Below are 93,768 nucleotides of genomic sequence, written 5' to 3'. Positions count from 1 at the left end.
GGCTCCCAGTAGACGACTGGGTTGATAGGCCGGATATGGAAGCCCTGTGAGGGGTGGAGTTGACCGGTACTAATAGGCCGAGGGCTTGTCCTCAGACGCTCGCGTTCACTGTGTGGTTCCCGGGTAACGAACAGTTATCACCGGCGAACAAGAAAACACTTATCAACTGAAAAGTGTGTTTCGCTGAATACCCGATAGGGTTTCGGTGGTCATAGCGTGAGGGAAACGCCCGGTTACATTCCGAACCCGGAAGCTAAGCCTCACAGCGCCGATGGTACTGCAGGGGGGACCCTGTGGGAGAGTAGGACGCCGCCGAACAATTATTCAAGGCCGCGGCCCCAGCGACTCGCTGGGACCGCGGCCTTTTTGTGTTTTGCGAACGTGAAGAAGGCCGGCAGATCCGGGACTTCCGCCCAGACGCGGAGGGTCCGGGCATGCCGGACAATGGAGAAGGTACGCGGGCCAGCAGGCCGGCGTCGAAACCGTGTGGCGGCAGCGGAGTTGCTCGCTCGGCCCGCGGTGGAGCTGAAGCAGCAGAAGGAGTCACCACGATGTCGAACCAGCCCCAGGACCGTCCCGAGCGCCGATCGGACGACGGCCGAGGCTACGAGCCCCGGTCCCGTGGCGGCTGGTCCAGCGACCGTGGCGGTTACCGTCGTGATGACCGCCGTGACGACCGTCCGTCGGGCGGGTTCCGTCGTGACGACCGCCCGTCCGGTGGTTTCCGCCGCGATGACCGTGAGGACCGTCCGCGTCGTGACGACCGTCCGTCGGGCGGGTACGGCCGCGACCGTGACGACCGTGGTGGTGACCGTGGCGGCTTCCGTCGTGACGACCGCCAGGGCGGCGGCTACAACCGCGACCGGGGCGACCGTCCGTCGGGCGGGTACGGCCGTGACCGTGACGACCGTGGTGGCGACCGCGGTGGTTTCCGTCGCGATGACCGTCCGGGTGGTTTCCGTCGCGATGACCGTGAGGACCGTCCGCGTCGTGACGACCGTCCGTCGGGCGGGTACGGCCGTGACCGTGACGACCGTGGTGGCGACCGTGGTGGTTTCCGTCGTGACGATCGTCCGGCCGGCGGTGGTTTCCGTCGCGATGACCGTCCGGGTGGTTTCCGTCGCGATGACCGTGAGGACCGTCCGCGTCGTGACGACCGTCCGTCGGGCGGGTACGGCCGTGACCGCGATGACCGTGGTGGTGACCGTGGCGGCTTCCGTCGTGACGACCGCCCGTCCGGTGGTTTCCGTCGCGACGACCGCCCCTCGGGTGGTTTCAACCGTGACCGCGACGACCGTGGCGGTTTCCGTCGCGACGACCGTCCGGCCGGCGGTGGCTTCCGTCGCGATGACCGTCCGGGTGGTTTCCGTCGCGATGACCGTGAGGACCGTCCGCGTCATGACGACCGTCCGTCGGGCGGGTACGGCCGCGACCGCGATGACCGTGGTGGCGACCGTGGCGGCTACCGTCGTGACGACCGCCCGTCCGGTGGTTTCCGTCGCGACGACCGCCCCTCGGGTGGTTTCAACCGTGACCGCGACGACCGTGGCGGTTTCCGTCGCGACGACCGTCCGGCCGGCGGTGGCTTCCGTCGTGACGACCGCCCGTCCGGTGGTTTCCGTCGCGATGACCGTGAGGACCGTCCGCGTCGTGACGACCGTCCGTCGGGCGGGTACGGCCGCGACCGTGACGACCGTGGTGGTGACCGTGGCGGCTTCCGTCGTGACGACCGCCAGGGCGGCGGCTACAACCGTGAGCGCGGCGAGCGCGGCGGTGACCGTGGCGGCTTCCGTCGCGATGACCGTGGTGGCGACCGTGGCGGCTTCCGTCGTGACGACCGCCAGGGCGGCGGCTACCGTCGGGACCGGGACGACCGCGGCGGTGACCGTCGGGACTACGACGACCGCCGGGGCAACTACGAGCCTGTCAAGCGTCTGCCGATCCCGGAGGACGTCACCGGCTTTGAGCTGGACGCGGACGTGCGTCAGGAGCTCAAGAGCCTGCCCAAGACCCTCGCGGACGACGTCGCCCGCAACCTGGTGATGGTGGCCCGCCTGCTCGACAGCGAGCCGGAGGAGGCCTACCAGTACTCGCGCGTCGCGCTCCGTCTGGCCTCCCGCGTGGCCGCCGTCCGTGAGGCCGCCGGTTTCGCCTCGTACATGACGCAGCGGTACTCCGAGGCGCTGACCGAGTTCCGTGCCGCCCGTCGGATGACCGGCCGTGCGGACCTGTGGCCGGTGATGGCCGACTGCGAGCGCGGTCTGGGCCGCCCGGAGCGGGCGCTGGCGATGGCCGGTGAGCCCGAGGTGAAGCAACTGGACAAGGCCGGCCAGGTCGAGATGCGCCTGGTGGCGGCCGGTGCCCGCACCGACATGGAGCAGTTCGACGCCGCCGTGGTGACGCTGCAGAGCCCGGAGCTGGCCTCCAGCGCCGTGCACTCGTGGACCGCTCGCCTGCGGTACGCCTACGCCGAGGCCCTGATCGCGGCTGGCCGCGCCGACGAGGCCCGTGACTGGTTCGCCAAGGCCGCCGAGGCCGACACCGACGGCACCACCAACGCCTCGGAGCGGCTGGCCGAGATCGACGGCGTGGAGTTCACCGACACGCTCGACCCGGAGCTGGACGAGGACGAGGCCGAGTCGGTCGACGCCCCGACGAAGAAGCGCGGTGGCGGCGACAACGCCGACGACCGCGTGATCTTCGAGGACGAGGAGGACGTCGAGGAGTACTACGACGAGGACGACCTCGAGATCGACGACGACTTCGACGGCGTCGTCCCCGAGCGCGCCCAGGACGCCGAGGACCGCAAGGCCGAGGTCGAGGAGACCAAGGCCGCCGAGGTCAAGGCCGACGCCGACGCTGACAAGAGCTGATCAGCTCCCCGGTCAACGCCGTGAGGCCCTGCCGTTCCCGGAGTTCCGGGAACGGCAGGGCCTCACGGCGTTCGGGCCTGGTCGGGCCGACGGCGCGGTGTCAGCCCAGCGCGAGGTTGCGCAGCACCAGCCCGGTGGCCGGCTTCGGTCCGAAGGAGGTGGACTTGCGCGGCATCGTGACGCCCTGCTCGGCGAGCCGTCGCACCACGGACTCCCGGACCGGGTGCAGCAGGACGGCGGTGCCGCCGGTGCGGGCGGCCTCCTGTTCGGCGGCCACGGCGGTGTGCAGGTAGCCGATGTCGTCCGGGCCGTCGGGGACGTGCCAGGTGTGGTCGAGCAGGGTGGCGTGCAGGACGGTGGCGTCCAGGTGACGCCACTCCTCGGGTCTGCCGTGCGGCACGGTGGCGTCGAGCAGGGATTCCTCGGGCTCGCTGAGCAGCCAGTAGACGCCGTCGCCGCCGGTGACGACGAAGCCGTTGCCGCCGTGCCGCTTCTGCTCGGCGAGGGCCTGGAGCGCGGCGGACAGCGGTCCTGGGACCTCCTTGACCTTCCACTGGTCGCCGAGCCGCTCCAGCGCCTCGGCCACCGGCAGCCGGTACAGCACGCGGTGGATGGCGCGGACCCGCAGCGGGTAGCGGGCGGTGTCCACCAGGAGCACCATGCCGCGGTCCCAGGGGCTGCGCGGCAGGTGGCGGTGCTCGCGCTGGAGGCGCAGGTACATCTCCCAGCGGTGGTGGCCGTCGGCGATCAGTGCCCGGCAGGTGGCGAGGTCGCGGCTGATCTCGGCGATCTCGGCCGGGTCGGTGACCGCCCACAGGCGGTGGTGGGTCCCGTCGCTGGTGGCGGTGGAGAGCAGCGGCTCGCGTTCGACCGTTCGCTCGATCACGCCGGAGGCGCCGCCGTTGCCCCGGTAGGTGAGCAGCAGTGGTTCCAGGTTGGCGCGGGTGGTGCGCATCAGGCCGACCCGGTCGGCGACCGGCCGCGGCATCACGTCCTCGTGCGGGAGCACCACGCCGCCTTCGCGGCCGCTCACGGCGAGGGCGCCGATCAGGCCGCGCTGGAGCAGTTCGGGGGAGTCGTCGGTGGCCGGCACCCGCTGCTCGTAGACGTAGAGCGCGGGCTCGGGGTCGGCGGCCAGGACACCCTCGCGCTGCCAGGCGGCCAGCAGCCGGGCGGCGTGCCGGTAGCGGGTGTCGCGGTCGGGACGGTCGCCGGCGTCCTCGGGCTCCGGCCTGGGCAGGATCAGCCGGACCACGTTGTGGGGGTCGGCGGTCTCCAGGTCGAGCCGGCGGCCCGGGTCCACGACGTCGTACGGCGGGGACGTCACCGCGGCCAGGGTGCCGACCCGGTCGGGGACGTAGCGCAGGCCGCGGAAGGGGGACAGGGACAGGCCGGCGGTGGCGACGTGCCCGGGATCGCCGGGGCCGCCCTCGGGAGTCTCGACTCCGTCTTCTGCACTGGGTGTGCTCATTCTGGGCATCGTAACCGGGTACGCGTTGTTGAGAGATCGGAATGCCCGCGCCGAGTTGTGGGGCGGGTGTGGGACCGAGGGCGAGGTACGGCATGGACGACGGGCAGGAACGGGTGGACGGCGGCGGCCCGGCCGAGTCGGGCGGGCCGGTGGGTGCCACCCGCGGGGACGCTCCGGCCGACGGCGTACCGGACGGCGTACCGGGCGACGGCGCATCGGTCGGTGGGGCTCCGGGTGACGGCGCTCCGGGCGACGGCGTGCCGCTCCGCGGGGTGCCGCCGCAGAGCCGCTCCGGCGAGCCCGCCGGGGACGTGTACGAGTGGTTCCGCCGGGGAGCCCGGCTGCTGGCCCAGGGGCATCCGGCGGCCGCCGAGCAGTTGCTCGCCCGGGCGGTGGCGGCCGAGCCGCACTCGCGCAGCATTCGCGAGGCGCTGGCGCGGGCCCAGTTCGACGCGGGCTCGTACGCGGCGGCGCTGGAGAACTTCCGCGCTGTGGCGCTGGCGGACCCGGCGGACGACTACGCTCAGTTCGGGTGGGGAGTCGCGGCGGCCCGGCTGGGCGACTTCGAGACCTCCGCCGAGCACCTGGCGCTGGCCGTGGCGATGCGGCCGGAGTCCGACCACTACCGGCAGGCACTGCGGCAGACCCGGGCGACCCTGGCGGCCCGTGCGGGGGCCTACGGCCCGCTGCTGCCAGGAGCACCCGGGTACGTGGAGCCTCCGGCGGGGGCCGGGGACCCGGCCGGCGGAACGGTGGACGACACCGGTGCCGGCACCGGTACCGACGGCGGCGCCTGACCGGGCGGACGCCGTTGACGCACGACGCGGTGCGTCACGGACGACGCGACCCGTATGCGGCGACCCGTACGCCGGGACGTACGACGCAGTGGACGCAGCAGCGGACGCAGCAGTGAACGACGACGCAGTGAATGAGGTAGCGCAGCCATGACCGAGACGGCCACCCCCGTGCGACGGACCGCCCCCGGCGGCAGCGAGCGGCCGCTGACCGACGCCTACGACACCGCGCTGCTGGACCTGGACGGCGTGGTCTACACGGGCGCGCACGCGATCGAGCACGCGGTGGAGGCGCTGGACGCCGCCCGGACGGCCGGAATGCGGCTCGCCTACGTGACGAACAACGCCTCCCGCCCGCCGCGGGTGGTGGCCGAGCACCTGACCGAGCTCGGCATCCCGGCCGAGCCCTCCGACGTGATCAACTCGGCCCAGGCCGCCGCCCGGCTGATCGCCGAGAAGGTGCCGGCCGGCTCGAAGGTGCTGGTCGTGGGCGGCCTCGGGCTGGAGGAGGCGCTGGCCGAGCTGGGCCTGGTAGCGGTCCGCTCGCTGGCCGACGGGCCGCTCGCGGTGGTGCAGGGCTTCGACCCCTCGGTGGGGTGGACGGACCTCGCGGAGGCCTCGTACGCGGTGCAGAGCGGACTGCCCTGGGTGGCGTCCAACCTGGATCTGACGGTGCCGAGGGCCCGTGGCATCGCGCCCGGCAACGGCACCCTGGTGGCGGCGGTGCAGGCGGCGACCGGGGTGGAGCCGGAGGTGGCGGGCAAGCCGCTGCCGCCGATGCACCGGGAGACGGTGCTGCGCACCGGCGCGGAGCGGCCGTTGGTGGTCGGCGACCGGCTGGACACCGACATCGAGGGCGCGTTCAACGGCGGCGTGGACAGCCTGCTGGTGTTCACCGGCGTGACCGTCCCGGAGCTGCTGCTTTCGGCCCCCGTCGAGCACCGGCCGACGTATCTGGCAGAGGACCTGCGCGGACTGCTCGTCCCGCATCCGGAGGTGACGGCCGTGGCCGGCGGCTTCGCGTGCGGTGGCGTGGTCGCGGGCGTGGAGGCCGGCGTGCTGCGGCTGTCCGGTGCCGGGGACCGCTGGGACGGCCTGCGGGCGCTGTGCGCGGCGGCGTGGACGGTGCTGGACGCGGGCGGTGCGCCGGTGGACGGCCGTAAGGCGCTGGCCGATCTCGGGTTCTGAGGACGGTTCCGCGGTCGACGGGGGCCGCCCCCGGCTGAGCCCGGCTCGGTGGCCCCTGGTCCGATGACCGGCCCGGCTCGGCGGCGCCCGGTCCGGGAACGGCAGCTTCGGCGGTGCCGGTTTCAGAGCAGGGTGCGCAGCCGCAGCAGGTCGCGGAAGCCCGCCTCGAGCCTGACCCGGCCGCTCGCCCACGCGGAGGCGAAGTTGAGCCGGCCGTCGACCATCGCGACCAGGTCGTCGCTGCTCATGGTGAGCCGGATCGCCGCCTTCTCGGCCGGGGGGCCGGGGGCGGCGACCATGTCCTGGATGCGGCCGTCGCGCAGCTGTCCGGTGAAGGTCAGGTCGAGGTCGGTGATCCGGCAGCTGAGCGAGCGGTCGAGGGCGGCGGCCTTGCGGACGTCGCCGGTGGACTTCGCCATGTTCCGGCTGAGCTGCTCCAGTGCCTCCCGGCACTCCTCGGCGTTCGCCACGGGGCGGCTCCTCCCTCCCGCGGTCGCTACGGTGCTGACTGTGGGCCACGGTACCTCAGGAGGGTTTTGGCGGTAGCGTCGTCAGTGGGGTGCCCGCGACGGCGCCCGGGTACTGAGGGCGACGGAGCGACACGCGTAGGCGATTGGGAGGCACCCGGATGCTGCCGAGGACGGTTCGGGGAGTGGTGGAGACCGCCGCCGGGGTGGTCGAGGAGGTCGGCAAGATGGTCGTCGGGACGGCGACCTCGATCCTGGAGAAGGCCGGGGTCGATGTCGCCGGGGTCGAGCGCCGGCTGGGCGGTCAGTTCCCGCCGTCCGTGGAGACCTTGCAGACCCTGGCCGGGGAGGCGGTCACCGCCGGACGTGCCGGGGTGGATCTGGCGGTCGGCGTGGCACGCAACGAGGCGGAGAAGGTCTTCGAGAAGGTCGGGGACCAGGTGACCAAGGTCGGCGTGGTGCTGGCGTACCTGGAGACCAAGTTGCGTGAGGTCGAGGAGGAAGCCCCGGCGGCCGCGTCCGGGCCGGGGGCGTACGAGGCCGAGGAGCCGGTGCCGGCGCCGCGGGCCGGCGACCTGTTCGGGCGCGGTTGGGAGTTCGAGGAGGAGCGGTCGGCCGCCCGGACGGCGGATGAGCCGATAGTCGCCGAGCGGGTGGAGGTGGACGAGCCGGTCGAGGTCGAACCGCCGGTCCCGCCGGGGTCGATGGCCGCCCAGGCCCCGAAGGAGGAGGCCCCCGCTGCGCCGGAGACCGCTGCCGCGGGGAAGAGCACCGCCGCGAAGGACACTGCGGCGAAGGGACCGGCGAAGAAGTCCGCGGCCAAGAAGTCCGCGGCCAAGAAGAGCGCGGCGAAGAAGACGGCGGCACCCGAGAGGACGACGGCCAAGAAGGCGGCCGCGAAGAAGACGACCACCGTGAAGAAGACCGCCACCGCCAAGCAGGCCGAGGCCGAGCCGGGGACGCCCGCGAAGCGTGCGGCGACCAGGAAGACCACCGTCCGCAAGGCCACCAGCACGAAGAAGCCCGATGCCCACGACGAGTGAACCGCCCGCGGCCGCCCGCCCGCCCGAGCCTTCCCGCTTTCCCGAGCCCGTCCGGGACACCGAGCCCGTCCGGGACACCGAGCCGCTGGATGCCGAGCCGCTGGGCATCGAGCTGGCGCCCACCGGCCACCCCGGCGTGGACGCGGGCCTGGCCCGGCTGGAGGCCTTGGACGGGGTCCCGGCCGAGGCACACGTCGCGGTGTACGAAGATGTTCACCAGCGGCTCGTCGACACACTGGCCGCGCTCGACCAGGAATGACCCGCAGGATCCGTAGGAGCTGAAACACCAGTGGCAGTGGCACGACGCCGACTCGACGCGGAACTGGTCCGCCGCAAGCTGGCCCGATCGCGTGAGCACGCGTCCGAGCTGATCGCCGCCGGGCGGGTGACCGTCGGCGGCACCACCGCGACCAAGCCGGCCACCCAGGTGGAGACCTCGGCGGCGGTCGTGGTGGCCAAGGACGACAACGACCCCGACTACGTCTCGCGCGGCGGCCACAAGCTCGCCGGCGCGTTCGCGGCCTTCGTGCCGCAGGGCCTGGTGGTCGAGGGCCGCCGGGCGCTGGACGCCGGGGCCTCCACCGGCGGGTTCACCGACGTGCTGCTGCGCGCCGGGGCCGCGCACGTGCTGGCGGTGGACGTCGGTTACGGGCAGCTCGCCTGGTCGCTGCAGAGCGACGAGCGGGTCACGGTGATGGACCGCACCAATGTGCGCGAGCTGACCCCGGACCTGATCGGCGGCACCCTGGTGGACCTGGTGGTGGGCGACCTGTCGTTCATCTCGCTGGGTCTGGTGCTCCCGGCGCTCGCCTCCTGCGCGGCCGAGGACGCGGACCTGGTGCTGATGGTCAAGCCCCAGTTCGAGATCGGCAAGGAGCGTCTGGGCAGCGGCGGGGTGGTGCGCAGCCCGCAGCTGCGCGCCGAGATGGTGCGCCAGGTCGCGGGGCAGGCGTGGGAGCTCGGGCTGGGCGTGCGCGCGGTCACCGCGAGCCCCCTGCCGGGGCCGTCCGGCAACGTCGAGTACTTCCTCTGGCTGCGCCGGGACGCTCCGCAGCTGGACCCCGCGGAGGCGGACCGGGCCGTGGCGGAGGGGCCCCGGTAGGGTGCCTTGCGAGCGTCCGGCGCGTCATGTCGTATGGCGCGGCCGCACCGGGGCCAAGGGCGACCCGGCAGGCGTTAGGGAGAGGGCAGCGGCATGAGCGATGAAGAACGTACGGTCTTCCTGATCGCGCACACCGGCCGGGAGGCGGCGCTGCGCAGCGTCGAGGGTCTGGTGCACGGGCTGCTGAAGGCGGGGCTCCGGATCAGACTGCTGGAGGCCGAGGCGGTGGACCTGGATCTGCCGGAGGGCGTCGAGAAGGTGTCCGAGGGCCCCGGGGCGGCGGACGGCTGCGAGCTGATCCTGGTGGCCGGCGGGGACGGGACGCTGCTGCGCGGGGCGGAGCTGGCGCGTTCGCACGGGCTGCCGATGCTCGGGATCAACCTGGGCCGGGTGGGCTTCCTCGCCGAGGCCGAGCGGGACGACCTGGCCGTGGTGGTCGAGCGGGTGGTGGACGCCGACTACGAGGTCGAGGAGCGGATGACGATCGACGTCATCGTCCGCACCAACGGCGATGTGGTGCACGAGGACTGGGCGCTGAACGAGGCCTCGATCGAGAAGGCGTCCCGGGAGCGGATGCTGGAGGTGGTGACCGAGGTGGACGGCCGTCCGGTCTCCAACTTCGGCTGTGACGGCGTGGTGTGCGCGACGCCGACCGGCTCCACCGCGTACGCGTTCTCCGGTGGCGGGCCGGTGGTGTGGCCGGAGGTGGAGGCGCTGCTGATGGTGCCGATCTCCGCGCACGCGCTGTTCGCCCGCCCGCTGGTGACCTCGCCGGAGTCGGTGCTGGCGGTGGAGGTGCAGCCCAAGACCCCGCACGGCGTGCTCTGGTGTGACGGGCGGCGTTCGGTCGAACTGCCCGCCGGGGCACGGGTGGAGGTCCGCCGGGGTCGGACGCCGGTGCGGCTGGCCAGACTGCACCGGGCGCCGTTCACTGACCGGCTGGTGGCCAAGTTCGCTCTGCCGGTGACGGGTTGGCGCGGCCGGGCGGACCACCACTAGCGCCGGTCGGCGGCCGTACGGCGGGCCGACGCCCGTACACATGTGCCGAATCCGGTGCGCGCCACGGCCGTTCACCCGGCCGGGGGCACGCACCGGACGCTGACTGACCGTCAGACCGCCAGTGTCTGGGTCTCGTCGGCCGCTTCGAGCCGTCCTCCGTTCGCGGCGTGGGCGGCCAGGGCGGCGAGGCGTTCGACGGCGGCGGGGACGGTCGCGGCGGGCACGGTGACCGGCAGGCGGATGTGGTGCTCGAAGGCGCCGTCCGCGCCGAAGCGGTTGCCCGAGGCGATCCGGACCCCGCCGCGCTCCCCGGCCCGGGCCAGTGCCGCGCCGGACAGGCCGTCGGTGGAGACCCACAGGGACAGGCCGCCGGACGGCATGGTGAAGCTCCATCCGGGGAGCCGTTCGGGCAGGGCGGTGGCGAAGGCCCGCGCGGTGGCCCGCAGCCGGGTCAGCTGGTGTTCCCGGACGTCGGGCAGCAGCTCACCCAGCAGTTCGGCGGCGATCAGCTGGTCCAGTACCGGGGTGCCGACGTCGCTGTAGACCCGCTCGGTGGCCAGTCGGCGCACCAGCGCGGGCGCGGCCCTGACCCAGCCGATCCGCAGCCCGCCCCAGAGCAGCTTGCCCGCCGAGCCGACGGTGACCACCTGGGCGGAGCGGTCCAGTGCCGCCATGGGGCGCGGCAGCGGTGTGGACGGCGGTACGCCCCAACCGAGTTCGGCGGTGGTCTCGTCGGCGAGCACGATGCTCCCGGCGGCCCGGGCGGCGGCCAGCAGCCGGCGGCGCTGCTCCTCGTCGATCAGCGCGCCGGTCGGGTTGTGGAAGTCCGGGATCACGTAGGCGACCTTGGGGCCGGCGCCGCGCAGCACCCGCCGCCACTCGTCGAGGTCCCAGGAGGGCTGCGCAGTCCACGCGTACGGCACCGGGACCAGGCGCGCGCCGGTCAGCCGCAGGGACTGCAGGGTGTTCGCGTAGCTGGGTGCCTCGACGGCGACCCGGTCGCCGCGGCCGATCAGCGCCCGCTGGACCAGGTGCAGGCCGCCCATGGCGCCGGTGGTGATCAGGATCTGGTCGGGGGTGGTGGGCAGGCCGCGCTCGGTGAAGCGGCGGGCGACGGCCTCGCGCAGCACCGGGACGCCGGTGGGGTAGTGGCCGTGCCCGGCGGTGTAGTGCGGCAGCTGTTCGACGGCCCGGGCGGCGGCCTGGCCGACCCAGGGCTGCGGGGCGGGCGGGGCGGCGACGCCGAGGTCCAGGACGCGGCCCTGCTCGTCCGGCGGGACGGGGTGCAGCGCCTCGCTGGGCGGCGGGGCCCCCTCGGGTAGGGCGGTCCAGCTTCCGGCGCCGCGCCGGCTGCGCAGGTAGCCGTCGCCGCGCAGGGTCTCGTACGCGGTGGCGACGGTGGTGCGGCTCATCGCCAGGGCGGTGGCCAGCTCGCGTTCGGCCGGCAGCCGGGCGCCGACCGGCAGCCGGCCCTCGGTGACCAGCAGCCGGATCTGTCCGGCCAGGGTGCGGTAGGCGGGGCGGCGGGCGGCGGCCGGCTCGGGGAGCCGGGCGGTGGCGAGCAGCCGGGCCAGGGCGGGCGGGGTGACGGTGGTGTGCCAGTCGGCCATGCGATCAGTCCACTTGCTCGGTATTGGCCCTGGAGTGGGTCGTATTGGCCTGGCCATCATGGCAGGGCGGCCAGGCCGGCCGCCACCACCGGGAGCCCCGGTGGTGCAGCACCACCGCAGGAGCACCATTGGCCACCGCGACCACACCGCCGACGCCGACCGCCGCCTCGACCGCACCGCCACCGACGTCAGACTCCGCCACGCCCGTACCGGCCGCGTCGGTCGCCGCCGCCCCGGGCGCCGGCCTCGCCGTTCGGGTGTTCGGTGACACCCGAGCCCTGGGCCGCCGGATCCCGCAGCTGTTCGCCGGCCTCGCCCTGTACGGCGCGAGCATGGCGTTGATGCTCCGCTCCGGTCTCGGCCTCGACCCCTGGGACGTCCTGCACCAGGGCCTGCAGCGCACCGTCGGGCTCTCGGTCGGCGCCTGGGTGACGATCTGCGGCGCCCTCGTCCTGCTGCTGTGGATCCCGCTGCGCCAGCGCCCGGGCCTGGGCACCGTCGCCAACGTGCTGGTGATCGGCGCGGCCATGGACCTCACCCTGGAGGCCCTCGGCAGCCCCGGGTCCCTGCCCGCGCGGATCGCGCTGTCGGCCGCGGCGATCGCCCTCAACGGCCTGGCCACCGGCCTCTACATCGGCGCCCGGCTCGGCCCGGGCCCGCGCGACGGCCTGATGACCGGCCTGCACCGGCGCACCGGACGTTCGCTGCGGCTGATCCGCACCGGCATCGAGGTGACGGTCCTCACCGTCGGCCTGCTGCTCGGCGGCACCGTCGGGGTCGGCACCGTCGCGTACGCGCTGGCCATCGGCCCGATGGTGCAGCTCTTCCTGCCCTGGTGCACGGTGCCGGTGCCCGCCGGGGACTCCCGGAAGGGATGAACTTCGGGGCACGGAGTTGCCGCGCGCCGTTGCCGCTCGTCGCGCGCCGGGGGTGGAACCTCGTATGGTCGTCTCCGTGTTGGACGAGATGCGGATACGGGATCTTGGGGTCATCGACGACGCGGTGGTCGAGCTGGCCCCCGGCTTCACCGCCGTGACCGGTGAGACCGGCGCCGGCAAGACCATGGTCGTGACCAGCCTCGGCCTGCTGCTCGGCGGCCGCGCCGATCCGGGCCTGGTGCGCAACGGCACCGGACGCGCCGTCGTGGAGGGCCGGCTGGAACTGCCGTCCGGCTCCCCGGTGGCGGCCCGCGCGATCGAGGCCGGGGCCGAACTGGACGACGGCGCGCTGCTGATCAGCCGGACCGTCTCCGCCGAGGGCCGCTCCCGGGCGCACGTCGGCGGACGGTCCGTCCCGGTCGGCCTGCTCGCCGAGATCGGCGAGGACCTGATCGCCGTGCACGGCCAGACCGACCAGCAGCGCCTGCTGCGCCCGGCCCGCCAGCGCGGCGCGCTGGACCGGTACGCGGGAGCCTCGGTGGCCGAGCCGCTGGCCCGCTACCGGGAGACCTACCGCACCCTGCGCGAGGTCTCCGCGACCCTGGAGGAGCTCACCACCCGGGCCCGCGAGCGCGCCCAGGAGGCCGATCTGCTGCGCTTCGGCCTGGACGAGATCGCCGCCGCCGAGCCGGTGGCCGGCGAGGACGAGGAGCTGGCCGCCGAGGCCGAGCGGCTCGGCCACGCCGACGCGCTGTCCTCCGCCGCGACCCTCGCCCACGCCGCCCTGGCCGGCGACCCGGTCGACCCGGAGGCACTGGACGCGGGCACCCTGCTCGCCCAGTCCCGCCGGGCCCTGGACGCCGTGCGCCACCACGACGAGCGGCTGGCCGCCCTGGCCGACCGCCTCAACGAGGTCGGCTACCTGCTCGCCGACGTGGCCGGCGACCTGGCCGGCTACGCGGACGACCTGGACGCCGACCCGGTGCGCCTGGCCGCCGTCGAGGACCGCCGGGCCGTGCTCGCCCAGCTGCTGCGCAAGTACGGCGGCGAGGAGAACTCGCTCGCCGAGGTGATCGCCTGGGCCGAGGCCGGGGCGACCCGGCTCGCCGAGCTCGACGGCGACGACGACCGGATCGACGAGCTCGGCGCCCGGGAGACCGAGCTGCGGGCCGAACTGGCCGAGCTGGCCACCGAGGTCTCCCGGGCCCGGTACGCCGCGGCCGGGCGGTTCGCCGAGGCGGTCTCCGCCGAACTCGCCGAACTGGCCATGCCGCACGCCCGGGTGACCTTCTCGATCAGCCAGGTCGACGACCTGGCCGGGATCGAGGTCGGTGGGCGCACCGTCGCCTACGGTCCCCACGGCGTGGACGAGGTGGAGGTGCTGCTCGCCCCGCACCCCGGCGCCCAGCCGCGCCCGATCGCCAAGGGCGCCTCCGGCGGTGAGCTGTCGCGCGTGATGCTCGCCGTCGAGGTGGTCTTCGCGGGCGCCGACCCCGTCCCCACCTACCTGTTCGACGAGGTGGACGCGGGCGTCGGCGGCAAGGCCGCGGTCGAGATCGGCCGCCGGCTGGCCAAGCTGGCCGAGTCCGCCCAGGTCGTGGTGGTCACCCACCTCCCGCAGGTCGCCGCGTTCGCCGACCGGCACCTGGTGGTGGAGAAGACCCACGACGGCACCGTGACCCGCAGCGGCGTCAAGGTGCTGAACGACGAGGAGCGGGTGCGCGAACTCTCCCGGATGCTGGCCGGCCTGGAGGACTCGGAACTGGGCCGTGCCCACGCCGAGGAACTGCTGGCCACGGCCCGCGCCCCGCGCCGCCGGTAGCGGCCGCCGGCGGCCCCTCGGACGTCGGCGACGCGCCCGGTGGCGCCGACTGTCCAAGAGGGCCGCCGACCTGGCATGGTGGCGGCTGGACACTGGCTTCCCAGCCCCGAGCGCCGCCCGGCGGGCAATCCTCGCGAAGCGGCGCGCGAACCCGATCGAGTCGGATGCGAGACGACGTGGACCATTCCGCCGCCCGGGCCACCGCGGCCGTCCCCGAACCGGGGCAGCTGCAGGTGGTACTCGTCCTGGCCGCCAGCAGCGGCGGCATCGGTGCGCACGTGCGCTCCCTGGCCCAGGGCCTGGTCGCGCACGGCGTGAACGTCACTGTCTGCGCGCCGGCCGGTGCGGACGCCCTGTTCGGGTTCTCCCGTACGGGCGCCAGGTTCCACACCGTCGAGATCACCCCCACCGCGGGCGCCCGCAGCGACGCCACCGCGATCGGCGAGCTGCGCCGGGCCTTCACCGGCGCCGACGTGGTGCACGCTCACGGGCTGCGCGCCGGCCTGCTGTCCGACCTGGCGCTGCGCACCGCGGGCCGTTTCCCCGGTCTGCGCCCGGAGACCCCGCTGGTGGTCACCTCGCACCACGCGCTGCTGGCCACCGGTCTGGAGCGGCGGCTGCAGCGGCTGATGGAGCGCCGGGTGGCGCGCGCCGCCGACCTGGTCCTCGGCGCCTCCTCCGACCTGGTCGCCCGGGCCCGCGAACTGGGCGCCACCGACGCCCGGTTGGGCCCGGTGTCCGCCCCGCCGATGCCCGAGGGCCTGCTCGGCCGCGCCGAGGCGCGCGCCGAACTGCTCGGCGGCGGCCCGGACCGTCCGCTGGTGCTGGCGGTCGGCCGGCTCGTCCCGCAGAAGGCCTTCGGGCTGCTGCTGGACGCCACCCGGGAGCTGTCCACGCTGGACCCGGAGCCGCTGGTGCTGCTCGCCGGGGACGGTCCGGAGGCGGGTGCGCTGCGCGAGCGGGTGGCCACGGAGAAGCTGCCGGTGCGGCTGCTCGGCTACCGCACCGACGTGCCCGACCTGCTGGCCGCCGCCGACGTCGTGGTGGTCTCCAGCCGCTGGGAGGCCCGCTCATTGGTGGTGCAGGAGGCCATGCGGGCTGGCGTGCCGGTGGTCGCCACCGCCGTCGGCGGCATCCCCGAACTGGTCGGCGACGCCGCCGAACTGGTGCCCCCCGGCGACCCGGCGGCGCTCGGCCGCGCGGTGCGCGCACTGCTGGCCGACCCGGCCCGCCGCGAGCACCTGGTGGCGGCCGGCCGACAGCAGGCCGAGACCTGGCCGGACGAGGCCGCCACCGTCGCCCAGGTGCTCAGCACCTACGACGAGCTGGTGCAGCGAGGGTAGGTCCGCGCCGGGCGGACCGTCGCCGGCGGCCGGCCGGATGGTGGCCGGCCGGAGGGGCGCCCGCTAGACGGTGGCCCGCTCGACCCGGTCGGCGGCCGGACCGTCCGGCTGGGCGGACAGGTACGCGGCGCCGCAGGCGGTCAGCCGCAGGGCGGTGTCGATCAGCGGGACGTGGCTGAAGGCCTGGGGGAAGTTGCCGACCTGGCGCTTGAGCCGCGGGTCCCACTCCTCGGCGAGCAGGCCCAGGTCGTTACGCAGCGCCAGCAGTCGGTCGAACAGCTCGCGGGCCTCCTGCACCCGGCCGATCATGGCGAGGTCGTCGGCCAGCCAGAAGGAGCAGGCCAGGAAGGCGCCCTCGTGGCCGGAGAGACCGTCGACGTTGTTGCCCGACTCGTCGTGGGTCGGGTAGCGCAGCACGAAGCCGTCCTCGGTGGACAGTTCGCGCTGGATCGCCTCGATGGTGCCGATCACCCGCTTGTCGTCCGGCGGGAGGAAACCGACCTGGGGGATCAGCAGCAGCGAGGCGTCCAGCTCCCGGCCGCCGTAGTACTGGGTGAAGGTGTTGCGCTCCGGGTCGTAGCCCTTCTCGCAGACGTCCGCGTGGATCTGCGCGCGCAGCGCCCGCCAGCGCTCCAGGTGCCCGTCGGAGGGCTCGTCCTCGGGGGCCTGCTCCAGCAGCTTGATGGTCCGGTCGACGGCGACCCAGGCCATCACCTTGGAGTGGACGAAGTGCCGGCGCGGGCCGCGGACCTCCCAGATGCCCTCGTCCGGCTCCTGCCAGTGGTCCTCCAGGTACTCGATCAGGCGCAGCTGGAGGTGGTGGGCGTGGTCGTTGCGGACCAGGCCGGTCATGTGGGCGAGGTGGAGGGCTTCGACGACCTCGCCGTAGACGTCGAGCTGGAGCTGTCCGGCGGCGCCGTTGCCGACCCGGACGGGCCGGGAACCCTCGTAGCCGGGCAGCCAGTCCAGTGAGGACTCGGTGAGCTCGCGCTCGCCGGCGATGCCGTACATGATCTGGAGGTTCTCCGGGTCCCCGGCGACGGCGCGCAGCAGCCACTCGCGCCAGGCGCGGGCCTCCTCGCGGTAGCCGGTGCGCAGCAGGGAGGAGAGGGTGATGGCGGCGTCGCGCAGCCAGGTGTAGCGGTAGTCCCAGTTGCGTTCGCCGCCGATGTCCTCCGGGAGGGAGGTGGTGGGGGCGGCGACGATGCCCCCGGTGGGGGCGTAGGTGAGGCCCTTGAGGGTGATCAGGGAGCGGATCACGGCCTCGCGGTAGGGGCCCTGGTAGGTGCACTGGTCGGCCCACTCGTGCCAGAAGTCGGCGGTGGCGTCGAGCAGTTCCTCGGCGTCCGGGGGCCTGGGCGGGTCGAGGTGGGAGGCCTGCCAGGTGAGGGCGAAGGCGATCCGCTCGCCGGCGGTGACGGTGAAGTCGGCGTAGGTGGTGAGGTCGCGGCCGTAGGTCTCGGCCTTGCCGTCCAGCCAGACCGAGTCGGGGCCGGCCATGGCGACGGTGCGGTGGCCGCCGTCGGCCTGCTCCACGCGGTGCACCCAGGGCACCACCCGGCCGTAGGAGAAGCGCATCCGCAGGGCCGAGCGCATCCGCACGGTACCCGAGACGCCCTCGACGATCCGGATCACCTGGGGGACGGCGTCCTTGCCGGCCAGCGGGCGCGGCGGCATGAAGTCGATCACCCGGACGGTGCCGCCCTGGGCGTCCCACTCCTGCTCCAGGATCAGCGAGTCGCCCCTGTAGTGGCGGCGGTCGGCGGGCAGGGCGGGCGCGGCGGCGGTGGGCGGGGGCACCCGCAGGTCGGCGGTGTCGGCGATGCGGATCCGGCCGGTGCCGCTGGGGGGCGTGGTGGCGGCCGGCGCGGGGACCTCGGTCAGGACGGCCTCGGCCGGGCCGATCCGCCAGAAACCGTGTTCATCGGTGCCGAGCAGGCCGGCGAACACGGCCGGCGAGTCGAAGCGGGGAAGGCAGAGCCAGTCCACCGCCCCGTCCCTGCTGACCAGGGCAGCGGTCTGCATGTCCCCGATGAGTGCGTAGTCCTCGATACGGCCGGCCACGTGGATCTCCAGTTCGCAATGTGGTCAGGGCATCGGCGAGCGGAGGGAGCGAGCGGTCTGCGGGGCCGGAGGTCCACCCCGGGACGTCCGGCCTGCCGGGGTGGTGGCGGGCCTTGCTGGAGTGTCCGCGGGGCTCGGTCGAGCCCCTGGAGTGGGTGGGGATGAGCGGGAATACGGGGAGGTCCGGTCGCGCATCGGGGACCGGGAGTGTCCTGACCCTCCCACGCCCTCCGCGTGCTCGTGCTGTCGGCGATGCGTCCGTGCAGCTTACGACGGACGAAAGGGGCGAAGCACGCGGACGCAGCCCGGTGTGGCGCCGCAATTCGGCGGAAATGCCGTGCATCGTGAGGACGCGGCGCAGGATGGTCCGGAAGGATCACCTCCGGCTGGTCCGGCCGGAGGAGCCGGAATGGTCCGGACGGATGGCGCGCCCTGGCCCGGTCCGGTGGGTTGTGCGACCGGTGTGACACGAGCGGCGTGTGATGCGCCGGTGGTGCGCCCCGCGCGCGCTCCCGGCGCGGCGCGCGCGGCCCGAACGGCGTCCGGTCCGCGTCACTGTTACCCTGGTATCCCGTGGACCGGCGGGATCAAAACGCCCCGGACCAGCCGAACCGACGACCCAAAGAGCGCCGCGCACCGCGCCGGCCTCCCGTCGCCCGGCGAACCCCGAGCCTCCCGCCCACGTCACTTTCGACACGCGACCCACGGGAGCCCCCTCTTGGCACAGCCCCATTCCGGCAAGGCAGCGAACGGCCGCGCCGTGACGACCAAGCACCTCTTCGTCACCGGGGGTGTCGCCTCTTCTCTCGGAAAGGGGCTCACCGCCTCCAGCCTCGGCGCGCTGCTCAAGGCCCGCGGCCTGCGCGTGACGATGCAGAAGCTCGACCCGTACCTCAACGTGGACCCGGGCACCATGAACCCGTTCCAGCACGGTGAGGTGTTCGTCACCGACGACGGCGCCGAGACCGACCTGGACATCGGCCACTACGAGCGGTTCCTGGACACCAACCTCCACGGCTCGGCGAACGTCACCACCGGCCAGGTGTACTCGACCGTCATCGCCAAGGAGCGCCGCGGCGAGTACCTGGGCGACACCGTCCAGGTCATCCCGCACATCACCAACGAGATCAAGTCCCGGATCCGCCGGATGGCGACCGAGGACGTCGACGTGGTGATCACCGAGGTCGGCGGCACCGTCGGCGACATCGAGTCGCTGCCGTTCCTGGAGGCCGTCCGCCAGGTCCGCCACGAGGTCGGCCGGGACAACGTGTTCTTCGTGCACGTCTCCCTGCTGCCGTACATCGGCCCCTCGGGCGAGCTGAAGACCAAGCCCACCCAGCACTCCGTCGCCGCGCTGCGCAACATCGGCATCCAGCCCGACGCGATCGTGCTGCGCGCCGACCGCGAGGTCCCGCAGGCGATCAAGCGCAAGATCTCGATGATGTGCGACGTGGACGAGGAGGCCGTGGTCGCGGCCATCGACGCCAAGTCGATCTACGACATCCCCAAGGTGCTGCACGGCGAGGGCCTGGACGCCTACGCGGTGCGCCGCCTGGACCTGCCGTTCCGCGACGTCGACTGGACCACCTGGGACGACCTGCTGCGCCGCGTCCACGAGCCGCAGCACATCGTGAAGGTCGCCCTGGTCGGCAAGTACATCGACCTGCCGGACGCCTACCTGTCGGTGACCGAGGCGCTGCGCGCCGGCGGCTTCGCCAACAACGCCCGGGTCGAGATCAAGTGGGTCACCTCGGACGACTGCGAGACCCCCGAGGGCGCCCAGGCGCAGCTCGGCGACGTCGACGCGATCTGCATCCCCGGCGGCTTCGGCGACCGCGGCGTCAACGGCAAGGTCGGCGCCATCACCTACGCCCGCGAGAACAAGGTCCCGCTGCTGGGCCTGTGCCTGGGCCTGCAGTGCGTCGTCATCGAGGCGGCCCGCAACCTGGCCGGCCTGCCGGAGGCCAACTCCACCGAGTTCGACGCCGCCGCCAAGCACCCGGTCATCTCCACCATGGCCGAGCAGCTGGCCATCGTCGACGGCAAGGGCGACCTGGGCGGCACCATGCGCCTGGGCCTGTACCCGGCCAAGCTCGCCGAGGGCTCGATCGTCCGTGAGGTCTACGGCGGCGAGCAGTACGTCGAGGAGCGCCACCGCCACCGCTACGAGGTCAACAACGCCTACCGCGCGGACCTGGAGAAGACCGGCCTGGTGTTCTCCGGCCTCTCGCCCAAGGGCGACCTGGTCGAGTACGTCGAGTACCCGCGCGAGGTGCACCCCTACCTGGTGGCCACCCAGGCCCACCCGGAGCTGAAGTCCCGTCCGACCCGCCCGCACCCGCTGTTCGCGGGCCTGGTCAAGGCGGCCATCGAGATCAAGACCGCGGCCTCGAAGTAGTTCTCCTTCGCCGCAGTCGGCCGTCGTCGACAGCGGTCGCTCACCGGACGGCGGCCCCGCGATTCCCGCGGGGCCGCCGTCCGGCGTTAGATTGTGTCGTACTGACGAAAAGGGGAGAGCGATGGACGAGCAGGGCCACCAGGGGATCTTCGACGTGGCCGAGGAGTGGGAGGTCCGGGCGAGCGGGACGCCGTTCCAGGGCAAGGTCACCGGGGTGCGCAGCGAGGAGGTCCGGATGCCCGACGGCAGTTGGGCCCGCCGCGACTACCAGACCCACCCCGGCTCCGTCTCGGTGCTCGCCCTGGACGACGAGCAGCGGGTGCTGGTGCTGCGCCAGTACCGCCACCCGGTGCGCCAGCGTCTGTGGGAGCTGCCGGCCGGCCTGCTCGACGTCCCCGGCGAGAACCCGTGGCACGCCGCGCAGCGCGAGCTGTACGAGGAGGCGTACTGCAAGGCCGGCACCTGGCGGATCCTCGCCGACTACTACACCTCCCCGGGCGGCACCGACGAGGCGCTGCGGATGTTCCTCGCCACCGACCTGGCGCCGGCCGAGGGCGAGCGCTACGCCGCCGAGGGCGAGGAGCAGGAGATCGAGGTCGCCTGGGTGCCGGTGCCGGAGCTGATCCGGCTGATCCAGGCGGGGAGGCTGCACAACCCGACGCTGATCACCGGCACCCTCGCGGTGCACGCCGCGCTCACCGGCCCGGACGGGCTGGACGCGCTGCGCGCGGCGGACTCGCCGTGGCCGGCCCGGCCCTTCGAGGCCTGAGGGGGTCGGGTCCGGGCAGACCGGGGCCGGGCCGGGCCGGGTCGGTCGGGCGGCCGGCCGAGGGGCCGGTCGAGGGGCGACCGAGTCCGTGCGTTGAGTCGTTGGGGTGATTTGCGGATTCGTACGACCGGATGTCACCTCGGCTGAGCCGGACGGTCGAACTACGCTTCGCAGACAGGGCGCCCGCCCCGGGCCGCCTCCCCTGGGCTCCGGGCGAGCTCCGGAGGCGGGGCACCGGATGCCGAGCGTCGGATGCCGAGCGCGGGACGACATCGGGAGTGGCACGGGTGGCGAGGAAGACGGCGACGATGGACCCCGGCCCCGGCACGCCCGCCGGGGCCGTCCCGGGCCTGGAGCGGCTGCCGGCCGGGCCCGCGCTGTTCGTCGGACGGCGCGCCGAACTGGCCGCGCTGCGGGCGGCCGCCGCCCGCCCGGCGAGCGGGCGCTGCCCCGTACTGGTGCTGGCCGGGCGCCCCGGCTCCGGACGGACCACGCTGGCCGCCCGCTTCGCCCGTACCGTCGCCGCCGACTATCCGGACGGCGTGCTCTTCGTGCGGCTGTCCGCCCCGGACGGCGGCCGGATGCCGCCCGCCCGGGCCGCCCGGCTGCTGCTGGAGCAGCTCGACCCGCAGACCGCCGTGCCGCTGCCCGGGGCTGGCGAGGACGGGCGGGACGAGCCGGGCTGCGTGGCGCTCCGCGAGGCGCTCGCGGGGCTGCGGGTGCTGCTCGTGCTGGACGACGTCCGGGACGCCGGACAGGTGTGGCCGCTGCTGGCCGACGAACCCGGCTGTCTGGTGCTCGCCACCACGGCCGGGCCGCTCACCGGAATCGAGGACATCGACCCGGTGATCCTCGGCGGGCTGGACCGGCCGGCCTCCGGTGAGCTGCTGGCCGACCTGCTCGGCGGCACCCGGATCTCCTGCGACCCGGTCGGCGGGGCCGACCTGGCCGAGGCCTGCGCCGCCCGGCCGGCCGCGCTGCGGCTGATGGCGGGGTGGCTGCGCGGGAACCCGAAGATCGCGGTCACGGACGCGGCGCGCGAGCTCAACCGGGTGGTGGGGGAGGAGACGGTGGTGGGAAAGGGCTCTGCGGAGCCCGCCGCGACCGCTGCGCCCGTCGCGCCCGTCGAGGCCATGGCGGCGGTGGTGAGAGAGAAGGGGACGGGGGCGCGGACGGGGGCCGGGGCGGGGACCTCGAAGGGGAAGGGGCAGGGCAGGGGAGCGGGGAAGAACAATAAGGAGGGGGAGCGGGGGGCGAAGCCTCCCGGCGCTCCCGCGGCCGGGGCGGCGGGGCCCGTACGGTCTGCCGGGGCGGCGGGGCCCGTCGCGGGTGTGCGGGATCTCACGGGGACGCCGGTTCCGGGGACGCCGCTCTCGCGGAGGGCGGTCGAGGGCCGGGCCGGTGAGCCCGTCGTGGCGGCCGCCGGCGCGGTGACCGAGTCGGCCGGTGACCCGGCGGCCTGGGTGAAGCCCGGTCCGGGGCCGGCCGAGCCGGTGCCCGTCCCCGACAACGACCCGCTGCTCGGTGCGTTCACCCTGGTGTACCGCGGACTGCCGGCCGCCCAGGCGCGGATGCTGCGCACCCTCACCCTGGCCCCGGCCCAGACCGCCGACCCGCGCACCGCCTCCGCCCTGGTCGGCTGCCCGGTGCCGGACGCCGCCGTGACGCTCGCCACGCTGGCCGAGCGGGAGCTGCTCGGCGAGGAGGCGCCCGCCGCCGACGGCACCCCGCGCTACCGGGTGCCCGGGCGGCTCTACCCCCGGCTGGTCCGGCTGCGTGAGCAGGAGGATCGGCCCGCCGAGACCGAGCTGGCCCGGGCCCGGCTGCTGGAGCGGCTGGTCCGGCTCACCGAGTCGGCCCGCGCGCTGCTGGACCCGGCGGCCGGCCCCGCTCCGGAGCCGCTGCCCGCGCCGCTGCGGCTGCGCTCGGCGGCGCACGCCCGCGAGTGGTTGCTCGGCGAACGGGAGCTGCTGCTCGGGGCTGTCGCCGACGCGATCGGCCAGGGGGACCTGGACGGTTCGGCCGGGCGGCTGGTCACCGCGCTGCTGCGGACACTGCCGCTGACCGGGGCCGCCGCCCCCATCGACCTGTACCGGCTGCACGAGCTGGTGCTGACCGTCGCCGAGCGCAACGGCCGCCCGCGCCGGGCCTCGGCCGCGCTGCTGAACCTGGGCGACCTCCAGGCCTCGGCCGGCCGCTGGTCCCCGGCCGCCGTCCACTACCGGGCCGCCCTGGAGCACGCCCGCAGGGCCGACGACGAACCGCTGTGCGCCCGGGCCCTGGAGAGCGCCGCCAACTGCCACCGGGCGCTCGGCGACGCGGTGCGGGCCGCGGACTGGTACGGCCGGGCGCTCGGGCTGCGGCAGGCCCTCGGGGACCACGCCTCCGAGGGCCGGCTGCTCGCCCGGGTGGCCGAGGCGCACACCGCGCAGCGCCGCTTCGACGAGGCGGACCGGGAGTACCGGGCCGCGCTCGCGGTGCTGCGCCGGGTGGGCGACGAGCGGGCCGTGGAGGCCGTCGGGGCTGCCCTCGCGGACCTGCGGGAACGCGCGGACGCCGCGTGGTGATGGGCGTTTCAGAGGTATTGTCGAAGATGCCCGGTTAAGACCTCTTCGGTGGGTAAGTCGGAGGGGAAGCCTACGAACCTGCCAATGCGCGCGGGAAAATTATTCACTTTGGAAGGCTGACACGCCGACTGGGCTTCATTACACTCGAACTCAGTCGCGCAGCGATCCCCGCCCCGGGCTGTCCCGGAGGCTTCCCCACGTGCGCGTCGCCCACCGGTCTTCTCCGGTCGGGACCCCCATGGCAAGAGGACGTGTTTAGCCGTGAAGGTCGGCATCCCCCGCGAGGTCAAGAACCACGAGTACCGCGTGGCCATCACGCCCGCCGGCGTGCATGAGCTGGTCCGCAACGGACACGAGGTCTACATCGAGGACAATGCCGGTGTCGGCTCCTCGATCCCGAACGAGGAGTACGTGGCCGCCGGCGCCACCATCCTCCCCACCGCCGACGAGGTGTGGGCCACCGCCGACCTGCTGCTGAAGGTCAAGGAGCCCATCGCCTCGGAGTACCACCGGCTGCGTAAGGGCCAGACCCTCTTCACGTACCTGCACCTGGCGGCCGACCGGGCCGGCACCGACGCGCTGATCGCCTCGGGCACCACCGCCATTGCGTACGAGACCGTGCAGCTGTCGAACGGCGCGCTGCCGCTGCTCGCCCCGATGTCCGAGGTCGCGGGCCGCCTGGCCCCGCAGGTCGGCTCGTACCACCTGATGCGCCCGGCCGGCGGCCGCGGCACCCTGCCGGGCGGCGTTCCCGGCACCCACCCGGCCAAGGCCGTCGTCATCGGCGGTGGCGTCTCCGGCTGGCACGCGGCCACCATCGCCGTCGGCATGGGTTACGAGGTGACCCTGCTGGACCGCGACATCAACAAGCTGCGCGAGGCCGACCGCATCTTCGGCACCAAGGTCAAGACCATCGTGTCGAACGCCTTCGAGCTGGAGAAGGCCGTCCTGGAGGCCGACCTGGTCGTCGGTGCCGTGCTGATCCCGGGCGCCAAGGCCCCGAAGCTGGTCACCAACGAGCTGGTCTCCCGCATGAAGCCGGGCTCCGTGCTGGTCGACATCGCCATCGACCAGGGCGGCTGCTTCGAGGACTCGCACGCCACCACGCACGACGAGCCGACCTTCAAGGTCCACAACTCGGTCTTCTACTGCGTGGCCAACATGCCGGGCGCGGTCCCGAACACCTCCACCTACGCGCTGACCAACGCCACCATGCCGTACGTGCTGGAGCTGGCCAACCGTGGTTGGAAGGACGCGCTGCGCCGCGACGCCGCGCTCGCCAAGGGCCTGAACGTGCACGAGGGCCAGATCACCTTCCCGGCCGTGGCCGAGGCCTTCGGCCTGGAGTCGGTCTCCCTGGAGAGCGTGCTCGCCTGAACACCCTGACCGCCCGGCGGTCGTTCGCCCCCGACCCGATCCCTTCGGGCCGGGGGCTTCGCCGTGCCCGTGATCAGCGGGTCGGCCGGCTACGTCGCTCTGTCGTCAATATCCGTCGGTCATGTCACCCGCCCGCAGAAACGTTGGGGCTGGTGACCCTCTCATCCCTTGACAGCGGCCCGCTCGATAGTCGACACATCCTGCCCACTACCGTGGATTGTGTTGCTGCGAACGCCTTGAACGGCCTAGAGTCGCAAACCGTCGGCATGCTGCCACGCTGACGAATCGACATAGAGTCCTGGATGCCCAAGGAGGTAAGACGACTTGTGAATGAGTCGACAATTGCTCCCGGGGGTGGTCAGCCAGGACTGGCGGAACTCACCGCCGGCCAGCCGAGTGAGGAGCCCGGGGCCCGGCAGCCCTCCGTGGGCTCGGCCGAGGTCGGCTCGGTCGCACTCCGTACTTTCGAAGCACGCCAGAACACAGCACAGGTGACCACGGTGACCGATCACGACGCCGACCTGGCGGCCTACGGCCTGGCCTACGGCGAGTTCGCCTACGGCGCCTACGACGACCCGGACGCCGAGTACGAGCCGGATCCGGAGTACGCCGCCACGCTGGCCCCCGACGCCGCGCGCCAGCGCCGCGAGCGGGTCGGCCCGACCGGCCGCCCGCTGCCGTACTTCCCGATCCCCGCGCCGGTCGCCGAGCACGGCCCCGCCCAGATCATCGCCATGTGCAACCAGAAGGGCGGCGTCGGCAAGACCACGTCGACCATCAACCTGGGCGCGGCGCTGGCCGAGTACGGCCGCCGGGTGCTGCTCGTCGACTTCGACCCGCAGGGCGCGCTCTCGGTCGGCCTCGGCGTCAACCCGATGGAGCTCGACGTCACCGTCTACAACCTGCTCATGGAGCGGGGCCTGACGGCCGACGAAGTGCTGCTGAAGACGGCGGTCCCGGGGATGGACCTGCTGCCGTCCAACATCGACCTCTCCGCCGCCGAGGTGCAGCTGGTCAGCGAGGTGGCCCGGGAGTCCGCGCTGGCGCGCGCCCTGAAGCCGCTGCTGCCCGACTACGACTACGTCATCATCGACTGCCAGCCCTCGCTGGGCCTGCTGACGGTCAATGCGCTGACGGCCGCTCACAGCGTGATCGTCCCGCTGGAGTGCGAGTTCTTCGCGCTGCGCGGTGTCGCGCTGCTGACGGAGACCATCGAGAAGGTGTGCGAGCGGCTCAACCCCGAGCTGCGCCTGGACGGCATCCTGGCCACCATGTACGACTCGCGCACCGTGCACAGCCGTGAGGTGCTGGCGCGCGTCGTCGAGGCGTTCGGCGAGCACGTCTTCCACACCGTCATCGGGCGGACCGTGCGCTTCCCGGAGACCACCGTCGCCGGCGAGCCCATCACGACGTACGCGACCAACTCGGTCGGTGCCGCCGCCTACCGCCAGCTCGCCAGGGAGGTGCTCGACCGGTGCCGCCCCGCCGAGTGAGTCTCCCGGGTGCCGACGAGCTGTTCCGGACCACGGGAGGGATGGCACTGTCGCCCTCCCTCGCGCCGCGTCCGGCCGCCGAGGCATCCAGACCGGAGACCGCGCGGACCGTCAACGGCCAACCGGACGGCGCGGAGGGCGCCGAGTCCGCCCAGGGCACCCAGGGTGTACAGGGCGACCGGGGCGACCGGCAGGTGACGCCGGAGCAGCAGGCGGCCGGCGGGGTGCCGGTGGCCGCGCAGCCGCCCATTCAGCGCTCCGGCCCGGCCGGGCCCGCGTCCACTGCGGGCACCGTGGGTGCCTCGGGCGCCGCCGCGGCCGGGAAGGGCATCTCGGGCGGTCGCGGTGCCGGTTCCGCCCCGGGGCCCCGGACGCACCAGGGCGCCGCCGAGGAGCAGCCCGGTGCCGCCGGACGTGCCCGGCCGCGTGGCCGCGCGCCGCGCCGGCCCAGCGGGCGCGAGCGGCACGACGAGAAGATCACGGTGTACGTGTCCGCCGAGGAGCTCATGGACCTGGAGCACACCCGGCTGGTGCTGCGCGGGGAGCACGGCCTGGCCGTGGACCGCGGGCGGATCGTCCGGGAGGCCATCGCGGTCGTCCTGGCGGACCTGGAGCAGCGTGGCGAGGCCTCGATCCTGGTTCGGCGGCTGCGCGGCCGGTAGGCGGCCGGCGCCGCGTGGTGCGTTGCGTGCCGAGTGGTGCGTGCTGAGCGTCAGGCGCTGAGTGGTACGCGGTGTGGAGGGCGGCCGGCGGGTTCGCGTCGGGCGTCGAGGGGGCCGCGGGCTCGGCGTGGGGAGGCCGCCGGTCGAGCGGTGGGGCGCCGGGTGTCGGCGGCACCGGCGGACGCTGGAGGGTCGGCGAGAGGCCTCAGGGGTGCGGGGCGGGGCCGGGGCGGGCCGCGGGGCACCCAAGGCGTGTTGGGTGCCGCGGGGCCGTTCCTGGGGGCGTGGGGGGCTTTGGCGGGGCTCTGCGGGCGGACGGCCGGTCGGACGGTCCGTCCGTCGGGTAGTCGGCCCGTCGTCCGGTCGGACAGTCGGTTGGTCGGACAGTCGGGGCGGGAGCGCGTGGCGAGGGCCGCGTACGGGCCCGTGGGTACAGAGTGGACGTCCGGTCCGGGCCCGGCGGGACGGCGTGTCGGTGGCCCCGGGGCGGGGCCGGCGGCCGGGACGGGTGAAGATGGACCGCCATGCCCAGTACCGCCATGCCCAGCACCGCCGAACCAGCCGCCACTGCCGTGAGATCGACCGAGGACGAGTCGCGGGGCGGCTTCCGGGTACGACTGGACAACTTCGAGGGCCCCTTCGACCTGCTGCTCAGCCTGATCGCCAAGCACAAGCTGGACGTCACCGAAGTGGCGTTGGCCACGGTGACGGACGAGTTCATGGCGCACATCCGGGCGATGGGCCCGAACTGGGACCTGGACGCGACGACCGAGTTCCTGGTGGTGGCCGCCACCCTGCTCGACCTCAAGGCCGCCCGGCTGCTGCCCGTGGCCGAGGTCGAGGACGAGGCGGACATCGCCCTGCTGGAGGCCCGTGACCTGCTGTTCGCGCGACTGCTCCAGTACCGGGCGTACAAGCGGGCGGCGGCACTCTTCGGCGAGCGCTGGGCGGCCGAGCTGCTGCGCCGGCCCCGGACGGCCGCCCTGGAACCCCGGCACGCCGAGCTGCTTCCCGAGGTCGTGCTCACCGTCGGGCCGCAGGGGCTCGCCGAACTGGCAGCCAAGGCGATGGAGCCCAGGCCCGCGCCGGTCGTGTACGTGGACCACATCCACACCCCGCCGGTGAGCGTGCGCGAGCAGGCCGGGCTGGTCGTGGGGCTGCTCACCGAGCTGGGCGAGGCCTCGTTCCAGCGGCTGGTCGAGGACGCGCCGGACGACCTGGTGGTGGTCGCCCGCTTCCTGGCGCTGCTGGAGCTGTACCGGGAGCGGGTGCTCGCCTTCGAGCAGCCGGAGGCGCTCGGCGAGCTGCTGGTGCGCTGGGTGGCCGAGGAGGGGCGGGTGGCGGTCGAGGTGACGGACGAGTTCGACCGGCCGGCCGGCGAGGTCAAGGAGGAGGAGGAGCGGTGACGAGCGGCGGGAACGAGGGCGGGCGGCCGGTGCGGCGCCCGCTGGGGCTGCCGGGGCGGCCGCGGGCCGACGAGTGGCTGGAGCCGGTCTTCGAGCTGTTGCCGGAGCCGGTGGAGGCCGTGGGGGCGGCGGGGGTGATGGAGCCCGGGGTACGGGTGGGACCCGGGGATCCCGGGGAGCCGGTGGGGCCCGGGGTGCGAGTGGAGCCGGTGGGGTCGGTCGAGCCGGCGGAGTCCGTGGAGGCCGCCGGAGTCGGGGCGGAGGTGTGTGTCGTGCACCAGAAGTCGGCCCCGTCGACTTCCGGTGCCGTGGGCCCCGCCGACGCAGGGCTGCGGGCCGATCTGGAGGCCGTCCTGATGGTCGTCGACGAGCCGGTGGCGGAGGAGCGGCTGGCCGGGGTGCTGGAACGGCCCCGGGCCGAGGTGGCCGCGGCGCTGCGCGAGTTGTCCGCCGAGTACGCGGCCCAGGGTCGCGGCTTCGACCTGCGGCTGGTCGCGGGCGGCTGGCGGTTCTACAGCCGTGACACCTGCTCCGCGGCCGTCGACCGGTTCCTCCTGGACGGCCAGCAGGCCCGGCTCAGCCAGGCCGCGCTGGAGACCCTCGCGGTGGTCGCCTACCGGCAGCCGGTGTCCAGATCGCGGGTTTCCGCAGTCCGCGGTGTGAACTGTGACGGCGTGATGCGTACCCTGGTACAGCGAGGACTGGTGGAAGAGGCCGGATCCGAGCCCGAAACAGGTGCGATCCTGTATCGGACGACGAACTACTTCCTGGAACGGATGGGGCTCCGCGGCCTGGACGAGCTGCCGGAACTCGCTCCCTTCCTGCCCGAGGTCGACGACGTGGAAGCGGAGTCCCTGGAGGGCACGATGATCGCGGAGGCGGTCGCCGCCGCTGCCGCGCAGGCCGCGGACGGCAGTGGCGAGGCCGGTCGGGCCGGGCCCGATCGGTAGGGGGCGGTGAGGTCGGCCGAAACGACCGCACATCCCAGACGGAACGACGTACGGACACTTTGATGCGTAGCAGTGGCAACGGCAGGAACAGCAGCGGCGGCGGGAGCGGCCGCGGCGGACAGGGCGGGGGCCGGGGCGGCAGCTCCTACGGCGGCGGCAGCGGCCGCGGCGGCTCGGGCGCGCGCGGGGGTTCCTACGGTGGTGGGAGCGGCCGTGGCGGCTCGGGTTCGGGCTCGTACGGTCGTGACGACCGGCGCGAGGGGCGCCGGGACGACCGGCGCTACCCGGACCGCCCGCTGCGGCCCGAGGAGCGCAAGTACGACCGCCCCGAGTACGGCGGCGGCCCCAACGCCACCCCGGCCCGCGGCGGCTACGCCGGCCGGCGCCCCGGCCCGGCCCCGCGTCCGCGTCGCGAGGGCCAGGGTGCCCCGGGCGACCCGCGCCGTCAGCCGCAGCGCTCCCGCGAGCTCCAGGCCAAGATCGAGGACGCCGTCCTCGCCCGGCACGACAAGCCCGCCGTCAAGCTGCCCAAGACCTTCGGCGAGCCCGAGGGCGAGCGCCTCCAGAAGGTGCTGGCCCGGGCTGGCGTCGGCAGCCGCCGCGCCTGCGAGGAGCTGATCGAGCAGGGCCGGGTCGAGGTCAACGGCAAGCGCGTCACCGAGCAGGGCAAGCGGGTCGACCCGCAGAAGGACGAGATCAAGGTGGACGGCCTGACCGTCGCCACCCAGTCCTACCTGTTCTTCGCGCTGAACAAGCCGGCCGGCGTGGTCTCCACCATGGAGGACCCGGACGGCCGCCAGTGCCTGGGCGACTACGTGACCAACCGGGAGACCCGGCTGTTCCACGTGGGCCGCCTGGACACCGAGACCGAGGGCATCATCCTGCTCACCAACCACGGCGAGCTGGCCCACCGTCTGACCCACCCGCGCTACGGCGTGACCAAGACCTACCTGGCCGCGATCCAGGGCCCGATCCCGCGCGACCTGGGCAAGCAGCTCGCCCAGGGCGTGGAGCTGGAGGACGGCTACGCGCGTGCCGACAGCTTCAAGGTGATCTCCAACGTCGGCAAGAACTACCTGGTCGAGGTGACCCTGCACGAGGGCCGCAAGCACATCGTCCGCCGGATGCTGGCCGAGGTCGGCTTCCCGGTCGAGAAGCTGGTGCGGACCCACTTCGGCCCGATCGCCCTGGGCGACCAGAAGTCGGGCTGGCTGCGCCGGCTGACCAACCCGGAGGTCGGGCAGCTGATGCACGAGGTCGGCCTGTAGGCCCTTCCGCTCCACCGGAGCCCCCGGACGCACGCGCGCTGCGGCCGGGGGCTCCGGCGTTGTCGGGGGCGGGGGTGTGGGGCGGGTGTGGGAGCCGCGGTGGGGTGGTGTGGGCCGGGGTGGGAGTGGCACGCGGGCGTTCGGGAGCGGATGTCCACGTTTCGGACGAGTCGTGTGAGCCGGGACGCAACCGCTGGTCACGGCCTTGTCAGCGTCATGATCCGTGGCCGAGGATGGCCACCGGAGCACCACCCCGCCGTGTGGCGGGACTGCGCCAGTGCGGGACTGCGACAGTACGGGACCGCGTCGGCACGGGGCGGCGCAGGTACGAGGCCGCGCGCGGGGTCGGGGCGGGGCCGGGCCGACTGGACAGGGTCAACGGGAACGGGCGAGCAGGGGGAGAGGGCGTCGTGTCCGATGCAGCACTGGGACGGGCCGGCGGACAGGCCCTCGGCGCACTGGGACTGGCGGAGCCGGACGGGCAGGTCTACGCGGCGCTGGTGGCCAACCCGCAGTCCACGGCGGAGGAACTGGCGGAGAGCTGCGGGCTGACGTTCCAGCAGAGCGTGCGCGCACTGGACCGGTTGGCGCAGCAGGGCATGGCCACCCGGGCTCCGGTGGACCGGCACCGCTACCTGCCGGTGCCGCCGGACGTCGCGATCGGCACCCTGATCGGCCACCGGGAGTCGGAACTGCGCTACGCCCGGGCCGAGATGCACCGGCTGATGGACGCCTTCCGGGAGGCCTCGCGGTACACCGATCCGGCGCACTCGGTGGAGGTGCTGACGGGCGGCGAGGCGATCGCGCAGAGGCTGGAGCACATCACCGAGACCAGTCAGTACCAGGTGCGCGGCTTCGACCGCCCGCCGTACATCCAGGACCCGGTGGCGCCGATGCCCCTGCAGCGGCGGCGGTTGCGCGAGGGTGTGAAGTTCCGGACGGTCTACGACCGGGAGGCGGTGGCCTGGCCGGGGCGGCTGGAGAAGAACATCCTGGTCGGCGTCGCGGACGGCGAGGAGGCGCGGGTCCGGCCGACGCTGCCGATGAAGATGATCATCTCGGACGACCGGATGGCGATCATTCCGATCAGCGTCGGCGACAGCGTGCTGGACGCCGCGTACGTGATCCACCCTTCGGCGCTGCTCCAGGCGCTGGACACGCTGTTCGAGGCGGAATGGGAGCGGGCCGTGCGGTTGCAGGCGGAGGCCGGCACCGGGGACGCCCCGTCGGGGCCGGAGGCCGACCACCGCAAGCTGCTGGGCCTGCTGGCGGCCGGGCTCACCGACGAGTCGATCGCACGGTCGCTCGGCTGGAGCGCCCGGACCACCCAGCGCCGGCTCCAGAGCCTGATGCGCTCGCTGGGCGCCACCACCCGCTTCCAGGCCGGGATGGCGGCCCGGGAGCGGGGGTGGCTGTAGGGAATGTTGTGACAATTCCTGGCGTCGCGCCGGGTGCGGGGGCGTGGTTGTCCGCGGTGTTGCGACGGTCCGTGTGTTCGGCGGGAGCCGCCGGAACCACGAGATCCTCGTGAAAAGTCATAACTTTTCCCGGGGGTTGTGGCCGTTCGTGGAGCCGTGGCGGTCCGTGTGTTCGGTGGGAGCCGCCGGAACCACGGGATCCTCGTGAAAAGTCATAACTTTTCCCGGCTGCGCCCCCGTCAGCTCCAGGGGCTGAGCGAGGCCCAGCGGCCGTCCGGGCCGCGCTCGACCTTCTCCAGGCCGACCACGGCGGTGCGGTTCAGCCGCCCGTAGATGTGCGGGAACAGCACGCCGGGAGTGGCCCCGGGCGGCGGGGCGCCGTGCGGGGCCTCCCACTTCACCATCGGCTCCACCAGTGATTCCTCGATCAGCAGCGCCATCAGTGGGTCGGGGGTGTCGGCGAAGAAGGCGTTGGCCACCGCGAGCGCCGTCTGCTCGTCCGCCGAGCAGTGGATGAACCCGTCGGTGAGCAGCGACGCGGTGGCGTACGGGCGACCGGGGTCGGCCAGCCAGTCGTCCAGGGGAGCAAGGTGGAGGATCATGCTTCCTTTTCTACCCGTTGTCTCCGGTTTGGTCCTGAGCGGCCGTCATCGCCACGGCGGTGTCCGCCACCGACCGGCCGCAGCGGTCAGAGCCCGGCCACCTTGGCCGAGGCCGACACCTCGTACACCAGGGTGAGGGTGCGCCGGGCGCCGGGGGCGAGCGGGACGTCCCAGCGGACGATGCCCTCGGAGCCGAACGAGTCCGGTGCCGGGGAGCAGTCCTCCTTGCGCAGCCGTACCTCGACCGCCGACACCTCGGAGACCGGTACCCGCTCGCGCACCGTGACGACCCGCTCGTCGCGCTCCTCCGGGCCGGAGAAGCGGGACAGGTGCAGCCGGACCGTCCGGATGGTGGTCTGGCGGCCGGTGAGGCCGCCGGTGGCCTGGCGCTCCTCGGTCTCCCGGACCACGCGGTAGCCGTCCGAGCTGCCGAAGGACAGTTCGGTCTCGGCGCCGGCGGCGGTGAAGCGCAGCTCCCCGCGGCCGGTGAAGCCGCTGCCGCGGACCAGCTCGACCGGGCCGGACAGCAGGGGGTGTCCGGCCGCGTTGCGGAACCGGACCACCTGGGTGACCAGCGGGGACAGCTCCGGGGCGCAGGCGTACTCGCCGGTCGCCGGGCCGGTGAAGGAGCCCAGCGGCACCCGGTGCGCGCGGCCGTCGGAGGGCACCGTCGCGGGCGCGGGGGCGGGCAGCACCCGGACCTCGCCGCCGTCGTCCACGCCCGGCACCGCGGAGGCCGGGCCCAGGGTGGCGACCGCCTCCTCGCGCAGCTCGACCTCGACCGTACGGCGCTCCTCGTCGGTGCGTTCGCGCAGCACCAGGACGTCCTCGGCGACCGCGGGCGGGGCGGCGGCGAGGGCGGAGCGGGCGGTGGAGATGGTGAGCCGGGCGTTCGTCCAGTCCTCGCCGGTGCGCTGCCAGACCACCGCCTCCGACTCCAGGCGCAGCTCGCCGTCGTCCAGGGTCGCCCGGTAGGAGGGGCGCCACAGTGCGCAGGGCACCAGGTGGGAGACGGTCAGCTCGGCGGGGCCGGGCCGCGCCGCCTCGACGGTGAGTTCCAGGTGGGCGGTCAGCTCGACCGGTTCCTCCTCGGCCTCGTCCAGAGCGGTCAGGGCCTGCGAGCGTTCCTGCTCCAGGCGGCGCAGGCGGGAGTGGGTGGCGCGCAGTTCCTCGCTGTAGCGCTCCCGCTCGGCGTCCACCCGGCCGAGCTCCCTGGCCCAGCGGTTGGGTTCGAGTTCGCCGAGGCCGGCGCCCTCGCCGATCTCGCGCAGGAGATCGGCGGACAGCTGGGCGAGCAGGGCCAGCCGGGCCTCCAGCCGGGCCCGGGTCTGGTCGGTCAGCCGGGTCTCGGCGTCCAGCCGGTGCAGGCGGTGGCGCAGTTCCGAGTCCTCCGGGCCGGGCGGCAGCGGGGCGCGCGGGATCCAGCTGCGCACCAGCCGGGCGTCCAGTACGCGGACGCCGTCGGTGGCGGACTCGGCGCGCAGGGTGCGATCGACGGCGAGGGTGGTGAGCGGGCCGAGGCGCAGCCGCTGCACGCCCGCGGCGAGCCCGACCGTCCTGGTGCGCTCGACCTGGCTGCGGTCCTCCAGGCAGGTCACGGCGGTGACGGGGAGGGGAAGGGTCTCGACGGTCATCGCTCAGTTCCTCCGGTTTCCGCCGACGATGGCCTTTCCGGCCGGGATCTTGATCAGGTAGCCGCCGTCCAGTTCGGTGCGGCCGCCCGGCGGCAGGTCGACCCGCCAGAGCCGGGTGCTGGGCGGGCAGTCCGGGGTGGAGACGGTCGGGGCGTGCCAGTCGGCCCGTTCCTCGATCCGGATCTCGGCGTCGGAGGTGACCGGCACCCGTTCGCGGACCTCCACCGTGACGGCCCGTCCGAGCCGGTTCGCCAGCAGGACGTGCACCCGGTGGTCGAGGACGGTGCTGTTGCCCTTCAGCACGCCGGTGGTGGACTCGTGCAGCTCGGTGCGGCGCGCCACCTCGATGCTCTCGGTGACGCCGATGCCCAGCCGCTGGGTGCCGCCGGGCGCCAGGGTGGGCAGGGCGGCGGTCAGCAGGAACTCGTCGTCCACGGTGACCTCGGCCGGGCCGGCCAGGACGGCCTGGTCGGTGCGGTTGGCGAGCACCAGGGTCGCGTACACCTTCTCCTCGACGGCGGGGACGGTGACGTACTCGGGCCGGACGGCGAGCGGGATCTCGCCGACGGTGACGGTGTGCCAGGTGCCGTCGGACGGGATGTCGGCGGGGGCGGCGGCGTCGAAGCGGTGGTCGAAGGAGCCGGCCGACTCGCGGGGCGGGACGGCGTGCCGGGGCAGGGCGAGGTCACGGAGCCGGCTGGTGCCGCCGGCGCCGGGCGGTGTCCAGAACGCCTCCGCGCGCTCGGTCCGCTCGGCGCGGGGATGCAGGGTGCCGCGCCGGCCGGCGGGCTCCTGGGGGCCGGCCAGGACGAGGTCGGGGTAGTCGAGCAGGGCGGCGTCCGGGGCGAGGCCGGTCTCCGTGGGCGGGGGGCCGCCCGGGGCCTTCGGCAGCGGCGCCGAGGGGGCGACAGGGGCCAGGGGCGGTGGCGGGGCGCCGTAGCCGGCGAAGCCGCCGGGGGCGCCCGGGGGCGCGGGCATCGGCTGGTCGGCGCTCAGCAGGCCGCCGCCGTACGGTCCGGCGGCGGGGGCGATCTGCTCGTCGGCCGCGAAGGCCTCGGCCCGGGGACCGCCCGGACGGGCGCCGCCGAGACGGGCGGAGCGGGCGGTGGCCGGGACGGGGGAAGGGGTCGGGGCCACGGCGGCGGCGGCGATCGGGCGGTACAGGTCGAGATGGGGCGCGCGGCGCGGCGCGGGGCGGTCGGAGCCGGCCGCGTCGTAGCCGGTGAAGAGGTCGGTCAGGCCGGCCGGGGGCTCCCGCCAGCCGGAGGGCGGCGGGGCGGGCTGGCTACGGCCGATCCGCAGCGAGGCGAGCCGGGGCAGGTCGGTGCGGCGGTCGAGGTCGGCGGTGGACAGGGCGAGGCGCACGCCCGTCCAGTCCTCGCCGGTGCGCTGGGCGACGGCGGCGCGCAGGACCAGGTGGGCGGTGTCGGAGCCGGTCCGGTAGGACAGCCGGTAGGCGGGCACCCAGCGGGCGGCGGGGACGCCGTACTCCAGTTCCAGGTCGAGGTGGTCGCTGCCGGGGGCGGCGCCTTCGGTGGTGTCCGCCGCGGTGGCGTCGGAGGTGCCTGCGGTGGTGAGGGTGAGCAGGACGGTGGTGCTGGTTCCGACCGCGTCGGCCCGATCGGCCGTGGACGCCCGCTCCAGCCGGTCGGCGGCCAGGTCGCGTTCGTGGTCGGCGAGTTCCAGCTCCTGGGTGAGCCCCTCGGCGCGCTCCTGCAGCCGGGCCAGCCGCTCGTCGACGAAGTCGGCGAGCTCCAGCCAGGCGTCGGCGGGCGTGCGGCGCAGCGGTTCGTCGCGTCGGCGCTGCGGCGGGACGGCGCGCAGGGCGGCCGTCTCGGTGATCGCGGCCAGGACCAGTCGGAGGCGCTCGGCGAGCGCGCTGCGGCGCTCGGCGGCCTCGTCCAGGGCCCGCTGCAGTTCCGGAAGTTCGTTCGGTTCGCGGAGTTCGGCGAGTCGTTCCAGCCGGGCCTCGGTGACCGCGGTGCCGGCCGGTCCGGCGAGCACCCGGGCGCGCAGCGAGCGGCCGTCCAGGGCGGCGGGCAGGCCGGTCAGCCGCAGCCGGCCGTCGGGCGGGAGCGGGACGGTGGTCCGTCGGCGGCACACCGCGCCCTCGGCGTACACCACGACGGAGTCCAGGACCGAGGGGTGGGCCGGTACGGCCGGCGGTTTCGTCTGCCCGCTCCGGCCGCTGTGCTGATCGTCCATGCGCAACCCCTTCGTTCGCGTGTCGCCCGCCGCGTGGCGCTCGTCGTTCGTCGCTTGTCGCTCGTGCGTGCCGTTTGTTACTTGCCGCTTGCCGCTTGCCGTTTGACGCTGGCCGCTGGTCGTGCCGCGCGGGTTCGGGCCTGTCCGTTGCCTTCCCCCGGCGGCCAGTCTGCCCGGCTCGGGGGCGGGCGTCGCAGGATTTCCGGTGCGGCATGAGTGCACTGTGTGGGACGGGGGCGGGCCCGTCGCGGTTGCCAGCGCCGCAAGCTGCCGGACCGTCGTCCCGGTTGCCGGGCGCCGGGTGGGGACTTCGGCGCGGTTGATGAGGGAGGATGGGGCGCGGGTGCTCCCGGACGGTTCCGGCACCTGTCGAGAATCGTGATGAGGAGAGCGACCCGCCATGCGCACTGCCGTCGTCGTCGGCACCGGACTGATCGGCACCTCCGCCGCGCTCGCCCTGACCGCTCGCGGGCTGACCGTCCATCTGGAGGACGCTGACCCGGACGCGGCCCGCACCGCCGAGTCGCTCGGCGCCGGCATCACCGACCCGGTCGACGGCCCGGTCGACCTGGCGATCATCGCCGTCCCGCCCGCGCTGGTCGGCAGCGTGCTCGCCGACTGCCAGCGCCGCAACCTGGCGCACTGGTACACCGACGTCGCAAGTGTGAAGGCCGGACCGCGCAGCGAGATCGCCAAGTTGGGCTGCGACACCGTCCACTACATCGGTAGTCACCCGATGGCCGGCCGCGAGCGCTCCGGTCCGCTGGCCGCGCGCGCCGACATCTTCGAGGGCCGCCCCTGGGTGCTCACCCCGACCGCGGACACCGACACCGAGACGCTCAACGCCGCGCTGGAACTGGTCGCGCTCTGCGGAGCGGTGCCGATCGTGATGGATGCGGCCGAGCACGACCGGGCGGTCGCCCTGGTCTCGCACGCCCCGCAGCTGGTCTCCTCGCTGGTCGCGGCCCGGCTGGAGAACGCTGACGAGACCGCCATAAGGCTCTCCGGCCAGGGCGTGCGCGACGTCACCAGGATCGCCGCCTCCAACCCCGGCATGTGGGTCGACATCCTCTCCGCCAACGCGGGCGCGGTCGCGGACGTCCTGGAGGGGGTCGCCCGCGACCTCGGCGAGACGGTCACCGCGCTGCGCGCGATGGAGGCGGTCGAGGAGAGCGAGCGCCAGGCGGGCGCGGCCGGGATCGAGGCGGTCATGCGGCGCGGCAACACCGGCCAGGCCCGCATCCCCGGCAAGCACGGCGCGCCGCCGACCCGGTACGAGACCGTGGCGGTCGTACTGGGCGACCAGCCGGGCGAGCTGGGCCGGCTGTTCGGGGAGGTCGGCGACGCCGGGGTCAACATCGAGGACGTCGTCATCGAGCACTCGACCGGGCAGCAGGTCGGCTTCGTCCAGCTGTCGGTGGCGCCGACGGCGGTGAAGCGGCTGACCAAGGCGTTGCGGGCGAGCGGCTGGAGCGTCCGGGACTGAGTCGCCGAGCCCGGGGCGGACGTGTCCGGGGCAGACGTGTCCGGGGCAGACGTTTCCGCGGTGGGGCGTTCCGGGGAGGGAGCGGGTGTGATCATCGACTTGCCGTTGGCTGAGACCAGGCACAGGTGCGCCGGAGACCTGGTGGACCTCGGGAACGAGCGGTTCCTGCGGGCGGTACTGGGCGGAGGGCACCTGATCCGCCACCGCAGCGTCGAGGTGATGTACGAGCGGCTCCGGCCCGTACCGCCGTACCCGGATTTCGCCGAGCCGGAGCCGACCTTCAGCCTGCTGCTGCGGGCCGCCCACGCCGCGTTCGCCGAGCACCTGCCGCTGAGCCTGTCCCCGGACGTGCTCTGGTACGCGGTGGTGCACGAGGTCGCGGTGCACGTACGGATGTACCCGCCGCGCTACCGGGCGCTGTTCGGCGCCGTCGGCGGGCGACGGGGCCCGATCGTGGTGCGGGACGACACCCTGGCAGGGCCGTCGGCGGGTTGGTCGGAGCCGGACTGGTCGCGATCGGTCCGACTGGTGCGGGAGCCGCTCGCGGCGGCCGTGGGCGCGGAACTGGTGGACCTGTTCCGACCGGACTTCTCCACCACGACGCCGGACGACGCCTCCTCGGCGCTGGTGGCGCTGATGGACGTGGTCAGTCCGTACTACGACTTCCGCTGGGAGACCCGCTGCGGGATCCCGCGGGTGCGGCTGGAGGGCACGGCCGGGGACTGGGCGCGGCTGGCGGCCGGGGTGGGCGCGCTGGCGCGACGCTTCGGCTGGCTGGCGCCATGGTTCGCGCAGCTGCGGCCGGTGGTGGACGAGATCGCCGCGACGGCGGCCGGCGGTCCCGTCGACGAGGAGTTCTGGCGCTCGCTGTTCAAGTGGCGAGAGATGTCCGGAGGGCCGCGGGTGACCGGTTGGCTCACCGCCTTCCTCGCCCACACCCAGACGCCTGACGGACCCAGGCTGCGGCGCTCCTTCGACTGGCGGGAGGCGGCGGGTCGCGAGTACCACCAGGGGGCGTTCGAGGTGAACGACTTCCCGTCGCACCTGTCGAGCGTGCCGTTCGTGTGGGAGGTGCTGGGGCGGGAGGTGCCGATGGTGCTGGTCGGCGGGGTCCTCGGGGTCGAACGGGACGGGGAGTACCTGCGGCCGCGGCTGGGGACGGCGGTCCTGGAGGCGGCGGGGTAGCGGCCGGGGATGGTCGGTACCGACTGGTCGGGAGGGACTGATCAGGGACGACTGGTCGGGGCGAGACTGCTCAGGGTCGACCGGTCGGGGCGGGGTCGACTGGTCGGAGGCCCGGGAGACCGGTCGGGCCGGACGGCGCGGAATGGGTCACGTCGGCGGTCCATTAACCTTGAGTGGAGACAATCCCGGCCGTCAGCCTGCCCAGGCTCCGGTTCCCATGCTCAGAGAGAGGTTCGCCCCGTGGACACTGCCGACCGAGCGCACGCCCCGGTCGTCGTCGCCATCGACGGACCCTCCGGCTCCGGCAAGTCGACCGTCTCGCGGGCGGTCGCCGCCAGGCTGGGCCTGAGCTTCCTGGACACCGGCGCCATGTACCGGGCGATGACCTGGTGGATGCTGGCCAACGACGTCGACGTCGACGACCCGGAGGCCGTGGCCGTCGCGTGCGGCAAGCCGGTGATCGTCTCGGGCACCGACGCCGACGGCCCCACCATCACGGTGGACGGCCAGGACGTGTCCGGCCCGATCCGCGGCCCCGAGGTGACCGCCAAGGTCAGCGCCGTGTCCGCGGTGCCGGCCGTACGGTCCCGGCTGGTGGAGCTCCAGCGCGGCTGCGCCGAGGTCGCCGAGCGCGGCATCGTCGCCGAGGGCCGGGACATGGGGAGCGTGGTGTTCCCGGACGCTACCGTCAAGGTCTTCCTGACCGCCTCCGAGGAGGCACGGGCCGCCCGCCGGGCGGCCGAGCTGCGCGCCAAGGGCGTGGACGAGGCGACCATCACCGCGATGGCCGCCGACCTCGCCCGCCGCGACGCCGCCGACTCCTCGCGGAAGACGGCCCCGCTGACCCAGGCCGCGGACGCGGTCCTGGTGGACACCAGCGACCTCACCCTGGAGCAGGTGATCGACCGGATCGCCGGGCTGGTGGAGGAGCGGGCCGGACTGTCCGCGGTCTGACCGGCTGCCGCCGGTCCGATCAGGACCGGTCCGACCGGCCTTCGGGCCTTCGGGCCGACCAACGAGTGAACCGCGGGCCGTCGAGGCGCCGCGGAGACAACCACCGCGCTGCCCCGAACGGGGCAGGTACGCACGGCACGCCCCTGGGAAGGGCCGGGCCGGGAAACGGAACAGACGAACATGACCGCAGAGCACGCCGCCACCGGCCACGGTGAGCTGGACGCCGCCGACTACGCCGAGTTCATGGCGCTCGCCGCCGAGGAGGGCTTCGACCTCGACGGCTTCGACGCCGTGGACGGTGCCGAGCACGTCCGACTGCCGGTACTGGCCGTGGTCGGCCGCCCGAACGTCGGCAAGTCGACCCTGGTGAACCGCATCATCGGCCGCCGCGAGGCCGTCGTCGAGGACAAGCCGGGCGTCACCCGCGACCGGGTCACCTACGAGGCCAGCTGGAACGGCCGCCGCTTCAAGGTCGTCGACACCGGCGGCTGGGAGATCGACGTCCTCGGCATCGACGCCATGGTGGCCGCCCAGGCCGAGCTGGGCATCGAGCAGGCCGACGCGGTGCTGTTCGTGGTGGACGCCACCGTCGGTGCCACCGACACCGACGAGGCGCTGATCAAGATCATCCGGCGGGCGGGCAAGCCGACCGTCCTGTGCGCCAACAAGGTCGACGGCCCCTCCACCGAGGCCGAGGCCGCCTACCTGTGGTCGCTCGGCCTCGGCGAGCCGTACCCGGTCTCCGCCCTGCACGGCCGCGGCTCCGGCGACCTGCTGGACGCCGTCATGAACGCCCTGCCCGAGGCCCCGCCGCAGACCTTCGGCGACGCCGCCCCCGGCGGCCCGCGCCGCATCGCGCTGATCGGCCGGCCCAACGTCGGCAAGTCCAGCCTGCTGAACAAGGTCGCCGGCGAGGAGCGCGTCGTCGTCAACGAGCTGGCCGGCACCACCCGCGACCCGGTCGACGAGATGATCGAGCTCGGCGGCAAGACCTGGAAGTTCGTGGACACCGCCGGTATCCGCCGCCGGGTGCACCTGACCGCCGGCGCCGACTTCTACGCCTCGCTGCGCACCGCCTCCGCGCTGGAGAAGGCCGAGGTCGCGGTCGTCCTGATCGACGCCAGCGAGACCCTCGCCGAGCAGGACACCCGGATCATCTCGATGGCCGTCGAGGCCGGGCGCGCCGTCGTCATCGCCTACAACAAGTGGGACCAGCTGGACGAGGAGCGCCGCTACTACCTGGAGCGCGAGATCGAGCGCGACCTCGTCCAGGTGCAGTGGGCCCCGCGCGTCAACGTCTCGGCCAAGACCGGCCGGCACATGGAGAAGCTCGTCCCGGCGGTCGAGACCGCGCTGGAGGGCTGGGAGACCCGCATCCCGACCGCGCGCCTGAACGCCTTCCTGGGCGAGCTGGTCGCCGCCCACCCGCACCCGATCCGCGGTGGCAAGCAGCCGCGCATCCTGTTCGGCACCCAGGCGGGCATCCGTCCGCCGCGCTTCGTGCTGTTCGCCTCGGGCTTCCTGGAGGCCGGCTACCGGCGCTTCATCGAGCGCCGGCTGCGCGAGGAGTTCGGATTCGTGGGGACCCCGATCTCGATCTCGGTGCGGGTCCGGGAGAAGCGCAAGAAGAAGTAGTGGGCAGGAGCGGTCGGTCCGCTGATCGACCGACCGCCGGCCGGAGGGCCTCGCCACGGTGGTGGCGGGGCCCTCCGGCGTTTCCGGGCTCGGCCGGGGTTCCCGTTTGCGGTCCCTGCTCGGGGTGCGGGCCGGGCGTCAGCGGTGGTCGGCTCCTGCTCGGGGTGCGGGCCAGACGTCAGCGGTGGTCGGCTCCTGCTCGGGGTGCGGGCCAGACGTCAGCGGTGGTCGGTTCCTGCTTGAGGTGTGGGCCGGGCGTCAGCGGTGGTCGGCGGTGGGGCCCGGGGGCAGGGAGAGCATCTGGCGGTGGCGACCGCCGCCGCCGGGCGAGGAAGGGGCGGGGGCGAGGCCGGTGGCCGTGCCCATCACCGGGGCGGGCGCGGGTGGCGTCGGCGGTACGGGTGCCGGCACCGGCAGCGAGTGTGGGGCCGCGCCCAGGTAGCCGGCCGCCACCCAGCCCTGACCGTTGGTGAACTGGGCAGCGGGCACGGCGGGTTGGGCCTGGACGGGTGCCGAGGTGGTGTGGCCGAGGCCGTCGCTGGTGGGGGCGGTGGGCTCGGGACGGCCGGCGGAGTGGCCGTGGCGGTGGTGGCCGGTGCTGTGGCTTCCGATGTGGCTTTCAGCGGTGTGACCGCCGGTGTGACTGCCGGGGTGGGGGTTGGCGTGGGCCCCGGTGGTGTGACTGCCCGGGTGGGGGCTGGTGTGGGTGCCGGTGTGACCGCCGGAGTGGCCGTGTTGCTGGGCGCCGGTGTGACTGCTGGTGTGCCCCCGGTCGTGCCCACCGGTATGACCGGACTGCTGGCCGCCGGCGGGGCCCGAGCCGTGGCTCTGGGGGCCCGGAACGAACTGGGGCAGGCCCGGCACCTGGCCCGCGAGGGTGTGGAACGCCTGCTGCTGGGGCGGGTACGAGCGCTGTTCGCCGAGCAGCGGGTAACCGTCGCGGACCGCGAAGCCGGTGAACTTCAGGTCCTCCTCGCCCGAGCGGTCGCCGGGAAGGGCACGGAAGAGGCGCCGGTACTCGGAGTACAGCTCGTCGTAGATCGGCGTGGCGGAGTGCGGGTGCTCGGCGTCGTACGAGGGGCGCATGCCCGGGATCGAGCGCGAGGCGGTGGCGGACCTGCCGGGGGACGCGGAGACGTCGTAGCTGTACACGTAGGGGCCAACGAGCGAGAGGGGCGGGGGATGCGGGGCGCGGGAGTGCGGGCACACCCACACGCCGGGGCGGGGAGGGGCGGGTGCGCCGGGCGGAGTGCAGGCACGCCGGGGCGCGGCGGGCACGCGCCCCCCGGAAGGCGGCCGTGGGGGTGGGCGGCCGCCCTCCGGCGGGTCGGGCGCGGAGGCGGATCAGGTACCGGCGAGCGGGAGGGAGGCGGCCACCACCTGACCCAGCGCCACCGCCCGCTCCAGCGCCTGGCGCAGCAGGTCCTCGCGGGGCTGCCGGCCGACCATGCCGGCCGGCACGGCGTACATCGTCACCTCGGAGAGCTGGCTGGCGGCCATCCGCCAGGCGTCGGTGACCTGGAGCGGCTGGTGGGCCTGCCACCAGCCGGTGCTGCCGCCGGCCGCGGCGGGCTGGAGGACCGCGTGCAGCTTGCCCATCGCGACCAGGACGGACCAGCCGGGCAGCTGTTCCGGGGTCTCGTCCAGGTCGGTGACCGGCTGGAAGCCGGCGTCCTGGAGCAGGTCGAGGAACTCGTCCTCGCCCGAGGTGCTGCCGGGGCGGCCGACCGGGCCGGTCGGCTCGACCACCAGCGCGGCGTGCCCGACCTTGCCCTGCAGGACCAGCCCGCAGGTGATGCCGAGAATGGCGGCCTGGCCGGGGGCGCTCGGCTGGGTCGGGGCCGGACCGGCGGGCGGGGCCGGGGCGGGGGCCGGGGCGGGGGCTTGCGGTACGGCAGCGGGGACGGCGAGGTCCGGGCCGCCGGGCTGGGACTGGCTGATGCTGCGGACGGCACCGGCCAGCTGCTCCTCGGAGACCGGTACGACCTGGGAGGGGATGCAGCGGGCGTGTGCGAAGGCGAGGACGGCCGTCTCGTCGCCGACGAACAGCACGGTGCTGGTGGGTTCCACGTGCGTGTCGCCGGGGGTTCGGCAGGAGGTGCACTCGTAGCTGTCGGGGGCGCGGTCGCCGCCTAGCAGGCGGTCGGCCTCGTCGTCGCCGATCTCGGACCGGACCTCGTCGCTGACGTCGAGCATGCGCGGCACAGGGTCTCCTCGGATGGGTGTGGATGGGGTTCGGGGGCGGACACGGGGAGGTCGTCATGCCCAACGGGCCCTTGTGTCAGGCGTCACGGGTGCCCGTCGAGGCTGACGGGAATTGCGTCGGATCCGACCGCATGGCGTGTTCTCGTGGTCGCAATCTGTCGATGTCGGTGCCAAGGCTGCCGAAGTCAAGCAGTGAGGTGAGTCACGCGGCCTGGATGTTTGATCTAGGAATCGACGGCCAAAGCGGACATTTCGGGCATGCTTTTCTGGTTGTTACCCTCGGTAACCCCTGGCTGAGCTGGGCAGACCGCCGAGGTTTTGGTTTCCGCACCGACCGGCTCGTAGCTTCTTCGTCGGCGCAACGAGCGCCACCCGGGTTCACCCCCGACGCACGGCTCCCCGGTTCGCCGGGCGTGGCTGATGCCCGCCGACGCGATCGCTCGAACAGGTCGCTCGGCGAGCGGCTGGGTGGCCGGGGCGGCAGCGGCACGTCCGACACGTGCACGGCCGTCCGACGGACGCGGCAAGCGATCGCGGCCCTCCCCAGGGCCTGGTTCCGCATGCCCGCCCGGGGCTGTCGAGAGGAACCCCATGACCTTCCGTAACGAGACCGCCGCTGCCACCACCTCCGCCGCCACCAAGCGCAACCGCGTTCGGATGGCCGTCGTGGCGGGCGCCGCTGTCGCGGCCCTGCCGGTGGCCGGCCTCGTCACGGCCACCTCGGCCTCCGCTGCCTCCGTCGCCACCTGGGACGCCGTCGCCCAGTGCGAGAGCGGCGGCAACTGGGCCATCAACACCGGCAACGGTTTCTACGGCGGTCTGCAGTTCACCTCCAGCACCTGGGCCGCGTTCGGCGGCACCGCCTACGCCCCGCAGGCCAACCTGGCCACCAAGGCGCAGCAGATCGCCGTCGCCGAGAAGGTCCTCGCCTCCCAGGGCCCGGGCGCCTGGCCCGTCTGCTCCGTCAAGGCCGGTCTGACCAAGGGCGGCGCCCCGGCCGCCGTCGACACCTCGGCGGGCTCGACCGCCGCCAAGCCGGCGCAGGCCCCGAAGGCCGCCGCCAAGCCGGCCGAGGCCCCGAAGGCCGCCCCCAAGGCCCAGGCCGCGCCGAAGAACGACGCTGCCGCGCCGAAGACCGACGCCCAGAAGCCCGCGCCGAAGGCCGACCAGGGTGCCAAGTCCTGGAACCGCTCGAACGACGCCAAGCCGGCCGACAAGGGCAGCTACACCGTCAAGGCCGGTGACACCCTGAGCTCCATCGCCGCCGCGCAGGGCGTGGACTGGCACGACCTGTACAAGAACAACGCCAAGGTCATCGGCGGCAACCCGGACCTGATCTTCCCGGGCCAGGCCCTCAGCATCTGAGGTCTCGCCCAGCACTCGAGGCCCTGTGGGTAGCCGGTACCGGCTGCTCGGGCTTCACGGTGCCGGTGCCCGGTCGGGCGCCACTGTGTCGACGTGTCGATGTGCCGAGGTGTTCGGCTTTCTGGGTCGAGGCGTTCGGCTCCCACGGCCGCTTCTCCACCGTGCGGGTTCCCCCGCCGGTCGGGGGAGCGGCCGTCGGCGTTTCGCGGCTTCCCGCGACGCTTCGCGGCGTCTCGTGGTGTTCTGCGATGCTTCGCGGTGTTCGGCGGTGTTCGGTGCTGCTCTGCGGTGTTCGGCGTGGTGCCCGGGTGCCCGGGTGTCACCGTGGCGGCGTCGCCGGCCTTCCTGCGGGCGGGAGTTGGGACTCCCGGGGTGCGCCCGCCGTCGGTGGTGGGGCTGGGCCCGGGCGGTCGCGGTGCGGGAGGATGGTGGGGTGATCCAGGGCGAGTTGTTCAGCGATCCGAGCGGGTTCCCGGGCGGACGCGATCGTTCCGAGCCGGCCCCCGGCGCCGTTCTGCTCCCCGGTTGGTTGGACCTCGAAGCGCAGCGCCGGCTGGTCGGTGCCTGCCGGGAGTGGGCCCGTCCGCCGGCCGGCCTGCACACCGTGCGGATGCCCACCGGCGGGATGATGTCCGTCCGGATGGTGAGCCTCGGCCTGCACTGGTACCCGTACGGGTACCGGCGGGTCGCCGAGGACGGCGCGCCCGTCAAACCGTTCCCGTCGCTGCTCGGGGACCTGGCGCGCAGGGCCGTCGCCGAGGCGTACGGGGCCGCGGTGGGGGAGATCGCGGGCGCGGCGACGTACGCGCCGGACATCGCGATCGTCAACCACTACGCGCACGGCGCGAAGATGGGTCTCCACCAGGACCGCGACGAGCGGGCCGACGCGCCGGTGGTGTCGCTCTCGCTGGGCGACGGCTGCGTCTTCCGGCTCGGGAACACCGAGACCAGGACCCGGCCGTGGACGGACCTGGAACTGCGCAGCGGGGACCTGCTGGTGTTCGGCGGCCCGGTCCGGTTCGCGTACCACGGGGTCGTGCGGACGCTGCCGGGGACGGCCGATCCGGCGCTGGGGCTGACCGGGCGGCTCAACATCACGGTGCGGGAGTCGGGGCTGGGGGAGTAGCCGGGGAGGGTTTCCCTGGGGGGCGCGAGGTCGTCCCGTCCGCCACTGGTTCGCCGGTTCACCGACTTGCCAGTTCACCGACTCACTGACTGAGTGACTCGCCGACTCGCCGACTCGCCGACTCGTCTACTCGTTCGAGTGAACTGGGGGTTCCGGGCCGCTGTGCGGGAATGACCAGGGTCGCCGGAGAATTCGAGTGAGCTGGAGAATTCGTTCGAAGTCAGGAGAGGAAGCGTGTGCGCATGAGTACCCCCGTCGACGATCTTGTCGATCTGCTCGACCTCGAGCAGATCGAACTCAACATCTTCCGTGGGCGCAGCCCCGAGGAGGCGCTGCAGCGGACGTTCGGCGGTCAGGTCGCCGGGCAGGCGCTGGTCGCGGCAGGGCGCACGGTGGATGACGAGCGCCCGGTCCACTCGCTGCACGCCTACTTCCTGCGCCCCGGTGTCCCCGGGGTGCCGATCGTCTACCAGGTCGACCGGATCAGGGACGGTCGCTCCTTCACCACCCGCCGGGTGCTAGGCATCCAGGGTGGCCGGTCGATCTTCGCGCTCACGGCCGACTTCCACAGACCCGAGGAAGCGGGTATCGAGCACCAGTACCCGATGCCTGCCGTCGCCGCCCCCGAGGGCCTGCCGAGCGCGCTGGACGAGGTCGGCTCCCGGCTCGGCGAGCTGCCCCCGTTCATCAGCCGCCGCCAGCCCTTCGACATCCGGTACGTCGACCGGCTGCGGTGGAGCAAGGATGAGCTGGCGGGAGTCGAGGCGCGCAGCGGCGTCTGGCTGCGCACCAACGGCCCGCTGCCGGACGATCCGCTGATACACGTCTGCGCCCTCACCTATGCCAGTGACATGACGCTGCTGGACGCCGTCCGGGCCCCGGTCGAGCCACTGTGGGGCGAGCGGAACTTCGACATGGCCTCGCTCGACCACGCGATGTGGTTCCACCAGCCGTTCCGGACGGACGACTGGCTGCTGTACCAGCAGGAGTCCCCGATCGCGCACGGCGCGCGCGGCCTGGCACGTGGGCAGATCTTCGACCGGCACGGCCGTCTGGTGGTGTCCGTGGTGCAGGAAGGGCTGTTCCGTCCGCTGAAGCGCCACGACGGGTAGGTGATGCCCGTGGCCGGTGTCGCCGTGCCCGGTGCTGGCGTGCCTGGTGTTGTCGGGCCCTGTGTCGTGCCGACGTGTGTTGTGCCCCGTTTCGGTGTGTTGCCGCCGTGTTGCGGTTTCGGCGGTTTCGAGCCGACGGGAATGATCCGTCCGCGTGGACGGTGTTGTGGATGACCGAGGCGGGCGGCCCGAACGGCGGGCCGTCCACGGACAGACCGGGAGGGTGGACCGATGACGGCGACGGCCGCGGAGGACTGGAAGCACTGGAGCGACGGTCGGGCGGCGTCGGTGAGCGCGCCGCACGGCCAGCTCGCACTCACTGGCACGCACTGGCTGGAGCCGGAGCCCGCCGAGATCCCCGGCCTGCCCGGGCGCTGGTGGGCCGACGCCGAGGGCGTCCGGGTCCGGGCGGAGGCGTCCGACGGCATCATGGTCGACGGCGTCGGCGCACCGGTGGACGGCGACGTGCTGCTCCGCCCGGACAGCGACCCGGCCGCCGACACCGCCACCCTGGGCGCCCTGCTGCTCGTCCCGATCGAACGCGAGGGCGAGCTGGCCCTTCGGGTCTTCGACCCGGCGGCACCCCGGCGGACCGCGTTCGCGGGCATCGCCGCCTACCCGTACGCGCCCGAGTGGGCGGTGCCCGCCGTCTTCACCCCGTTCGAGGACGGTGACGCGCAGTCGGTCGTGGTCCCGAACGCCGACGGGCGGGAGCGCCCGCTGGCCGTCTCCGGGCAGATCGCCTTCACCGTGGCGGGCGAGCACCGCACCCTGACCGTCAGCAGGTCGGGCGAGCGGCTCAGCGGTGTGATCGCCGACGCGACCAGCGGCATCGACACCTACCGCTTCCGCTTCATCACCCTGCCGGCACCCGACGCCCAGGGCCGTACCGTCCTCGACCTCAACCGGGCCTACCTGCCGCCGTGCGCCTTCTCGGACCACTTCATCTGCCCGTTCCCGCCGCCGGGCAACCGGCTGGACTTCGCGGTGGAGGCGGGGGAGAAGCAGGTGCTGAGCCGGTAGCGGGCGGGGGCGGCGCCCTGCTCGCGGCGGGGCCCGGTGCGAGGGCGTCCGGGGGCGGAGCGGAGCATGGGGGGCTATGTCGAACAATCAACATTCCACCCCGTCCTCCTCTCCCTCGCCCGCTTCGCCCCCTCCGTCGTCCGTCGCGGAGCCCGAACCCGAACCCCAACTCGATTCCGGGCCGGGGGACGGCCCCGGGCCGGAGGCAGCTGCCGGTGCGCCCTGGTACCGGCGGGCGTTCGCCGATCTCAGCCCGCTGCGCGACCACCCGGACTACCGCCGCGTCTGGGCCGGACAGGCCATCTCCTCCATAGGCCAGCAGATGACGGCCGTCGCCGTCTCCGTCCAGGTCTACGACCTGACCGGCTCCGCCTTCGCGACCGGGCTCGTCGGCATCTTCTCCCTCGTCCCGCTGGTCGCCTTCGGCCTCTACGGCGGCGCCATCGCCGACACCGTCGACCGGCGGCGGCTGGGCCTGATCGGCTCGACGGGCCTGGCGGTCGTCTCCGCCGTCCTGGCCGCGCAGGCGCTCGCCGGCCTCGGCCTGGTCGCCGTCCTGTACGCCGCCGTCGCAGTCCAGGCCGGCTTCTTCGCGATCAGCTCGCCCGCCCGCTCAGCGATGATCCCCCGCCTGGTGCCCAGCCACCAGCTCCCGGCGGCGAACGCTCTGAACACCGTCAGCATGAACCTCGGCCTCACCGTCGGCCCGATGCTCGGCGGCGTCCTGATCGGCGCGTACGGCGCCCAGGCCGCCTACCTGATCGACACCGTCGCCTTCACCGCCACCCTCTACGCGATGTGGCGCCTGCCCGCCATGCGGCCGCTCGGCGAGCGCAAGGGCCGCGCCTCCGTCCTCGACGGCCTGCGCTTCCTGCGTGAGCAGCCCAACCTGCGCACCAGCTTCCTCGCCGACCTGGCCGCGATGGTCTTCGGCATGCCGCGCGCCCTCTTCCCGGCCATCGCGATCACCTTCTACGGCGGCGACGCCGGCACCGTCGGCCTGCTGGTCTCCGCCCCGGCCGTCGGCGCCCTGGTCGGCGCGCTCTTCTCCGGCTGGGTCGGCCGCGTGCGCCGTCAGGGCCTCGCCGTCCTCGCCGCCGTCGCCGCCTGGGGCCTGGCCATCGCGGCCTTCGGCGCCCTCCACAACCTCTGGCTCGGCCTCCTGCTGCTCGCGGTCGCGGGCTGCGCCGACACCATCAGCATGATCTTCCGCAACACGATGATGCAGGTCGCAGCCCCGGACGAGATGCGTGGCCGCCTCCAGGGCATCTTCATCGTCGTCGTGGCCGGCGGCCCCCGCCTCGGCGACTTCGAGTCCGGCACCGTCGCCGCCCTCACCAACCCCGCCACCTCCGTGATCACCGGCGGCCTCGCCTGCGTCGCCGCCGTCCTCCTCCTTGCCGCCCGCCGCCCCGCCTTCCTCGCCTACGACGCCCGCCACCCCACCCCCTGAACCACCCAACCCCGAACCTGGCAGCGAGCACCCCCCGACGTGCTGTATTGTTTTCCACGTCGCCGGGACAACCGGAGACAAGGTCGAGAAGCCCACAGCAGAGCCCCCCAGGCCCCGCTGTAGGCACCGAGACCACGGGACGTGGCGCAGCTTGGTAGCGCACTTGACTGGGGGTCAAGGGGTCGCAGGTTCAAATCCTGTCGTCCCGACGTAAGTCGGAAAGGCCGTTGGCCGGGTTAACGCCCAGGTCAGCGGCCTTTTGCATGACATGGCGTCAGATTTAACAAGCGGTTGTTCGCATGCGGTTGGGGACCAGTTGGGGACCAAGTGGTCTCGAAGTGGTCGCATCCGGGGGGCAAGGGGTCTCCCAATGGGTATTTCCCGCCTCGAAATTGACTACCCACGGTGACCGAGACCGAATCGTAATCATCGATTTTTCGACACCCCCTGACGCAATCCGGCCATGTTCTCGGGCAGTTGAGCGACCGTCCCCGAATCTGTCAAGACGTCAGCCGATTTGGTGACCTCGCGCCGGAGGCGCCGCGCGCCGCCTCCCGGATGCTTCCGTAGGCCCGCTCGGGGACCTGCTTGCGACCCCTGATCATCTACGCACGGTGACCATCGCCGCGACGGCGCGAGTGGGAGAATCGGCCGACGACCACGAGCGCGCGGAGGCCGCGGGGTGCTGGCACGCGAGTTCCGACACAAGGGAGCCGGCCCACTGCTGGGCGCCCGACGGCCCGGCGAGCAGGGGTCCTTCGGACCGTACGGATCGGGCGACCGGGCCGACTCGGCGACCGGCCGCCGCTTTGAGCCCGGCGAGCAGGAGGAAGGGACCGCACATGCCGAGTCATGATCCGGCCCACGGGCCGTCGCCACACAGCGTCGAACCCGGCGACGCGGCACCGCTCGGGCCGTGGGCCGGGGCGCAGGTCACGGCCTGGCGCGGCAAGACCGGCACCCTCTGGCACGCCGACCCGAACTGCCACGCCCTGCGCAGTCGAGTGGTGGAGGAGGTCTTCGTCCAGCCCACCGAGGGCACCCTGGGCGACCGCAGGCTGCCGGAGAACCTGCACTGCCCGCCGTCGGGCCCGCTGCGGGACTACCTCATCGCGGCCCGGAAACTGGAGAAGTACGAGCGCGCGACCGAGATCGGGCACGAGCAACTCGCCAACGGTCAGCTGCCGGTGATCGCCTTCGGCACACTGGCAGCCCGGAGCGACGTGATCGACGCACTGGAAAGCGATCCGATGGAGTCCTCCTGGCGCTCGGCCCGCCGACGCCGCGACGAACTGGTCGACCAGGCCCGCCCCCTGCTCACTGAGCGCCTCCCGCTGCTGCTGGCCGCACAGTGGGTGCTCACCGGCAAGACCGCGCGCCAGTACCAGCACCGCTACACCGACTTCGCCGACGCCGTCATCGACGCGTTCGAGAACGAGGGCCTCGCGTTCTTCGGCTTCTACGACTACGTCACCAAGGACCTGCTCCCGCGCTGGCTGCACGACATTACAGCCGGCCATGTCCCCGATCAGGCAAGCGAGCGGATGGCGGCGGAAGAAGAGCGCCGCCTGGAGAGTTCCCCCCAGCGACCGGACCCCGAGGCTGTCCGCCGCGTGGGGCAGACCGTCGCGCGCATCGGACAGGACTGGGCGCGCCGCCTCGCGGACCTCGCCGCGGCGCACAACGGCGAGGTGATCGCGTTGTTCAACGCGGAGCGGTTGCCGATGGACAAGCCGCTGCGCGACCTGTTCACTACCGTGCTGCCCTGCGCCCACCTGCACACCCGCGACTTCGCGTGGACCGTGGGCCGCGTCCCGGCGGTGCTCAGCCAGTTCTTCTCCGACGAGGACGCTGGCCAGCGGATCGGCCTGACCCTGGACCCCGACGATGTGGATGTCTTCGACCCGGCGACGTGCGCCCTGTTCCTGCGCAACCTCGTGACACAGCTCGGCCAGCCGGGCCTCGCCGACTACGTCGAGGCCAGCGTCGGCGCCGCGGCATCGGACGACGTCCGAGCCGACTACCCGGCAGCACGGCTGAGGTGGCCACACGAGGGCTTGGTCTACGTCTATCCGGGACTCGGGATGACCCGCGAAGACCTGCTGCCCGCGCTCCACGCGGCCAAGAGCGGGGTGAAGTTCCCGGTTCTCGGGCAATGACCCGTGGCCGTCCCGCGATGGTGCCGCACCGGTGACGTGCGGAGGGACATTCCGGAGCAGCTTCGAGAGGTAGCCGCCGGGATTGCTGCGATGGTGCCGCACCGGTTGCGGAGGGGGATCGCTAACCTCGGTAGCCACGCCGGGCTGATCGAGCTTCGATGGTGTCGCTCCGGTGGGGTAACGGAGGAACTGCTCCAGGGCGCAAAGGGGCGCTGGCCGGCCTAGGCTGCGATGGTGCCGCACCGATGAGGTGCGGAGGAACCCGGACTGACGCTCTCGAAAATGTTGAGGACCAGGCTGCTGCGATGGTGCGGCACCGAGACGGTGCGGAGGGGCCGTGGCTCAGGAGCCGAAGTACTACATGACCGCCGAGCTGTGATAGTGCCTCACCGGGATGGTGTCGAAGGACGGCGATCGTCCTAGTTGACGTGGACGAGTGCGCCATACTGCGATGGTGCCGCACCGGCAAGGTGCGGAGGAACTTCGATCTGCCCGCACAGGTCGGACATGTCCTTGAAGCTGCGATGGTGCCGCACTGGTGATGTGCGTAGGGGGCGCCTTCCAGCCCGCGACCTCGCCGGAGGAAGGGACGCTGTGATCGTGCCGCGCCGGCGAGGTACGGAGGATGCCCTTGCCCGGATCGGTGCAGCTGCAGATCACCAGGCGTCGATGATGCCGCGCCGGGACGGTGCGGAGCGGCGAGGCCAAGGCCGAGGCCATGCGGGTGAAGGAGACGCTGTGATGGTGCCGCACTGGTGAAGTGCGGAGGTGATGGACTACGCCCACGCCCACGGCATGTGCATGCTGGGATGGAGCCGCACTAATGACGTGCGGAGGCGCCGGTGTCGAACTGCACGGTGCCCGCCGGTGCGGTGAGCCTGCGATGGTGCCGCACCGGGACGGTGCGGCACGACCACCACCCGAACGAGCGGACCCGCAAGCGCTCGGCGCTGCGATGGAGCCGCACCGGTGAGGTACGGAGGAACTTTCGCTTCTGTCGAGCGACGGTGGCAGGCACGGGAAGCTGCGATGGCGCCGCGCTGGAGAGACGCGGAAGAACTGCTCGACCCGAGGGTTCGGCTCCACCTGGCCAACGGGCTGTGATGATGCAGCACTGGCGTGCGGAGGGACCATCGACATGGTGGCCGGCGCGCAGCAGCAGGACCTGCGGCGATGGTGCCGCGCCGGAGAGGCGCAGAGGATCGTCACCAAGATCGCTCACGTGCTCCACGCGCACAAGCTGCGATGGTGCCGCACCGGTGAGGGCGGAGGAACCTGATCGTGGAGGTCGTGGTCCCGGTCTGCCCGGTGCTGTGATGGTGCCGCGCCGGAGAGACGTGGAGGAGCCCGCGCTTCTGGAGGGCTGGCCGGACCCGTGGTCGCCGTGATGGTGCCGTACTGGGACGGTGCGGGAGCGACGTGGGGAGCACGCGCACTGATCCGTTACCCCCTCGGGTGCTGCGATGGTGCCGCACCAGGACGGTGCGGAGCGACCTCGTGCAGCCGGTACATCCTGCCGACCTCCGGGATGCCGCGATGGTGCCGCACCGGTGAGGTGCGGAGACGTGTTGCGAGCGCCCGGCCCACGCGCGCGATGTAGCCGAGGCTGCGATGGTGCCGCACTTGTTCGGTGCGGAGGCACGGCGCCATCCTGGCGATCCGCGGGTTCCGGCACTGGATGCTGCGATGGTGCTGCACTTGGATGGTGCGGAGCGAGCCGCCTATCTGGTGCTCGCCGGACTGGGCAACAACCTGCTGCGATGGAGCCGCACTTGTGAGGTGCGGAGGTATGACGCACGAGCAGTTCGACGCGGCGCGCGCCATGATGCTGCGATGCTGCCGCACTAGTGAGGTGCGGAGGCGCCGTCCGTGCGACTGAGGGCCTTGAACGCAGGCTGGTAGCTTCGACGGAGCCGTACCGGGGCGGTGCGGAAGAGCGACGGCCACCTTACGCTCAAGGACCCGCTGCTACTGCTTCGATGGAGCCCACGCCAAGGAACTCCGCCTGCGCCGTGTCGACCTCAGACTCGGAACGACGCTGATCGAGACCCAGCCCGGCCAAGTCGCTCGGGTACTGCGATGGCGCCGCACTTGTTCGGTGCGGAGGCACCGGAGCCGGCCGGATCTGGGGCTGCAAGGGCCTCAAGCTGCAACGGAGCCGCACCAGTGAGGTGCGGAAACGCACTCGGGAGTGGCCGGCACCGCCACCGGCCTCGACCTGCTGCGATGGAGCCGCACCGGTGAGGTGCGGATACGTCGCGCCATCCGTCGTTCTGGTCGTGGACGACCCCGTCACTGCGATGGAGCCGCGCCGGAGTGGTGCGGAGCGATGAGCCGCCAAGGAAGTCATCGCGAAAGGGGCTACCGCTGCGATGGTGCCGCACCGGGGCGGTGCGGAGCGACCAGACCCTCAGCAGCAGTGGTCTGCGCTCGGGGTGGCTGCGATGGTGCCGCACCGAGATGGTACGGAGCGACGGGTGACCACCGTGCCGGTGACGGTCGTGCCCGCGAGGCTGCGATGGTGGCGCACCGGGATGGTACGGAGTGACCTCCTCGAACGCCTCGCCCTTGTCCTCGTACCCCAGCTGCGATGGTGCCGTACCGAAGCGGTGTGGAGGCGCCACCCGGGCCGGTGCCGGGGTTGACGATGGTGGTGGCGCTGCGATGATGCCGCGCCGAAGTGGCGCGGAGGCACTCGCTCTCTTCGGTACGCGCCTGACCCTGATCAGCCAGCTGGGATGGAGGCGCACCGAGGTAGTGCGGAGGTGACCGAAGCCCGGCGACGTGGTCAAGCAGGCCGCGGTCTGGCTGCGATGGTGCCGCACCGAAGTGGTGCGGAGGTACGAGCCCGGAGGCCGGCGTTCAGTGCGTCCCCTGGACGCTGCGATGGTGCCGCACCGGGGATGGTGCGGAGGAGTCAGGTGCACCTCGCGTACAACGCGGGCAGCGTAAACGCTGGGATGGTGCCGCACCGGCGAGGTGCGGAGGAGCTGAGGCGTGCAGGACCGACCACGACTTGGGGGCGGAGCTGCGATGGTGCCGCACCGAAGTGGTGCGGAGGAGCTCACGGGACAGGTGCTGGGCGAAGCTGGCCGCGGTGCTGCGATGGTGCCGCACCGGCGAGGTGCGGAGGAGCCTCGTCGCCGACGACGGCATCCTCAGCGTCCTGACGCTGCGATGGTGCCGCACCGGCAAGGTGCGGAGCGACAGGCGGGGCCGACGCGCCAGCCGATCTCGACGAAGCTGCGATGGTGCCGCACCGAAGTCCTGTGGAAGCGCCGCGCTCGACGATCTCGCGCATGATGGACTTCTTGCCGCGATGGAGCCGCACCAGAGTGGTGCGTAGGCGCCGGCAAGGGCGTCCTGCTGCGCCGGCGTCGTCAGCTGGCTGCGATGGTGCCGCACCGGCGAGGTGCGGAGCGACACGCCATTCAGCGGGCGATGGGCCGTCGGCGGTCGATGCTGCGATGCTGCCGCACCTGGATGGTGCGGAGCGACGCGCGTTCTCGGATGACAGCTTGTCCGCGACCACCGCGCTGCGATGGTGCCGCACCCGGATGGTGCGGAGCGATGACCTCGCGGAAAGCGTCCTTGTAACGCATCTGCGAGCTGCGATGGTGCCACACTGGGATGGTGCAGGGCGACCCCAACCAGTCGAAGTAGGGGATCATCACATCCTCGCTGCGATGGTGCCGCACCAGGGAGGTAGGGAGGAAGTTCCCTAGTACAAGCGCGTCTCCATGACTGCCACGATGCTGTGATGGTGCCGCACCGATGTGGTGCGGAGCGACTGCGTGCAGCCCACCGGTAACGAATCCGGGTTCGTGCTGCGATGGTGCCGCACCGGTGAAGTGCGGAGGAAGCCGCTACCGCATCTCGGATGCGGCGTGGGCGGACATGCTGCGATGATGCCGCACCCGTGAGGTGCGGAGGAGCTTGTCGAGGAGCCAGATCAGCCGGTAGCAGAGCTTGCTGCGATGGTGCCGCGCCGATGACGCGGGGAGCAACGGTATCTGGGCTGCTGATTGTTCGGTGAATGATCTGATCGCCGAGCAAGTGCGGTGACTTTTCTGCCCACTTCAGACATCTTGCTTGGGTGTGCGCCGGGGGTTTCGTGGCGCGCTTGTGGTTCCGAAGTCGGGGTTGTCGTGACGTCGGTGGGGGCGATCGGCGTTGTGCAGTTGTCAAGGTCCGGGTTCGTGCGGGTGACCGGCGGTGGGGTTCAGGGCCAGAGGGGACGACCTGCGGCGAGGGGGCTGGCGTACTTCGATGTGCCTGTTCGAGGTGCGGTGTAGAGGGCGGTGACGCCGAGGTTGGTCAGCATTCTGGCATTGCGGCTCGCGCCAGGTTCGGGAGCTCGGACGGCGGGGTGTTCGAGCAGGACGGTGACGGCGGTGGTCGTGAGTGGTGGTGTCCAAGCCGGCCAGCGCAGCGCGCCGCCGTCGGTGGTCTCCCAGCTGGTGGCGGCTTCTGTTCGGCCGATGGCGGTGAGGCGGAAGGTACCGAGGGCGTGGAGGGCGAGCCAGGTGGGGCCGGGGGCGCCGCGCTGGTAGGCCTCGCCTTCGGGATTAGTGTGGGCGTCACCGAGGGCGCGGTAGTCCAGATTGGCCGGCGCGTACTCGGGGACGCGGCGCCAGCCGGTCAGGGCGGACCGGATCTGCAGGGGATCCTCGTGGCATCCTTCGACGGCCTTCTGCACCACGATGGCCAGGGTCATGCGTCCGCTGGTGGCGATCAGCGGGGTGGTGCGAGTGCGGCGTACCACCGTGTTCCCGGAGCCCCCAGTTTTGGTGTCGGGCGTGAACTCCCGGAAGCACATGCTGTTGGTAAGCGCGGCCAGCCAGCGGGCCAGGCGGCTGCCGTCTTCTCGTTCGGCCCGGGCGAGTCGGCGCAGGAGGTCGTGGTTGGCGTCGAGACGCATCCGCAGAGCGTCGTTGCGTGCCGTGGGGTCGTCGTCCCGGGGGATGGTCAGCAGGCCTGGGGCGTACGGGAGCGGGTCGACAGCGGCTGCCGGGTTCTCGGGTTCCGCCCCGTTGACCTTCTTCTTGCTCCGTTGGGCGGGCTTGGGCGGGAGATGGCTGGTGAGGAGCTCCGTGAGGGTGTCGAGGGCGAGGGGCTGGCCGGTGGTGAGGACGGCTGCTCCGGCCGGGCCCTTCCAGTGGAGGCGGGGCTTTGCGGGCAGGACGGCCGTGGTGAGTTCGAGGACGCCAAGGGCGGCGAGGAAGCCGAGCGGGTCGTCGGCGCGCAGTGCGGGCAGTTCGAGCTGGTGCACGTCAGTTGCCTTCTTCGGAGCAGGCGATGTCGGCGAGACGCAGGACCGTCTCGAGGAGGGCCAGGCCCCAGAAGCCGTAGCGCTGGTTCAGCGCGTCGAAGCGGTCCGGGCCGTTCCAGTCGGTGCCGATCACCGTGCTGGAGACCGTGATAGTGGTGTCGTCGGGCATGGTGCACTCGACGAGGACGGGCTCGGGGTCGGCGAACGCGGGCAGCATCGGACGGGCGTAGCCGTGGTGGGCGGCGACGAGGTGGGTAACGAGGTCGTGGTCGATGCCTTGGGCGGCTGCGGGGTCGGTGGCGAGCCATGCCTGTACGGCGGCGGCGCTGAGGGCTTCGTGGCGCAGGTCCTTGGACCAGTTGGCCAGCCGGGCGGCGCGTCGGCGGGCGGTGCGGTCGGCGGGGTCCATGCCGGACTTGGCGAGGGGTTCGGGCAGGGATTCGGCGAGCAGGCGGTCACCGGAGCAGAGCATGCACTGGAACCGCGGGTGGTCCTTTCCGCAGTCGTGGGCCCGGGCCGCCAGCTCGACGGCGTCGACTAGGTCGTCGGGCAGCCCGATGGCCCGGGCGAAGTCGCGGGCGCGTTCGCCGACGGCCTGGTGGTGGTGCTTGAGGGTGACGGCGCGGGTGAGGCTGCTGCTGTCCGGGTCCTCGTCGTCGACGGCGATCCGGTAGCGGCTGGCGTCGATGAGCCGGGGCGGAACGAGGACGATCCGGCCCGGGCCACCGTGGTCGATCAGCACTACCCCGGCCGCTGCCTCCCGGCCGGTGCGCCAGTCGGCGACCTCCAGCAGGGTCTCCAGGCGCCGGCGCAGTACCGGGGTGTGCCGGGAGTGGCCGTCAGGTGGGGTGTCGGTGGGCAGGGCGGCGAGCAGCCGGGTGATCGCGGTACGGATCGCGTCGGTCGTGCTCAAGGCGTCCGGGTCGCTGGGGTCTGCGGTGAGGTCGGTGTGGGCCTGCTTGATGATCGGGGTGAACTGCTCGGGGGCGGCGCCGGTGGTGCTGGCCAGGACGGCTGCGTCGAGGCGCAGTGGGGTGCGGGTGTTGTCGGTGGGGTGGTCGCCGAGGTCGGGGACGAGGGTGTCGGGGTTGGCGGTCCAGCCGTAGGCGTCGTGGCCGCCGGCTGTGGTGGGCAGGACGAGGGTGGCGCCGGGTTTCAGGTCCCCGGTGGCGCGCGGGGTGGTCCAGGTGCCGTCGGTCTCGCGTTGGAGGACGGTGGTGCGCAGGCGGGTGGGTGGGTTGCGGGGTTCGGGGGTGGTGTCGGCGTCGGGGCCTTCGAGGTCGCTGGTGTCGGGGGTCGCGCGGGGTTCGGTGAGGAAGCGGCGCACTGTGGCCAGAGGCAGGGCGAGGGTTTCGGCGGTGTGGACGGGGGTGGCGCGGACGTGCTCGGCGAGGGTCTCGGGGTCGGTGGTGTCGGTGGGGAGGTCGGCGCGCCACAGGAGTTGGACTTCGGGCTGACCGGTGTCCAGGCCATGGAGGAAGGGGGCGGGGGATTCGTCGGGGACGGGGATGGGGCTGGTGCGGGCGAAGGCGCCCAGGCGTACCTGCTCGACCGGGGGGATGTGTTCGCCGGCCCGGGTGAGCGGTGCGGTGTCGGTGCCGTCCAGCAGGCCGGGCAGGGTGGCGGGGTTGAGGACCAGGCCGTCGAGGAGGTGGGGGGTCAGCTCGGCAGGGTCCTGGCTGTCGTACGGCGTGGTGTGCTGGGTGAGCCACTGCCAGGTGTTGGCGGCGGCCGGGCCGTAGACGGGGAGGCGGTCGGGGTCCTCGGGGTTGTGGGTGCGTACGAGGATCGCGGGCGCGGGGCCGAGTTCGCCGCGGCGGTCGAGGCGTCCGAGGCGTTGCAGGGCGGAGGCCCAGTCGCCGCATTCGCTGACCATCGCCCCGAAGGTGCAGTCGATTCCCACTTCGAGGGTCTGGGTGCTGATCACGACGAGGGGGCGCTCGCGGCTGGGGTCGATGCCGTCGAGGAGTTCGGCCAGCGGGCCGGTGACAAGCAGGTCGCGCTCCGCGGGCCGGCAGCGGCCGGTCAGCAGCAGCACGTCCACGTCGGTGCGCCGAGCCAGCGCTTCGTGGGCGGCGCGGGCGTGGGAGATGGTGTTGGCGATCACCGCTACCGCGGGCAGCCGCAGGACGGGCAGGACGGCATCCAGGCCGGTCTCGGCCGCGAGGGCGAACGCCTCGGCGGGCTTCTTGGACCAGCCGCTGGCGTCCAGCAGCGTCACGTGGCGCTTGGCCGCGATCCGCCGGCCGGCGATCGGGTGGTTGCGGTCGTCTTCACCGATGCCCAGGCGGGAACGGCCGCTGGTGGCACTGGTCGCCGACAGACTCACCACCCGAAGCGCCCGGGCCGCCAACTCCCCGCGCACCGCCGTCTGCTGGTAGAACACGGTGTCGGCGGCGGTCGCGAGCAGGGCCTTCGACAGGTGGGCCTCGTCCAGGGCAAGCAGGGCGTCGTGCCCGGTCAGGGCGGCGTCGATCGGAGCGCGCTGCGGGGAGGTGTGGTAGCCGCGGAACAGCAGGCGGCTGCCGAACTGGTCCACGGTCGAGGTCACCACCAGCGGCTGGGCCGGACTGCGCACCCAGTTCGACTCCCAGCGGGTGCCACCGCGCATCCGCACCACCTCCAGCGGCAACGCTCCGCCGCCGAGGTCACGAAGCGATGTGGCCACCCTTGCCCGCACCGAACCGGCCGGCGCCCCGGGGAGCGCCGCGGCCAGTTCCGTGGCGTGTTGGTGGGCCTGGTCGACTACCAGGCGCCGGTCGACGCAGAAGAACAGCCGTAGCGGCACCTTCCGGTGCGCGCGAGCCTGCCCGCGGGCGTGTTCCCAAGCGAGGAGGAAGAGCCAGATGTCGATGAACGTGGTCTTGCCCAGCGCGGTGGGGACGTCGAGGTCGGGCCAGTCCGCGCCGCCCGCCACGGAGTCCAGGTAGGCGCTCTGCCACGGGAACGGAGCCCAGCCCTCGCACCCGGCGCACACCGTAGTCGCGGCCCCGTCGGGGCAGTGGGTGTGGTGGTGAACCTCCCGGAAGAAGTCCGGGAACTCGGCCGCATCGATCGCCGGCAGCCGCTCGGTGCCCGTCACTGGTCGTCCTCCTCAAAACCGGGTTCCGGGCGACACAGGCCCAGGCCGAAGTTTCGCTTGCTGCCCAAAACCACCGGTCCCGTCACCGGCACCGGGAAGGTCAGACGCACGTGGCAGCTCGGCAGCGGCCGCTCTCCGTCCTTGCGGCGGACCGGGAACCCGTGCACGCCGCGCGCCCCGGGTACGAGGCCGGCGCGCGGGCTGACCTGTACCCGCGCGGGTTCGGGCAGCCCGGCCGCGACGCAACTGGTCGCGACCGAGTCCGCCCACGCGCCTTGCTCGTACTTCTTGGGGAAGCGGTCGAGGACCATCGGCAGCACCGTGGTCCACACCGTCGAGGGCCCCTGCCACGTGCCCGGCTGGATGGTCTGCGGCCACTCGTCGTGGTCGGCGGGACTGACCCGTACAAGGTCCAGCAGTTCCCCGTCTTCGAACCGGATCCAGCGCAAGCCCCCGTCATTTCGAAGGAGGGCAGCGAGCAGTGCCTTGCGGTCCTGTTTCGGCATCTCGCGGGGCAGGGCGATGCCGAGGCCGCGAAGCATCCCGTCGGCGTGGCGGTGGCCGGCGAACGGCAGCGCGAGGTAGGCCACCGGCCGTGGGCCGTCCGGGCTGTTCTTGTGGCCGTGGACCGTGGTCATCGCCTCGACGTCGTGGCCCATCGCCTCCAACGTGCCCATCACCGTGCTCCGCAGCCGGCCGGTCAGTTCCAGCGTCCACCGCGGGTCCAGCGCCACGCCCGGGGCGAACGAGAACGTCAGCAGATCACCGAACGGCCCATCCGCCACCGGCCTTTCGGGCCGGTCGGTGTGGTCGGGATCGAGGTAGTGGTGGGTGACCGACTGGCTCCAGGACGACCGCTGCTCCTCGAAGGCCTCCTCCAGCCAGGCCAGATACCCGCGGTAGGGGATCCGGATCGGCCGCGAGCCCTTCGGGTACTCCCCGGTGGCGGCAGGCCTCCAGCGCCGCCGCCACTCGTCGTCGGCTTCGTCGGGGCCGCACCAGGCGTCCAGCAGCCCGGCCCCGGTCGATCGCCCGAAGTACGGCACTCGCAAGGCCAGTTCCTTCAGCACCGGGGCGAGCTCCTCGCCGGGCTCCGCGGCCCAGCTGAACACCATCCGCGTACCGGACAGCGTCTTTTGCGCCCACCTGCGCGGCACACCGCCGGCGGTACGTCCCGGCAACAGAGTATGGGTCGCGTTGGTCGGGTCCACGATGTTGGTCACCACCCACGCTGCGCGCGGGTGCTCCGCCTCCAGCGGCCTGGCCGGCACCGTGACCACGGGCGGCTCCTGCGCCTCCAGCCAGGTCAGCGCCATCCGGTGCGCGGCGTCTTCGAGGTCGGCGTGCGCGACCAGCGCGCAGAACAGGCGGGCCGGGTGGGGCGGCCACTCCGCGCGCTCGCCGTCCATGGCGGTGGCCTGGTAGAGCGGCTCCAGCAGCTCCACCGAGATGTGGAAAGGCATGACGCTCTACTCGCCTTCCGCCTCGCCGATGCCCTCCAGGCGGAACGAGCGCTCGATCGCCTGCTGCACCTGAGCGTTCGGGCGCAGCCGCACCGGCTCCTTCGACCACTTGAGGCCCGCCTCCTCGGCCCGCGAGCGCGCGAACTCGAACAGCTCCAGCGCCTGCGCCGCCGTGTCCAGCTCCAGCGGCTCCGTCACCGCCACGCCCTCACGCCCGCGGCCGACCCACTCGATCCGCTCCGACACCAGCAGCAGGTCGCAGCCCGACCGCAGCCGCACCGCCGGCGCCGCGAACGCCAGCCGGTCCCCCAGCAGCGCCAGCGCCGCCAGCAGGGCCCTCGCCGCCCGCACGTACTCCTTCGGCGCGTCACCGAAGCGCAGAGCCCTCAGGCCCGCCAAGGCCAGCGTCGCGTTCCGCTCGATCGCCCGGACCGTCACCCCGCCCATGCCCTCGACCGGCGGGATCATGCCGTGCCCGACCGCCGACACCTTGAGCGCCTTCCCCTTGCCGCCCTTCTTGCCCGTGCCGTCGACCGGCTTCCACCCGTCGGCGGTCAGCTCCACGTTGTCTCCGGGGAAGTTCCACTTGTCGAAGCGCCCCGCCGCCCGCTTCCCGGACAGCGGATCCAGACCCACCATCTCCGAGGTGTAGGTACGCGGCACCTTCAGCTGCACCCGGCGCTTGCGGTGCGAGTCCCAGATGCCGAACACCAGGTCCGACGGCGCCGACTCCAGGAAGGCCCGCACGTCCCCCGTGCCTGTCTCACGCAGTGCCTGCCCGGTGTCCGTCTCGTCGAACTTCACACCGGCCTCGTCCACCGCGTCCCGGAAGTAGGCATCACGGGAGCGGTGCGGGGCGTCCAGGTTCGTCATCCGAAGCGCCCGGCCTTCCGCGGTCACGTGCAGTGCCAGATGCGGCACCACCGCATCACCCTGATCGACGGCCTCCAACAGGGCCGTCTCACAGCGGTTCGCCTGCGACTGCCGCTGGTCCAGCAGCACCACCTTGACAGCCTCCCCACCAACCCACCGGTCCTCGAACAGCTGACCCGGCCCGTCGCCCTCCTTCTGCTTGACCTTCACGGTCGGCGGCGCCACCGGCGCCCCCACACCGGCCACCGGCTCGTACTGGGCCACAACCCGGATTGCACCGTCCGCCGACAGCCCGCTCGCCGCCTCAGCCAACCGCTCGTACAGCGCCTTCATGGAACCCTCCTCGGGTACTAACCTCTCGGACAGTCCGCATCGAAGCAGCCCCCACCGACAGTCGTCACTCTTTGGAGTGACGAATCGTCAGAAGTTTTTCATGGGGTGGAAGTTGGACTATAATGCGCCGAATCTTGGTGGCAGATGGCAGTGATCACCCAAGATGTCGAGTTGGCGAGATGACATGCGTCATCGCGTCGACGACCTTTCTGCGCCGCAGGATCGTACGTGGCGGCGAGCTCTTGCCGGCACCGCCGTCACCGGCCATTCCCTGACGTCGTCCATCGAGAAAAGACGAGGCTGCGGTAGAGCTGAGCAGCCGTGTTGTGCAGGTCGGTGAACCCGGCGGAGGAGAGGATCATGCCCGCTGGCTTGACGTGAAAACCGGTCATCGGACCCCCGATTGTCCGTCCCCGTTCACGGGCCGGTGCCGCCGAGACCAGGTTCGACGGTGTCGGGCCGCCCGCAGGACGATCACGGCGCGCCGGGCCCGAGAGCGCGAAGACCCGATCGCAGGCAGCCTGCACTGTAGATGCACCCCCGGTTGCCGCCCGGCACCCTGCTCACACCGAGCCGCGCGGCCCCGTCAGCGGCCATGAACGGTGCACGCGGCGGAGCCTGTGGCTCAAGCAGCCCGCACAGTTCCGCCGTTCGTCGGGCTGAAGGGCTAGGCGTGTCTTGTGGATCTCCGCGGACCTGGCGGAGATCCGCGAGACACACCCCAGCGGTGGTGGAAACCGCTTGCGTTCTCGTGCTGGGTGACCAGAATCAGCGCGTGCAGATCTTGTCGTTCCCCGAAGAGGCTACCCCGTTCGACTTGCGCGTACAGGTGCGGGAGATCCAGGAGCAGGCGTGGCCGTCCGAGGGTGACTCGGTGGTCGCTGCCGGCGCACCGGTCCATGATCCTTCGTTGAACCCGTCGTCGATGCTGCTCGTGGACGGAGGGACAGTGCTGGCCGCGCTGGACATCCTGTCCAAGGAGATCGCCCATGCGGGCGGGCGCTATGCCGCTGGTGGGCTGAGCACGGTGGTGACGCGACGGAAGGCGCGTGGTCACGGGTACGGTCGACGCCTGGTGGCGGCGGCAAGGGAGGTGATGGCCGCCCGGAGACTGGATCTGGGGTTGTTCACCTGCGACCGCCCACTCCAGGCGTTCTACGAGAGTGCGGGCTGGCACGTGATTCCCGGCGCAGTGCTGATCGGGGGAACACCGCAGGCCCCCTTCCCCAGCGACCAGCCCGGCTTCGACAAGGTCACCATGGCCTGTTTCTTCTCGCTCAGATGCCAGGACGTCCAGGCATCATTCCATGACACCCGCATCGAGCTGTATCCAGGGGAGATCGACAAGCTCTGGTGACGCAGACAGGCGCGGTGCACTGCGTCCTGCGGCCCCGACCGTCGCCCGGAGTCGCAGGACGTCGGGTGCCGGCTGGCGGCCTGGACATGTGGAGCGGGCCGTTGTGAACGTTCCGGGCGTCCGTTCAGTTCAGCGACGGGACGATGCCTGGGGCACGCCGAAGGCCGCGGTGTGGGTCGGCAGCCGAGGAGCCTGCCGAACCCCTGCTACCGGATCGGACCTCGCGGACGAGGAAGGGCAGCGACACGCTTCTCCTCAATGATGCGCTGTTGGTCCCGCTGGTGGGCATCTGCCTGGGCATCCAAAGTGACGGGGCCGCCGAACGTGACGGCCGGCTCTGCGCCAATCGGCGCCAGTGAATACCTTGCGGGTGGCCGGTTGGATCGTGTTGGCAGGCGCAGACGGGCGACGCCGACCGGGAGTTCAGCGCGAACTGCTCCGTGCCAGCGGATCCATAACGCGGGGTGTCCACGAAGGGCTTCGTCGCGGAGCTTGTCCACCGCGGTGCTGTCGTCCGTACGATCGATCTCCACGGCAATCGGAGGGCCGTCGTCGCGGAGGAAGCGCAGGTCCAGATAGGCCGACCAGGGAGGATACCAGTAGGTGCGGCAGCCTCCAGTGCGCTGGCGAGGCGGGTCGATGTAGCGCATCGGGGCCTCCCACATTGGTCTCCAGCCAGAGGACACCGCCCACTCCGTCACCGCAAGGGTGATTAGCCGGGTTGCCTGCGCACCGGTCAGGTCGGTGAAGGCGAAGCCTGTCTGGGACAGATACGTGTGCAGGGCGGCGGCGAGCATCTCGGACTCGCCAGCTTCCGCTGGTTCGATGGCCACCCGCAGATTCTCGGCGTCCCCACTGACAATCCCGCGCCGAACTCACCGCTGGCACAACGGGTTTCATCGGGGCTGCAAGTCGATGGGCGTTTAGTGACGGTGCTGCCGGGGCTCGCCTACGCTCGTCGATATGAGCACCTTCAAGCCCGGCCCTAAACTGTGCAAGCTTCTCTACGGCCGGGCGCAGTACTGCGCCTACGAGACGACCTGCCGACAGCCGCTTGTCACGGAGCACCGCGGTCGCCTCAGTCTCAACTCCCAGATCGCCCATATCCGGGCCGAGAACGCCGGCGGACCTCGTCACGTTCCCGGGTACGACGACGTCAACGGCGAGGAGAACCTCCTGCTCCTGTGCTTCCCCCACCACAAGCAGGTCGACGACCACCCCGACGCGTACACAATCGAGGAGCTACTCGCCTGGAAGAAGGCCCAGATCGCCCAGTTGGGTGAGCGCCACACCCTCGTATTGACCGACGATCAGGTACAGCAGATCGTCGCCGCGCTCACGACGCCGGTGGCCGGCATCGACCTCCTTGGGATTCTGCTCGATGAGCGGGGCATGACCCAGGTGCCGGTCGAGGCGCTGGCGGGAACTAGGTTCCTGAATCGGCCGGAGCTCGGACGGTTTCTCGGCGTGCGGGTGACCAATGCCGGCGCCCTGCCCTTCGACGTCGATGCCGTAGGCATCGACCTGGACATCGACTGGGACGCGCCAGCCTCCTACCAGTTCGTGGCGGGTAACCCCGTCGTGTGTCCGCCGAGCAGGCTGCTTCCCCAGGCGAACAGCGTGTGGCTGGCTGACATCCCTACAGTAGGGGGCAGCATTAAGGAGATCATGGTGCAGACGCTGCGCGTGCCAACCCAAGTCCGCGCGTATGCCCACCTCGGCGGCGGCTCCCGCACGGTCGGACCGTGGCTCTCGACCGTGAACCTGCCAGTGTGGAATGAGGACATGACCCAGGAGCGTCTGGAGGAGCTTGTGCGGCTGGCGGAAGAACGGCGTCGCGGTGGTGCCTCTGGGCGCCAGCTTGGCGAGCCGGAGTAGGACCGGGCCCGAAGAACACGGCAGGCGGCCTCCGGCCACCTGCTGGCCGGAGGCCTGCCGTTCATTGCCGCCTGTGCGCCGATCTCGGTTGGGTGTCCGCCACTACTTAACGATCTGTCGGATGGCCCTGCTGTACGAGCAGAGTGTCGAGCGGTAGCCCCGTCTCCTCGGTGTCCAGCGACGTGACGGACATGGCGATATCAGTGTCGGAAGCGAGCCGCTCAGCGATCAGTTGCGGGACGAGCAGAGCCACCGTCCCGGCTGGCCAGTTCGCGGCTACCTGGTACGTGGCGATGACCCCCGCTTCCCACTGGCATAGCGGATCCCGGCTGTGGCCGTGGTAGCTGTCGAACGATGTGGGCGGAACCGATACGGCGACCAGCCGGCGGGGCGCCGCCTTGTACGTGGCGACCACCGAGCGGGCCTCCGCGCACCAGGACCTGACCAGCTCGTCGAGCGCCGCGTATGCCTCGTCGCGGCCCTTGCGGCGCCGGCCGAAGGCTTCGTGCAAGACCAGCGACGCGGAGGAGCGGTCGCCCTCAAGCGCCAGCCACGAGCGGGCGGCGGCGTCGGCCCAGCCTGACCAGGCCCTGCGTAGCGCCAGCACGGCCTGAGCTCCCAGACCTATGAAGCCTTCCTCCGAAGCAAGACCGGATGGTGCCTCAAGTTGGGGAACGGCTGCGGAATCGAGCAAGGCGTCGGGGCGCAACAGCGCGGCGAAGGCGCGCCGCTCGGACTCGATCACGGTTGCGAGCGCGTCCTGGATCGGCTTCGCCCATGCTGCGAGCCAAGGATGGGCCGCCACGGCGGAGTTGCTCTCCAGCATGGAACTGTGGAGGTGGCGCCAGTGCCCGTAGTGACGCTCACGGATGAATCGAGCATGCTCGTACCGGTCTGACTCCGCCTGGTCGTGCTCGTCCTTCGGGGGGTAGTCGCCCTGAGCGAGTGCGGCAGCGGCGTCAGCTTCGTCGGAGGGGGTGAAGTCCACGTCAGGCGAAGGGGCCTGGCCGGTGTACGAGGTCGCCTGCAGCACCGCTCGGACCGAGTTGGCGAACGCGACGAGCGGAGTATCGGACGGCATCTGCCAAGAACATGTGCCGCACAACCGCCCTACCGCCTCACCCAGTCTCAACGTCACCGCTTCGACGGCGCGGGAGGAACGGAGCGAGCCGCAGTTCTCCTCCCCGTGGAGCTTCCCGCTCCTGGAAGAGGCCGTGAAGCAGACCAGCGGCATGTTCTCCAAGGGGCCGAGAGGCACGTCGGCGTCGAGGACTCTGCCAAGGTCCAGGCGGTAGCTGCGCGGGCTGAGGGGCATGCTTGCAGGTTAGCGAATGGCGCCAACAGCCTGTCGGACGGTGCTCTGGGCGCCCCAATGTCGAAGACCTGTGACGCATGGTGGTCGTCTCCGAGTAGACGGCGAACGGAGACGACCACCAAAGCTCACTCAGCGGCGTGTTTCAGGAGGCCAGGGCGAGCCGGCGGATCTGCTCGACCTCGACCTTGGGGCCGGGCAAGCCGCGGGTGGCATTGATGTACGTCATCAGCTGGGCTCCGGCTCGCTCGATGGAGCGCAGGTCGGGGTGGAGGTAGCGCTGGGTGGTGGTGAGCTGGCCGTGACCGGCGATGCGCATGAGGACGTGGGGCGGGACGCCGGCGTCAGCGAACCAGGTCAGGGCGGTGTGGCGCAGGTCGTGTCGGCGCAGATACTCGTAGCCGAGCGCGACGACGACGTCGTCCCAGTGGGTGGCGTCGCGCAGGATCGCGGTGGTGACCCGGCCACCGCGCGGGCCGGTGAACAGCCGGGCATCGGGCCGGCCGCCGACGCGGGATATGCGCCAGGCGATGTTCGGGCGAAGCTCGGGGATGATGGGGGCGAGGCGGGCGCGTTTGCCTTTGGTGCCCTTGTCGATGAGGCCACCGGGGCCTGGTGTGGTCTGTCGGCAGACCCTCCAGATCCAGTTGTCGGTGTCGATGTCGCCTGCGCGGACGCCGGAGACCTCGCCGATGCGGGCGCCGGTGCCGCCGGCGAAGCGGACGATGTCGCCCCAGCCTTCGAACTTGCCGAAGGAGGCCTCGACGAGAGCCTCGGCGAGGCGGTCGAGCATGTCCCAGTCGCGCAGGGCCAGGCCGCGCGGTTCGAACTCCTCATCCTCGGCCCTCTTGATCAGCTTCTGCCAGCCGTGGAGGCGAGCGGGATTGATCTCGATGATGCCGTCGCGGATCGCCTGCTCCATGACCCGCACCCACACCGCGATGGTGTTCTTCAGGGTGGAGATACTGGCGCCGTCGGTGATCCAGGAGTTGAGGGCCCGGTCGGCGATGCCGGCCGTGATGCCGGCGATCTGCAGGTGGCCGACGGTGGGCTTCACCCGAAGGCGCCAGCCGGCCAGGTAGGGGTCGTGGGTCTTGAGCTCCAGGCCTCGCATGGCGAGGTCCATGACGGAGTCGCCGTAGTTGCCGAGCTCGGTGGTGGCCAGTGCGACGCTGACGCCGCGGCCGGATGCCTTGGCGATGCGGTCGAGCCACTCCTGGGCCTCCACCTCGGTGGAGAACGTGGCGGAGCGCGAGGGGCGCCTGGTCGGGTCGGACGGGTCCACCCAGCGCACGCGTGCGCGGTAGGGCGTCGGACGGTCCGGCCGGTACTCGATGTCGGTGGAGATCTTGACGCCGATCGGAGCGTCGATGCGCTCGGGCGCGCCCATCACGCGGCAGCCCCCGGCACGACGCGGCGGCTGGCCAGGTAGTCGGCCAGGTCCTGGTGGCGGTAGGAGATGCGGGCACCGATGCGTATGTAGGCGGGCCCCTCGGGCGGCTGCTGGGTGCGCCAGCGGCGGAGCGTCTGGGTGCTGACCTTGAGAACCTTCGCGGCCTCCGTCGGGGTGTAAAGGAGGCTGGGCGTGCCCGCGTCCGCGCAGATGCACAGGGAGGCGGTCGTGGGTGTGCGGGTGGCGCGGACCGTGTGCGTGGTGGGCCGGGCGGTCAGTGTGGAGGCGTGCGGCATTATGGTGTCGGCCTTCTCCGGTCGATGGCTGGAAGGTCGGGTCTCCGGGACGGACGGAAGCTGGCAGGCGGATGCCGTCTCGGAGGCCGTGAAGAACGGGCGGTCGGCCCGGCAGTGAGCGCCGCTGGTTAGGCCGGCTCGGGGTCGACGTGGGTGAGATCGTCGGGCAGGGGAGGGGGGAAGAGCCCCTGCTCGCGGAGTGCCCGGCGGGCGGCAAGGAGGTCACTGCGGTCCCTCTGGGCCACCTGCTCCAGTTGCGTGGCGGCGGCGCTGGACCGCTCGTAGTCCTCTGGGGCCGCCAGCTGGGCGTCCCTGCGGCGTTCGTCGGCCATCCTGGTGGAGATCAGCGCCGTGCGGAGGAGCCGGTCATGGCGTCGGAACGCGTCGAGCGCGCCCTGGGGGGATCCGGCCGGAGCGTTTGCGGTGGCGTCGCGGTCCTCGCCCGTGAACCACGCGACGGCCTCCCAGGGTGAGGATTCGAGCAAGGGCGTCGGCCGGGTGGTCGGACCTTGCCGCAGAGGCAGGACGAGTGCGACTGCGGGCATCTGCAACGCCCTTGCCAGTACGAGGAGTTCGGCTGGCGTGGGGCCGTTGCGGCTTCCGGACTCAAGCTTGGCGATCACCTGCCTGCTCAGCGGATAGCCCAGTTCCGCGCAGCGCGCGGCCAGCGCCTCGGCGGACATCCCCAACTCGGAGCGCCGCCGCTTGACCTCGTCGGCGATGGCTGCGTTCACGGCGGCAGCCCATTCTTTCTGATCCATATGAGAACAGTACTCCATGGATCTCGCTCCGAAGTGGAACATATGGCAAGGTGTTCTCCGAAAGGGAACGCTCTCCTGCCTTCATTGGAGCTACTCATGGCGCAGCGCTTCGGCGACCGGATCCGTCCTCGCATGACCATCGCCGAGTTGTTTGAACTTCCGACCGTGATCAGCCTCGCAACCGCGAACCGGGCGTTGTGTCTCGGCCACAGCCGCGGCTACGAACTGGCGCGACGAGGCGACTACCCAGTCCCCGTTGAGCGTGATGGCCGTGTGTACCGGGTGGCCAGCGCCCCGGTGGCGCTCAAGCTCGGTCTCGTGATCTCCGACGGAGCGGCTGGTGGTCGAGTGCATGCCGCCTGAAAACGGCCGGCCGCCGCACAGTGGAAGCCTCACGGGCCACCTGGGGCGGCTTCCAGTGGGATGCGAGGGCATCTTGGCTTGCCGCCGGGCGGCAACCGCTTCCCACGCCGGCCCTGGTATGTGCGAGCCCGCTTGGCACGCCGACACGGCTCGGTGAAGCCGAGCCTGGTCGTCAAATCGGGTTGCCGAGGAGCCCGCGGGCGTGCGGCTGAGGGCAGTCCTCGCCGCCAACTTGGGCCCCGGCGACGAGAGCATCGATCACTTGCGCGCTTAGGGTGTGCTGCTCGCCGCCCGAAGGCGCCGGCTCCGCTCCGGATCGACCGACTGGGCCGCGTTCCCCGTGGCTTCGGCGGTCGGCCGGGTGGACGGCGGTGCCCACGGGGAATCACTTCCCTATGCCTTGGCCTGCTATCGGGACAATCTCCAGACCTGGTCCACACCGGTTTCGCCGGGAGCAACGCGCTCGGCGGGTCGGCGCGGGCCTTCGGTGAAACCGAGCCGGGCCGGTACGGCGCCGCTGGTCCGGTTGGCCAGGTCGTGGACGATCTCGACACAGTCGACAACCGGGAGGAGGAACGCCTCGCGGACCAGGGCCTGGGTGGCCCGGGTCGCCAGCCCGCGCCCGGTGGTGTCGGGGTGGAGCCAGTACCCGATTTCTAAGGTCCGCTCTGACGGGCTGCGACGGAACAGCTGACACGCTCCCACGATCATCCCGTCGACCACGATCGCGTAGGTGAACGCTTCGCGCTTGGTCCACCGCTCGGCACGGCGACGCAGGAAGTCGCGTGTGGCGTCGATGCCGTGATCTGCGGCCCACGGCATCCACGGCCGGAGGTGCTCCCGCGACTCGCTGATGACCTTGAACAACTCGGGTAGGTCCGCGTCGCGATCGAAGGCCCGCAGGGTCAGGTCGCCGAGCGAGATCACCTCGGGCGGAGAATCCATGGCAAGAGGAGCGCGCTACGGCGTGGTGCCTACAACCAGCTTCTCGCGACCCGCAGCCATCGGCCCGTCGGTGGTGAAGGGAGCCCCCCTGGGGGGCGAAAGCTTCGCCGGAGGCCACGTTGACGAGCCAGCGGCAAAGGCCGGCTGGTAAGCGAGCGCCTGGTCTCCGGCAGCGCACCCAGCGACCTCGATCCCCCCAAGGCTGGAAGGGATCGCCGAGATCCGGGTGCGCCACCTCGGCGACGAGCGCTGCGTCGGTCGCGGCCTACACACACCCGGCCGAGCGGCACCAGGACGCGCTGGCCCGCTCGGTGGAAGAACTGGCCAGCATGCACCTCCTGCAGCTACAGCAGCCCGCACCAACTCGGCCAGGACGCGAAGGTGTTAGTGAGCGACATACGCGAGGCCCTGCCGTCCTTCGAACCGACGGGCGTGTTCGAGGAGGCCATCCGCACGGAAGAGATCACCGCCCGCCGTCCATGACGCCGCCGGCGCCGGGATCAAGGGATGGCGCGGTGAACTCCAGCAGCGGGTCGGCGACCGCCTCGCGCCAGCGCTCGCGGTGGCCGTCGGCGCGGAGCCGGAAGTACACGGTCTCCCGCCGTTCGTCGGAGGCGGTGCCGAAGTGCCCGCCGATGTTGTGCGCGAGGAGGTAGTGCACAAGGACCAGACTGCCGACGGGTCCGGTGACCTGGAGCGGCTCGGGCAGGTCGACGGGCGGATAGGGGACGGCGCCCCGTAGCGCGTCCGCCCCATGCTCGCGGAGCCAAGCACCGGTGCGCAGATGGGTACCCGGCCAGACCCACAGGTTGCCGCGGTCGCGCAGACTCTGGTCGGTCAGCAGCAGGCCGGCCAGGACGGTGAAGGTGCCGGGGCGGCCGTCGTCCTCGGTGGGGGTGAGGCCGTCGATGTGCGGGGCACCGGGGTGGTGCGGGTGCGGTGGCAGGGTGAATGCCAGCTGCGCGACGTCGGGTGTCGGGAAGCCCAGCCCGGGGCGCAGAAACGGGCGGATGGTGTCGGCGACGTCGCTGTCCTCGTAGAGGGCACGCAGCTCGGCGTCGGTGGCAAGCGCGGGCCACAGGAAGTACGGGCCGGTGCGGTCAGGCTCCGGCGGCTGGGCCGAAAGGCGCCGGCGGAGCACCGAGCGCCAGCTGCTGACTTGCCCCGCGGTGAGGACGTCGGGGACCACGCAGTAGCCGTCGCGACGAAAGTCGCTCAGGGCAGGGGGAGTTGTCGTCTCCATCAGGCCATGGAAGCGGGCGTATGCCAGGCAGGGCAACGGGGTTTTTCAGTTGCGGTCGCGGCGGGGATTCCTCGGGCGTCGGCCAGCAGGCGCGGGGCAGGCAGTCAAGCGGTGGGGGCGCGAGGAGATGCTCGCAGCTCTTCCGGATCTCCCGGGATCCAGCTCCGATCCCTACACCGCGTCGGAGATGGCCGGGAGCCTGCTTGCCCCAGGAATCGTGCACTTGACGTGCCAGACAGTCAGATCTGGTCGGTGTGCACGCCGAAGTTCAATCTGGCGTCGGCGCGCGGACGGGCTGGGCTGGTCGCTGTGCTACCACCAGGCGACCCCGCATGGTGAGGTTCAGTAACCTACAGCCCGATGGACGAATCGCGCCGAGGGAAAATCAGTGCTCGGGTCGGCGCCAACGTGGGATGCTCGGAGGCAACTTCACCGCGCAAGCGCTGCCATGCAGCTGACGACACGCGGTCCCAACGCACGGAAGCGACCCTTCGTCCTATGGCCACGGTCCTCTCCATCGCCGACGCGCTGCGCGAGCGCTTCGCACAGGCGATCTCCACCGCGTTTCCCGACGCCGCGGACAGCGACCCCCAGCTGCGACGAAGCGACCGCGCCGACTTCCAGGCCAACGGCATCATGAGCCTGGCCAAGCCGCTGCAGACCAACCCTCGCGAGGTCGCCGCGCGCGTGCTCGAGAACCTCGGCTCTGACCAGGTGATCGCGTACCTGGAGGTCTCCGGGCCCGGCTTCATCAACGTCACCGTCACCGACGCCGCCATCCTCGAACGGCTGGCCGCCCGCGCAGCCGACGCCCGACTCGGCGTGGGCAGCAATGCCGAGCCCGGCGTCACCGTGATCGACTACAGCCAGCCGAACATCGCCAAGGAGATGCACGTCGGCCACCTGCGCTCCACGATCATCGGGGACGCGCTCGTGCGCGCCCTCGAGTTCACCGGCGAGAAGGTCATCCGGCGCAACCACCTCGGCGACTGGGGCACCCAGTTCGGCATGCTCATCCAGTACCTCATCGAGCACCCGACCGAGCTCGACGAAGGCGCCGAGTCAGACGATGCCGGCCCGTCGATGTCCGGGCTGAACCGCCTGTATAAGGCGTCGCGGGCGAAGTTCGACAGCGACGCCGACTTCGCCGACCGGGCCCGCCAGCGCGTCGTCGAGCTGCAGGCTGGCCACGCCGAGACCGTCGCCTCCTGGCAGGGCATGGTCGACGAGTCGAAGGTCTACTTCGAAGCCGTCTACGCCCGCCTCGGCGTCCTCCTCGAAGACGCCGACGCCATTGGCGAGAGCTACTACAACCACATGCTCGCCGACGTGTGCGCCGACCTCGAAGCCTCCGGTGTCGCCGTCCGCTCCGACGGCGCCCTGTGCGTCTTCTTCGACGACATCAAGGGCCCCAACGGGGAACCGAGCCCGCTCATCGTCCAGAAGAGCGACGGCGGCTACGGCTACGCCACCACCGACCTCGCCGCCATCCGCGACCGCGTCGGCATGCTCGGCGCCAACCAGCTCCTCTACGTCGTCGACAGCCGCCAGGCCCTCCACTTCCAGATGATCTTCGAGACCGCCCGGCGCGCCGGCTGGCTCCCCGACGACGTCCGCGCCCTGCACCTCGGCTTCGGCACCGTCCTCGGCAAGGACGGCAAGCCCTTCAAGACCCGCTCCGGCGAGACCGTCCGCCTCATGGACCTCCTCGACGAAGCCGTCGACCGGGCCCGCACCGTCGTCGCCGCGAAGAGCCCCCAGCTCGCTACCGAGGAGCTCGAAGACCGGGCCAAGCAGGTCGGCATCGGCGCGGTCAAGTACGCCGACCTGTCGACCTCCCGCACCCGCGACTACATCTTCGACGCCGACCGGATGGTCTCCCTCAACGGCGACACCGGTACCTATCTCCAGTACGCCTACGCCCGTATCCAGTCCATCCTGCGCAAGGCCCCCGAAGGCGTCACCCCGACCGCCCACCAGGACCTGGCCCTGGAGCCGGCCGAACGCGCCCTCGGACTCCTCCTCGACGAGTTCGGCGCCACCGTCGACCTCGTCGCCGAGACCTTCGAACCCCACCGCCTCTGCGCCTTCCTGCACAGCCTCGCGGCGGCATACACCGCGTTCTACGAGCACTGCCCCGTCCTCAAGGCCCCGACCCGAGAGGCCATGGAGACCCGGCTGTTGCTCTGCCGGCTCACCGGCCAAACCCTCCACCAGGGCATGGCCCTCCTCGGCATCGGAACACCCAAGCGGCTGTAGCTCTGGACAGCCGCCGCGGGGCAGGTATCACCTGTCCCGCGGCGGCGCTGGCCGATTCTGTGCCGGTGGCGGGCCTCGAAGCCTCCGCGAACAGGACCTCGCGAACGAGGACTTCGAGCCGCCCGGTCTGAGAGGCTCTGGTGGCGGGCGAACTGCGTTAATCCCAGCGACTACGACCGTGACTCGTACACCCCAGACCGTTGGCCGAGCGACGGCGAGTAGTCCGACCTGGAGGCCCAGCGTGTGACCGCTCGGCGCGGCGGCGTGGGCTGCTGGGCCTGCTTCCGTAGCTGGCCGCCGTCAGAATGGCAGGGGGCTCGGCCGGTAGATCTTGAAGAGGATGCGGACCCCGGGCCCCACGCCTCGCCGGGGGCGGGCGCAGCTGCCCGGCGGTGGGGCACGTCAACAGGCCGTCGTTGTGGGGCGCTGGCGAGGGGCGGCTTCGCCACCGGCTCCCGCCGGTAGATGCTGTCTGCATCCTGGCTCTCCAGTACCAGGTGCACACGGCATGGATGGCGGTGGTCACCTGCTCATGGCAAGGCGTCCACAGGGCTCGCCTTCGAGTCGCTGGGCCACCTCCAGGTCGCCGGTTCAGGCGGCGGTGCTGTCCAGGCGCTTGCGTAGCTCCGTGACGGCGCTGACGAGCGCTCGGGCATCGGTTGCGTCCACAGGCTCGTCAAGAGCCGAGGTCCAGTCGGCGTACGTGCCGTCCGTGTTCACGCGGCCGGCCCACATCCTCACCCGCTTGTAGGGGGCGGAGGCCTCGATGCCGATCCACCAGTTGTCGGGCTTCTGGACGATCCGCCGTTGAGAGGGCAGCTGCCCCATCTGAACGGTGGCCAGGTTCTCCCATCCGCATGCGCGGATGATCCACTTTGCCACTGGGTCCGGACCGAATTCCATGGCTCCATCCACCCCTTCGACGTCCTTGCGCCTACCTGCACCCCGGTGGGGCACACCGATCACGGCGTCGGTCCGAGGGTAGCTGGGATCGGGGGATCAGGATCGCCGCACGACCGCCTGATCATTCTGGATCTCTCAGACAGGCCCTGTTGGTGCGGGCGGCGGTCAGGCATTGCCGTGTGGTGATGCCCAGCTGTGGTGCGTCAGGCCGGTGTTGCGGGACAGGATTGCACCGACGCCTTGTTCGTCGAGGGCAAGGTAGGTGGCCGGAGCCGGGTCGTTGGCGTGCTTGGTGATCTCGACGGTCCAGATGGTCACCTGGGCCTGGGCCTCCAGCTGGACGTCGTGCCGGACGATGCGCCAGGTGACGCGGGAGGGCTGCGAGCACGCCTGCAGGTCGATGTCGCACTGGCAGTGGGAGACGGCCGCTGCGATCGTGTCGCGGAGCTGGTCCGGCATGTTCGCGGGGTTGGCACACCGGGCCAGTAGGGCCTCAAGCTCGTGTGCGGCCGGGCGTTCGTCCTCGGGCTGGGGGTCGGAGGCCGGCGCGGGGGCCTCCTTGAACGATCCGGGGGTGCGGCGCGGCCATACAACGTCGTCCGTGCCCGGGGCGAGGCAACCGGCGTCCAGGTGCACCGTGGCGGCGGTGTCGTCGAGGTCGACCTCGTAGCGGGCGACCGGGTCGGCGGCGACCGACTTCTCTCGGTCGTCGTAGTGCCAGAGCGGCTGGTGGACGTAGCCGTGCTGTCCCTCGTACGGGCCAGCGGCGACGCGTACGCGCTGGCGCGGGGAAAGATCGCCGCGTCGGGCCGAAACCTCGATCGCTACTGCGGCGAACGCTTCGGGGAGGAACAGTTCGATGGCGGGGTCCGGCAGCTTCACGTGGGCGTGGCGTTGGAGGCCGCCCCAGCGGAGGCGGTCGCTGCTCCCGTTGGGGCGGCTGAGTGCGCGGTCGTCGTCCACGGCGTCGGATGGTTCGAGGGGCGCCGTCGGGTTCCACGTCCTGGTCAGCCATCGGTACCGGTCGGCGACGTGGTCGACACCGGGGACGACCTGCCCGTAGTAGTCCGGGCTGGTGTCGTGGCCGGCGGCAGAGAGGGAGTTCTGGGACAACTGCTCGATGAGTTCGTCCTCGCCGGCGCGCAGGTACCACGGCACCTTCTCCCAGGGCACGTCCGTGACCGGCTGCTTCCCGACGACGTGCAGGCAGTACAGCACCATCGCGATGGTGTCCCTGACCGCGAGGTAGTCGAAGCTGCCGAACGGCACTCGGAGGTGGGTGGTCACCACCTGGTGGGCACGGCGGGTCGCCTGCCGCCACGCGGTGTTGCGCTCCCGCCGCTGCCGGAACGGGGCACTGCGCTGGCCCTGGGCAAGCGGACGAGGGTTCACCGCGGCGGTGATAGCGCCGACGGTGCCCCAGTCGCACACCGGCTCGGCCAGGAGGTCCACGACGCGGTGGATCTCCAGCTCGCCGACCGGAGCCGTCTGTAACCTCGCCGCGAGGGCCGCGAACTGCTCGTCGGTCAGCTGCGCCGCGACGACGGAGTGCCGAGTGTGGACGAGCGGAGAGTCGCTGCGGTACGGCAGGGTGTTCAAGAGGTGCGGCGTGACGTACAGCCCGAACTCCTCGGCGAGCAGCGCCCAAGCCCGATCCGTGAGTCCGACCGGAGCGCCGCCGTCGTCGATGTGCCGGATGGGGAAGGAGGGCAGGTCGAGCAGAGCGGTGTGCGGGCCGTGGCCGTTGGTCGTTGCAGGCACGAGCAGGACCTCGCTCTCGGTCCACGGGTCGCGCCGCCGGTGGATGACCAGGCTCAGCCGGCCGGGATGGGAGAGCAGCCGGTGCTCGGTGATGGAGTGGTCGCGGTGCCGGAGCCGCACCCGCACGGCCGACCAGGCGACTGTGTCCTCGGTGAGAGCACCGGGCTCGGTCCACTCGACCTCTGCCCCGGCCAGGACGGGCCGCTCGTCGACATGTTGCGTCAGCCAGCCGAAGAAGCCCGGCGACAGGTAGACCGGCAGCGGCATGTGGCGTGCGCCGCCGCTGCGCTCAGCGCCCCGGCCGATCCGGTCGAGGACCTGCGCCACCGCGGCGTCGAGGTCCGTGTGCACCGGCACCCGGTGGCGGTGGGCCCAGGAGACGGAGCCCGGAACGGTGGTGCCTGGCGCGCTGGTGAGGGACAGCCGTGCGCCGTGGCGGGCCGCGTCGGCGCGCAGCCAGTCGCCTCGCCCTGGCAGGCGCTCGACGAGCCGCGGGCCGGCGTCAGTAGAGGGTTCCTCCGGGGTGAGGATCGCGTCTGCCCATGCCGCTGCCGTCTCCACCCATCGCACATGGCCGGGCTGCAGGAGCGCTCCGTCGCGCGGGCTGGGAAGGAGGACGACCAAGCGGCCGGTGTTCCTCCAACCTTGCCGCAGCAGGCCGACCGCTTGCTGCTGCCACGAGTCGTCGCCCGGTGCGGCCACCAGCACGCAGGCGCTCCACTGGTCGGGAAGCTGTTCGCCGACGTGGATCACGGTGAACGCCCGGTCCCATTCCGGCAGCGGCTCCACCAAGTCGGGTGCCAGGACTGCTTCCTCGTAGCGGTCGTGGAACTTGATCGTGTAGGACAGCGGGGTGTCGGTGACCTCGCGCCGCTCTTCGTCCGTCTCCCAGGTGACGGCGTTGACGGTGCCGGTGCGGTCGGTGTGGATGCCTTCGATCACGCGTACTGGCACGGACAGCAGCGGCGTGCCGCCGAGGGGCAGTAGGGCCCCGTCCACCTTCCGGGTGAGCGTGTGCAGCGCGTGGTCGACGACGCTCTCGCCGCTGCTCCAGAAGCGGCCGTAGGCGGCTTCGGTGACCATGTCGGACGGCAGGGTGTCCTCCAACGGGACGCCGTGCCGGGCCTGGAGGGCGTGCCACAGCCTCCAGATCCGCCCCTGCACCGGTGGCGGGCCGGCGAACCCGTCGGGGAACGGGCCGTTGTCGCTGGTGTTGTCGGCCAGGCGCGCGCGGTTCAGCTCGGTCAGGCCGGACTCGGTCGACTGAGCGGTGCCGTCGTGCTCGGGGCCGGGCAGCAGCCGTGCGAGGCTGTCGCGAAGGCGCGGCGGGTTCCCGAGGCGATAGCGCACTGCGCGGAGCGGGACCTGGTCGACGCCGACGGCATCCTCGGTGGCGATCAGGTAGTAGAGCAGCGCCAGGACGTCCTGCTCGTCCCGGTCGAGCGCCCTGAACGCCCGCGCCCGAGACTTGGCGTCGCGCCAGCGCTGTTCCTCGTCACCGCTCATTCCACAGATGGTAGGACGTCAGGTGCCCATGGGCTGAGCTGATCTTGAGAGCGGTGGGGCCAGCGCAGGCGGGCCTTTACCCGATCAACCAGGTGAAGCCGACTGCCGGTCGTTAACCTGCTCCCGGCACACGACGGCATCACCATCACGACCACCGCGGAACACCCGGGAGAAGACCGACCATGCCCGTTGAGGACCAGCTGCCGGCGTGTGGCGCCCGGCACCCGCTGGAGCGCCGCCTCGGAACACAGCCCCGCCCGCCCGGCGTGGCCCGCGACGCGGACTACACCCCGAGCGCCCACCTGCTCGCCGCGCTCTTCGCCGACTGTCTGCCGTGCGTCCTGCAGTGGCGGGAGATCGTCCTCGGCAGCGAACGGCTACTCGTGGCCGATCTGATCGCCACCGCCACCGGGCCCATCGAGTACCTCGACTCCGCGACAAGCCTTGCCACCCGGCAACTCCGCGAGGCCGTCCGGCAGCTCCGGACCAAGAACACCGCCGTCCCTCTCATCACCGCGGTCGACGACCTCAGCCACGAAGACCTGGCCCTCGTCCTCGACGACGCGCTGCGGCACTACCGGCTGGCCGAACGGCTCGCCCCCGGCGCTGACTGGTATCGCCGAAGCACGACGGCCCACCTCTCCGGGCCGCTCGACAGCCCGGCCGAGTATGGCCTCGCCATCAGCAGCCTGACGGTCGGCAGCCGAGAGTTGCCGTTGATCTACCTGGTCCCGAAGAGCGGCACGGCCGGGGTCGGCCACCTGCGCGACCGCTGCCGCTGGTCGCAGTGGGTGATGAAGGACCTGCCGGCCCTCGACACCAGCTGGCAGGTGTTCATCGACACCGACGCCCGCGACCTGGTGGCGATCTGCCAGGCCAACCACACCGGCCTGATCGACGTCGACCTCTGGTACGCCGATCGCATCGGCGACCGTCTCCCCGACCCTTGGCTCGCCCTGATGGAGAAGCAGGGCATGATCCTCCTGTGCGGCCCGGTGCCGGCCGGGCCGGACGAGGTCCGAGCACGGGCCACCGTCGGGATGTTCCACGCTGTGCTGGCTCTCCCCGTGGTCGATCACCATCGCGACTCGGCCAAGCGTCGTCGGCGCTGACCAAGGACGCAGGCGATCGCGCCGGACCTCGGCCACGGCCGCGCCAGATTCACAGGAACCCGGGCGAGCCTCGAAGCGGTGGCGCTGCCGGGAGAACCGGAGCCGGGGAGCCGGGCGGTCAGTAATCGACATCGCCGGTGGCACCGGCGTGCAGCACGGTGAGCAGGTCGCCGAGGGCGAGTTCGGCGTCGAGCAACGCCGGCGGGTTGAACGGGTCCGGGCCGGGCTCGATGTCGGCCACCGTCATGGCGGTGGCAGGGCGCAGTGCCGTGCTGCAGGTGCTGAGCAGCGCGCCGAGACGGCCGGTGGTCATGGCGGCGTACACGGCAAGGGTGCCGAGGTGACGCTGGAGGTCGCGGAGCCGGTCGTCGTCGCTGGGCTCCGTACCAGGTCGGTGCTGACGCCGGGTCTTGGTGAGGAGATCGTGGGCGACGGCCGTCTCGTAGTCGTCGAATGCCCATTCCCTGCGGTTGAGGGCGCGGGCGGCCTCCGTGACCGGCTCGCGGACGGCATCACGCAGTGGTGCCGGGACGGCCGCCTCGGGATCGGTCCGGGCCTCCCGGTAGGTGAGTTCGGCCGGTCCCAGAGCCAGCCGCACGACTTCTCGCAGGAGCGCCCGCGGGGACAGCCGCGGCAGGTCCGGGGTCCAGGTGTGGCCGCATGCGCAGGTGAGCGTGGCAGGACTTCCCCAGCGTCCCGCCACGGTGAGGCCGCAGGCGGCGAGGCACACCGGGCAGTGCACTGGTGCGTACCGCTCGGCCGTCTCCCGCGACAGCCGCGGAAGGTAGAACTCCTGTACCTGCGGTACGTGGTGGCAGATGACCACGTGGAGGTGCCCGGCGCCGTCGTGCCCGAGGCGGCTGGTCACGATCGTCCAACTCACCGGCCACACCGTAGCAGCCGGTACACGCTCTTGGACCGGCGCTGCCGCGCATCCCTGGCCGCTGCCCGGCGGTGCGTCCGGCTGCGAGGCGGAGGTTCTAGCCTTCCACCATGACGCTCACCGGCGCCGAACGGGTGCTCTTCGACTTCATACAGCAGCAGGCCGAACTGGAGCAGTCCTTCGACCGTGAGGGCACCACTGCCTGGGTGCACCGCTCCGTGTACGCCCTCCTGCTCGCCCACGGCCAGTGGTGTACTTCCGCGGTCCTGCCGCCCGGGGTCGACCCGCTGCGGGAGCGATATTGCTACCGCAACGCGCAGCGCACCGAACTGGCCCACCCGGCCCTGATCTACACGGAGGGCTGGGCGCTCGCCGCGACCGCCACGGCTCCCATTCCGCTTCCGCATGCGTGGTGTACGACGGTCGACGGCGACGTCGTCGATCCGACCTGGGCCGGGTTGGGCGGCGGCATCGCCTACTTCGGCATCCCCCTGGCCGATCCCGCCCTCCGCCCCGGCGCCGCAGGCCACGGTGTGCTGGAAGATCCCGAGACAGCCCATCCGCTGCTGCGCAACGGGCTGTCCCCTGGGGCAGTGGCCGTCGGGGTTGGCAGGCGTGGGAGTGCGCCTGCCTGAGCAGCACAAACGGGCAATCTGGACCGTCGCCGCGACACGTGCGCACAGAGACGATGGCGACACCAATTCTCACCCAGAGAGGGTCATTCGCCGCCGTACTTCTTCAATTGGCCGGACGTCGCCGACGGGCGATCTTGACGCTCGCTGCGGACGCTGGCCACGGCCGTGCCGTCGATCTCGCCCGCCGGCACCCAGTTCGGGAGTCGCCGTCCTGGCCCCGCCCAGCTGTCGCTTCTTCCGGGTTCGGCACCTCAGGTCGTGCCCGCCGCGGGTCCGTCGGGTTCGCCGACGGACTGTGAGCGGGGTGAGGTGATGGCCCGCCCCGGCTGGACCGGGCTCCGCCTCAAGGGCAGGACAGCAGCCAGTGGGCAAGGGCGGCGTCGTCGGATGGCTTGTACCGGGGGTGGTGGCGGGCGTCCGGGTCCTGGGCTTCGAAGTCGCGGATGGTGTCGATGACGGCGTCCGGCCCTGCTGTGCGAGAGAGGGCGGCGATCTGTGGCCAGGTGAGGAGCTGGTAGGCGTCGACGGCCTCGGTGATGCCGTCGGTGGCCAGGAGCAGGTCGGTGAGCCCCTCGGCCGGCCAGGTTGCGGCGAAGGCGTTCTGGCCGGCGGCGGGGTCGGCTTCGGCGATCCAATACCCGCCGACGCGGTTGACCTCGGTGTTCTGGAAGTCTCGCAGTTCGCGCAGGATTTCGCGGTGCTGCTCGTCGAAGCCGTGGCCGGCGCGGAGCCGGGACCGATAGAGGGCCGCCTGGGGCTGGGCGTCGACGAGGTGCGCGAGACGGTCGTCCCGGAGCTGAAGGAGGGTGCCGTCGCGCTGGATGGCGGTGATCGGGCTGTCGCCGAGGACGGCGACGTCGATCTGGTGGTCTGCGAGGCGGGCGACGGCGACGGTCGCGGCCGGCGAGCGCCCGGGGATCAGGTGATGGTCGCGGGCGAGGCCGCCGATGGCGGCGGTGAGGACCTCGCGAAGATCGGCTCGGGGCATGCGGGTCAGCAGGTTGGCGATCCGCTCGCCGAGGGCGCCGGCGTACCAGCCACCGCGCGGCTGCTCGTCGGTGACGGTGCTGACGCCGTCCAGGACAACCAGGGCGTGGTCAAGCACCACGATCCGATCCTCGGAGGGGCGGTTGTCCTGTCCGGCGCGCTCGCCCGTGCGGACGACGGGCACGGTGGAGGTGGTCGACATAGGGACGTCCTTCGCGGGTGTGGAAGCGGCGGTCGGAGGTCAGGAGGTGTGCAGGGCCGTGGTGATGATGGCCCGGGCGTCGTCGCCGTACACGGCGGACTCGTGGAGCCGGTCGAAGGCGCGGTGGAAGACCTGGACACGGTCGCTGGTGATCGTCTCGCCTCCTCGGTAGCCCTCGACCTCGACGCGGGCGCCGTCGAAGATCCCGAATCCGTCGCCGGGATAGACGGTCAGCCGGGCGCGGGCCGGGATGATGCCGAGGGTGAGGCCGGGCAACGTCAGGGCCTCCAGGAGGTGTTCGAGCTGAGCGCGCATGACCTCGGGGCCACCGATGCCGGTGAGCAGCGCCTGCTCACCGAGCAGGACGTGGAAGCTGCGCCCGGCGGCGCCGAAGTACTGGGCGCGGGCGACGCGCTCGGCGGCACCGGCCTCGATGTCCCGCGGGATGCCGTGCAGGTCGACGACCAGCCGCAGGACCTCCTCGGCGTAGGCGCGGGTCTGCAGATTTCCCCAGACGAGATCGGGGCTGTAGCCGTGGTAGTGCGTGGTCCGCTCGACGAGCCGGCGGAACTCGGCCTGGATCGGCCCGGTCCCCTGCCGGAGAAGACCCGGCCAGTCGACGGCGGCCGGGCCGGCGGCGGTGAGGTCCCGGGTGGGGATGACGGGGTCGGACATGCGTTTCCTCCTGGGGACACGTGAAGCCCGGTGGACGGGTCGTCCTGCCCGGCGCGTGCGTGCCCGGGCGGAAACAGCGAACGCGGGTGTCAGCGAGCTTGCTGCGACGGCTGAGCGTCGTCGGGGCCACCAGCGAGGGGGATGGCCGCGACCGGCTCCCAGGACAGCTCCCAGGCCAACTCGCCACCCGGACGCGAGACCTGCTGGAACGTCACGTCGAGCAGCTGGAGCGCGCCGAAGCGAACGGGGACGTGGCTGGGCGAGATCCCCCGCAGGGCCGTCTGCAGCGCGTCGGAGGACGCCTCGGCCCAGGCGTAGCCGAGCGAGATGTGGTGCCGGCCGCCGTCGTGGAGCAGCGCGCCGGGCCCGCGGACCTCGCGGATCGCGTCGCGTACCCGCTCGCGCAGGTCGACCAGCCTCTCGTCGGGCGAGAGGTCCAGGAATGCCCCGACCCGGTTGGCGATCGGAGAGCCGGCCGTGACCTCCAGCGGGCCGGTGAAGGCCAGGTGCGTGTGCAGGGCGGCGACGAGGTTGTCGCACTCCTCCGGGGTGATCTTGTCGGCGGTGGTGTCGGCGACCATCTCGATGGTGCAGTGCAGCGTGCCGTCGCCGACCAGGGTGATCGGGTAGGGGCTCATTGCGCCGCGGCACTCGCTGACCAGCCGGGCCAGGGGCAGGTCGGCCTGCAGGTTCGGAACGGCGTAGACGTGCAGGACGCGGGCGCCGTCGGGCCACGGCGCGCCCTGGAATTTCGGAACGAACTTCTCCACGATCGCTTCTCCGTCACGTTGGTGCGGCGGCCGTTCCGCGTGGGGCGGCGCGGCCTCGCCGCTGCTGGTCAGGACTGGCCGAGGTGCAGCTGGTGGACGCGCTCGAAGGTGTAGCGGGGGACCGGAGTGGGATGCTGGCGTTCCCACACCAGCCACACGCTGGAGACGGTGGCGTTGGTGCGGATTCCCGGCCGGATCCGGCGGCCGATGTCGGAGGCGAGGCGGTCCGAGCGGGCGGCGAGTTCGGGGGTGTCGGTGTCCTGGATTAACGGTGGAGTCGGGTATCGCAACTCGGTGAATAGCTCAAGGTCCGGGGCGCTCTTGCCCCACGCCCAGGGATCGGACCAGGCGCCCGGCTCTGAACGTGATTTCCGCGTCACCCAGTGCTCCCTATGCGGTCCCACCCATCAGGCCGCCCTGGCGCCCAACTGCCACGGCTGCGGCGCCGTGTTCATCCGCCCGGCAGATAGCACCCGCATCGCCTGCAGCCGACGGTGCCACGCGAGAAGCACCCGCGCGGCACCGGCCGAGCTGGCCCTCTACGAGAACCCCAACGCCGTCGAGGACGACACCCCTTGTCCTGCCGCACTGCAATTGGCGGATTCTCACTCGGTCTCATCCGACGTGTCGGCTTCTCACCGCGTCGCGCCCTGATGGGGGTCCGGCCGATCGCGGCCGTCAACGAGCAGGCCGCCACGCTCAGTCAGGAGAGCAGGTCGATATCCCCGGACCAGTCGTGCATGACAGTGATCTGGTGGTCGACGTCGCTGTAGGGCTGAGCGCCGCTCGGGTCCGCGCCGGCGGGGGCGACGGTGAGGGAGGAGACGTTGTTGTTGAGGCCGTCGTCGATCAGGGACGGGTCGTCGGCGGTGAAGGTCTTGCTGGTGCCGGTGAAGTCGTGCCGGGTGTAGAGGATGACCTGGTATCCGGGGGCGACCTTGAGGGAGCTGATGGCGTTGTCGGGCACGTCGTTGTTCGGGTCGTCGTCGGCGTTGAGGGCCGCCAGGCTGTAGGAGCCGACGTCCAGGCTCAGACTCGCGCCGCCGTAGTCGGCTTCGGTGAACACCTCGGCGGCACCAGTGGTGGGGGGCATGTGAATCTCCTCAAGGAATGAGAGCGTGACGGGCATGGGGCTGTTCCGGCGAGTGCCGCTCAGGCTGATCCTGCGGGCCGTCAGGCCTGCGGACGGATCCTCGCGGAGGAGGGGGTCACCGGCTGACGGTGAGCGGCGCCCCGGTGTCGTTGATGTAGGTCCACTGGATCTGGCCGTCAGTAGAGGCAGGGGTGCAGGTCTTCGACCCGAACGGAGCGATCATGAAAGGCTCGATGGACTTGCCGCCGCCGACCGTGAGGTCGGCGACGGTCACGTAGTACGCGGACGGGTTGGACACGGTCAGTTCCCGGCCCGACCACGACATCTGAAGGTCCTGCGCCGCCTTCGCGCTCTGGGACGCTCCGTCGGCGGCGAGCGGCGTGGGGCGGTAGAACAGCTTGAACCGGGTCTGCAGCGCGATCTGCAGGGTGTTGGGCTTGGTTGACTTGGGCGGGATCTCCCGGATGTTGAAGTAGTAGAGGGTCTCGCGGTCCCGGGGAAGCTGGGCGGTGGCGGGTGTGGCCTGGACCTTGATCTGGCTCTTGGTGCCCGGCTCGACCCGCTGCAGCGGGGGCAGCACCATCAGCGGGCTACTGATCTTCTTGCCGTTGTCGTCCTCCAGCCATCCCTGCACCAGGTAGGGCAGTTCCTTGTTCTCGTTGCTGATGTTCAGCCACAGCGGCCTGTTGCCGCCGTCGAAGATCACCCTGGTGCGGTCGAGTGCAATGGCCATGCGCGCCTCCTGAGTCCCGAGCCGGAGCGGGTCTCCGGCCGCCAGCTTGCCGTGATCACGAAAGCACCGATCGGGCGTGCACATGTCCCGTTTCGCTCTCGGCGATCCCTCCGAATCCGTACAGGGCCCCTGCTCCGTCAACGAGACGAAGCCCCACGGCAGCTTGCCGTGGGGCTTCGTCTCGTTGACGGCCGCGATCGGCCGGACCCCATCAGGGCGCGACGCGGCGAGAAGCCGACACGTCGGGTGAGATCGAGTGAGAATCCGCCAACTGCAGTGCGACAGGACACCCCTGAACCGAACGGTCAAACTTCCCTACGTTGTTGCACGGGTCCGGGCCAGCCCTTCGTATGGTTGGCCCCTCACGCAACCGCACCACCAAGAGCGCCCCTGGCCACCCGGTCTGGGGCGTTCGCGCATTGCCGGAGAAGCCCGTCACGGACACCTACGCCACGCATCACCCCAGCTCGCGACCAACACGGACAGGCCAACGTTCGGAAAAGGTGCCAGAGCTCGTCCGGCCCACGCCTCACTGGGAAGCCGGGGTGCTCACACTGCGCAAGGACGGAAAGGTGGGCGGCCTCCTTCATCCCGACTTCACCACGGATGATGAGCTGCTCGCGACCGCGCTCGAAGACTTCCGCCAGACGCTCGGCCGACATGGCGGGAGCCCCGGGCCGAGCCGCGACCACACCACCTGACGGTGGGGACCGACCGGCCCCATGCGAGGGCCTCGTCGGCTTCCGCGAGATGGCCCGTACGGCCGCTGACGACATGTCATGATCGCTACGCACCGACCCTTGGGGCCGTGTTGCCAGCGATCACATGACAGACGGAGCCGGCCATGGCAGCCGGTGGTGGGAGAGAGAACTGCGCATGAGCGAGCGGTTCTGGTTCAGGAGTCAGGCCATGCAGGCGGCGAAGACGGCGGAGAAGGATGCCGTGGCCATGTTGGGTGAGGGAGCCGACTTGTCGACGGTCGAGATGGATGCCCTGCCGGTCGCCTACGGCAAGTCGTTCGAACCGTCCGAGGACCTGTTCCCCGTCCAGCAGTGGAAGGACTTCTTCAAGGACGGCGATGACACCGGCATGAACTACTGGGCGGTCAGGGTCAACCTGCCCGCGGGCACCGAAGGGTTCAACCCGGCCTACCTGACGCTGAACACCGTCACCTACCGGCTCACGCCGCAGTTCCCCACGGACGACGCCCGCTACCTGGTCTATACCACCAAGGGCTGAGCGGGCACCGCGCCGACGGCGGACACCCCGCACGGGAGTCTGCCGTCGGGGTGAGTCCGCCATGCGCTACATCGCCGCCGCTCACATGGGGCGTACCGCCAGGCTGTCGCGGCAATCGGCCGTGCCGACTAGATCCTGTCTGACAAATGAACACTTGGTGGGTTCTCGGAGTCAGAGGATCAGCGAGGGCAGGACGAGCCCGCGGCTGGGCCGGGTTGAACGAGCCAATACTTCGTGACCTTCACTCGAAAGAGTGAAGGTCACACTTGCTGGCCACCCCAAAGGCAGCAGGGATGCTGGGCTTGCCGCATGAGAGTGCAGACCGAGCCCGGCATCTGTTCGGGCGCATGGGTATAACGTGAACTCCCCCGCCGTCGTGCTGCCGCCGGTCGGTCTATCCGTGCTGGTCGGTCAGATCGGGGCCGTCCTGGCCGAGTTCGTGGACGGCAAGGCCCGCAGCGCGGCCACGCACGGATTCCCGGCCGAGATCACCGAGACCCTCCGTGGCCTCCTTTTCGCCGGCGGGAAGCGGCTCCGGCCCCAACTGTGTGTCCTCGGGTGGCAGGCCGCGGGCGGGGCCTGGCCCGCTCCCGCCCCGGTCGTGCGGGCAGCGGCTTCCTTGGAGATGTTCCACGCCTTCGCCCTCCTCCACGACGACGTCATGGACGACTCCGACAGCCGCCGCGGCAGACCGACGGCTCACAGGTCCCTCGCCGCGCACCACGCCGGACGGGCGGACGCGGACCGGCTCGGTGTCAACACCGCGATCCTCCTGGGAGACCTCGCACACGCCTGGTCCGACGAGCTCCTGAACACCGCGGGCCTGACCCCTGCCCAACTCACCGCCGCCCACGAGGTCGTGGGCGTGATGCGTACCGAGCTGATGTACGGGCAGTACCTGGACCTGTGCGCCACCGGGCAGCCTTCCGACGACGTGCAGGGCGCGTTGCGCACGGCCCGGTACAAGACCGGGAAGTACACCGTGGAGCGGCCCCTGCACCTGGGCGCCGCCCTCGCCGGCGCCGGGCCCCGGCTCCGGGCCGCGCTGAGCGCGTACGCGCTGCCGCTGGGGGAGGCGTTCCAGCTGCGGGACGACCTGCTGGGTGTCTTCGGCGATCCGGCGGCCACCGGCAAGCCCCACCTGGACGACCTGCGCGACGGCAAGCACACCGTCCTGCTCGCCCTGGCCGCCCGGCGCGCCGACTGCGCCCAGCGCGAGCTGCTGGGCCTCCTGGTGGGCCGGCGCGGCCTGGAGGCCGCCGATGCCGCCCGGATCCGCGAGGTGCTGGAGAGCACCGGTGCCCGCAGCACCGTGGAAGCCATGATCGCCGACCGGTACCGGCAGGCCCGTGCCCTGCTGGACAGCGGCGCCCTCCCACCTGCCGTGGTTGTTGCCCTGCGCCACGTCGCGGACCTGAGCGTGGAGCGCACCTCATGACCCCCACCCCGCCGGAGTGTCACGTGAGCGGACCCGCTGACCTCCCCGCCGACCCCACGCCCCCTCCGCAAAGGTGCCCCATGACGAAACCGCCAGCAGGGTCGACCACCGGGACCGCGCAGGTGACCGGTGCGATCCCCAGGGCCGCCGGGGGGCTTCCCCTGCTGGGCCACACCGTTCCGCTGTTGCGAGACCCCTTGCGGTTCTTCACCGGCCTGCCGGCGCAGGGAGACCTCGTGCAGATCCGCCTCGGCCCACTGCGCGCCTTCGTGGTCTGCGACGCGGCCCTGACCGCCCAGCTCCTGCGCGAGGACCAGAGCTTCGACAAGGGCGGACCGTTCTACGACCGGGCCCGGGAAGTCGCCGGGAACGGCCTGGTCTCCTGCCCGCACAGCGAACACCGCCGCCAGCGGCGCCTGCTCCAGCCCGCCTTCCACCCCACCCGGCTCCCCGGCTACGCCCAAGCCGCCACCGCCCAGAGCGCGGCGATGACCGGAGCTTGGCAGGACGGACAGAGCCTCGACGTTCTCGCCGCCATGCAAGACCTCACGGCCAAGGTCACCATCGGCACCCTCTTCTCGAGCACACCGCCGCCGGACGTCCTCGCCCAAGCCCTCGGCCACCTCAACACCCTGCTCAGGACGGTGACCGGGCGGATGCTGACACCGCCCCCGCTGGACCGCCTGCCCACCCCCGGAAACCGCCGCTACCACCAGGCACGCTCCGCCCTGCCCAGCGTCTTCGAGCACATCGTCACCGACCGCCAGGACGCCGCCACCGACCACGGAGACCTGGTGTCCATGCTCCTGACGGCCTACGACCCCGATTCCGGCCCCGGCGATCAACGCCTGGCAGACGCCGAGATCATCGACCAGATCATCACCTTCTTCCTCGTCGGGACCGAGACATCCGCAACCGCCCTCGCGTGGGCACTGCACCTGCTCGCACAGCACCCCGAGATCGAGAAGCAGCTGCACGCCGAGGTGGACACCGTCCTCGGAGGCCGCCCGGCCACCCACGCCGACCTGCCCCACCTGGAGCTGACGGCCCGCGTCATCACCGAGACGCTGCGCCTGTGGCCGCCCGCCTGGTTCTTCACCCGCACCTGCGCCGCCGACGCCCGCCTGGGCCGGCACCAGGTCCGCGCCGGGACGATCCTCCTCTACAGCCCCTTCCTCCTGCACCGCCAAGCCGACCTGTATCCCGACCCCGGCCGCTTCGACCCCGAACGGTGGACAGCCGGCCAGCCCCGCCGGGAGACGTTCATCCCCTTCGGCGCGGGGCCCCGCAAGTGCATCGGCGACAGGTTCGCCACCATCGTGACCACCCTCGCCCTGGCCACCATCACCACCCGCTGGCGCCTGCAACCCCTCCCTGGTGCACGCGTGCGCCCCACCGTCAGCGGCCCCGTCCTGGCCCCGAAGGGGCTGCGGATGCGCGCCACCGCCCGCACCACGCGGCCCGCCTAGCAGGCGGCCGGTGTGAGCCGGCTGACGCCGCGACGCACCGAGGCCGTCCGCCGCGCCGGCCGGTGGCCTCCGGCTCCCCGCTGCCCTGCCCCCGTCATCCACGCCCGCGAACCCCTGCCCGGAAGGCCCCCATGAGCCGCGACCTGGTCATGCCGACTCTGAACTGCCCCTTCCCGCGCCGCGAGCACCCCGGCGCGGCCGATGCCGAGAAGGCGGCGCTGGCCTGGCTGACCACCCGTGGCATTCCGGTGGGCTCCAGTCAGCTCGGCGTGCATCTCGCGTCCCTGTTCGGCGCCTTCGCCGCCATGACCTACCCCGACGTCGCCCCCGACCGGCTGGCCCTGGCGGCCAAATGGCTGGGCTGGCTGTTCGTCTTCGACGACCTCCATCTCGACGAGAACCCCGGGGCGGTCAACGCCACCGCGATGGCCAACGTGATGATCCCCACGCTGGCCGTCCTCACCCCACCCCACATCCCCCCGACCCAGGCCGCCGCACGGGGCCCAGAACGCGACCCGCTCTCGCGCGCTCTGCAGGAGCTGCTGGAGGAGTTCGCGCGGTGCGGCACACCCACACAGATGCGGCGCCTGACCGACGACCTGGCCCTCGCCCTGTTCTCCGCGCACCTGGAAGCCGGCGCCTGGACCGCGGCCCGCCGCGTGCCCGACCTGGCCGAATACCGCATCACACGGCAGCACAGCGGGGCCGTCTTCCCCTGCCTGACCCTGATCGACATCCTCTCCGGCTACGAAGTCCCCTCCCACGAGTTCCACCACCCCCAGGTCCAGGCCCTGCGCGGCAGCGCGAGCAACGTCATCACCTGGTCCAACGACCTCTTCTCGTCCGTCAAGGAAGCCCGGCGCAGCGAGTTCGCCATCAACCTTCCCACCGTCCTCAGGCACCACGGCCACTCCGCCCAGGAAGCCCTCGACCACACCGCGCGCCTGCACAACGAGGAGGTCGACACCTACCTGGAGCTGGAGGCCCAGGCCCTGAACTGGGCCTCACCCGAGCTCCGCCGCTACCTCGACGGGCTCCGGGCGTGGATGCAGGGCAACCACTACTGGTCCCTGGAATCCGGCCGCTACGACCTCACCGCCACACAGGTCGCCGAACTCCTCGGACGGCCACAGACGATTCTCGAGGGGCCGCCACACCACGCCTGAGCCAGGCGTCCTCGTCCTCGAACCCCGCAGACCCATCGGGCCACGCGATCGACACCCAGCTCCAGACCGACACGAACCTCGCCACACTGTCTTCTCGCTGGGGCCGATGAACCCGACAGACCAGATACTCTCCGTATCTGATTGGCTACAGCGGAGGCGCGGCAGTCGCGTCTCGTGACACAGGAGGCACATGATGACGACGTCCGAGGACGAGCGGACCAACCCCGCGACCCTGCTGGGCTTCAAGGCCGGTCAGGTCGTCCAGGAGATCGGGTACGACGACGACTGTGACCAGGGCCTCCGCGAGGGCATCGCCTCGCTCACCGGCAAGGACCTGGTCGACGAGGACTACGAAGGCACCGTCGACGCGGTACTGCTGTGGTTCCGCGACGGGGATGGCGACCTCTACGACGCACTGGTCGGCGCGGCCAACATGTTCGAAAGCGGCGGTGACATCTGGCTCTGCACCCCTGAGAGCGGCCGGGACACTCACATCGAACCCGGCGACATCGACGACGCCGCGACGACCGCAGGCCTCTCCCTGACCAAGTCCATCAGCGTCACCCGCGACTGGACCGGCACCCGCATGATCGCACCCAAGCGGTAGGCACCCCCGCTCGCGGAATGGCCCCACCCGCGAGCCGCCGCGGTAGGCCAACCGGCAGCCCGCCCCTGCCGAGGAGCGGCCTGGTCCTGCCTCTGCGGCGGCAGACACCCGTTGCGGGGTGCCTGCCGCCGGCGTGAGCGGCGCTCAGCTCGTGGCGAAGTAGACCATGTAGCGGGTGCTGACCGTGGGGAACTGCGGGGAGAGCCGCCAGGTGGTGCTGTCGAGCACCAGGTAGGCCGGGTTGAACGGCGTGGTGCCTGCGGGCAGGTTGACCTTGACCGCCCAGTAGCGCGTGCCGTTGTCATCCGCATCCACGAGGAACTGCTTCCACTCCTGGGCGGGGAACATGTCCTCGGACGGCTCGAACCATTCGCCGTAGCCGACCGGCAGGGCGTCCATCTCGACCGTCCAGAAGCCCGCCTTCTCTCCCAGGGTGGCCACGGCGTTCTTCTCCGCCGCCTGGGCCCCTGCGGGGTCCGGACTCTTGAACCAGTATCGCTCGCTCATGCGTACTTCTCCCTGCCGGCGGTTCGGGTCTGCCAGGGCCGGCTCCATCTGGCGTGTGATCGCGGGCGGCACGGGCCCGGAGACCGGCGTGCCGCAGTGATCATGACATGTCGTCAGCAACCGCACGGGCCATCTCGCAGAAGTCAGTACAGCTCCTCCACGGGGCAGTTCACAGTCCCCGGGTGGAGTCCCTCCAACTCCTCCACCGGCCCTGCTCCCAGTCGAGCGCGGTCAGGCCGCATCGGCACCCGCTGATTCGCAGTCGCAGCTCAGAAGCTGCCGTATCCGCCGGGCCCGATCGCCCCGGTGCCGTACTGGGTCGGCGCGCCGCCACCGGTGCTGCTCATTGCCACATTGTTGTCGTAGCCGGTCCCCACGGCGCCGGAGTGCGTGACCTCCTGGCCGAAGTTGCCGGCCGTGCCGCTGTGGACTTCGTTGTCCACGTCGGCGGCGCCGCTGCCGTACCCCGTCTGGGAGGTGCCGCCCCAGGCCGCGGCACCGTAGGGAGCGGCGGCAGGGGTCGCGCTCTCGGCATGCGCGGACCCCACGCCGACGCCTGTCAGGCCGACGGTCAACAGCACCGCGCCGGCAACGGTTCGAGATCGCATCTTCAGCTCCTCATGATGGGTGATCTTGACCTGATCAACGACCGGGCGGAGCGCGGGTTGCTCTGCCGACTCGGATCGCCTTAAGTGATCTTGTGGCTGGTCGAGGTGAGTTGCCAGATGCGGCGTGGGAGCGGATAGCGCCCTTGTTGCCGCAGGTGGACGGGCGTGGGCGTCCGTGGCGTGACCACCGGCAGGTGGTCAACGGGGTGCTGTGGCGGCTGCGGACGGGTGCGCCGTGGCGTGACCTGCCCGAGCGGTACGGGCCGTGGCAGACCGTCTATGAGCGTTTCTCCCGTTGGGAGTTGGACGGTACGTGGGCGAGGTTGCTGGAGCACGTGCAGGTGCGTGACGACGCGGTGGGCCGGGTGGAGTGGAGCGTGTCGGTCGACTCCACGATCAACCGGGCCCACCAGCAGGCCGCCGGGGCCCGCAAAAAGGGGACGCAGACGGGGACGAACTGGAAGATCCGGGCCGCTCGCAGGCGCGCCAGGCCCTCGGCCGGTCCCGAGGCGGGCTGACCACGAAGGTCCATCTGGCT

Annotated in this window: 74 protein-coding genes, 1 tRNA gene, 2 rRNA genes and 2 pseudogenes (1 of these 79 running past the window's edge); 47 read left to right on the top strand and 32 right to left on the bottom strand. The window is 72.1% G+C overall.

All coding sequences use genetic code 11. The features are described from left to right. From ACWDBB_RS09850 to ACWDBB_RS09835, 4 genes and pseudogenes are all read left to right on the top strand, one after another. Window positions 1-93: ribosomal RNA gene (locus tag ACWDBB_RS09850) — 23S ribosomal RNA — on the top strand; the annotation flags it as partial. A gap of 108 nt (window positions 94-201) precedes the next feature. Continuing rightward, window positions 202-318 (top strand): 5S ribosomal RNA (gene rrf / locus ACWDBB_RS09845). Between the two features lie 320 nt (window positions 319-638). Beyond that, window positions 639-1,934 (top strand): annotated as a pseudogene (locus tag ACWDBB_RS09840) (hypothetical protein); the annotation flags it as partial. A 45-nt stretch (window positions 1,935-1,979) separates the two neighbouring features. Beyond that, window positions 1,980-2,873 carry a hypothetical protein gene (locus ACWDBB_RS09835; protein ID WP_449789092.1) on the top strand — a complete coding sequence of 298 codons (894 nt, stop codon included), beginning with the start codon at window positions 1,980-1,982 and terminating at the stop codon, window positions 2,871-2,873. A gap of 100 nt (window positions 2,874-2,973) precedes the next feature. Here the strand turns inward: ACWDBB_RS09835 and ACWDBB_RS09830 are convergent, their stop codons facing one another. Beyond that, window positions 2,974-4,344: a DUF1015 family protein gene (locus ACWDBB_RS09830; RefSeq protein WP_449789079.1), complete on the bottom strand. Its 1,371-nt coding sequence runs from the start codon at window positions 4,342-4,344 to the stop codon at window positions 2,974-2,976. A gap of 92 nt (window positions 4,345-4,436) precedes the next feature. Here ACWDBB_RS09830 and ACWDBB_RS09825 point away from each other — a divergent pair, with 92 nt between their 5' ends. Together ACWDBB_RS09825 and ACWDBB_RS09820 are read left to right on the top strand one after the other, a co-directional pair. Next, entirely contained in the window at window positions 4,437-5,141 is a 705-nt protein-coding gene (locus ACWDBB_RS09825; RefSeq protein ID WP_449789078.1) for a tetratricopeptide repeat protein, read from the top strand. 147 nt (window positions 5,142-5,288) lie between these two features. Next, entirely contained in the window at window positions 5,289-6,326 is a 1,038-nt protein-coding gene (locus tag ACWDBB_RS09820; RefSeq protein ID WP_449789077.1) for an HAD-IIA family hydrolase, read from the top strand. Window positions 6,327-6,448: 122 nt separating this feature from the next. Here the strand turns inward: ACWDBB_RS09820 and ACWDBB_RS09815 are convergent, their stop codons facing one another. Next, window positions 6,449-6,796: an SCP2 sterol-binding domain-containing protein gene (locus ACWDBB_RS09815; protein WP_449789076.1), complete on the bottom strand. Its 348-nt coding sequence runs from the start codon at window positions 6,794-6,796 to the stop codon at window positions 6,449-6,451. 182 nt (window positions 6,797-6,978) lie between these two features. On the opposite strand from ACWDBB_RS09815, the gene ACWDBB_RS09810 reads away from it, so the two are divergent. The 4 genes from ACWDBB_RS09810 to ACWDBB_RS09795 all read left to right on the top strand — a co-directional run bounded on the left by ACWDBB_RS09810 (window position 6,979) and on the right by ACWDBB_RS09795 (window position 9,937). Continuing rightward, window positions 6,979-7,836 (top strand): hypothetical protein, encoded by an 858-nt coding sequence (locus ACWDBB_RS09810; protein WP_449789075.1) that lies wholly within the window; start codon window positions 6,979-6,981, stop codon window positions 7,834-7,836. Continuing rightward, window positions 7,820-8,095, top strand: coding sequence for a hypothetical protein (locus ACWDBB_RS09805; protein WP_449789074.1), 276 nt, complete (start codon window positions 7,820-7,822; stop codon window positions 8,093-8,095). Before ACWDBB_RS09810 ends, ACWDBB_RS09805 begins: the two co-directional genes overlap by 17 nt. Window positions 8,096-8,131: 36 nt before the next feature. Then, the gene (locus ACWDBB_RS09800; protein WP_392922917.1) at window positions 8,132-8,938 is read left to right on the top strand and encodes a TlyA family RNA methyltransferase; all 807 of its coding nucleotides are present in this window, start codon (window positions 8,132-8,134) and stop codon (window positions 8,936-8,938) included. Window positions 8,939-9,031: 93 nt separating this feature from the next. Continuing rightward, window positions 9,032-9,937, top strand: a complete 906-nt coding sequence (locus ACWDBB_RS09795) for an NAD kinase (RefSeq protein ID WP_392882735.1) — start codon at window positions 9,032-9,034, stop codon at window positions 9,935-9,937. A gap of 110 nt (window positions 9,938-10,047) precedes the next feature. Here ACWDBB_RS09795 and yczR read toward each other — a convergent pair whose 3' ends face one another. Next, on the bottom strand, window positions 10,048-11,547 hold the full coding sequence (gene yczR, locus ACWDBB_RS09790) for a MocR-like transcription factor YczR (protein WP_449789073.1): 1,500 nt from the start codon (window positions 11,545-11,547) through the stop codon (window positions 10,048-10,050). A gap of 257 nt (window positions 11,548-11,804) precedes the next feature. Between yczR and yczE the strand changes: the two genes are divergently transcribed. From yczE to ACWDBB_RS09775, 3 genes are all read left to right on the top strand, one after another. Continuing rightward, the gene (gene yczE, locus ACWDBB_RS09785; protein WP_449789091.1) at window positions 11,805-12,425 is read left to right on the top strand and encodes a membrane protein YczE; all 621 of its coding nucleotides are present in this window, start codon (window positions 11,805-11,807) and stop codon (window positions 12,423-12,425) included. Between the two features lie 64 nt (window positions 12,426-12,489). Beyond that, the gene (gene recN / locus ACWDBB_RS09780; protein ID WP_449789072.1) at window positions 12,490-14,247 is read left to right on the top strand and encodes a DNA repair protein RecN; all 1,758 of its coding nucleotides are present in this window, start codon (window positions 12,490-12,492) and stop codon (window positions 14,245-14,247) included. 164 nt (window positions 14,248-14,411) lie between these two features. Beyond that, the gene (locus tag ACWDBB_RS09775; protein WP_449789071.1) at window positions 14,412-15,590 is read left to right on the top strand and encodes a glycosyltransferase family 4 protein; all 1,179 of its coding nucleotides are present in this window, start codon (window positions 14,412-14,414) and stop codon (window positions 15,588-15,590) included. Window positions 15,591-15,653: 63 nt separating this feature from the next. Here the strand turns inward: ACWDBB_RS09775 and ACWDBB_RS09770 are convergent, their stop codons facing one another. Beyond that, a complete protein-coding gene (locus ACWDBB_RS09770) occupies window positions 15,654-17,654 on the bottom strand; it encodes a glycoside hydrolase family 15 protein (RefSeq protein ID WP_449789070.1) in 2,001 nt (666 codons plus the stop codon). Between the two features lie 718 nt (window positions 17,655-18,372). On the opposite strand from ACWDBB_RS09770, the gene ACWDBB_RS09765 reads away from it, so the two are divergent. The 10 genes from ACWDBB_RS09765 to ACWDBB_RS09720 all read left to right on the top strand — a co-directional run bounded on the left by ACWDBB_RS09765 (window position 18,373) and on the right by ACWDBB_RS09720 (window position 31,962). Continuing rightward, on the top strand, window positions 18,373-20,052 hold the full coding sequence (locus ACWDBB_RS09765; RefSeq protein WP_392882748.1) for a CTP synthase: 1,680 nt from the start codon (window positions 18,373-18,375) through the stop codon (window positions 20,050-20,052). A gap of 121 nt (window positions 20,053-20,173) precedes the next feature. Beyond that, the gene (locus tag ACWDBB_RS09760; RefSeq protein WP_449789069.1) at window positions 20,174-20,821 is read left to right on the top strand and encodes an NUDIX domain-containing protein; all 648 of its coding nucleotides are present in this window, start codon (window positions 20,174-20,176) and stop codon (window positions 20,819-20,821) included. A gap of 287 nt (window positions 20,822-21,108) precedes the next feature. After that, a complete protein-coding gene (locus tag ACWDBB_RS09755; RefSeq protein WP_449789068.1) occupies window positions 21,109-23,388 on the top strand; it encodes an AAA family ATPase in 2,280 nt (759 codons plus the stop codon). Window positions 23,389-23,649: 261 nt separating this feature from the next. Further along, on the top strand, window positions 23,650-24,765 hold the full coding sequence (ald, locus tag ACWDBB_RS09750) for an alanine dehydrogenase (protein WP_392882756.1): 1,116 nt from the start codon (window positions 23,650-23,652) through the stop codon (window positions 24,763-24,765). A gap of 425 nt (window positions 24,766-25,190) precedes the next feature. Beyond that, window positions 25,191-26,258, top strand: a complete 1,068-nt coding sequence (locus tag ACWDBB_RS09745; protein ID WP_030245868.1) for a ParA family protein — start codon at window positions 25,191-25,193, stop codon at window positions 26,256-26,258. A gap of 41 nt (window positions 26,259-26,299) precedes the next feature. Continuing rightward, window positions 26,300-26,920: a hypothetical protein gene (locus ACWDBB_RS09740; protein WP_449789067.1), complete on the top strand. Its 621-nt coding sequence runs from the start codon at window positions 26,300-26,302 to the stop codon at window positions 26,918-26,920. Between the two features lie 524 nt (window positions 26,921-27,444). Beyond that, entirely contained in the window at window positions 27,445-28,326 is an 882-nt protein-coding gene (locus tag ACWDBB_RS09735; protein WP_449789066.1) for a segregation and condensation protein A, read from the top strand. A gap of 356 nt (window positions 28,327-28,682) precedes the next feature. Further along, window positions 28,683-29,276 carry an SMC-Scp complex subunit ScpB gene (gene scpB / locus ACWDBB_RS09730; RefSeq protein ID WP_449789090.1) on the top strand — a complete coding sequence of 198 codons (594 nt, stop codon included), beginning with the start codon at window positions 28,683-28,685 and terminating at the stop codon, window positions 29,274-29,276. Between the two features lie 62 nt (window positions 29,277-29,338). Continuing rightward, entirely contained in the window at window positions 29,339-30,544 is a 1,206-nt protein-coding gene (locus ACWDBB_RS09725) for a pseudouridine synthase (RefSeq protein WP_449789065.1), read from the top strand. Window positions 30,545-30,954: 410 nt separating this feature from the next. Next, window positions 30,955-31,962: a helix-turn-helix domain-containing protein gene (locus ACWDBB_RS09720; protein ID WP_392922884.1), complete on the top strand. Its 1,008-nt coding sequence runs from the start codon at window positions 30,955-30,957 to the stop codon at window positions 31,960-31,962. A 239-nt stretch (window positions 31,963-32,201) separates the two neighbouring features. Here the strand turns inward: ACWDBB_RS09720 and ACWDBB_RS09715 are convergent, their stop codons facing one another. From ACWDBB_RS09715 to ACWDBB_RS09705, 3 genes are all read right to left on the bottom strand, one after another. Further along, complete coding sequence (locus tag ACWDBB_RS09715) at window positions 32,202-32,564, bottom strand: DUF952 domain-containing protein (RefSeq protein ID WP_449789064.1); 363 nt, start codon at window positions 32,562-32,564, stop codon at window positions 32,202-32,204. Between the two features lie 86 nt (window positions 32,565-32,650). Further along, window positions 32,651-34,198: a mucoidy inhibitor MuiA family protein gene (locus ACWDBB_RS09710; protein ID WP_449789063.1), complete on the bottom strand. Its 1,548-nt coding sequence runs from the start codon at window positions 34,196-34,198 to the stop codon at window positions 32,651-32,653. 3 nt (window positions 34,199-34,201) lie between these two features. Then, window positions 34,202-36,403, bottom strand: a complete 2,202-nt coding sequence (locus ACWDBB_RS09705; protein ID WP_449789062.1) for a DUF4139 domain-containing protein — start codon at window positions 36,401-36,403, stop codon at window positions 34,202-34,204. Between the two features lie 400 nt (window positions 36,404-36,803). On the opposite strand from ACWDBB_RS09705, the gene ACWDBB_RS09700 reads away from it, so the two are divergent. From ACWDBB_RS09700 to der, 4 genes are all read left to right on the top strand, one after another. Then, window positions 36,804-37,889, top strand: a complete 1,086-nt coding sequence (locus ACWDBB_RS09700; protein WP_449789061.1) for a prephenate dehydrogenase — start codon at window positions 36,804-36,806, stop codon at window positions 37,887-37,889. 87 nt (window positions 37,890-37,976) lie between these two features. After that, window positions 37,977-39,074 (top strand): DUF4419 domain-containing protein, encoded by a 1,098-nt coding sequence (locus tag ACWDBB_RS09695; RefSeq protein WP_449789060.1) that lies wholly within the window; start codon window positions 37,977-37,979, stop codon window positions 39,072-39,074. A 240-nt stretch (window positions 39,075-39,314) separates the two neighbouring features. Continuing rightward, complete coding sequence (cmk, locus tag ACWDBB_RS09690; protein WP_392922892.1) at window positions 39,315-40,028, top strand: (d)CMP kinase; 714 nt, start codon at window positions 39,315-39,317, stop codon at window positions 40,026-40,028. Window positions 40,029-40,208: 180 nt separating this feature from the next. Beyond that, window positions 40,209-41,663: a ribosome biogenesis GTPase Der gene (der, locus tag ACWDBB_RS09685; RefSeq protein ID WP_449789059.1), complete on the top strand. Its 1,455-nt coding sequence runs from the start codon at window positions 40,209-40,211 to the stop codon at window positions 41,661-41,663. 258 nt (window positions 41,664-41,921) lie between these two features. Here the strand turns inward: der and ACWDBB_RS09680 are convergent, their stop codons facing one another. Further along, window positions 41,922-42,815 (bottom strand): hypothetical protein, encoded by an 894-nt coding sequence (locus ACWDBB_RS09680; protein ID WP_449789058.1) that lies wholly within the window; start codon window positions 42,813-42,815, stop codon window positions 41,922-41,924. 192 nt (window positions 42,816-43,007) lie between these two features. After that, window positions 43,008-43,859: a hypothetical protein gene (locus tag ACWDBB_RS09675; RefSeq protein ID WP_449789057.1), complete on the bottom strand. Its 852-nt coding sequence runs from the start codon at window positions 43,857-43,859 to the stop codon at window positions 43,008-43,010. A 600-nt stretch (window positions 43,860-44,459) separates the two neighbouring features. On the opposite strand from ACWDBB_RS09675, the gene ACWDBB_RS09670 reads away from it, so the two are divergent. The 7 genes from ACWDBB_RS09670 (at window position 44,460) to ACWDBB_RS09640 (ending at window position 52,106) form a co-directional block, all read left to right on the top strand. Then, window positions 44,460-45,233 carry a transglycosylase family protein gene (locus ACWDBB_RS09670; protein ID WP_449789056.1) on the top strand — a complete coding sequence of 258 codons (774 nt, stop codon included), beginning with the start codon at window positions 44,460-44,462 and terminating at the stop codon, window positions 45,231-45,233. A 436-nt stretch (window positions 45,234-45,669) separates the two neighbouring features. Continuing rightward, window positions 45,670-46,359: an alpha-ketoglutarate-dependent dioxygenase AlkB family protein gene (locus ACWDBB_RS09665; protein WP_449789089.1), complete on the top strand. Its 690-nt coding sequence runs from the start codon at window positions 45,670-45,672 to the stop codon at window positions 46,357-46,359. 242 nt (window positions 46,360-46,601) lie between these two features. Next, window positions 46,602-47,471, top strand: a complete 870-nt coding sequence (locus tag ACWDBB_RS09660; protein ID WP_449789055.1) for an acyl-CoA thioesterase — start codon at window positions 46,602-46,604, stop codon at window positions 47,469-47,471. Window positions 47,472-47,702: 231 nt separating this feature from the next. Next, window positions 47,703-48,494: a DUF1684 domain-containing protein gene (locus tag ACWDBB_RS09655; RefSeq protein ID WP_449789054.1), complete on the top strand. Its 792-nt coding sequence runs from the start codon at window positions 47,703-47,705 to the stop codon at window positions 48,492-48,494. 76 nt (window positions 48,495-48,570) lie between these two features. Further along, complete coding sequence (locus tag ACWDBB_RS09650; RefSeq protein WP_449789053.1) at window positions 48,571-49,947, top strand: MFS transporter; 1,377 nt, start codon at window positions 48,571-48,573, stop codon at window positions 49,945-49,947. Window positions 49,948-50,082: 135 nt separating this feature from the next. Next, window positions 50,083-50,156: transfer RNA gene (locus tag ACWDBB_RS09645), tRNA-Pro, on the top strand. Window positions 50,157-50,789: 633 nt separating this feature from the next. Further along, the gene (locus tag ACWDBB_RS09640; RefSeq protein ID WP_449789052.1) at window positions 50,790-52,106 is read left to right on the top strand and encodes a hypothetical protein; all 1,317 of its coding nucleotides are present in this window, start codon (window positions 50,790-50,792) and stop codon (window positions 52,104-52,106) included. A gap of 4,222 nt (window positions 52,107-56,328) precedes the next feature. Here the strand turns inward: ACWDBB_RS09640 and ACWDBB_RS09635 are convergent. The 5 genes from ACWDBB_RS09635 to ACWDBB_RS09615 form a co-directional block, all read right to left on the bottom strand. Further along, entirely contained in the window at window positions 56,329-57,378 is a 1,050-nt protein-coding gene (locus tag ACWDBB_RS09635; protein ID WP_449789051.1) for a type I-G CRISPR-associated protein, Cas3-extension family, read from the bottom strand. A 1-nt stretch (window position 57,379) separates the two neighbouring features. Further along, a complete protein-coding gene (gene cas3g, locus ACWDBB_RS09630) occupies window positions 57,380-60,460 on the bottom strand; it encodes a type I-G CRISPR-associated helicase/endonuclease Cas3g (protein WP_449789050.1) in 3,081 nt (1,026 codons plus the stop codon). Next, complete coding sequence (csb2, locus tag ACWDBB_RS09625) at window positions 60,457-61,923, bottom strand: type I-G CRISPR-associated protein Csb2 (RefSeq protein ID WP_449789049.1); 1,467 nt, start codon at window positions 61,921-61,923, stop codon at window positions 60,457-60,459. Before csb2 ends, cas3g begins: the two co-directional genes overlap by 4 nt. A gap of 6 nt (window positions 61,924-61,929) precedes the next feature. Beyond that, window positions 61,930-63,129 (bottom strand): type I-G CRISPR-associated RAMP protein Csb1/Cas7g, encoded by a 1,200-nt coding sequence (gene cas7g / locus ACWDBB_RS09620; RefSeq protein ID WP_449789048.1) that lies wholly within the window; start codon window positions 63,127-63,129, stop codon window positions 61,930-61,932. 257 nt (window positions 63,130-63,386) lie between these two features. Then, window positions 63,387-63,521 carry a hypothetical protein gene (locus tag ACWDBB_RS09615; protein ID WP_449789047.1) on the bottom strand — a complete coding sequence of 45 codons (135 nt, stop codon included), beginning with the start codon at window positions 63,519-63,521 and terminating at the stop codon, window positions 63,387-63,389. 383 nt (window positions 63,522-63,904) lie between these two features. Here ACWDBB_RS09615 and ACWDBB_RS09610 point away from each other — a divergent pair, with 383 nt between their 5' ends. Beyond that, window positions 63,905-64,486 carry a GNAT family N-acetyltransferase gene (locus ACWDBB_RS09610; RefSeq protein ID WP_449789046.1) on the top strand — a complete coding sequence of 194 codons (582 nt, stop codon included), beginning with the start codon at window positions 63,905-63,907 and terminating at the stop codon, window positions 64,484-64,486. Window positions 64,487-64,692: 206 nt separating this feature from the next. On the opposite strand, the gene ACWDBB_RS09605 is transcribed toward ACWDBB_RS09610, so the two are convergent. Beyond that, window positions 64,693-65,319 (bottom strand): hypothetical protein, encoded by a 627-nt coding sequence (locus ACWDBB_RS09605; protein ID WP_449789045.1) that lies wholly within the window; start codon window positions 65,317-65,319, stop codon window positions 64,693-64,695. A gap of 130 nt (window positions 65,320-65,449) precedes the next feature. Between ACWDBB_RS09605 and ACWDBB_RS09600 the strand changes: the two genes are divergently transcribed. Beyond that, window positions 65,450-66,364 carry a hypothetical protein gene (locus ACWDBB_RS09600; protein ID WP_449789044.1) on the top strand — a complete coding sequence of 305 codons (915 nt, stop codon included), beginning with the start codon at window positions 65,450-65,452 and terminating at the stop codon, window positions 66,362-66,364. A gap of 106 nt (window positions 66,365-66,470) precedes the next feature. Here ACWDBB_RS09600 and ACWDBB_RS09595 read toward each other — a convergent pair whose 3' ends face one another. From ACWDBB_RS09595 to ACWDBB_RS09580, 4 genes are all read right to left on the bottom strand, one after another. After that, window positions 66,471-67,679, bottom strand: coding sequence for a hypothetical protein (locus ACWDBB_RS09595; RefSeq protein ID WP_449789043.1), 1,209 nt, complete (start codon window positions 67,677-67,679; stop codon window positions 66,471-66,473). A gap of 142 nt (window positions 67,680-67,821) precedes the next feature. After that, window positions 67,822-69,066 (bottom strand): tyrosine-type recombinase/integrase, encoded by a 1,245-nt coding sequence (locus ACWDBB_RS09590; protein WP_449789088.1) that lies wholly within the window; start codon window positions 69,064-69,066, stop codon window positions 67,822-67,824. Beyond that, complete coding sequence (locus ACWDBB_RS09585; protein WP_449789042.1) at window positions 69,066-69,365, bottom strand: helix-turn-helix domain-containing protein; 300 nt, start codon at window positions 69,363-69,365, stop codon at window positions 69,066-69,068. The genes ACWDBB_RS09590 and ACWDBB_RS09585 overlap by 1 nt, the downstream gene beginning before the upstream one ends. A 128-nt stretch (window positions 69,366-69,493) precedes the next feature. Then, window positions 69,494-70,126 (bottom strand): helix-turn-helix transcriptional regulator, encoded by a 633-nt coding sequence (locus ACWDBB_RS09580; protein ID WP_449789041.1) that lies wholly within the window; start codon window positions 70,124-70,126, stop codon window positions 69,494-69,496. Window positions 70,127-70,222: 96 nt separating this feature from the next. Here ACWDBB_RS09580 and ACWDBB_RS09575 point away from each other — a divergent pair, with 96 nt between their 5' ends. Next, complete coding sequence (locus ACWDBB_RS09575; RefSeq protein WP_449789040.1) at window positions 70,223-70,489, top strand: hypothetical protein; 267 nt, start codon at window positions 70,223-70,225, stop codon at window positions 70,487-70,489. A 408-nt stretch (window positions 70,490-70,897) separates the two neighbouring features. Here ACWDBB_RS09575 and ACWDBB_RS09570 read toward each other — a convergent pair whose 3' ends face one another. Both ACWDBB_RS09570 and ACWDBB_RS09565 read right to left on the bottom strand, forming a co-directional pair. Next, window positions 70,898-71,434, bottom strand: a complete 537-nt coding sequence (locus ACWDBB_RS09570; RefSeq protein ID WP_449789039.1) for a GNAT family N-acetyltransferase — start codon at window positions 71,432-71,434, stop codon at window positions 70,898-70,900. Window positions 71,435-71,897: 463 nt separating this feature from the next. After that, on the bottom strand, window positions 71,898-72,677 hold the full coding sequence (locus tag ACWDBB_RS09565) for a phytanoyl-CoA dioxygenase family protein (RefSeq protein WP_449789038.1): 780 nt from the start codon (window positions 72,675-72,677) through the stop codon (window positions 71,898-71,900). A 498-nt stretch (window positions 72,678-73,175) separates the two neighbouring features. Between ACWDBB_RS09565 and argS the strand changes: the two genes are divergently transcribed. Next, a complete protein-coding gene (argS, locus tag ACWDBB_RS09560) occupies window positions 73,176-74,936 on the top strand; it encodes an arginine--tRNA ligase (RefSeq protein ID WP_449789037.1) in 1,761 nt (586 codons plus the stop codon). A 591-nt stretch (window positions 74,937-75,527) separates the two neighbouring features. Here the strand turns inward: argS and ACWDBB_RS09555 are convergent. Both ACWDBB_RS09555 and ACWDBB_RS09550 read right to left on the bottom strand, forming a co-directional pair. Continuing rightward, on the bottom strand, window positions 75,528-75,839 hold the full coding sequence (locus tag ACWDBB_RS09555; RefSeq protein ID WP_449789036.1) for a hypothetical protein: 312 nt from the start codon (window positions 75,837-75,839) through the stop codon (window positions 75,528-75,530). 165 nt (window positions 75,840-76,004) lie between these two features. Then, window positions 76,005-79,106, bottom strand: coding sequence for a hypothetical protein (locus tag ACWDBB_RS09550; protein ID WP_449789035.1), 3,102 nt, complete (start codon window positions 79,104-79,106; stop codon window positions 76,005-76,007). A gap of 182 nt (window positions 79,107-79,288) precedes the next feature. On the opposite strand from ACWDBB_RS09550, the gene ACWDBB_RS09545 reads away from it, so the two are divergent. Continuing rightward, the gene (locus tag ACWDBB_RS09545; RefSeq protein ID WP_449789034.1) at window positions 79,289-80,218 is read left to right on the top strand and encodes a hypothetical protein; all 930 of its coding nucleotides are present in this window, start codon (window positions 79,289-79,291) and stop codon (window positions 80,216-80,218) included. A 118-nt stretch (window positions 80,219-80,336) separates the two neighbouring features. On the opposite strand, the gene ACWDBB_RS09540 is transcribed toward ACWDBB_RS09545, so the two are convergent. Next, on the bottom strand, window positions 80,337-81,101 hold the full coding sequence (locus ACWDBB_RS09540) for a hypothetical protein (RefSeq protein ID WP_449789033.1): 765 nt from the start codon (window positions 81,099-81,101) through the stop codon (window positions 80,337-80,339). A gap of 110 nt (window positions 81,102-81,211) precedes the next feature. Here ACWDBB_RS09540 and ACWDBB_RS09535 point away from each other — a divergent pair, with 110 nt between their 5' ends. Then, a complete protein-coding gene (locus ACWDBB_RS09535; RefSeq protein ID WP_449789032.1) occupies window positions 81,212-81,736 on the top strand; it encodes a hypothetical protein in 525 nt (174 codons plus the stop codon). Between the two features lie 343 nt (window positions 81,737-82,079). Here ACWDBB_RS09535 and ACWDBB_RS09530 read toward each other — a convergent pair whose 3' ends face one another. The 6 genes from ACWDBB_RS09530 to ACWDBB_RS09505 form a co-directional block, all read right to left on the bottom strand. Beyond that, on the bottom strand, window positions 82,080-82,925 hold the full coding sequence (locus ACWDBB_RS09530) for a protein phosphatase 2C domain-containing protein (protein WP_449789031.1): 846 nt from the start codon (window positions 82,923-82,925) through the stop codon (window positions 82,080-82,082). Between the two features lie 39 nt (window positions 82,926-82,964). After that, window positions 82,965-83,600 carry a DUF5753 domain-containing protein gene (locus ACWDBB_RS09525; RefSeq protein WP_449789030.1) on the bottom strand — a complete coding sequence of 212 codons (636 nt, stop codon included), beginning with the start codon at window positions 83,598-83,600 and terminating at the stop codon, window positions 82,965-82,967. An 89-nt stretch (window positions 83,601-83,689) separates the two neighbouring features. Continuing rightward, complete coding sequence (locus ACWDBB_RS09520; protein ID WP_449789029.1) at window positions 83,690-84,370, bottom strand: hypothetical protein; 681 nt, start codon at window positions 84,368-84,370, stop codon at window positions 83,690-83,692. Between the two features lie 68 nt (window positions 84,371-84,438). Continuing rightward, window positions 84,439-84,750 carry a hypothetical protein gene (locus tag ACWDBB_RS09515; protein ID WP_449789028.1) on the bottom strand — a complete coding sequence of 104 codons (312 nt, stop codon included), beginning with the start codon at window positions 84,748-84,750 and terminating at the stop codon, window positions 84,439-84,441. Window positions 84,751-85,073: 323 nt separating this feature from the next. Then, complete coding sequence (locus ACWDBB_RS09510; RefSeq protein WP_449789027.1) at window positions 85,074-85,463, bottom strand: hypothetical protein; 390 nt, start codon at window positions 85,461-85,463, stop codon at window positions 85,074-85,076. A gap of 115 nt (window positions 85,464-85,578) precedes the next feature. Beyond that, on the bottom strand, window positions 85,579-86,196 hold the full coding sequence (locus ACWDBB_RS09505; RefSeq protein ID WP_449789026.1) for a fimbrial biogenesis chaperone: 618 nt from the start codon (window positions 86,194-86,196) through the stop codon (window positions 85,579-85,581). Between the two features lie 545 nt (window positions 86,197-86,741). Between ACWDBB_RS09505 and ACWDBB_RS09500 the strand changes: the two genes are divergently transcribed. From ACWDBB_RS09500 to ACWDBB_RS09475, 6 genes are all read left to right on the top strand, one after another. Beyond that, the gene (locus ACWDBB_RS09500; protein ID WP_449789025.1) at window positions 86,742-86,897 is read left to right on the top strand and encodes a hypothetical protein; all 156 of its coding nucleotides are present in this window, start codon (window positions 86,742-86,744) and stop codon (window positions 86,895-86,897) included. Window positions 86,898-87,072: 175 nt separating this feature from the next. Then, window positions 87,073-87,435, top strand: a complete 363-nt coding sequence (locus ACWDBB_RS09495) for a hypothetical protein (protein ID WP_449789024.1) — start codon at window positions 87,073-87,075, stop codon at window positions 87,433-87,435. A 358-nt stretch (window positions 87,436-87,793) separates the two neighbouring features. Then, the gene (locus ACWDBB_RS09490; protein ID WP_449789023.1) at window positions 87,794-88,873 is read left to right on the top strand and encodes a polyprenyl synthetase family protein; all 1,080 of its coding nucleotides are present in this window, start codon (window positions 87,794-87,796) and stop codon (window positions 88,871-88,873) included. Window positions 88,874-88,953: 80 nt separating this feature from the next. Next, window positions 88,954-90,342 carry a cytochrome P450 gene (locus ACWDBB_RS09485; RefSeq protein WP_449789022.1) on the top strand — a complete coding sequence of 463 codons (1,389 nt, stop codon included), beginning with the start codon at window positions 88,954-88,956 and terminating at the stop codon, window positions 90,340-90,342. Window positions 90,343-90,473: 131 nt separating this feature from the next. Next, on the top strand, window positions 90,474-91,508 hold the full coding sequence (locus ACWDBB_RS09480) for a terpene synthase family protein (protein WP_449789021.1): 1,035 nt from the start codon (window positions 90,474-90,476) through the stop codon (window positions 91,506-91,508). A gap of 190 nt (window positions 91,509-91,698) precedes the next feature. Continuing rightward, entirely contained in the window at window positions 91,699-92,115 is a 417-nt protein-coding gene (locus ACWDBB_RS09475; protein WP_449789020.1) for a DUF3052 domain-containing protein, read from the top strand. A 144-nt stretch (window positions 92,116-92,259) separates the two neighbouring features. On the opposite strand, the gene ACWDBB_RS09470 is transcribed toward ACWDBB_RS09475, so the two are convergent. Next, a complete protein-coding gene (locus ACWDBB_RS09470; protein WP_449789019.1) occupies window positions 92,260-92,622 on the bottom strand; it encodes a hypothetical protein in 363 nt (120 codons plus the stop codon). A gap of 269 nt (window positions 92,623-92,891) precedes the next feature. Further along, window positions 92,892-93,230, bottom strand: coding sequence for a hypothetical protein (locus ACWDBB_RS09465; protein ID WP_449789018.1), 339 nt, complete (start codon window positions 93,228-93,230; stop codon window positions 92,892-92,894). A 92-nt stretch (window positions 93,231-93,322) separates the two neighbouring features. Here ACWDBB_RS09465 and ACWDBB_RS09460 point away from each other — a divergent pair. Then, window positions 93,323-93,768, top strand: a pseudogene (locus ACWDBB_RS09460) (IS5 family transposase); it runs 421 nt beyond the window's last position.

The sequence above is a fragment of the Kitasatospora sp. NPDC001095 genome (assembly GCF_053598615.1).
Note: the sequence above shows the minus strand (reverse complement) of the source record. Positions and strands in the feature narration are given on the sequence as shown.

Excerpts from the sequence above, each read along its gene's own strand:
- ACWDBB_RS09775 (WP_449789071.1), top strand. The coding sequence starts at position 14,412 with ATGCGAGACGACGTGGACCATTCCGCCGCCCGGGCCACCGCGGCCGTC.
- ACWDBB_RS09660 (WP_449789055.1), top strand. The coding sequence starts at position 46,602 with ATGAGTACCCCCGTCGACGATCTTGTCGATCTGCTCGACCTCGAGCAG.
- ACWDBB_RS09795 (WP_392882735.1), top strand. The coding sequence starts at position 9,032 with ATGAGCGATGAAGAACGTACGGTCTTCCTGATCGCGCACACCGGCCGG.
- ACWDBB_RS09725 (WP_449789065.1), top strand. The coding sequence starts at position 29,339 with ATGCGTAGCAGTGGCAACGGCAGGAACAGCAGCGGCGGCGGGAGCGGC.
- argS (WP_449789037.1), top strand. The coding sequence starts at position 73,176 with ATGGCCACGGTCCTCTCCATCGCCGACGCGCTGCGCGAGCGCTTCGCA.
- ACWDBB_RS09740 (WP_449789067.1), top strand. The coding sequence starts at position 26,300 with ATGGCACTGTCGCCCTCCCTCGCGCCGCGTCCGGCCGCCGAGGCATCC.
- ACWDBB_RS09530 (WP_449789031.1), bottom strand. The coding sequence starts at position 82,925 with ATGTCGACCACCTCCACCGTGCCCGTCGTCCGCACGGGCGAGCGCGCC.
- ACWDBB_RS09575 (WP_449789040.1), top strand. The coding sequence starts at position 70,223 with ATGGCGCAGCGCTTCGGCGACCGGATCCGTCCTCGCATGACCATCGCC.
- ACWDBB_RS09600 (WP_449789044.1), top strand. The coding sequence starts at position 65,450 with ATGAGCACCTTCAAGCCCGGCCCTAAACTGTGCAAGCTTCTCTACGGC.
- ACWDBB_RS09675 (WP_449789057.1), bottom strand. The coding sequence starts at position 43,859 with ATGCTCGACGTCAGCGACGAGGTCCGGTCCGAGATCGGCGACGACGAG.
- ACWDBB_RS09585 (WP_449789042.1), bottom strand. The coding sequence starts at position 69,365 with ATGCCGCACGCCTCCACACTGACCGCCCGGCCCACCACGCACACGGTC.
- ACWDBB_RS09715 (WP_449789064.1), bottom strand. The coding sequence starts at position 32,564 with ATGATCCTCCACCTTGCTCCCCTGGACGACTGGCTGGCCGACCCCGGT.
- scpB (WP_449789090.1), top strand. The coding sequence starts at position 28,683 with ATGGTCGTCGACGAGCCGGTGGCGGAGGAGCGGCTGGCCGGGGTGCTG.
- ACWDBB_RS09825 (WP_449789078.1), top strand. The coding sequence starts at position 4,437 with ATGGACGACGGGCAGGAACGGGTGGACGGCGGCGGCCCGGCCGAGTCG.
- ACWDBB_RS09735 (WP_449789066.1), top strand. The coding sequence starts at position 27,445 with ATGCCCAGTACCGCCATGCCCAGCACCGCCGAACCAGCCGCCACTGCC.
- ACWDBB_RS09465 (WP_449789018.1), bottom strand. The coding sequence starts at position 93,230 with ATGCGATCTCGAACCGTTGCCGGCGCGGTGCTGTTGACCGTCGGCCTG.
- ACWDBB_RS09535 (WP_449789032.1), top strand. The coding sequence starts at position 81,212 with ATGACGCTCACCGGCGCCGAACGGGTGCTCTTCGACTTCATACAGCAG.
- ACWDBB_RS09550 (WP_449789035.1), bottom strand. The coding sequence starts at position 79,106 with ATGAGCGGTGACGAGGAACAGCGCTGGCGCGACGCCAAGTCTCGGGCG.
- ACWDBB_RS09470 (WP_449789019.1), bottom strand. The coding sequence starts at position 92,622 with ATGAGCGAGCGATACTGGTTCAAGAGTCCGGACCCCGCAGGGGCCCAG.
- ACWDBB_RS09590 (WP_449789088.1), bottom strand. The coding sequence starts at position 69,066 with ATGGGCGCGCCCGAGCGCATCGACGCTCCGATCGGCGTCAAGATCTCC.
- ACWDBB_RS09580 (WP_449789041.1), bottom strand. The coding sequence starts at position 70,126 with ATGGATCAGAAAGAATGGGCTGCCGCCGTGAACGCAGCCATCGCCGAC.
- ACWDBB_RS09760 (WP_449789069.1), top strand. The coding sequence starts at position 20,174 with ATGGACGAGCAGGGCCACCAGGGGATCTTCGACGTGGCCGAGGAGTGG.
- ACWDBB_RS09705 (WP_449789062.1), bottom strand. The coding sequence starts at position 36,403 with ATGGACGATCAGCACAGCGGCCGGAGCGGGCAGACGAAACCGCCGGCC.
- ACWDBB_RS09640 (WP_449789052.1), top strand. The coding sequence starts at position 50,790 with ATGCCGAGTCATGATCCGGCCCACGGGCCGTCGCCACACAGCGTCGAA.
- cas7g (WP_449789048.1), bottom strand. The coding sequence starts at position 63,129 with ATGAAGGCGCTGTACGAGCGGTTGGCTGAGGCGGCGAGCGGGCTGTCG.
- ACWDBB_RS09510 (WP_449789027.1), bottom strand. The coding sequence starts at position 85,463 with ATGCCCCCCACCACTGGTGCCGCCGAGGTGTTCACCGAAGCCGACTAC.
- ACWDBB_RS09670 (WP_449789056.1), top strand. The coding sequence starts at position 44,460 with ATGACCTTCCGTAACGAGACCGCCGCTGCCACCACCTCCGCCGCCACC.
- ACWDBB_RS09615 (WP_449789047.1), bottom strand. The coding sequence starts at position 63,521 with ATGACCGGTTTTCACGTCAAGCCAGCGGGCATGATCCTCTCCTCCGCC.
- ACWDBB_RS09565 (WP_449789038.1), bottom strand. The coding sequence starts at position 72,677 with ATGGAGACGACAACTCCCCCTGCCCTGAGCGACTTTCGTCGCGACGGC.
- csb2 (WP_449789049.1), bottom strand. The coding sequence starts at position 61,923 with ATGCCTTTCCACATCTCGGTGGAGCTGCTGGAGCCGCTCTACCAGGCC.
- ACWDBB_RS09830 (WP_449789079.1), bottom strand. The coding sequence starts at position 4,344 with ATGAGCACACCCAGTGCAGAAGACGGAGTCGAGACTCCCGAGGGCGGC.
- ACWDBB_RS09545 (WP_449789034.1), top strand. The coding sequence starts at position 79,289 with ATGCCCGTTGAGGACCAGCTGCCGGCGTGTGGCGCCCGGCACCCGCTG.
- ACWDBB_RS09480 (WP_449789021.1), top strand. The coding sequence starts at position 90,474 with ATGAGCCGCGACCTGGTCATGCCGACTCTGAACTGCCCCTTCCCGCGC.
- yczR (WP_449789073.1), bottom strand. The coding sequence starts at position 11,547 with ATGGCCGACTGGCACACCACCGTCACCCCGCCCGCCCTGGCCCGGCTG.
- ACWDBB_RS09710 (WP_449789063.1), bottom strand. The coding sequence starts at position 34,198 with ATGACCGTCGAGACCCTTCCCCTCCCCGTCACCGCCGTGACCTGCCTG.
- ACWDBB_RS09595 (WP_449789043.1), bottom strand. The coding sequence starts at position 67,679 with ATGCCCCTCAGCCCGCGCAGCTACCGCCTGGACCTTGGCAGAGTCCTC.
- ACWDBB_RS09570 (WP_449789039.1), bottom strand. The coding sequence starts at position 71,434 with ATGGATTCTCCGCCCGAGGTGATCTCGCTCGGCGACCTGACCCTGCGG.
- ACWDBB_RS09650 (WP_449789053.1), top strand. The coding sequence starts at position 48,571 with ATGTCGAACAATCAACATTCCACCCCGTCCTCCTCTCCCTCGCCCGCT.
- der (WP_449789059.1), top strand. The coding sequence starts at position 40,209 with ATGACCGCAGAGCACGCCGCCACCGGCCACGGTGAGCTGGACGCCGCC.
- ACWDBB_RS09505 (WP_449789026.1), bottom strand. The coding sequence starts at position 86,196 with ATGGCCATTGCACTCGACCGCACCAGGGTGATCTTCGACGGCGGCAAC.
- ACWDBB_RS09485 (WP_449789022.1), top strand. The coding sequence starts at position 88,954 with ATGACGAAACCGCCAGCAGGGTCGACCACCGGGACCGCGCAGGTGACC.
- ACWDBB_RS09805 (WP_449789074.1), top strand. The coding sequence starts at position 7,820 with ATGCCCACGACGAGTGAACCGCCCGCGGCCGCCCGCCCGCCCGAGCCT.
- ACWDBB_RS09475 (WP_449789020.1), top strand. The coding sequence starts at position 91,699 with ATGATGACGACGTCCGAGGACGAGCGGACCAACCCCGCGACCCTGCTG.
- ACWDBB_RS09700 (WP_449789061.1), top strand. The coding sequence starts at position 36,804 with ATGCGCACTGCCGTCGTCGTCGGCACCGGACTGATCGGCACCTCCGCC.
- ACWDBB_RS09495 (WP_449789024.1), top strand. The coding sequence starts at position 87,073 with ATGAGCGAGCGGTTCTGGTTCAGGAGTCAGGCCATGCAGGCGGCGAAG.
- ACWDBB_RS09525 (WP_449789030.1), bottom strand. The coding sequence starts at position 83,600 with ATGTCCGACCCCGTCATCCCCACCCGGGACCTCACCGCCGCCGGCCCG.
- ACWDBB_RS09555 (WP_449789036.1), bottom strand. The coding sequence starts at position 75,839 with ATGGAATTCGGTCCGGACCCAGTGGCAAAGTGGATCATCCGCGCATGC.
- ACWDBB_RS09655 (WP_449789054.1), top strand. The coding sequence starts at position 47,703 with ATGACGGCGACGGCCGCGGAGGACTGGAAGCACTGGAGCGACGGTCGG.
- recN (WP_449789072.1), top strand. The coding sequence starts at position 12,490 with ATGGTCGTCTCCGTGTTGGACGAGATGCGGATACGGGATCTTGGGGTC.
- ACWDBB_RS09820 (WP_449789077.1), top strand. The coding sequence starts at position 5,289 with ATGACCGAGACGGCCACCCCCGTGCGACGGACCGCCCCCGGCGGCAGC.